This window comes from Variovorax sp. J22P240 (assembly GCF_030316855.1).
Classification (GTDB): domain Bacteria; phylum Pseudomonadota; class Gammaproteobacteria; order Burkholderiales; family Burkholderiaceae_C; genus Variovorax.
Genome location: NZ_JASZYR010000005.1, coordinates 53,748 through 164,058, shown reverse-complemented (window position 1 = coordinate 164,058; position 110,311 = coordinate 53,748). Strand labels below are relative to the sequence as shown.

Genomic DNA, 110,311 nt, shown 5'->3' with positions numbered 1-110,311 from the left:
ATCGATAGCGCCGCGCTGCTCACCTACCGCGCGGCCTGGATGCGCGACGACAGCGAACGACGCGGCGAGCCTGCCGTCGGCGACCTCACGGCAGCCGCCGCCATGGCCAAGATGTGCGCCACAGAGAACGCAAGCCGCGTGATCGACATGGCGCTGCAGATGCACGGCGGCCTCGGCGTGAAGGTGGGCACGAAGGTCGAGAGCCTCTACCGCGACATCCGTTCGTTGCGCATCTACGAAGGCGCAACGGAGGTCCAGCAACTGATCATTGGCAAGGCCGTCCTGAGGAACAAATGACCCCAAGTGCGCAGATCGATCGCTTCGTGCATGACCGGCTGCCGCCGGCGGATCAGCTACCGATCTTCCGGTACGACCTGCCTGAGCTCCAGCTACCGGACCAGTTGAACCTGGTGGAGGAATTGCTCGACAAGGCCCTGTCGAAGGGCTTCGCCGACAAGCCGATGCTGCGCTCGCCGAGTCGAACGCTCACCTACACCGAGGCCGCGGTGGAAGTCGACCTCATCGCCCAGGTGCTGACCGAAGACCTGGGTCTCGTTCCCGGCAACCGCGTGCTGCTGCGCGGCGGCAACTCGGTCGCGATGGCGCTGGCGTGGCTCGCGGTGGTCAAAGCCGGCCTGATCGCGGTCGCCACGATGCCGCTGCTGCGCGCCAAGGAGTTGGGCGACATCATCGAGAAGTCGCAGCCGGTCGTTGCACTGTGCGAGGGCAAGCTGCTCGACGAGTTGCAGACGGCGCAACAGGCGCATCCAGTGCTCACGACGATCCTGGCGTTCAACCGGCCAGATGCGTCCGACACACTGGAGGCACGCGCGGCCACCAAGAGCGGCGCCTTCAAGGCCTGCCTGACGGCGGCCGACGACATCGCACTGCTGGCCTTTACCTCCGGCACCACTGGCAAGCCCAAGGCGCCGGTGACGACGCACCGCGACGTGCTCGCGATGTGCCAGACCTGGCCGCGCCATGTCCTGCAGGCACGCAGCGACGACATCGTGATCGGTTCGCCACCGCTGGCGTTCACCTTCGGGCTCGGCGGCCTGCTGATCTTTCCGATGTGGGCCGGTGCCTCGGTGTACTTTCACAACGCCCCGTACACGCCGGAGACCATGGTGGACGTGATTCGCGATATCGGCGCCACCATCTGCTACACCGCGCCCACGTTCTACCGGCAGATGGCCGCGTTCGCCAAGGCGGCTGGCGTGCCGGGCCTGCGCATCAGCGTGAGCGCCGGCGAAGCCTTGCCTGATGCGACACGGCAGCTCTGGAAGCAGGCCACCGGGATCGAAATGCTGGATGGCATTGGCGGGACCGAGGTGTTCCATATCTACATTTCGGCGGCCGGCGAAGACGTCCGGCGCGGCGCGGTCGGCAAGGCCGTGCCAGGCTTTACCGCGAAGATCGTGGACGACGAGGGCAACGAGGTGCCCCGTGGCACGGTCGGCAGGCTGGCCATCATCGGGCCCGTCGGTTGCCGCTACCTCGACGATCCCAGGCAGGCCGACTACGTTCGGAACGGGTGGAACTACCCCGGCGATGCGTTCGTCGAGGACGAGGACGGCTATTTCTTCTACCAGTCGCGAGCCGACGACATGATCGTCACGGCGGGCTACAACGTCGGCGGCCCGGAGGTCGAGGATGCGCTCCTGAAGCACCCGGCTGTCGCCGAATGCGGCGTGATCGGCAAGCCAGATGAAGACCGCGGAATGATCGTCAAGGCGTTCTGCGTGCTCAAGCCCGGCCATACAGGCGACGCCGCGATGGTCAAGGCCCTGCAGGACCACGTCAAGGCGACCATCGCCCCGTTCAAATACCCCCGGGAAGTTGCATTCGTGGCGACCCTGCCGCGCACCGAGACCGGGAAACTCCAACGATTCAAACTGAGGCAATTGACATGATGAAATTCTTGCAGCCCCCTGGCTGGATGCCCCCGAAGGGCTATGCAAACGGCGTTGCAGCTCGCGGCACGATGGTGTTCGTCGGAGGACAGATCGGTTGGAATGGGCAGCAGCAGTTCGAATCCGATGATTTCATCGAACAGACGGGCCAGGCCCTGCGAAACATCGTCGAAGTGCTGCATGAAGCCGGCGCCGGGCCCGAGCACATGGTCCGCATGACGTGGTACGTCGTGGATCGCGACGAATACAACCGCCGCCTCCGCGAACTCGGCCCGGTCTACCGTGTGGCCATGGGAAAGAACTTCCCAGCCATGACCTGTGTGCAGGTGGCGGCGCTGGTGGAATCGCGCGCCAAGGTCGAGATCGAGGTCACGGCGGTCATCCCCTAACCCCCAAGGCTTCGCGCACTTCGTGTCGCTGCGCCCCCCTTGCAGGGGGCAACTCCTGCGGACCGGCAGAGCCGGATCCGTGGCATTTCTGGTCTAAAAGCCCGATCGCCGGAATCTGGTCCGGAAAAAGAAAAAGCCCACCGAAGTGGGCTTTTCTTATCGACGACTTTTTATCGCCGTGAATTTGGTTGCGCGAGCAAGATTTGAACTTGCGACCTTTGGGTTATGAGCCCAACGAGCTACCAGGCTGCTCCATCGCGCGGCAAGATGGAATTATAGCTTATTCTGCGGCGTTTTGCTCGTCGGCAGAAATTTCAGTCACTTCAGGACGATCGACCAGTTCGACCAGAGCCATCGGCGCGTTGTCGCCCACGCGGAAACCCATTTTCAGGATGCGCGTGTAGCCGCCAGGACGTGCCTGGTAGCGCGGGCCGAGTTCGCCGAAGAGCTTCACGACGCTGTCGCGGTCGCGCAGGCGGTCGAATGCGAGGCGCTTGTTGGCGACCGTGGGCTTCTTGGCCAGCGTGATCATCGGTTCGATGACGCGGCGCAGTTCCTTGGCCTTGGGGACCGTGGTCTTGATGACTTCGTGCTCGATGAGCGAGTTCATCATGTTCTGCAGCATCGCGAGGCGGTGCGAGCTGGTGCGGTTGAGTTTGCGGAGTCCGTGTCCGTGACGCATGGTGCTTTCCTTTACTTTATAAAAACAGGCAGCCGTGTCAGGTACTGCCCGTTGCACTGCGGCCCTCGTGAGCCGCTAAAAAATCAACGCTTGTCGAGGCCGGCCGGCGGCCAGCTTTCAAGCTTCATGCCCAAGGTCAGGCCGCGCGAAGCAAGCACTTCCTTGATTTCGTTGAGCGACTTGCGACCCAGGTTCGGAGTCTTGAGCAGCTCATTTTCGGTGCGCTGGATCAGGTCACCGATGTAGTAAATGTTCTCAGCCTTCAGGCAGTTCGCCGAACGGACCGTGAGTTCGAGTTCGTCGACCGGGCGCAGCAGGATCGGATCGAACTGTTGGGCGCTGCGCGGTGCCGGTGCGTCGAACGCTGCAAGTTCGCCACCTTCGAGTTGCGCGAACACAGCCAGTTGCTCGACCAGGATTTTAGCCGATGCGCGGACCGCGTCTTCAGCCGTGATCGCGCCGTTGGTTTCGATTTCCACCAGCAGCTTGTCCAGGTCGGTGCGCTGCTCGACGCGAGCGCTTTCGACCGTGTAGCTCACGCGCTTGACGGGTGAGAACGAAGCATCCAGCACGATACGGCCGATCGACTTCGTCGGCTCGTCCGCATAGCGCCGCATCGTGCCGGGGACGTAGCCGCGACCTTTTTCGACCTTGATCTGCATGTCCAGCTTGCCGCCTTGCGACAGGTGGGCAATCACGTGGTCGGGATTGATGATCTCGACGTCGTGCGGCGTCTGGATGTCCGATGCCGTGACGGCACCTTCGCCGTCCTTGCGCAGGCTCAGCGTGACTTCATCGCGGTTGTGGAGCTTGAACACCACGCCCTTGAGATTCAGCAGAATGTTGACGACATCTTCCTGCACACCATCGATCGACGAGTACTCGTGCAGCACGCCGGCGATCGTGACTTCGGTGGCCGAATAGCCGACCATCGACGACAGCAGGACGCGACGCAGTGCATTGCCGAGCGTGTGGCCGTAGCCGCGCTCGAACGGCTCGAGCGTCACCTTGGCCTTGTTGGCCGCGAGTTGCTCGACCTGGATGGTCTTGGGTTTCAGCAGGGTGGTTTGCATGCAGACTTCCTCTCAATACCCCCGGCTCGTTACACCGGTAAGGCTGGTGAAGCACCTGACCCGCAGCAAGGTGCGGAGCAGGAACGTGAACAAAAATATCGGCCCGCACCCGGAAGCGCGAGCTGAAAAATCAACGCGAATAGAGTTCGACGATCAGCGATTCGTTGATGTCGGCTGCGAATTCGTCGCGATCAGGAACCTTCTTGAAGGTGCCTTCGGCCTTGTCGGCATTCACTTCGACCCAAGCCGGGATGCCGACTTGCTGGGCCAGTTGAAGCGCCTCGGCGATGCGGGTCTGCTTCTTCGACTTGTCGCGCACGGCGATCACGTCGCCGGTCTTCACCAGGTACGACGGGATGTTGACCGACTGACCGTTCACCGTGATGGCCTTGTGAGACACCAGCTGGCGTGCTTCAGCGCGAGTCGAACCGAATCCCATGCGATACACGACGTTGTCCAGGCGCGATTCGAGGATGAACAGCAGGTTCGCGCCGGTATTGCCACGGCGGCGATCAGCTTCCTCGAAGTAACGGCGGAACTGCTTCTCAAGCACGCCGTACATGCGCTTGACCTTCTGCTTTTCACGCAGTTGCAGGCCGAAGTCGGACGTGCGCTGACCCGAGGTACGGCCGTGCTGGCCGGGCTTGGAGTCGAACTTGGCCTTGTCCTGGATCGAACGACGGGCGCTCTTCAGGAACAGGTCGGTGCCTTCGCGGCGGGAGAGTTTGGCCTTGGGGCCGAGATAGCGTGCCACTTGATCTTCCTTTGTGTCATCTACCGCACTTGGGTGCGGGAGCCGTCAGCGGCGTGCCGACAGCGGTGGGCTTGTTGAGAAAACAAAATGCGCAGCCGCTGTGAAGCGGGCTGCGCCGAGCGTCTTCGACTTAGATGCGACGACGCTTTTGCGGACGGCAGCCGTTGTGCGGCACCGGGGTCACGTCGGCAATGGAGTTGATCCGGATGCCGAGCGCGGCCAGAGCGCGCACCGACGATTCGCGACCAGGACCAGGGCCCTTGATCTCGACGTCGAGGTTCTTGATGCCTTGCTCGACCGCAGTGCGACCGGCGACTTCAGAGGCGACCTGCGCAGCGAACGGCGTCGACTTGCGCGAGCCCTTGAAGCCCTGACCACCCGAAGACGCCCACGACAAGGCATTGCCCTGGCGGTCGGTGATCGTGATGATCGTGTTGTTGAACGAAGCGTGCACGTGTGCAATGCCGTCCGCAACGTTCTTGCGAACCTTCTTGCGAACGCGTTGTGCCGCGTTGTTGGCAGGAGCTTTAGCCATGCTGGTCTATCCTTATTTCTTCAGGGACTGCGCTGCCTTGCGCGGACCCTTGCGAGTGCGAGCATTGGTGCGCGTACGCTGGCCGCGCATCGGCAGGCCGCGACGGTGACGGAAGCCGCGATAGCAACCGATGTCCATCAAGCGCTTGATGTTCATCGTCGTTTCGCGACGCAGGTCACCTTCGATGGTGAAGAGCGCGATCTGGTCGCGGATCTTCTCCAGATCGGCGTCGGTCAGATCTTTGATCTTCTTCGAATACTCGATGCCGCTCGCTTCGCAGATCTTGCGGGCGCGGGTGCGACCGATGCCGAAAATGGCGGTCAGGCCGATTTCAGCGTGCTTGTGCGGCGGAATGTTGATGCCAGCAATACGTGCCATGTGCGTCCTCTAATACTCGTTCAATCAACCCTGGCGCTGCTTGTGGCGCGGGTCGGTACAGATCACACGCACCACACCCTTGCGGCGGATGATCTTGCAATTACGGCAAATGGTTTTGACCGAAGCCGAAACTCTCATTTCATTCTCCTAAAACTCTTTCAACCCGGCGACTCATTTCGCCCGAAACACAATGCGCGCCCGGCTCAAGTCGTAGGGCGTCAACTCAACGGTGACTTTGTCACCAGGAAGGATCCGGATGTAGTGCATCCGCATCTTTCCAGAAATATGTCCAAGGACGATGTGGCCATTTTCCAGCTTCACCCGGAACGTTGCGTTGGGAAGGTTCTCGAGAACCTCACCCAGCATCTGGATGACATCGTCTTTCGACATCTACACCTACGAAGTCTTGAAATTGGCTTTCTTTAGCAGCGACTCGTACTGCTGAGACATCATGTAGTTCTGTACCTGGGCCATGAAGTCCATCGTGACAACCACGATGATCAACAGGGAGGTGCCGCCGAAATAGAACGGCACGTTGTATTTGAGGATCAGGAACTCGGGCAGCAGGCAAACGAAGGTGATGTACACCGCGCCGGCCAACGTCAGGCGAACCAGGATCTTGTCGATATAGCGCGCTGTCTGGTCACCCGGGCGAATGCCCGGAATGAACGCACCGCTCTTCTTCAGGTTGTCGGCCGTTTCGCGACTGTTGAACACGAGCGCCGTGTAGAAGAAGCAGAAGAACACGATCGCAGCGGCGTACAGCAGCACGTAGATCGGCTGACCTGGGCGTAGCGCGCTCGCGACGTCCCTGATCCAGCGCATGCTCTCGCCGGTGCTGAACCAGCCCACGACGGTGGTCGGCAGCAGGATGATCGACGACGCAAAGATCGGCGGGATCACCCCAGCCATGTTCAGCTTCAGCGGCAGGTGCGAGGACTGGCCACCATAGACCTTGTTGCCTACCTGACGCCGCGCATAATTCACGAGAATCTTGCGCTGTCCGCGTTCGACGAACACCACGAAATAGGTCACCAGCACCACCACGGCAACGATGAACAGAGCCACGAGCACGTTCATGGCACCGGTGCGCACCAGTTCCAGCAAGCCACCGATCGCACCCGGCAAGCCGGCAGCGATACCCGCGAAGATCAGGATCGAGATGCCGTTGCCAAGACCACGCTCGGTGATCTGCTCGCCGAGCCACATCAGGAACATCGAGCCAGCGGTGAGGCTGACCATGGCCGTGATGCGGAAGCCGAAACCGGGCGAAATCACCAAGCCAGCCGACGACTCGAGCGCCACAGCGATGCTGAACGACTGGAACAGGGCCAGCGCCAACGTGCCGTAGCGGGTGTACTGCGTGATCTTGCGACGACCCGCCTCGCCTTCCTTCTTCAATTGCTCGAAGGTCGGAACCACGTACGTCATCAGTTGCATGATGATCGACGCGGAGATGTACGGCATGATGCCCAACGCGAACACGGTGAAGCGCGACAGGGCGCCGCCCGAGAACATGTTGAACAGGCTCAGGATGCCGCCCTGCTGGCCTTGAAACAGCTGCGCGAGTTGGTCCGGATTGATGCCCGGCACCGGAATGTGAGCCCCGATGCGATAGACCACGAGCGCGAGCAGCAAAAAGACGAGCCGGCGACGCAGGTCACCGAACTTGCCTGTTTTTGCGAGCGTTGCCGCGTTGGTTGCCACGAAGTACTTCTTTCAGTCCGTGTGCTTGTTTAGGCGACGCTGCCGCCAGCGGCCTCGATCGCAGCCTTGGCACCGGCGGTCGCGCCGATGCCCGTCAGCTTGACGGCCTTGGTGAGCTCACCCGACTTGATGACCTTCACCACCTTGGCGATCTGGCCTACCAGGCCAGCTTGCTTGAGCGCCAGCACATCGACTTCGGCCAGGCCGAGCTGTTCGAGCGAAGCGAGCGTCACTTCGGCGTTGTACTTGAGCAGGTGCGACTTGAAGCCACGCTTCGGCAGGCGACGCTGCAGCGGCATTTGACCGCCTTCGAAGCCGACCTTGTGGAAACCGCCTGCACGCGACTTCTGACCTTTGTGACCGCGACCCGCGGTCTTGCCGAGGCCGGAGCCGATACCACGGCCGACGCGGCGCTTGGCGTGCTTGGCGCCGGCTGCCGGCTTGATGCCATTGAGTTCCATATACGTCTCTCTCAGCGACTCTGTTTAGAGCACTTTGACCAGATAACTGATCTTGTTGATCATGCCGCGCACCGCGGGCGTGTCCTGCAGTTCGCTCACGCTATTGAGCTTGCGCAGACCCAGACCGCGCACGGTGGCGCGATGCGATTCCTTGGTGCCGATCGGGCTCTTGACCAGCTGCACCTTGAGGGTTTGTTGTTGCGTCGTCATCTCGATACTCCCGGTTTAGGCGAAGAGTTCTTCGACGGTCAGACCACGCTTGGCAGCCACTTCGGATGCCGTCGTCGAGTTCTTCAACCCGTCGAGCGTGGCGCGAACCATGTTGTACGGGTTCGACGAACCATGGCTCTTGGCCACGATGTCGGTGATGCCCATCACTTCGAACACGGCGCGCATCGGGCCGCCGGCGATGATGCCGGTACCCTTCGGGGCCGGGATCATGACCACCGAGGCGGCGCCGTGATGGCCCGTCACGCGGTGATGCAGCGTACCGTTCTTGATCGAAATCTTCGCCAGGTTGCGACGTGCTTCTTCCATCGCCTTCTGCACTGCGGCGGGCACTTCCTTCGACTTGCCCTTGCCCATGCCGACGCGACCGTCGCCGTCACCCACCACGGTGAGTGCTGCGAAACCGAGGATACGACCACCCTTCACCACCTTGGTGACGCGGTTGATCGCGATCATCTTCTCGCGCAAACCGTCTTCGGGGCCTTCGTTCTGCGTTCTTGCCTGAATCTTTGCCATTTTGAATCTCGTGTCCGGTTAGAACTGCAGGCCAGCTTCGCGAGCGGCATCGGCCAGCGCCTTGACGCGACCGTGGTATGCGAAACCTGCGCGATCGAAAGCGACCTTCTCGACGCCGGCAGCCTTCGCCTTTTCAGCGATGCGCTTGCCGATGGCGGTTGCCGCAGCGGTGTTGCCGCCCTTGCCGGAACCACCCAGCGCGGAGCGCACTTCGGCTTCGGCCGTCGAAGCGGTGGCAATCACCTTGGAGCCGTCGTCGGAAATGACGGTGGCGTAGATGTGCAGATTGGTGCGATTCACCGTCAGACGCGCCACGCCTTGCGTCGCAATGCGGATACGGGTCTGGCGCGAGCGGCGAAGACGCTGTGCTTTTTTGGTCAACATCATTTTGCTGCCCCTTATTTCTTCTTGGTCTCTTTGATCACGATCTTCTCGTCCGAGTACTTGATGCCCTTGCCCTTGTAAGGCTCAGGCGGACGAACAGCGCGGATCTCGGCGGCGATCTGGCCGACGCGTTGGCGATCGGCACCCTTGATCAGGATTTCGGTCGGCGTCGGGGTTGACACCGTGATGCCCTGCGGCATGTCGATGTTGACCGGATGCGAATAACCGACTTGCAGGTTGAGCTTGGCGCCTTGAGCGGCGGCCTTGTAGCCCACGCCGACGAGGTTGAGCTTTTTCTCGAAGCCCTTGGTCACGCCGACAACCATGTTGTTCACCAGCTGACGGATCGTGCCGCTCATGGCATTCGCTTCACGCGACTCGTTGGCGGGTTCGAAGTTCAGCTTGCCGTCATTGCTGACGACCTTGACCAGCGCATTGCGCTGCAGGCTGAGCGTGCCGCCCGTGCCCTTGACGCTGATCTGGTCTTCCTTGATCGACACATCCACGCCTGCGGGGATGGCGACCGGCATTTTTCCTACTCGGGACATTTCAGTTACTCCTCGATGTCTCGGTTAGGCGACGTAGCACAGCACTTCACCACCGACACCGGTAGCGCGCGCCTTGCGGTCGGTCATCACGCCCTTGGGGGTCGTGACGATGGCAACGCCGAGTCCGTTCTGGACTTGCGGAATGGCAGTGCTGCCCTTGTAGACGCGCAGGCCAGGACGGCTCACGCGCTCGATGCGCTCGATGACCGGACGGCCAGCGTAGTACTTCAGCGAGATTTCGAGTTCGCTCTTGCCAGCTTCGGTCTTGACCTTGAAGCCGTCGATGTAGCCCTCGTCCTTCAACACCTGTGCGATCGCGATCTTCACCTTGGAAGACGGGACCGACACGGTGGGCTTCGCCACCATCTGCGCGTTACGGATACGCGTCAGCAGGTCGGCAATGGGATCACTCATGCTCATGTTGTTTGCTCCTGCCTGGCTTACCAGCTGGCCTTGGTGACACCGGGGATGTCGCCGTTGAAAGCCAGTTCGCGGATCTTGGCGCGGGCCAGACCGAATTGACGGAAGGTGCCACGCGGACGACCGGTGATTTCGCAACGGTTGCGTTGGCGCGTCGGGTTGGCGTTACGCGGGAGCTTCTGCAGGCCCAGGCGGGCAGCTGCGCGCTCTTCGTCGCTCTTCTTGGCGTCGTTGGCGATCGCCTTGAGTTCCGCGTGCTTCGCCGCGTACTTGGCAACCAGGTTGTCGCGCTTGAGTTCGCGCTGGATCAAAGATGCTTTAGCCACAGGTCGCCTCAGTTCTTGAACGGAAAACGGAAGCCAGCGAGAAGCGCCTTGGCTTCTTCGTCGGTCTTGGCCGTCGTCGTGATGCTGATATTGAGACCGCGCAGGGCATCGACCTTGTCGTATTCGATCTCGGGGAAAATGATCTGCTCTTTGACGCCGATGTTGTAGTTGCCGCGGCCGTCGAAGGCGCGGCCGGAGATCCCGCGGAAGTCGCGAACGCGCGGCAGCGCCACGGTCACGAAGCGATCCAGGAATTCATACATCTGCACACCGCGCAGCGTGACCATGCAGCCGATCGGCTGGTTCTCGCGAATCTTGAAGCCGGCGATAGCCTTCTTCGACTTGGTCACGACAGGCTTCTGGCCGGCGATCTTGGTCAGATCGGCGACGGCGTTGTCGAGAACCTTCTTGTCGGCAACCGCTTCACCCACGCCCATGTTGAGCGTGATCTTGGTCAGGCGCGGAACCTGCATCGGCGAGGTGTAGCCGAACTTTTCGGTCAGATCTTTCGCGACCTTTTCGCGATAGTGTTGTTGGAGACGTGCCATGTGAGTACCCCTTAGGCGAGCTTGATTTCGTCGCCGCTGGACTTGAAGACGCGCACGCGCTTGCCGTCCGAGACCTTGATGCCCACGCGATCGGCCTTGCCGGTCGCGGCATTGAAGATCGCCACGTTGGATTGATGAATGGGCATGGTCTTTTCGACGATGCCACCAGTCGTGCCCTTGAGCGGGTTCGGCTTGGTGTGCTTCTTGACCATGTTGATGCCGTCGACGATCAGGTAGGAATCGTCCTTGCGCAGCGACACAGTGCCGCGCTTACCCTTGTCGCGCCCGGCCAACACGATGACCTGGTCGCCTTTGCGAATCTTGTTCATGGCGTTGTTGTCCTTACAGAACTTCGGGGGCCAGCGACACGATCTTCATGAACTTCTCGGTGCGCAGTTCGCGCGTGACCGGTCCGAAGATGCGGGTGCCGATGGGCTCCAGCTTGGCGTTGAGCAACACAGCTGCGTTGCCGTCGAACTTGACGAGCGAACCGTCGGCGCGACGGATGCCCTTGGCGGTGCGGACCACCACTGCGCTGTAGATCTCGCCCTTCTTGACGCGACCACGCGGAGCAGCTTCCTTGATGGAGACTTTGATGACGTCACCGACGCTGGCATAGCGCCGCTTGGAGCCACCGAGCACCTTGATACACAGGACGGATTTCGCGCCCGTGTTGTCGGCCACATCGAGCCGGGATTCAGTTTGGATCATTTTGTGATATTCCCAACTTGTACCGTTTTGCCGCCCGGACACTCCGGAACAGATCTGCGGTCAGTCTTGGGCCCGTCGTCCACGCACCGAAACCACTTCAGTGCGCTTCCGCTGGGCAGAAGCATTCGCCTTTTCAAGCGAAGCCTGCGATTGTCACATAGTCCGCCGGCTTCGTCAACAACCTGCCTTGCGCAATTTTGTGAAATCGTAGACTTCGGGCCGTGCAAGAGCGTCCACCCACACTTTCAACACTGGTTTCCCGTCGACAAATGCTGGTTGCAGCGGCGATTCCCATCGCAAGCGGGATCGCGGGATGCAAGAGCGGGGCCGTTGTGGCACCGGGGCCACAACGGCTGCGGCTTGTTGCCGAAGCACGTTGGCCGCATCGCGCGGATTTTCAAGGGACAACCGTCGGAGGATTGTCCGGCATCGACTACGACCCGCAAAGACGTGAGTACCTGCTCCTGAGTGATGACCGATCAGATCTGGCACCGGCACGCTTCTATAGTGCGCAGTGGACAGCCGCCCCCGGAGCCGAGGCGCCTCGTCTCGTCGACATCGTTGTATTCCGGCGACGCGACGGTACGCCATGGCCATCGCGCCGGCGCGCGCCGAAGGACATGCCGGTCCCCGATCCTGAAGCGCTGCGGTTGCGCCCGGACACCGACACGCTGCTCTGGGCCAGCGAGGGTGATGTGCCGCGCGGCTTCGGCCCGACCCTCTGCGAATCAAGACGCGACGGCACGCTGATCCGCGAAATGCCGCTTCCCCACGTGTTTCAACCCGACGCCGCAGGCCGCCGCGGCACGAGGGACAACCTCGGCCTGGAGGGACTGGCGCTGACGCCGGATGCGCGCCACGCCTGGCTGGCCATGGAAAACGCGCTGGTCCAGGACGGCCCAATCCCCACCCTGGCGGCGCCAGGCGGACCTTGCCGATTCACCCGGATCGATCTGGAAACCGGCAAGGCCAGCCGCCAGATCGCCTACGTCCCAGATGCGATCCCGCTGCGCCCTTTGGTGCCGGGCATGCCCGCCGACAACGGCGTCAGCGAGGTGCTGATGATCGACGCCCACCGCATGCTGGTCCTGGAGCGTGCCTACGCCACCGGGGTCGGGAATTCGCTGAGGCTCTACGAGATCGATACCCGCGCCGCCACCGATACCCTGGCCCTGGAAGCCCTGAGCCGGGACAATCACACTCCCGCGCCCAAGAAGCTGGTCGCCGACTTCGCCGCGCTTGGCCTGTCCCGCCTGGACAACAGCGAGGGCCTTTGCTGGGGCCCCGATCTGCCGAACGGCAGCCGCCTGCTGGTCGCGGTGAGCGACGACAATTTCAATCCGCTGCAGATCACTCAGTTCGCAGCATTCGAATTCACCGGATAAGTCATGAACATCGCAGTCACTTTCCTGCCCCGCCGGGAGCCGACACCCTTGCCACCCATCGCGTTCATCGGGGGCGGCAACATGGCCAGTGCCATCATCGGCGGGCTCATCAAGCAGGACGTTCCCGCGGAATCCATCGAGGTCGTCGAGCCTTTCGCCGAAGCCCGCGCCAAGCTGGCCCACGATTTCGGCATCACGGCGCAGGCCGAAGCCGGCAGCGCCCTGGAGCGCTGCGAGGTCGTGGTCTGGGCCGTCAAGCCGCAGAGCTTCGCCGAAGCGGCAAAGCCAGTGCGTGGGTTGGCCCCCAACGCCCTCCATCTCTCGGTCGCCGCCGGAATCCCATCCGACAGCATCGTCCGCTGGCTCGGCACGGAGCGTGTGGTTCGCGCCATGCCCAATACGCCGGCGCTCGTCGGGCAGGGCATGACCGGCCTCTTTGCGCGAGAGACCGTGGACAGCGGTGGTCGAAAGCTGGTCGAACAGGTGCTCGCCCCCACCGGAGACCTGATCTGGGTCGACGCCGAAGCGGCACTCGACGCCGTCACGGCGATTTCAGGCTCCGGTCCGGCCTACGTGTTCTATTTCATCGAGGCGATGACAGAAGCCGGCGTCGACCTCGGCCTGACGCCGGAACAGGCGCATCAACTCGCCGTGGGTACATTCACCGGCGCCTCCGCCCTGGCCAGCAGTGCGACTGAACCGCCGGCGGTCCTGCGCGAACGCGTGACATCGAAGGGCGGCACCACCTACGCCGCCATCACGGCCATGGAGAGTGCCGACATCAAGGCGAAATTCAAGGCCGCCATCCGCGCCGCGCACCAGCGCGCCGCCGAGCTGGGTCAGGAATTCGGGCGCGGTTGAAGGAAAATTGCCGCGCTCAACGCAACGCGTAGCCGGCCACGACGCCGGCAAACACGGTGAAGCCGAGCCAATGGTTGAGCCGGAAGGCCTTGAAGCAGCCGTCGCGTGTCCGGTCGTGAATCAGTCGCCAGTGCCATAGCGCCTGCGCTGCCGCAATCCCGATGGCGACGAAGAAGAGCGCGGCCAGCGACTTGCCCGCACCCGCCCCAGTCCAGGTGGCCAGGAAGATTGCGTAGCTCGCCATGACGATCGCGACGTCGAGCCGCCCGAAGGTGATGGCCGAAGTCTTCATGCCGATCTTGAGGTCATCGTCGCGGTCCACCATCGCGTACTCGGTGTCGTAGGCCAGCACCCAGAACAGATTGCCCGCGAGCAGCCACCAGGCCAGCGGGGGCACGTTGCCTTGCACCGCCGCAAAGGCCATCGGAATGCCGAAGCTGAAGGCAATGCCCAGCACCGCCTGCGGAATCGACACGAAGCGCTTCGCAAACGGGTAAACCAACGTCACGGCCAACGCCGCAAAGGACCACAGCACCGTGACGCGATTGGTCGTGAGCACCAGTCCGAACGCAGCGAGCGCAAGCACGGCGCCGACGACCAGCGCCTCAGTCACCGAGATCGCACCGCTGGTCACGGGCCGTTGTGCCGTGCGCTTGACGTGTCGGTCGAAATCGCGGTCGGCCACATCATTGACGCAGCAGCCCGCGCTGCGCATGAGGATGGTGCCGAGCACGAATACGATGAGCAGGTGCCAGCCCGGCCATCCGTCGGCCGCGAACCAGAGCGCGCCCAGCGTCGGCCAGAGCAGCAGCAGCCAGCCCGCCGGGCGATTCCAGCGGATCAGGTCGAGGTACAACGCAAAACGCCCGCGATGAGGCGCGGGCGCAGGCTGTGCCGCGCTCGTGGCGGGGTCGGTGGCGGGATCAGTCTTCAAGCAGCGAACGCAGCATCCAGGCCGTCTGGTCGTGCACGGTGCAGCGCGCGGTCAGCATGTCGGCGGTCGGGTCGTCACCCGCCTCTTCGGCCACGGGAATGAATTCGCGCGCGATGCGCGAGACGGTTTCGTGTCCCTTGACGAGGATGCGCACCATCTCCATCGCCTTGGGCGGGTTCTGCGGCACATCGGGCACGGTCGCGATCTTGCTGAACTCGGCATACGAACCCGGTGCGTAGTGGCCCAGAGCGCGAATGCGTTCGGCGAGGACGTCCGTGGAGCCCCACAGCTCGGTGTACTGGGTCATGAACATCGCATGCAGCGAGTTGAAGTGCGGACCCGTCACGTTCCAGTGGAAGTTGTGCGTGGTCAGGTACAGCGTGTAGGTGTCCGCCAGCACACGGCTCAAGCCTTCGGCGATGGCTGCGCGGTCCTGGCGATCGATGCCGATGTTGATGATCGGGGCATTTCGGCTGCCGGACTCCTCCGCGACCACCAAGCCGCCCTTCTTGGGCACCTTGCCAGCGGATGCGGACGGCGCAGCGGTGGCGGCGGACTTGGGTTTCTTCACGACTTTGGCCATGGTGATGAACTCTTTCTTCAGTTGATTGACGGCAAAAAACGCAGGAAAGCCGGAGGGCGGGCTCCGCAACAGCCGCACTCTATCGCAGCTGCCGCGGCAGGGACGCGTAGGGCTCGTAGGCCGATTGCGCAATTTGCTACGAGAGACGCTTGACGCCCGGGAGTTCGCACGCGTAGACCGCGTTGCGCAGCGCTGCGATGGCTTCGTAGCGCGTGAAGCTGCGTCGCCATGCCAGGACCACGCGCCGCGTCGGCGGCTCGCCGCCCTGCGTGTCGCGCACAGGCAGGTAGCGGACGATCTGCTCGGGATCCTTGCGGCTCTTGCTCTTGGGCTTGAGCGCATCGGCTGGCACCGAGAGGCGTGGCACCAGCGTCACGCCCATGCCTGATGCGACCATGTGCTTGATGGTTTCCAGCGACGAGCCTTCGAAGCTCTTGCGGATGCCTTCGGCGTTGCTCGAAAAACGGGCGAACTCCGGACACACCTCCAGCACGTGATCGCGAAAGCAGTGACCGGTGCCCAACAGGAGCATCGTCTCTTTCTTGAGCTCGTCAGAGGTCACGGACTCGCGGTCGGCCAGCGGGTGATGGGCCGGCAAGGCCGCCACGAAAGGTTCATCGTAGAGCGAGGCCAAGGCCAGTCCCGTGTCGGGAAAGGGCTCGGCCATGATCGCGCAATCGATCTCGCCGGCGCGCAGCATCTCGAGCAGCTTGGCGGTGAAATTTTCCTGCAGCACCAGCGGCATCTGCGGCGTCCGCGCGATGTTCTGGCGCACCAGGTCAGGCAGGAGGTAGGGACCGATGGTGTAGATCACGCCCAGGTTGAGCGGCCCGGACAAGGGGTCCTTCCCGCGCTTGGCGATTTCCTTGATGCTGGCAGCCTGGTCCAGCACGCTTTGCGCCTGCTGCACGATCTGCTCGCCCAGCGGCGTGACCGTCACTTCACCGGCACTGCGTTCGAAGAGCTTGACCTCGAGTTCGTCCTCGAGTTTCTTGATCGCGACAGACAAGGTCGGCTGCGAGACGTAACAAGCTTCCGCAGCCTTGCCGAAATGCCGCTCGCGAGCAACGGCGACGATGTATTTGAGTTCCGTGAGCGTCATAGTTTTCGTCAATTATTGCTCGCCCCCAGGCTTGCTCACTTCGTGTAGCCGCCTACCCCCTGCCGGGGGCAACTCCGGCGGGCCGGCAGAGCCGGTCCGCGGTGTTTCGCGAGGAGGCCTGGCTTCGCCGGCCGAGGTCAGGCCTTGAGGTATTCGGCCTTGCTGCCAAGCCAGCGATCGACATGCTTTTCGGCCAGCGCCGGGTGCCGGTCGAGCATGCGGGGGGCCAGTTCTCTCGCCCAGTCGAGCAGCATGACGTCGGTGCTCAGGTCCGCGAAGCGCAGCAACGGCGCGCCGGACTGGCGCGCGCCGAGGAATTCGCCGGGGCCGCGAATCTCCAGGTCGCGGCGCGCGATCTCGAAGCCGTCGCTGGTTTCCGCCATGGCCTTGAGGCGGGCGCGGGCGGCCTCACCGACCCGTCCGCCTTCATTGGGCGCGTACAGCAGAACGCAGGCCGATGCCGCGGCGCCGCGTCCGACACGGCCGCGCAACTGGTGCAACTGCGAGAGCCCGAATCGCTCCGCATGCTCGATGACCATCAACGAAGCGTTGGGCACGTCGACGCCGACCTCGATCACGGTCGTGCTCACCAGCACCTGAAGCTGGTTGGCGGTGAAGCTTTCCATCACCGCCTGCTTCTCGGCCGTCGGCATGCGCGAATGCAGCAGCCCGACGCTGACCTTCTCGCCCAGCGCATCGGCCAATTCGTCGCGCGTCGCGGTGGCGTTGCGCAAATCGACCGCCTCGCTTTCCTCGATCAGCGGACACACCCAATAGACCTGCCGCCCCTGCTCGACCTGGAAGCGGATACGGTCGATGACTTCGTCGCGCCGATGCTCCGCCACGAGCTTGGTGACGATGGGCGTGCGTCCCGGCGGCAGCTCGTCGAGCGTCGACACATCGAGGTCGGCGTAATAGCTCATCGCCAGCGTGCGCGGGATCGGCGTGGCGCTCATCATCAGAAGATGCGGCTCCAGTTCCCCGCCGGCCTTGCCGCGCAAGGCAAGCCGCTGCGCCACGCCGAAGCGGTGTTGCTCGTCGATGATCGCCAGCGCCAGGTTCTTGAACCGCACCTTCTCCGAGATGACGGCATGCGTCCCGATCACGAGCGCGGCCTCGCCGCTCTCGGCCGCCGCCGACATCGCATCGCGCTCCTTCTTCTTCTGGCTGCCGGTGAGCCAGGCGACCCGCAAGCCGCGCTCGGCCAGCAAGGGATCGAGCCAGCCGACGAGCTTGCCGAAGTGCTGCGCCGCGAGGATTTCGGTCGGCGCCATCAACGCGCATTGAAAGCCCGCATCGATGCAGCGGGCGGCCGCCAGCGCCGCGACCACGGTCTTGCCCGATCCCACGTCGCCCTGTAGCAGGCGATGCATCGGGATGTCGCGCGCCAGATCGCGGGTGATCTCGACGCCCACCCGTTGTTGCGCGCCGGTCAGAGCGAACGGCAGCGCGGTCAGCAGTTCCGCGTGCAAGGGGCCGCCTGACGCGGCCTTGTCGAGCACTGGTGCGCGTTGCGCGGCGCGCGCACGGCGCGCCTGCAATTGCGACAGCTGCTGAGCCAGAAGTTCGTCCGCCTTGAGGCGTTGCCAGGCGGGATGACTGTGGTCTTCCAGCGTGGCTATCGCAACGTCGGGCGCGGGGTAGTGAAGAAACGAGAGCGCACGCCGCAAGTCCCATGCGCCGTGCGGCGCAGCGCCCGCGGGCAAGGTCTCGTCGAGCGCGGCCCGCGCGAGGCCGGAACGCACTTCGCGCCGCAACACCGGCTGGGCCAGGCCCGCGATCGTCGAATAGACCGGCGTCAACGCTTCCGGCAACGCTGTGCCCGCGGCCTTGACGGCGGGGTGCATCATCTGCCGGCCCAGGAATCCGCCCTGCACCTCGCCACGCAGGCGCACGCGCGCACCGACTGCCAACTGCTTCTGCTGCGACGGATAGAAATTGAAAAAGCGCAACTGGCAGGTGTCGCTGCCGTCGTCCACGGTCACGATCAGCTGGCGTCGGGGGCGAAAGACCACCTCGCTGTCGGTCACGACGGCTTCGATCTGCGCCATCTCGCCGTCGCGCACATCCGCCAGCCGCACGACGCGCGTTTCGTCCTCGTAGCGCATCGGCAGGTAGAGCGCGAAGTCGATATCCCGAAGCAGGCCGAGCTTGCGCAGCGCACGCTGCACCACGCTCAGGCCCGTGCCGGGCGCCCGTGCGGGTTCGGCCTCGGGTACGGGCTTTTGCAGTGGCGGGGACTTGGCGGCGGCGGGCATGGGACAATTCTGCCCGCCTCTTCGACCCTCATCACTCACGCCTCCTTGGCACGGGCCCGTCCGGCCCTCAAGCACCATGCGCGCCTTCACGCTTTCCGATTTCGATTTCGACCTGCCACCCGAACTGGTGGCCCAACATCCCGCCACCGAACGCAGCGCTTCCCGATTGCTCGATGGCTCCGCCGAACCGACCGTCGATCGGATATTCAGGGAGCTGCCCTCTCTGCTGCGCGCCGGCGACCTGCTCGTCTTCAACGACACGCGCGTCGTCAAGGCGCGCCTATTCGGCGAAAAGCCCACCGGCGGAAAGCTCGAATTGCTGGTCGAGCGTGTGCTGCAAGGCGACGAAGTCGTCGCGCACATGAAGGTCAGCAAGAAGCCGCCGGTCGGCACCACGCTCGCGATGGTCGGCGGCTTCAGCGCGACGCTGCTCGGCCGATGGCCCGAGGAAGACGGCGCCCTCTTCCGCTTCCGCTTCGAAAGCCCGTCCGGTGAAGACCCCTACGCGCTGATGGCGCGCTGCGGCCACGTTCCGTTGCCGCCGTACATCACGCACACCGATTCGACGGACGACGAGAGCCGCTATCAGACCGTGTTCGCCCGCGTGCCGGGCGCGGTCGCCGCACCGACGGCGGCACTGCATTTCGACAACGCGCTTCTGGGCGAACTCGACGCGCGCGGCGTGCAGCGCGCCAATGTCACGCTGCATGTCGGAGCCGGCACCTTCCAGCCTGTCAAGACGGAGAACATCGCCGAGCACACGATGCATGCCGAACGCTACGAGGTTCCGCAGTCAACGCAACGCGCCATCGCCCAAACGAAAGCGCGTGGCGGCCGCATCGTCGCCGTCGGCACCACCACCGTCCGCACGCTCGAATCCTGGGCCAAGAGTGGCGAGGCAACGGGCGATACGCGCATCTTCATCACGCCAGGCTTCGCCTTCGAGCACGTCGACCTGCTCGTCACCAACTTCCATCTGCCCAAGAGCACGCTCATGATGTTGGTCAGCGCCTTCGCGGGCTACGAAAGAGTGATGGATCTGTACGCCCACGCGATCCGCGAGCGCTACCGCTTCTTCAGCTACGGCGACGCGATGCTTTTGGCCCGAAAGAACTTAACACCATGCTGAATTTCGAACTCCTCGCCACCGACCCGGAAAGCCACGCACGGCGCGGCACGCTCACGCTGAACCACGGCGTGGTGCAGACGCCGATCTTCATGCCGGTGGGCACCTACGGCACCGTCAAGGGTGTGATGCCGCGCAGCCTCGAAGAGATGGGCGCGCAGATCATCCTGGGCAACACATTCCACCTGTGGATGCGTCCGGGCCTCGACGTCATGGCGAGCTTCGGCGGCCTGCACCAGTTCGAGAAGTGGGACAAGCCCATCCTGACCGACTCGGGCGGCTTCCAGGTCTGGTCGCTGGGCGCGATGCGAAAGATCAGCGAGGAAGGCGTGAAGTTCGCCTCGCCGGTCAATGGCGACAAGCTCTTCCTCACGCCGGAGGTCTCGATGCAGATCCAGACCATCCTCAACAGCGACATCGTCATGCAGTTCGACGAATGCACGCCCTACGACACGCAGGGCCACGTGACGACCGAAGCCGAAGCGCGCAAGTCGATGGAACTCAGCCTGCGCTGGGCGCGTCGCTGCCAGAGCGAGTTCGCTCGGCTCGAGAACCCGAACGCTCTCTTCGGCATCGTGCAGGGCGGCATGTTCGAGAACCTGCGCGAGGAATCCCTAGCTCAGTTGGTCGAGATGGACTTCCCAGGCTACGCGATCGGCGGCGTGAGCGTGGGCGAGCCCAAGGACGAGATGCTGCGCATCATGGCGCACACACCGCACAAGCTGCCGGCGCACAAGCCGCGCTACCTGATGGGTGTCGGGACGCCCGAAGACCTGGTCGAAGGCGTGGCGCAGGGCGTCGACATGTTCGACTGCGTGATGCCGACCCGCAATGCGCGCAACGGCACGCTCTTCTCGCGCTACGGCGACCTCAAGATGCGCAACGCGCGCCACAAGAGCGACCCGCAGCCGATCGACCCGAGCTGCACCTGCCACGCCTGCGCGGGCGCTTCGGGCGTGGCATGGAACGACGGCGGCCGCGACGGCTTCAGCCGCGCCTACCTGCACCATCTCGACCGATGCGGCGAAATGCTGGGGCCGATGCTCACGACCATTCACAACCTCCACTACTACCTGAACCTGATGCGCGAGATCCGCGAGGCGCTCGAAGCCGGGCGCTTCACGGAGTTCCGCACCAGCTTCAAGGCCGATCGCGCGCGCGGCGTCTGACGCGCTTACGCTGACCGGAGTGTCCAGCACCCCGTCAGCGTTTCGCCCGGCGCGAGCACCGCGCCGCCCACTTCTTCGGGGCCGTGGCGACTCGACAGGTTGATCGCATCCGTGCACTGGCTCACCGGCTCCGCGCAGAAATGATCGGCGCCGCGCGGGCAGTACAGCACGAAGAAATCGAGCGGAGACTCGGCCGCCATCACCAGCGTGCGGGATGACGCCGGCCACTCGATGCGGGCCTGGCGTTGCCAGCCGGTGAAGTTGTTGTCCAGATCCAGTTCGGCCAGAAGCACGCCTTTGTGCAATTGCGCCACTTCCGCCGTCGGTTCGAGCGCGACCGGCATCACCTGCGCATCGCCGCGCCACATGGCCGCCGTGGACGTCTGCAGGCGGGTGCCCTCGTGATGCGGGAAATAGGGGTGATGGCCGATGCCTGCCGGCATCGGCGCCGTGTCGCGATTGGTCAACGCGACGGTGCAGCGGAGCCCCGTCGGGTCGAGTTCGAACCGTTGCGAAGCCTCGAAGCGCCAGGGCCACTGTGCATCGGCCTCGAATGTCAGCACCAGCGTGGCCTGCGCGGGCGAGGCTTGCGCCACCTGCCACGGCCGCAGCCATCCGGTTCCGTGAAGCGGGTGCTTGCCGGAAGGTCCCGCCGGGTGACCGGGCGCGATCGCGATGTCCCGGCCGCCGAATTGCGCCCGACCATCGCGGATGCGGTTGCACCAGGGCACGAGGGGAAAGCTTGCCATCGCGAACAGATCACGCCGGCGCAAGGCATCGTCGGTCGCAGGGCGCAGCCAGTCGAAGCGCCCATCGGCCTGTTCGTCGTAGAACGCTGCCACGGCGCCCCCGACCTCCGGCGCGAGCAACAGGCGCAGAGGGCCAGCGGAAAGCTGCACGAGGGCTTCGGACGCTGAGAAAGGTTGGGTCTCGTTCATTCGATGCGCCACGGATCATTGCGGTCGCGGCATTCTCGTTCACACGGGTGGCACGCGACACGGTTGAGGATCAAAATCGCGCCGGCCGCGCAATCGCCCGGTCACCCTCTTCCCGTACGGATCCATTCATGACCGAATCGACCTCCCCTGCCCCATCGGCCCGCTACCCATCGCTCGCCGGCCGCACCGTCTTCATTTCCGGTGGCGCCACCGGCATCGGCGAGGCGCTGGTTCGCGCCTTCCATGCACAGGGCGCCCACGTCGGCTTCTGCGATCTCGACGTCAAGGCCGGCCAGGCGCTGGCGACTCAACTGGGCAACGACAACGAGGTGCTATTCACCGGATGCGACGTCACCGACGTGGATGCGCTGCGTGCGACGATTGCCGCCGTGCGTGCGCGCTTCGGGCCCATCCAGGTGCTCGTCAACAATGCAGCCAACGACCGCCGCCATGACATGGCCGATGTCACCAGCGAGGACTTCGACCGGTTGATGGCGATCAACTTCAAGCACCAGTTCTTTGCCGCGCAGGCGGTGGCGGACGACATGCGCGCACTCGGCAGCGGTTCGATCATCAATTTCGGTTCGGTCAGTTGGATGATCAAGGGTGCCGGATATCCGGTCTACCAGGCTTGCAAGGCGGCCATCCAAGGACTCACGCGCTCGCTGGCGCGCGACCTCGGCAAGCAGAACATTCGCGTCAATACGATCGTGCCGGGCTGGGTGATGACCGAGCGCCAGTTGCGGCTCTGGGTCAAGCCCGAGTCGGGCGCCGAGATCGATGCCGCCCAGTGCCTCCCCGGCCGCGTGATGGCCGAGGACATCGCCAGCATGGCGCTCTTCCTCGCCGCGGACGACTCGAAGATGTGCACCGCACAGAACTACGTGGTCGACGCCGGCTGGACCTGACCCGGCAAGCCTGCCGGACCCGGCGAGCTTGCCGCTGCGGCTACCGCACCGCAGGCGTGGCAGAACTTGGCGAACGCGCTCTTGCGCGCCTCGCACACGTGACAATGGTCGAACAGGCCGATGCCGCAGTGCGGGCAGAAATCGATCTCGGCGTTCTTCAGGTCCACCGGCCGCTCGCATCCCGGGCACACGCTCTTCGCGAGCCGCGCCAGTGCCGTGTCGTAGCTCAACTCGTTGCGGCGCACCGTGTCCGGCTGCGCCTCGGCGAGCTTCTGACGCGCCAGATAGCGATTGAGCGCAATGATCGCATAGCGCCCGACCAGCACGGTCACCACAATGCCTACCGCGTAGCGCACGTAGCCGCCGTAGCTCGGCAGGTAGGGCACGAGTTCGACGAAGAATGCGAACAGCGCAAAGTAGATGAAGCCCCAGACGAAAGGCCACCACGTGCTCTTGCGCTTCTTGACGAACAGCCAGCCCGCGATCGCCAGTAGCGGCAGCGTGAGGGCGAGCCGGTAGCCGAACACGCGCAACTCCACCCGTCGGTACTCCGCGTCCAGCTTGGTGCGCGCATCGTTCTCCAGAGCCGCGAGTTGCTGCTGCGCGCGCTGGCGTGACTGCCGGGCGTCCAGCGCAACCTGGCGCTGCACACCGACCGCGCGCTGCGCTTCGTCCTCCTTCACCTTCAACGCATCCAGCGCCTTGGTGCGGGCGACGAGTTCGATGTCCTGATCCGGTTGCGCCGTGGCGCGTCGGGTTGCGATCCAGTTCGCGAAGGTCTCGCGGGCCGCGCGGCTTGCCTGCTGGGCGGTGAGGAGCTTGAGATCCGCTTGCTCGCGTTCACGCGTCGCCTGCTGCTCCGTGAGGTTGCCTTCGCGGATCGTGTTGCGCAGCGGCTCCGCGGCGGCCCGGTCGATGAAGTCGTCCAGTTCGAGCTTGTGTTCGACCCGCGGCAGGTCGCCGACGATCGTGCTGCCCAGTCCGATCAGGAAGCTCGCAAAAACCACCGCCACCAGCCAGAGGCCGCGGCGAAACCACTTTTCGGACAGGCGCAGGGATTTGCTCATCGCATTCCTTTTTCGTGTTGGAGGTTCTGGTCGTGAATCGCACGATTCTGGTCTAGAGCTTGAGCACCACCGGCGCGGCGCCGAGCCCCGCGCGAGGCAGCCAGGCGAAGACCGAGTCCACGGTCACCGTCTCGATGCGGTCGGTGAAGCGCTTCTCGCTGGGGTGGTCGTCGAAAGCCACGTTGGCCGAACCGACGCGGCCGCCGAGCCGGGTGAGCGGGCCGAGCCTGAGCGTCGTCGGCTCATAGCCCTTGAAGTGCAGCCAGGCTTGGGCCTGGTCGCGGGTCCGGATGGTCGTCGGTTCCATCGCGCCGGCCAGCGTCTCGACGGCCCACTGGTTCGATTGCTGGTACTTGTGGCCCCACGCATAGCTCACGATGCTGTAGGGCGCCGTGTGCAGTCGGATGACGCGCGCGGGCGACTCGTTGAGCGCCGCCAGCAACTGCGCCTGGACGGCCGGGGTCGGCACGACCCAGGCCGCTTCGTAGCGCCACAGATCGTCCAGGAAGAATTCGCCCAGACCCTGCCGGTACACAGTGGCGACCGCCGTGCCGCACTGGTTGAGCTTGTGCACGACACGCCAGTTGCCTGCTTCGGTCTTGTAGGCCAGCCCGAGGTGCGAGTAGCGCAGGCCGTACTTGCCCAGATCCTGCCCTGCACGGGCGAGCAGCACGACGCGCTCGCCGCTCGCGTCGAGTTCCCTGGCCGTACGTTCCGCGAGTTGCATGCCCTTGATGACCGCCGCGGCGTTCGGCTTCGACTGCTCGCACGACCGGCCCGCATGCGCCTCCAGCGGGAACAGGAACACGCTCGCCAGTGCGACGGCAGCAGCCGTCAGGACCATGTGCAACGCGGTCCTCAGCAGGCGCCGCGAGCGCGACAGGCGGGCCTGGTACTCGCGTTCGTAAGGCCCGAAGTTGGTGGACGAGCGCTTCATGACAGCCTCTCGTTGTAGAGCAGCGCGCGGCCAAGGGCATTGGGTACGAAGGCCAGCACTTCACCCGCCGCCGACAGGATGACGCCGCTGGCGATCACGCTGACGGTGACGGTCGAGCCGACGACGATCGAAGCGCCATGGGCGACCCTGCCCAGGACCTTCACGCTGGCCCGGGCACCGTCGGACGCCCTTTCGAGCAGGAAGACCGTGCCGTCGACCGATGCCTCGATGGCGACCACGGTCAGCACGGCACCGCCCACCGACAGGGCCGCCGGCACGGCCACCACCGCGCTCGCCGCTGCACCGGTGGCCGAGGCCGCCCCGACGACGGAGGCCACCGGCAACACCGACAGGGCGGCGGAGGCTTCGCTCTGGGCGTGAGCCTCCGCGGGAACGAGCACGTTGGCCAGGGCCGCGCAGACGGCGACGAGAACAGTGGTGAGGTACTGCTTCATGATGGGCACTCCTTGAGAGAGGTCGTGAACGGGTTGCTTGGTCATTGGGCGGTGCCTGCTTCGGCACGGGCTTCACGGCGTCCTTGCAGGCGCGCTTCGGCGAGATCGGCTTCGTGGCGGTCGCGCAGCGTCTTGGCCAGCGTGAAGGCCGAACTGATCAGGAACAGCCAGCTCACGCCGAGGAAGGCCTTGTAGGTCTCGCTGATGTCCATCCGCAGCAGGCCCCAGCCCGTCAGCCCCATCGCGGTGAAGAAGCCGCCCCAGACGACCAGCTTCCACATCGGCGTGTCGCCGGCGCTCAGGACCGCGCCGCTCTGGTTGTCGCGCACGAACTTCGCGAGCACGAATGCCGCCGAGAGGCAGAACACGTAGCCCATCACCATGAAAGCGCGGTCCAGCGCCTGTCCCGGCAGCCAGGTCAAGCCGGTGGCGCACAGGAACACGGCCAACCCGAACGAGACCCAGACCTGCACTTGCCAGGCGCGCGTGTCGCGCTGGATGGAGACGTTGGAAGAGAAGGGATGCATGGAAGCCTCGCGGCGAAGTGAAAGTGCGCGAATCATGTTTCGCACTTCCGCCGCAAAGCGTGAACTAATGCACCGGTGGCGACTTCCTGCGCCACCGGTATCTTTATTCGATACCGGACGCCTTCTGGCGACGCGCGAGCAGGTCGGCGCGCGTGTAGGGCCGGTCGGTACCCGCCAGGCGCATCGCGATCACCTCGAGCGCGCCCTGCGTCGGCGCCGGGTTGCCCGGCCGAAGAAAGAAGATGGGTGTGGCAAGGCTGAGCAGCACCAGCGTCCAGTTCACACGGGGATGCGGCAAGCGATGCTGCTGCCAGAGAAAAATGCCGCTGACCGCCACGCCGAGGGCGAAGCCGGCCGCGACCTCCGACTTGGAATGTGCGTAGATCGCCAGCCGCGATGCGCCGATGAGCGCGGCGAACACCAGGCCGAACGAGGCAGCGGCAACCCGCACGCGATGTTCATAGCGCGAGACCGTCAACCAGCACGCGACCGGCCAAACGCTCGCCGAAATCGCCGTGTGGCCGCTGAAGCCGGTGAAGTTGAGGGTGGCACTCCCGATGCCCCAGCCCAGGAAGGCAATCTTCGACGCAGCGATCAGGCTGCCGCCGACACCGAAGAGCACCACCCACAGCAACGCGGACGGCCGCGTGGCGCTGCGGATGCCGAGCCAGACCGCGATCCACAGCGCGGCGGGCAACAGAAACCCGCTGTCACCGAACCAGGTGAGCGAGTGCCAGAACACCTCCGAAAGGGGCAGGACCATCAGACAGCCGTCACGCGCTCAGCAAGCCGCTCACGCGCCGCTGCAAGGCCTCGGGCTGCACGTCCGCCTGGGCCATCGCATCGCCGACGTTGAGCCCGACCCGGCTGAAGAACCCGCGCCGGAAAGGACGCACCAACGCGACGTTCTGTCCGTCGCGCACCTCGACCCGGCTGAAATACGAGCCCCAGAGATTGGTCAGCGCCATGGGGATGACCGGCGCGTCGATTCCTTCGGCACGCGCGGACTCCAGGATCTTCATCACGCCGCCCTTGAACGGTTGCAGGCTGCCGTCGCGCGTGATCGCGCCCTCCGGGAAGATCGCGAGCAGGTCGCCCTCGCGCAGCACCTGCACAGCCTGCGCGAATGCTTCTTCGTAGGCCGCCGGATCCTCTTTCTGCGGTGCGATGGGGATCGCCTTGGCCAGCCTGAACAGCCATCCGAGCACCGGCACGCGGAAGATGCGGTGGTCCATGATGAAGCGGATCGGACGCGGGCTCGCGGCCATCAGCAGCACCGCATCGATGAAGCTCACGTGGTTGCAGACCAGTACCGCGGCACCTTCGGTTGGAATGTGCTCGTCACCCTTCACGTCGAAGCGGTAGACGAAGCGGGAGAGCATCCAGGCCACGAAGCGCAGCAGGTACTCCGGCACCAGCATGAAGATATAGAAGGCCACGACCGCGTTGGCGATACCCGTGAACAGGAATATCTGCGGGATCGTGAAGCCGGCCTTGAGCAAGGCGCCCGCGATGATCGAGCTGCCGATCATGAACAGCGCATTGAGGATGTTGTTGGCCGCAATGATCCGCGCCCGGTGCGTGGGCTGGCTGCGCAGTTGGATCAGTGCGTACATCGGCACGCTGTAGAGGCCCGCGAAAAGCGACAGCAAGCCCAGGTCGGCCATCACGCGCCAATGGGCCGGCTCGCGCACAAAGCTGCCCAGACCCATGTCGCCCAGCGCTGGAAGCGCACGCGATGCAAAGTACAGGTCGATGGCGAACACGCTCATGCCGATGGCGCCGAGCGGCACCAGGCCGATTTCGACCTGACGGCGGCTGAGCGTCTCGCACAGCAGCGAGCCAATGCCGATACCGACCGAGAAGACCACGAGCAGGAGCGAGGCGACTTGTTCGTTGCCGTGCAGCACTTCCTTTGCGAAGCTCGGGAACTGGCTCAGGAATACCGCGCCGAAGAACCACATCCAGGAGATGCCCAGCAGCGATCGGAACACGACGAGGTTGCCGTGGGCCAGCCTGAGGTTGCGCCAGGTCTCGCTGATCGGGTTCCAGTTGATCGTGAGGCCCGGATCGGTGGCCGGTGCAGACGGAATCGCCTGTGCCACGCATCGCCCGACCAGGGCCAGCAGCACGCAGGCGAAAGCCACCGTCGCATGACCGACCTCCGGCAGCGCCACCAGCAGGCCGCCGGCGACCTGCCCGAGCAGGATGGCGACGAAGGTCCCCATCTCGACCATGCCGTTGCCGCCCGTGAGTTCGCGGGAATCCAGCACCTGCGGGAGGTATGCGAACTTGACCGGGCCGAACAAGGTCGAGTGCAGCCCCATCAGGAAGACGCAGCCCAGCAGCACCGCGGCATCCCCCCGGAAGAATCCCCACGCGGCCACCAGCATGATGGCGATCTCGAGGTTCTTGACGAAGCGGATCATCTTCGTCTTGTCGTACTTGTCCGTGAGCTGCCCCGCCGTGGCGGAAAACAGCAGGAAGGGCAGGATGAACAACGCGCCGATCGCCAGCCCCGCCATGGCGGGTGGCATCCAGCTGATCTGCAGCTGGTACGTGACCATCACCGTAAAGGCGAACTTGAAGAGGTTGTCGTTGGCCGCGCCTGCGAACTGCGTCCAGAAGAAGGGTGCAAAGCGCCGCTGGCCCAGGAGGGCAAACTGGTTGGCGTGCCCGTGCGAATCGGGCGCGCTGGGGGGAGACGCGTCGGCGGATGTTGTCATTCGTAAAGCCTTGCTGGCAGGATCCCTCACGCCGTCACGGTGGCGGCGCCCGGATTGTGCCGCAGGGCTTGCCGTTCGATGGCCTGCAAGGCATGCAGAACCGGCAGCGCCGCCAGCGCCGCGGTCAGGTGCTTGAGGCTGTGCCCCGACACGAACTGATGCGTCGCTTCGAAGATCGCATGGTCCGCCAGCTCGAACATCTTGGCGAGCAGGTAGAAGAAGATCACCCAGCCGAGCTTGAGGCCGATCGCGCCGTTCAACGGCTTGGTCAGCGCCAGCGCCGCAACCAGCGCCATGCCGCCGAACTGAACCAGCGCCCAGGGCAGCGCGTTCCCGGTGGTGTGGCAGATGGCCGCCGCCAGCAGCCCGCCTGCCAGCGTGAACCAGGCGGCGGGCCAGCCGGCGCGCGCACTCACCCGCTCGCACACTGCGAAGCCCACCAGCCCCGCGAAGGCCACGGCCATGCCGGCGCGGTCGGCCGCCAGGCGCATGCTGTCGGGCTCCAGGTGATAGAAGGCCGATCCCACGGCCGTGAGGATCAGGCCCGCGAAGAACATCCACGCGCAATCCAGCGAATTGACGGGCGGCTGGAATGCGGCCTGGGGCAGCGGCGCCGCATCCTGGGCTTGTTCGTGCGCGCGATCGAGCCAATGCAGCCAGCGCAGGCCCCAGATGCCGATCGCGGCAAAAGGCAGATTACTCAGCACGTCCATGGCGTTCGGCAGGCCGCGCCAGGCGTGGCCATCGGCAAAGGGCGCCGCACCGAGCCCGGACGAGGGAACCGCCGGCCCCACGACCGCTGCCAGCACGAGCAGGGCGAACAACGACAGCAGGCAGCGTTCGCGGTGGGAGAGGGACGACAGGGACATGGCGGGCTCCGGTGGTTGGCTTGGGGTGGAATCTAGGTTGTCAACCCACCGTTCGGCATCGAAAATCGATACGGCGTACTTTTCCACCACTCCCGGTATCAGCCGGCAATACCCGCCCCCCTCATGAGCACCACCGTCGACCTGGTCCAGGCCCTCAAGAACGAACTCAAGAACGCCCATATGACCTACGCGGATCTCGCCAAGTCGCTGGACATGGCCGAATCCAGCGTCAAGCGAATGCTTGCCAAGGGCGACATGCCGCTCACCCGGGTCGATGCCATCTGCCGGGCCCTCAAGATCGATTTCGCCGAACTCGCACGGCGCGTGGCCGACGCGCAGCCGCTGCTCAAGGAACTGACGCTGGAGCAGGAAAAGGCGGTGGTCAAGGACAAGAAGCTCCTGCTGCTGGCCATCTGCGTGCTGAGCCAATGGACGCTGGAGCAGATCGTCGGCGCCTACCGGATCACCGAAGCCGAATGCATCGGCTACCTGGCGCAGCTCGACCGCATCGGCATCATCGAACTGCGCCCGCTGAACCGCTACCGGCTGAAGCTGGCGAAGACCTTCCGCTGGCGGCCCCACGGCCCGGTCATGGATTTCTTTCGCGAGAACGTCGTGCTCGACTACTACCGCGGCGGCTTCGACGGCCCCGCCGAGGGGCTTCTGCTGGTGCACGGATCGATCAGCAAGTCGCTCGCGCCCGCCTTCCTGGACCGCCTGCAGCGCGTCGCGCAGGACTTCGCACAGCAGCACCAGACCGACCAGAAGCTTTCGCCCAAGGAGCGCGAGGGCTACACCCTGCTGCTGGGCATGCGCAACTGGGAGTTCGAGCTCTTCACGCGCCTGCGCCGAGCCTGAAACACACAGAAACCGGTTTCCTCTATAAAATCCTGGGCTGCAGAAAAGTGGACGCACTGCCGTCCCACCGATGGCGCAAACTCCCATGAACGCTCAGGTGAACCGCATTCGCGGTTCGGTCACTGCTTCCTATTGAAACATCGCCGACTGGAGAGACGCCACGCCATGTGGCGCACCGAAGGAGCAAGTCCGCTGCAGGTCGCACCGGATGAATCTCTCAGGTAACAGAGACAGGGGGAGCGGCAGTTTGAACCTCGGGTCACGGCCGCTCCGCACAGTGAGCACCAACACCCGCCGTTCATGTCATCCCACAAGGATCTGGACATGCGCGTGGTTGTGCTCGGCGCCGGCTTGCTCGGCGTCACATCGGCCTATTACCTTCAGCAGCTCGGTCACGAAGTGACCGTGGTCGACCGGCATGCGACGCCCGCGGCCAAGGCCCGTGGCCGTGTGGCGCCGCAGGGCGGCGCACCGACGCCGCAGTGTTCCGGGGCCGATTCCACGGGCACGGGAAGCACACTGGGCAGATGGGCCAAGCTGCGCGCAGGCATGCGCCGGCACGTCTCCAGGCTGGTCGACAGGGCCATCGGCGCGCGCCCCCAGCGCGATCCCCGCGAACACCTCGTGCGTCTTGCCGCCTACAGCCGCAAGAGCGCTCGCGTGCTTCGGGAGGAGGGCGGCTTGCCCCAGGGCTCGCGTGTAGGCGGTCTGCTGAATGTCTTCACCTGCGCGGAAGCCTTCGGCGCCCGCCTGGCGCGCGCGCCGCACTGGTCCGAACTGGGCTGCGAGGAACAACTGTTCTCGGCCGACGACGCGATCCGCATGGAACCCGCGCTGCTGGCCATGCGTGCGAAGCTCGCCGGAGCCACCTATTCGGTCGAAGACCCGGCCCGTGATCCTGCGCAGTTCGCCGCAAGTCTCGTCTTCATGTGCCGCGCTGCGGGTGTGCGCTTCCTGACGAAGCACACCGTGGTTTCGCTGAAGGACCGCGACGGCCGCATCGACCGCGTCGAGTTGCTCGACCCCGCGGGCCAGCCCATGACGCTGCGCGCGCAAGCCTACGTGCTGGCGCTGGGCGCATCCAGCGTGCCGCATGCGGAATACCTCGGCGTCGACATGCCGCTGCGCTTCGTGCGCGAGTACATCGTCACGATACCGGTCAAGGATGCGTCCCGTGCCCCGCGCGTCGCGTTGCGCGACGTGCAAGGCAAGCTGCGCATCACCCGCATCGAAACCCCCGAAGGCGACCAATTGCGCGTCACCGCCACCGTACGCGCCGGCCTCGAGGAAGATCGCGAACCGGATTCGGATCGCTTCGATGCCATCCTGCGACGCGTGGAAAAGCTGCTCCCCGGTGCGGCGGACACGGCACGAGCCTCTCTCGCCACCGAGATGCACGCCGTGAGCACGAATCGCCTGCCGATGATCGGGAAGACGCGCCTGCCCAACCTCTTCCTCAATACTGCCCCCGGCACCCCCAGTTGGATCACGGCACTCGGCGCAGGCAAGTCGATCGCCCGCATCGTCAGCGGCCTGCGGCCCGAACTCCAGTTCGCCTTCCGAAGCCTGTAGCGCAAAGGGCGCCGGGCCCCTACAATCGCCCCACTGCAGGAGAGCGGGCCGCGCAAGCGGCTCCACCGAAGGCGCAAACTCCCATAAACGCTCAGGTCGGCTCGCAAGACGAGCCTGTACTGCACCAACTGTCATAGCCGTCTGGAGAGCCATCACGCCACTTGCATGTGAGCGTGATGCACCGAAGGAGCAAACCCCTTGCGGGCGCAACGGGTGAATCTCTCAGGTACCGAGGACAGGGGGAGCGGCAACTTGGACGCACGGTCCGGTTGCTTTTTCTTTTTTCAGCTTCCGTTTCCGTTTCGTTCAAGCGCTGCAACCTTCAAGGGTCTTGATATGCGCGTGATCGTTCTTGGCGCCGGCCTGCTCGGCGTGACCTCGGCTTACTACCTCCAGCAACTCGGCCACGAAGTGACCGTCATCGACCGGCAGGCCACGCCGGCCGCCGAAACCAGCTTTGCCAACGGCGGCCAGATCTCGGTGAGCCATGCCGAACCCTGGGCCAATCCGGGCGCACCGCTGAAGGTGCTGCAATGGCTCGGCAAGGAAGATGCCCCCCTGCTCTTTCGCATTCGCGCCGACATGCGCCAATGGTTGTGGGGCTTGCAATTCCTGCGCGAATGCACGCCGGCGCGCACCCGCCACAACATCGAGCAGATCGTGCGGCTCGGCACGTACAGCCGCGACACGCTGCAGCAACTGCGCCGCGACACCGGCATCGGCTACGACCAGCGCACGCAGGGCATCCTGCACTTCTATACGACGCAGAAGGAGTTCGACGCCGCGCTCGAGCCCGCCGAGCAGATGCGCGCACTGGGCTGCGACCGCCAGGTGATTTCGGCCGACGAAGCCGTGAAGATCGAGCCCGCACTGGCGCACATCCGTCCCCAACTGGCCGGCGCCACCTATACGGCCGAGGACGAGTCCGGTGACGCCAACCGCTTCGCGCGCGAACTCGTGAACCTGGCAACGGCGGCCGGCGTCAAGTTCCTGATGAGCCACACGGTGACCGCGTTGCGCGATGCCGGTGGCAGCATCGACCACGTCGAGGCCACCGACAACGAAGGCCGCTTCCAGCGCATTCGCGGCGATGCCTTCGTGCTCGCGATGGGCTCGCTGAGCCCGCTCTATGCTGCGCCACTGGGCATCCGCCTGCCCATCTATCCGGCCAAGGGCTACTCGGTCACCCTGCCTGTCAAGGACGCCTCCAAGGCGCACCAGGTCTCGCTGACGGATGACGAGTTCAAGCTCGTGTTCTCGCGCTACACATCGGCTTCCGGCGACCGTCTCCGCATTGCCGGCACGGCCGAACTGAACGGCTATGACCGCGACCTGAACCGCGTGCGCTGCGAGGCGATCGTGCGTCGCGTCGAGGAGCTGTTCCCCGGCGCCGGCGACACCGAACAGGCCCAGTTCTGGACCGGCCTTCGCCCGGCGACGCCGAGCAACGTGCCGCTGATCGGAGCGACGAAGCTGCCCAACCTGTTCCTCAACACCGGGCACGGCACGCTCGGCTGGACGCACGCATGCGGATCGGGCAAGTCGATTGCCCGCATCGTGAGCGGGCTCGCGCCGGAGGTGGACTTCGCCTTCACCGGCTTGCGCGCGAACGCTTCGCCGACCCTTCAGCCGGCCTGAGACTGCCGCGGCTAGTCGTTGCTGGTGAAGACCGTCAGGACGCCGGTGTAGCCGTACAGGTGGTTCCGTGCGATCTCGCCGGCGGCGAAGAAGCCGACCAGCGGCACGTCACCCAGCGCGTGGCGCACGATCTGCAATTCGGCGCCCGGCGAACCGAAATGCGGCCCGCCTCGACCGGAGCAGCTCACATACACGGCTCCAGCGATGCGCCGGGCCGGATGCGGCGCCGCTTCGGCCTCACCAGCGGCCACCGCGCGAGCGGTGGCCAGCGTCTGCTCTTCCGGCTCCAGCTCCTCACGGATTTCGGCGCACACGCGCATGAGGTCCGAGCGTGCGGCCTGCGCGTTGCGCCGGCAGAAACTCATGCGCATGCCAGCTTCGGCAACGTCCGCAATCGCCACGCCGCGACGCGTCGGGTCGAGTCCGATGATGTGCCGCACCCGCACGTCGGCGCCGAGATCGCGGGTGCGCCGGAGCCCATCGCTGCCGGCTTCGGACAAACCGACGAGCGTGGCGCGCACGGCTTCGACCGCCTGCTCCGGCGCATCGAGCGATACCTGCAGGTCGTCCAGCAGCACGTCGAGCGCGGGCTCGCCATCGAGCTTGAGGAGTAGGTTGCCATCGGCCTCGGTGATCTCGCGTTCGCGCGATACCGGCTGGCAACCTTGGGTGACGCGCGACACCAGGCGCACGCCTTCGCCGAACACCACGCCCGACAAGCCACCCGAGAAAACGCCGCCGACGGCGCCATGGCCCCGGATGTTGCCGTTGCCGCCGATGGCGAACTGCAGCGAACCGGCGCGCCCTGAAGAGAGCCCGCCGAACAGGTAGCCGGTGTCGGTCCGGTCGGCCATCTCGGCGATCAGTTCGCCGAGCTCGGGCGTCCGCGGATCGGCATGCACGAGCGCCGTGTGGGCGGCAAAACCGCTCATCTCCGAACTGGCGAGCGGCGCCACGCCCGAGAACACGCGGTACTGGTCGCTCGGCAGTTCGCACAGCATCACGCTGAGCGCCGGCTCGTCGAAATACTCGGCATTGTTGGCTGCCACGCCCACCCCCACCGTGCCGGACCAGTCGGTGATCTCGGGCAGCTCGGCGCCGAGGTGGTCGAGGATTTCCTGCGCGTCGGCGCCGTAGTGGTCGGTGATGTAGAGCAGGCCCAGGGAGGGCGAACGGGCGTAGTCGGGCAGCGCCATCTGCGCCCGAAGTTGGGCGAGCACGAGCCCGGCCGCCATGCGCCATTGCGGATGGGTGGCGTGGCCGGAGGGAAACAGCTTCATGCGCGCGGCTTTCTGTCTGGGTTCGTTTCGGATGTTCAGCGTCCGCGCGCGCGCTTGCGTGCAGGAGCCGATGATTTGCCGGCGGCAGCAACGCTGCGACCGGTGGCAGGTGCCTTCTGTGCCGTCTTTTTGGCGGCAGCGGTGGCAGACTTGCGTGCCGACTTGGCCGGCGCCGGGCTCATTGCCTTGCCGACCGCATCGGCCAGCGGCTGCGCCATGGCAGGTACCTTCAGCTGCGAGGCGTCCTGCATCGCCGAACTGGCGATCTGCTGGAACTGCTGCGTGAGTGCGCCCCACCATTGCATCGGGTCGATGACGCCAGCGGCATCCGCCGCCGTATCCGCGGACGCCTTCGTAGGCTTCGCCTTTGCAGTGGGCTCCTCCTCGACTTCTTCCTCTTCTTGCTCTTCTTCTTCCTCTTCCTCTTCGACTTCCGGCTCGGGGGCCGGCGGCGCGGCACGGAACGAAGGCGCGGGCGCCGGTGCCGGAGCGCTCGGCGGCCGCGTGAAGACACTGGCCAGGTCTTCCATCCGTACGTTCATGCCGCGCAGCGTCGAGAGCGTCATCTTCTGCACTTCGAGCGCCTGGATGGTCGCCTTGAGCGCGTGGCCGTTCTGCTCGAGCCAGTACTGCACGGTCTTGAGTTCCTGGATGCGCTTGTCGACTTCCTCGACGCTGAGCGTCGGCGCCACCCAACTCGAGAGGCTGGGCATGCCGGGCACCGCGCTCGCGCCGGCCGACGCGCTGCCGCTCGCCAGGTTCCGGAGAAAGTCGAAGCCCGGGACGAACTGGCTGAAGGCGAAAGGCTTGCTCGCGTCGCTCATGGGCGGTCTCCGGTAGTGTGGTTCTTGTCCGGGCAGCTTACTCCAAGCGGCTGGGTTTGGGCTCGGTTTGGGCTCGTCAGTGCTTGTGTTCGCCGCCGGCCGTCGCGGCCGCTCCGGCGAGGACCGGAACGTCGAGCTCCTTCGTGCTCTTCTGCCCTTTCGCGTCCTCGAACTGAAGCGTGAGCGGCACGGTGCTGCCGTTGGCGAGCGCCTTCTTCAGGTCCATCAGCATCAAGTGGTAACCGCCCGGCTTGAGTTCGACGGTTTGCCGCGCCGGCAGCTCGATGGCACCGGCAGCACGCATGCGCATGGTGTCGCCTTCCATCTTCATCTCGTGCACTTCGGCCACGCCGGCGGCCGGCGTCGTTGCGCCGACCAGCCGCGTGCCCGATGGCGCGTTGAGCTTCATGAAAGCGCCGGTGCCGCTCTGGCCCGGCACCGAAGCGCGGATCCAGGCGTCGCGCACGTCGACCGCCGCCACGCCGGGCGCCAGCACGTCGAGACGCGCCGCGGGGCTTTCGAGGCCTTCGGTCGAACTGCCACTCGCGGGGATCTGTGCCCAGTCGGCGCTGCCGGTGTCGCAGGTCTGCAGCACCTTGAACCACAGCGCGCCCGGCGTCGTCGGCAGCTTGCCGCGCACCACGAACTCGGCGCGCTCATTGCCGGGGAGCGCCGTCTGGGCGGACTCGGCCGTCCAGCGCACTTCGCCGGCGCTGTCCCCCGCCGCCTTCTGCACATCGAGCTTCCAGCCTTTGCGCGCCTGCGCGTCGCTGAAGGCAAAGCCCTTGGGCAGGCGCACGGTGATGCCGGTGGTGCTCTTGGCGTCCTTGCAGGCATGGCCGACGCGGAATGCGGCTTCGTACTCGCTGCCGACGCTGGCCCCGCCGGGCGGCAGGGTCACGTGGGCGAAGGCGCTGCCGGCGCCGGCCAGGAGGATGCAGGCCGCGACGTGCCGGAGAGGGGATGGGGCGTTCATGGCGATTCCTTTGTGAGAGGTGGAGTCAGAGGTCGAAACGGAGTTCAGCGGTGTAGGTGCGCTGCGGATACGGATGGAAGTTCCAGTACTGGTAGTTGTTGGCGTTGTCGATGCCGAAGGCCGCCGACCACTGCCTCGCGATCTGGTAGCGCACGCGCAGGTCGACGGTGAAATAAGGGCTCACCCCCGTGTAGGCGTAGCCGTTGACGTCGCTGTTGTCGAGGGTCGAATACTGCTTGCCGCTGTAGCGCGCGGCCGCTGTGAAAGCCCAGCGATCGTCAGGCTTGTACGTGGCGAACACGGTGGAGCGCCAGCGCGGCACGCGCGGCTGCCACTTGCCGACGCTGGCCGGATTGCCCGGGTTCTCCACGGTCTTGGAGTCCGCGAAAGTCAGGCTGCCGCCCAGGTCGAGTCCGCGCATGAACACGTTCTGCCCGGTGTACGCCAGCTCGAAGCCGGTCGTCCGGACCTTGGCGATGTTCTGCACGCGCGACACGGTCGTCGAGCCGGGAATGAGCTGGTTGAAGATCGCGTCGTCCGTGGTCTCGTGAAACACCGTGGCGCGGGCCAGGCCGGTGCCCAGGTCCTTCTCGGCCGAGAGTTCGCTGGTCCAGGACTTCTCCGGCCTCAGGAAGGGATCGTTGATGAACGACAGCGCCCCACCCGTCGTGGCGCCGTACAACTCGCCCACGGTCGGAAAGCGCACGGCGCGCCCCACCGAGCCCTTCAGCACCGTGTCGTCGGACCACTGGTAGGCCAGTGCCGCCTTGGGCGACACGTCGGACTGACTGCGCGGGGCGTAGGCGATGGCGCTGGCCGCGATCTGGGTGAAGCCGTTGTCGGCCTTCCAGTCCTCGTAGCGAAGGCCGAGCACTGCCTTCCACCGGGGGGCGAAGGACCACGCGTCCTGCGCCCAGGCGCTGAAGGTCTCGCTGTCGCCTCCGACGTTGCTCACGAGCGTGGTCGGCGGTCCGTCCATCCAGTTGCCGAGAACGTTCGTCTTCAGGATCCCCAGCTTGTAGGCATCGCGGCCGATGCCGAAGTCGACGACGTGCGCGCCGCCGAGGCCCTGCGGCCGCCAGGTACCCTTGGCCGCCAGCGTGTTCCAGCCAGTCGTGCCGCCCTGGTCCTGCAGCGTCCCGGCGCCGCCGATGCCCGCCAGGGGCAAGGCGATGGTCGGCTGACGCTGCTGGTCGGTCGCGTAGTCGTACAGGCTCGCCGCCACTTCCCAGTCCCATTCGCCCTTGGTATTGCTCTTGACCGACAGGCCGTGCATGGCGTGCGTCTGGTTGTCGTTGGTCAGTGGAAAGGCGGTGGGCGCCAGCGTGAAGCTGCGGCCCAGGATGTTGATGGCCCCGGTGTAGACGGGTTGCCCGGCGGCGTTGCTCAGGTAGGTTTCGGGGCGGCCTTCCGCCGCGTTCTGCCACCAGCCCAGCGTGTAGGTCGCACGCACCGTGGGCGAAAAATCGTAGGCCAGTTTGAGCTTGGCATGGTCCTGCACCGTGTGGTACTGGGTGCCGGTGCCGAGGATGTACCAGGGCATGTTGGTGGTGTTCAGGCCCGGCACGAAGCCTGACACCGGCGTGCCGTTGCGGCTGGCAGTGCCCGATGCCAAGGTGGCGGTCGTGAACGTGAGCGGCTGCCCTTGGCTGTCGGTGCGCGAGACGTCGATCCACCAGGACCAGTCGCCGCTCCTGCTCCCGAGCGAAGCACTGGTCTGCCAGCTGTTGAACGTCTGGTGCGTGTGATACAGGTCGAAAGGTTGCGACGAATAGCCCGCCTTGACGTGCGCCTCGAGCTTCGTCGGCATCCGGGTGACGTAGTCCACCACCGCCCCGGCCGAATTGCCGGGGTACGCCGCCGAGAAGGGGCCGTACATCACGTCCACGCGCTCGATTTCCTCCGGCGTCACCAGGCCCCAGCGCGGCGCATAGTTGGTGCCGTTGGCGATACCGTTGCCCAGGTAGTTCGACAGCAGAATGCCGTCGGCATACACCGCCGAGCGCGCGCTGTTGCCGGTGCCGGAGGCCCGGGTGGACAGGATGGCGTGGTTGTAGTCGCCGATGTAGCGCTTGCGCACCAGCAGGCTGGGCAGGTACTTCAGCGCATCCTCGCTGTCGGTGGCGTTGATGCGCGTCTCGATCTCCTCGCGCGTCACGCTCTCGATGGTCGTCGGGATCTGGGTGGGCAGCGAGGTCGGCTGCCCGCCGGTGACGGTCACGACGCCGAGCGACTTGACGCGCTCGGGGCCGTCGTCCGCCACCGTCGAGGCCTCTGGCGATGGGGCTTGGGCGGCCGCAGGGCCGGCCAGCCACGGAAAAGCTGCGCCCATGGCGAGCGACAGCAGGGTCTTCTTGTTCACTGGAAAAGCGCTCCTCGGCCCTTTCGGGGCACCGGTGCATGGCTGGGGGCGATCAACGCGCGTGCGCACGGCGGGCGCACAGCGAGATCAGCGGATGCAGCTCAGAGGAAGCGCGGAGGCCCGCGCGCCGGAAGCGGCGCAGCGGTGGCCGCGGCGATGCGCGCGGCGGGGATGGATTGGACGGCAAGCGCCAGGGGCTGGACCGCGGGCAAGGCCACGACAGGCGTCGGTGGCGGCGCGCCGGTCAGCACGCACAGCGGGCAGTCGAGATGGGAAGCGCCCATCTCCTGGGCGCCGTCGTCGGTCTGCACGACCGCCTTGACCGCTCCGCTGGCGGAACAGACCAGTTCCACGGCCTGCGGATGGACCACCGGCGAAGCCACCGCCACGCCCAGCGACAGCACGAACCACATCAGCACGAAGCTGGTGAGTCGGTGGGCGTGACGCAGGGCGGACATGGCCGCGATTATCAACCCGCGCGATCAACCGACTCGCCATCCGGCCCCCGCTTGTGGAAAATGTGCAATTCGACACAAAAGTCACATGTCCATCTTTCACCTCGCTTTCCACGTCCGCGATCTCGACGTAGCCCGGCGCTTCTACGGCGGCGTGCTCGGCTGCGCCGAAGGGCGCAGCACCGACACATGGGTCGATTTCGATTTCTTCGGCCACCAGATTTCCCTGCACCTCGGCGAGCCCTTCGCCACCTCGCGCACCGGCCGCGTAGGGGACGTCATGGTGCCGATGCCGCACTTCGGCATCGTTCTCGAACTGCCAGCCTGGCGCACGATGGCCGAGCGCCTGGAAGCCGCCGACATCGACTTCGTGCTCAAGCCCCAGGTCCGCTTCGAAGGACAGCCCGGGGAGCAATGGACCATGTTCTTCTGCGACCCTTTCGGCAATCCGATCGAGGCCAAGGGGTTCCGGTCCCTGGACACCGTCTACAACGCATGAACTTCCCTTCGGTCCCTGGCGTGAAGTCAATGTCCTGGCGCATGGCCGGGCTGGCCGTGCTGTTTCCGGCCTTCTTCCACTCCGCCGTGCATGCCGTGCAGGACTGCGAGATCAACGGCATCGCCGTGAACCCGGCCAACGGCAACACGACCGCCGGCAAGACAGGCCTGATGCGCTGCAGGGATCGCGAGACCCGCGCGCTGCTGCGCGAGCAGCAGATCCAGAGCGGCACCTTCCAGGGCCCGGTGCGCGTCTATGAGAACGGCAAGCTCGTGAAGGAATACAGCGTCAACGCGCGCGGCAACATGGAAGGCCGCGCCCGCGAGTTCTCGCCGGGCGGCCAGGTGCTGCGAGACGCGACCTACGACGACGGGCACGAGATGGGCCTGGTGCGGAGCTTCTATCCGTCCGGCCAGTTGCGCCGGGTCACCTATTTCGCCGATGCGGTGGGCGAGCGCGCCTCGGTCGAATTCACCGAGCGCGGCCAGTTGTCGGCATTGCGCTGCGGCGACAAGCCGGTGCTCGCGCCGGCGGCCGATGACGTCAAGCTGTGCGGCTTCGGTATCGGGCCATCGCAAGTCGAGTTGTTCGACAGCAAGGGAACGCTGCGCTCGCGGCTCTCCTATGTGGCCGGCAAGCGCGTGCGCAGCGAGGAGCTGTACGACAACGGCAAGCCCGCTGCGCTCGACGAGATCGTGGGCAACCAGCGCACCGAGCGGCGCTATTCGTCCGAAGGCATTAAGCGACGCGAAGTGGTCTCGCTGCTCGGCGAGCGCGGCGCGACCAAGCAGCGGGAGCAGGAGTTCTCCGAGAAAGGCACGCTCGTGCGCGACCAGCGCTGGAACCCGGCCGGCGAACCCGTCAGCGACGAAAGCTTCTACCTGAACGGCCAGCCGCTCAGCAAGGCGGTCCATGGCGTGGGCGGCGATCCGCGCCAGATCGAGATCACCGAGTTCCACGACAACGGCCAGCGGGCCGCCGTCGGACGCTACGTGGCGACCGACCGCTTCCGCCAGACCGCCATCGGCACGCACCAGCGCTTCAGCGACACCGGAATGCTGATCGTCGAATCGATCTACGACGACAAGGGCCGCATCACCCGCGAGCGCGCCTGGGATGCCAGTGGCAAGCTGGAGCGCGACGACGAGGTGTTCGAGGACGGTTCGCGCAAGGCCTACGCGAAGTAGGTAGAGGCGAACCGGTACGACCAGGCCGACGTCGGGCCGCCCCAAGGCGGCCTGCTGCCCCCTCGGGTGGCAGCGAGTACACGCGGTGACGGAGCGTGGGGGCTTGCTTCTTCAGTCGAGTTTGATGCCGGCGGCCTTGATGATGGGGCCCCAGCGCTTGGACTCCGCACGCGACAGCGCGGCAAATTGCTGCGGCGTGCCGGGCATCGCTTCCATGCCGAAGTCGCTGAAGCGCTTCATCACCGCGGGCGTGCTGAACGCGCGGTTGAGTTCGGTGTTCAGCCGGGTGACCACGGCAGGCGGCATGCCCGCCGGGCCGAGGATGCCCTGGAACGCGAAGACCTCCGAGTTGGGCACGCCCACTTCGGCCAGCGTCGGCACGTCCGGCAGGAGCTTCGAGCGTGCACCAGTCCCGATGGCGAGCACGCGCACCTTCTTGCCCTGGATGATCGACAGGCCCGAGGCCAGGTCGAGGAACATGCACGGCACCTGCCCGCCCATCACGTCGGCCATCGCCGGCGCCGCGCCGCGGTACGGGATGTGCGTGATGAAGGTGCCGGTGCGGTTCTTGAACATTTCCATCGCAAGATGGTGCGGCGAACCGTTGCCGGGCGATGCGTAGTTGACCTTGCCGGGGTTGGCCTTCACGTAGGCGAGGAAGGCCTTGAAGTCCTGCGCCGGAAAGTCCGGATGCACCACCAGTGCAAGCGGGAACTTGCCGATGGCGCCGATGTAGGTGAAGTCCTTTTCGGGATTGAATGGCAGCTTGCTGAACAGGTGCTCGTTGAAAGCCAGCACCGCGTTGTCGGCCGACAGGATGGTGTAGCCGTCCGGCTTCGCCTTGGCGACCAGTTCCGCTCCGATGTTGGTCGACGCGCCAGGGCGGTTGTCGATGATGATCTGCTGACCCAGCGGCTGTCGCATCGCTTCGGCCAGCGTGCGCGCGATCACGTCCGTTCCGCCCCCTGCCGGGTACGGCACCACCCACTTGATGAGCTGCTCCGGGAATCCCTGGGCGCGCGCCCAGGGCGCGGCACTGGCGGCCGCGGTCGCAGCGAGGGTGGTGAGCAGGGTTCTGCGATCCATCTGAAAGTCTCCTGGTTTTTTGCGAGTCGAAATGAAAGTTCAGGCCGGCGATGCATCGGCCGGCGCCGCGGACAAGGACGGCAGGGGCAAGCCATCGAGCGCATGCGCCAGCGCGGCGCGGCAACGGGTCTCGTCGCCGACCTGCTCGAACAGCAGCAGGGCAAGCCGCGCGAGGAAAAGCGATTCTCGCTCCGCGCCGGCCTCGCTGATGGCGCGAGCGCATTCGGCGTAGACGCGGTCACGCGCGTCGTGGGTCAAGGCGGTCATGCCAACTCCTTTCGGGCGAGCGCGGCGGCACGTGCCAGCGCACGCAACAGCCCGCCCTGCGGCACGCGGCGCCAACGCGCGGCCACATGGCCGTCGGGACGCAGCAGATAAACGGCGCCCTGCTCGGCACCCAGGGCTTCGAAGACGGACTCGCCGGCGCTGCCCGGCGGCAGTTCGCACACGACGACCGGCACCGGCCCGGCCTGCGCCGTGACGATGTCAGCGGCCAGCGTGGCGTCGGTGCTCGCCATGTTCAGCACGAGCACGGTGAAGCTCGACCGTAGCCAGTCGGTGAGATGCAGGTCGAGCGCCAGGGGCTGGTCGGGCATCACCTCCCCCGGCCGAGGGCCCGTCGCAAGCTCGTCGCCTTCGCTGGACAGCGGCGAGGCGTCGTAGCACACGGCCTGCGTCTGTCGCGGATTGATCAGGTTCGCGATCCCGCGGTGCGCGCCCGACAGCGACAGCGCCGCTTCGCGCAGCAGGTCGAACCCCCGCGAGGGCGGCGACATGAATTCGGTGCTGCGCATCGCGTTCTCGGCGTTGATGTGAAAGGCCGCGATGCGCTCCTGCGAATAGCTGTCGAGCAGCGTGTCGGCGGACACGCCGCGCACCACCAGCGCCAGCTTCCATGCCAGGTTGTCCGCATCGTCGAAGCCCGAGTTCAGGCCGCGCACACCGAAGATCGGCATCGCGTGGGCTGCGTTGCCGGCAAACAGCACACGGCTGTGGCGATAGCTCTCCAGCGTCATCGCGCCGGCCCGGTAGACCGAAGTCCACACCGTCTTCCACGGCAGATGGCCTTCGCCGATCGCCTCCAGGTGCCGCTGCACGAACTCCTGCACCGCGGCGGGCTGGAGCGCTTCCTCGGTGCTCTGCCCCGCACGCAACTGGTAGTCGATGCGCCAGATGTCGTCGGGCTGGCGGTGCATCAGCACGGTCGATCCCGGGTTCCACGGCGGATCGAACCAGGCGCGCCGCTCGGTCGGATGCTTGCTGTGCAACTCGATGTCGATGATCACGTAGCGGCCTTCGTAGCCGGTGCCTTCGAGATTGAGACCGAGCGACTTGCGCACGAAGCTCTGTCCGCCATCGCAGCCGACGAGCCATTGCGTGCGCAACGCGTAGGCACCCAGCGGATTGCGGGACTCCAGCGTAAGGCCGTCGGCGTCTTCGGCGAAGCCGGTGAGTTCGGTGCCCCAGCGAATGTCGATCAAGCCCGGCGTCGCTTCGTTGCGGCGGAAGATTTCGTCCAGCAGGTATTGCTCGATGTAGTACTGCTCGAGGTTGATCATCGGCGGCAACTTCTGCTGCGCGTCGTGCGGCATCTCGAAGCGAAACACCTCGTCGGTCTTGTAGAAGCTGCGCCCGCCCGTCCAGGGCAGGCCCTTCGCCAGGAAGGCCGGCAGCGCGCCGAGGCGCTCGACGATCTCCAGGCTCCGGCGCGAAATGCATGCAGCGCGGCTGCCGACACAGACCGTGTCGTCGGCTTCGAGGATCACGCAGCGAACACCGTGGTTCGCGAGTCCGAGCGCCAGCGACATGCCGACAGGGCCGCCTCCCGCGATCACGACCGGATGGCGGCCGGGCTCGACGCCCTCTTCCAGCGGCGGGAGCCAGGGCTTGAACTGCGTGTAGTGGAATTCACCGACCGAGGGCGGCAGTTCGCCGGCAACCGGCGGCAGCGGGCCTGTCGCGGCGTCGCCGGAGCGTGCGGCGGGTGGGGTCACAGCGGTAGTCATGGGCAGGATTGTCCCGATGCGGGCTGGTGGCCGATGTCGTAACTTCATACGAAGTACTAACCCTAGGAACCGGAATTTGCGATGAAGCGATGGCCAATACGTGGCGCAGAACACGCCGTGGCTACGCCCGTCGTCAGCGGCGTGCTCGCCGGCATCGGCACATCGCACCTGGCGGCCAGCTATCTCGCCGCCATGCACTGCGTGCTGCCGGTGACCTTCTGCACCGTGTTCGCAGTGAGCGCGACGGGCCGCATCGAAACCGTGTCAGCCGCCAGCGCCTACGGAAATACCGCGGAGCGCACGGCCGAACGCTACGTCGCGCAGCGCTTCGACCTGCTCGATCCCAACATGGCCTGGCTCGCCGCGCGCAAGCTGCCGAAGCGCGCGCAACTGTGGCTCGGCCACCAGCATGCGGAGGAGGTGGCCGACCCCGCCTACCGCGCAGCCTGCTACGGCGACGTCGGCATCCGTGAGCGCGCTTCCGTGCTGGTTCTGCTGCCGACCGGGCAGCGCGCGGCGGTGAGCTTCTATCGCAGCTTGGCGCAGCCCGACTTCGACTCGACGGATTTCAGGTTGCTGGAAACGCATGCTGCGCTGCTGGCGGACGCCACCGCGGCACACGGCCGCATCGCGTTTGCGGCGCGCGAGGCGGTGGAGCCCTCCCTGGCTTCGCGCCTGCTAGGTCTGAGCCTGCGCGAACGCGAGGTGATCGGCCATCTGCTAGCCGGCAAGACCGCCAAGGAAGCAGCGCGGGAGATCGGCGTAGAACTGACCACAGTGCGGACGCATCAGTATCGGGCGTTTCGGAGGTTGGGGATCAGGACCGTGAAGGAGTTGCTATCGGCACGCTGACCGATCAATGGCAATTCGTAGCGCTACGTGACCGCCCCCGGTGCCACCACTTCCTGATCGATCGCCCCGAAGATCGTCTGCCCGTCCTTCCCCTTCATCTCGATCCGGATGGTGTCGCCGTACTTCATGAATTCGGTGCTGGGCTGGCCGTCCTGGATGGTCTCGATGCAGCGCTTCTCGGCGATGCAGCTGTAGCCCTTGGGCCATTCCATGCGTCCGCCCTTCTGTTCGAAGCCCTTGTTGCTCACCGTGCCGCTGCCGACGATGCTGCCGGCGCGCACGTTGCGCGTCTTGGCCATGTGCGCGACGAGTTGGCCGAAATGGAAGGTCATCTCGTCGCCCGCATCGCACATGCCGACCTTCCGGCCGTTCCAGGTGCTTTGCAGCGTGAGGTGCACGCGGCCGCCCTGCCAGGCATCGCCCAGTTCATCGAGCGTGACGGCGACCGGGCTGAACGCGGTGGCGGGCTTGCTCTGGAAGAAGCCGAAGCCCTTGGCGAGTTCGGCTGGGATCAGGTTGCGCAGGCTCACGTCGTTGGCGAGCATCACGAGGCGGATACCGTCCAGCCCCTGTGCGGGGGTGGCGCCCATCTTCACGTCGCCGGTGATGACGGCGATCTCGGCCTCGAAATCGATGCCGAAGGCTTCGCTGGCGACCACGACCGGGTCGCAGGGGCCGATGAAGTCGTCGCTACCGCCCTGGTACATCAGCGGGTCGATATAGAAGCTGTCGGGCACTTCGGCGTTGCGTGCCTTGCGCACCAGTTCGACGTGGTTGATGTAGGCCGAACCATCGGCCCACTGGTAGGCGCGCGGCAGCGGTGCCATGCATTGCACGGGGTCGAACGGAAAGGCGTGCCGGGCACGTCCCCCGTTGAGCGAGTCGTACAGATCCTGCAGCTGCGGGCTCATGAAGCCCCAGTCGTCGAGCACCTGCTGCATGCGGCTGGCGATGCCGGTGGCGTAGTGCGCGCTGGCGAGATCGCGCGAGACGACGACGAGCTGGCCGTCGCGCGAACCGTCTTTGAGGGTGGCGAGTTTCATGGTGGCTGCGGATGCCGGCGCGGCATCGCTACTAAACTGGTTGGACGGGCGGCAGTGTACCGAGATGAACCTCGCGGGCGGCGCCTGATCCACACCTCATGCCCACGCTTGCTTCCCCTGCTGCATCCGACGTTCCGCGCCCGCCGTGGCGGGCGCTGGCGTTGCTGACCTTGGCCGTGATCGCCGCGCACCTGGCCTTGCTGGGTGTCACGCCAGTCTCTGTGGGGACCCGGCAGACGCCCCTCGACACCAAGTTCACCACGCGGACCATCGTCATCGCACCGCCGCCCGCAGCAGCCCCGCCGGCGCCGATGGCGGAGGCCAAGCCGCAGCCCCTGCCGACGCCTCCAAGGCCGGCGCCCCGTCCTCCCCGCCCGGCGGCAACGGCGCCGGAACCCACGCACGAACACGCACCCCAGAATTTGCTGGCGCAGAACGCCATCGACGCAGGCGAAGCCGAAGCACCTGCGTCGCCCGACGCTTCCGATGCAGGGACATCGGCCACGGGTACGGGTACCGGCGACAGCGCCGCAGCAGGAGCCGCTGCAGCCAACGAAGCGTCCGCGGCCAATATGCCGGGCGCGGTGCCCCTGCACATTCCGGGTTCCGTGCGGCTGGCTTTTGCAGCGACCGCCCAGGTGGGAACGACTCCCATGTCCGGCGTCTTCGGCGAACTGGTCTGGATGCAGGACGCCGAGCACTACGACGCCCGCCTGTCCCTCACTTTTCTATTCAAGACCCTCCGCCGCTGGACCAGCACCGGCGCGATCGGCAAGACGGGCATCGAGCCCCTGCGCTTTTCGGACACGCGCAAGACCGAAGTCGCCTCGCACTTCGCCCGCGACCAGGGCCTGGTGATCTTCAGCAACAACACGCCGAGCGTGATGCTCCTGGCGGGCGCGCAGGACCGGCTGAGCGTGCTGCTGCAACTCGGCGCCCTGCTCGCCGGGGATCCGCTCCGCTATCCGCCCGGGTCGGTGATCGCCGTCCAGACTGTCGGCCCGCGCGATGCCGAGATCTGGACCTTCAACGTCGGCGAAGAGGAGCAACTGAGCGTGCCCGCCGGCAATTTCACGGTGCGAAAGCTCACCCGCAACCCCCGCCTGCCCTTCGACGACAAGGTGGAAGTGTGGCTGTCGCCCGAGCTGGCCTACCTCCCGGTGCGCCTCAGGCTGACCCAGGCCGGAGGCGACTTTGTCGAAATGCAACTGCGTGAACAAGTACCGTTGCGGCCCTCGAACTAGCCATTAGCATCGGAGAAACAAAAAGATACAGGCGAGTGCCTACAACGCAACGATCGATATTGAAACTGGCGCGTTGATTGCTATCTAACCACCATGAATGCCATCGACATCCTCACAGGACCCGAAATGCAAATGCTCTACGACTCCGACTCGTTCGTCGTCGTGCACGTGCAGCCGACCGAAGGCGAAGCGCCGGTGGCGCCGCACCTGCCCGTGCTGGCGCGTCATGGCTTCGAGATCGTCGACAAGCGCTCGGGCAAAGAGGTTTACCTCGACGGCTCGTGGGCCGAGCTCTTCCAGCAGCAGATTGCGGCCTGGCAACTCAATACGCCTACACAGGAAGAAGTGGAAGACACCCTCGAGGGCTACGCCGAACTGGCGCACACCCCCGTGCTGGTTCACTGAGCGCGCCGACGCTCCCTGCGGACCAGCCACCCGTACATCGGGCCGACGATCAGCAGCACCGCCACCAGGCGGCACACCTGGAACGCCGTCACGACCGGCACGCCGAGTTGAAGCACCTTCGCGGTGATAGACATCTCGGCGATCCCGCCCGGTGAAGTCCCCAGGATCATCGTGGCCGGATGCAGTCCGGTCACCCGCGACAAGCCCCACGCGAACGCGCCGCACAGCGCGATCAACCCCAGCGTCCCGATCGCCACCGTTGCCAACCAGCGTGGCGCCGTGTGCAGAAACTCCCGGCTGAATCGAGCCCCGAGGCTCACGGCGATCACCAGCTGCGCCGCGTTCGACAGCCAGGTCGGTATTCCCGACAGCTGCTGCCCGGCGACGGTCAGACCCATCGCCACCAGCAAGGGCCCCATGAACCAGGGGTTGGTGCGACCGGCCGCCCCCATGGCGAGACCGCCCAGCCCGGTCGCCATGGCAAGCAAGGCCAACCCGCCCGCATGCACCACGCGGGTGCTCGACGCATTGATCTCGAGCCCGTGCATCCCGCTCCACTGCATCCCGAACGGGACCAGGATCGTCACCAGCACCACCCGCAGGCTGTGCGCGGCAGCCACCAGATCCGTCCGGGCCCCTGCGCGTTCCGCCAGCAAGGTCATTTCCGATGCGCCGCCGATCGCGCCTGAGAAGTAAGTCGTGGCTCTCATGGAGTGCACCGGTATGTGCGGCATTCGCTTCACATGCAGGCGATGCAACCAGAGCCCGAACACCCAGCCCATCGCCAACGCCCACACGATGGCCAGCGCAATCGCCCACCAGACGCCCGCGACCAACGAGACCACCTGCGGCGTGAAATAGAGCCCCAGCGCGACGCCGATGACCCACTGCCCCGCATTGCGCAAGGGGGTATGGCTCGCAGTCGGCACCCCGAGGATCGAGGCGATGGACACCGCCAGCAGCGGACCGATCATCCATGGCAGCGGCGTATGCAGCGCCACGCACGCGCCGGCCGCCACCAATGCGAGCAGGAGCGTGGCAAGAACACGAATCGGGAATCGGAGGGACACGGACAGGAAGAATCGGAAGGGAACGGCGGCGGAGCGCTCAGGCCGGGGCATTAGTATGGCCGCATGCTTTTTCGACGCTCTTTCACGCTGTCCTGCATGGCGCCGCTGCTCGGCATCGCAATGCTTTCCGGCTGCGCGGGTTTCGCGCCCGCCGCAGATGCCCCGACCGACCGCCGCGTCGCCGTACTGCTTCCGGTCGACGCACTGCTGCTGGGCGAACAGCACGACGCCTCCGAACACCAGGTGATCGAACGCGAAGCGGTCGAGGCGCTGGCCGAACGCGGACGCCTGGCGGCGCTGGCGATCGAGATGGCGGAGGAAGGAAACAGCACCGCGCATCTGCCGAAAGATGCAAGCGAAGCGCAGGTCCAGGCCGCGCTCAGCTGGAACGACAAGGGCTGGTCCTGGGCCGCCTATGGCCCTGCGGTGATGGCCGCGGTGCGCGCGGGCGTGCCCGTGGTCGGCGCCAACCTGCAGCGCGCCCACATGAAGGACGCGATGGCCGACGTGTCGCTCGACGCGCAGTTGAACGACGACGCCCGCGCTGCCCAGCGCGAGGCCGTGCGCAGTGGCCACTGCAACCTCCTGCCCGAATCGCAAATCGTCCCGATGACCCGTATCCAGATCGCGCGCGACCGAGCGATGGCTCAGGCCGTTGTCAAGGCGAAGCAGCCCGGCAAGACGGTGCTGCTGATAAGTGGCGCCGGCCACAGCAACAAGCGGCTGGGCGTGCCGCAGCACCTGCCGACCGATGTGTCGGTGAAGGTGGTTTGGATGCGGGCCGGGCTGGGCGACGCCACCGACGGCGCCTTCGACGCCGTCTGGGCGACCCCGGCGCTCCCTGAAAAGGACTACTGCGCCGGCGTCAAGCGAACTTCTTGATCGAATCGGCCAGCGTATTGACCAGCGTGTCGATGTGCGACTTCTCGACGATGTACGGCGGCGCGATCACCAGCACGTCGCCGGCCGGCCGCACCAGCGCGCCCTTGTGGTAGCAATCCAGGAAGACGTCGTAGGCGCGCTTGCCCGGTGAGCCCGCGATCGGCGCGAGTTCGACCGCCGCCGCCAGCCCCAGGCTGCGAATGCCGATGACGTTCGGAAGCCCCTTGAAGGTGCTGTGGAAGGCATCGCCCAGCACCTTGCCCATCTCGCCGGCGCGCGAGAAGAGCTGCTCCTTCTGGAACAGCTCCAGCGTCGCGATGGCGGCCGCGCACGCGACCGGATGGCCCGAGTAGGTGTACCCGTGGAAGAACTCGACGACGTGCTCCGGCGCCGAGGTGTTCATCATTTCGTCGTAGAGCTTGTCGCGGCAGATCACGCCGCCCAGCGGAATCACGCCGTTGGTGACGCACTTGGCGAAGTTCAGCATGTCCGGCACCACGCCGTAGTAGTCCGACGCGAAGTTGGTGCCCATGCGCCCGAAGCCGGTGATGACCTCGTCGAAGATCAGCAGGATGCCGTGCTTGTCGCAGATCTCGCGCAGCTTCTGCAGGTAGCCCTTGGGCGGCACGTACCAGCCGGCCGAGCCCGCGATGGGCTCGACGATGATCGCCGCGACGTTGCTCGGGTCGTGCAGCGGCAGGATGCGCTGCTCCAGGTCGGCCAGCGGGTCCTCGGCCCACACCGGCTCCTGGTTGTGGATGTAGGCGTGGTTCGCCGGGTCGTGGATGAAACGCATGTGGTCCACGCGCGGCAGGAAGGCCGAGCCGAACACCTTGCGGTTGCCCGGAATGCCGCCCACCGACATGCCGCCGAACCCAACGCCGTGGTAGCCCTTCTCGCGGCCGATGAAGAGATTGCGATGGCCTTCGCCGCGCGCGCGGTGGTAGGCCAGCGCGACCTTCAGCGAGGTATCCGCCGCCTCGCTGCCCGAATTGCAGAACAGCACCTTGTTGAGGTCGCCCGGCGCCATCGCGGCGATCATTTCGGCGGCCTGGAAGGCGCGGTCGTTGCTGACCTGGAAGGCCGTTGCGTAATCGAGCGTGTCGAGCTGCTTCTTGATCGCCTCGTTGATCGGCTTGCGGTTATGGCCCGCACCCACGCACCACAGCGAAGAGATTCCATCGATCACCTTGCGACCGTCGTGCGTGGTGAACTCCATCCCGTCGGCGGCCACGAAGACCCGCGGGTCCTTCTTGAAGTGGCGATTGGGGGTGAAGGGCAACCACTGGTTGTCCATGCTGAAGTCGTTGAAGGCCATGAATCGCTCCTGCGGGTTCGTTCTTGCTGGGAAAGGGCATTTTGGCACCGGCGACGCCCGACGATGGGCCTGCGACAATGGCCGCCCTTATGAATCCCGCGTACATCCTCACCCTTTCCTGCCCCGACCGCACCGGCATCGTCCATGCCGTTTCCGGCTTCCTGCTCGAGCGCGGCGGCAATATCGAAGAAGCGGCGCAGTACAACGACCACGGCACGGGCCTGTTCTTCATGCGCGTGCGCTTTGCATGCGACCAGAGCGAAGCCGCGCTGCGCGAGCAGATCGCCGACCTCGCCTCGAAATTCGGCATGCGCTGGAAGCTGCATGCGGCCGCCGAACCGATGAAGACCGTCATCCTGGTCAGCAAGGAAGGCCACTGCCTCAACGACCTGCTGTTCCGATGGAAGAGCGGCCTGCTGGCCATCGACGTGCGCGCCATCATCTCGAACCACCGCGACTTCTATCAACTCGCGGCCAGCTACAACGTGCCCTTCCACCACATCCCGGTGACGGCCGCGACCAAGGCGCAGGGTGAAGCGAAGCAGTTGGAAATCATCGAGGCCGAAGGCGCCGAACTGGTGGTGCTGGCGCGCTACATGCAGATCCTGAGCAACGATCTCTGCACCCAGCTGGCGGGCCGGGCCATCAACATCCACCACTCCTTCCTGCCCAGCTTCAAGGGCGCCAAGCCCTATTACCAGGCGCATGACCGCGGAGTGAAGTTGATCGGCGCCACCGCCCACTACGTGACGGCCGACCTCGACGAGGGCCCGATCATCGAGCAGGACGTGGAGCGCGCCGACCACACCGACACGGTCGAAGACCTGACCGCACGCGGCCGCGACACCGAGAGCCAGGTGCTGGCGCGCGCCGTCAAGTGGCACAGCGAGCATCGCGTGCTGCTGAACGGCCACCGGACGGTGGTTTTCCGCTGAGCCTGCCCGCTCAGTCGGCCTTGATGTTGTTCGCCTGGATCACCTTGCGGTAGAGCGCGTACTGCTCGCCGATCGCGCGACCGAAATCCTCCGGCGAGGTCCCGCGCACGGTGATGCCCAGGCCGACGAGCTTGGCGTTGGTGTCCGGATCATCCAACGCACTGCGCATGGCAGCATGCAGCCGATCGATGATCTCCTTGGGCGTGCCCTTGGGCGCGACCATCGCGAACCACGAGTTGAAATAGAAGTCCGGCAAGCCGGACTCGGCCACGGTCGGCACGTTGGGGTACTGGGGCAGGCGCTTCGACGTCGACACCGCCAGCAGGCGCAGCTTGCCGCCCTGGATCAGCGAGGTGACGGTTCCCAGCCCCTGGAATGCCGCATCGACTTCGCCGCCCGCCACCGCGACTGCCGCCGGCGTCGCGCCCTTGTACGGAACGTGCGTCACGTTGATGCCGGCACGCGAGGCGAACATCGCCATCGCGATGTGCTGCGGGCTGCCGCTACCGCCCGAGCCGTAGTTGAGCTTGCCAGGCGATGCCTTCGCGGCCTTGATGAAGTCCTCCACCGTGCGCAGCGGCGAATCCGGCGGAACCACCAGGCCCCACTCGATCGTGCCGACCAGCGAGATCGGCGCGAAATCGGTCAGCGCATCCCAGCCCGCCTTGGGGTAGATGTGCGGGATCATTGTCAGCACGCTGTCGTTGAAGCCGCCGATGGTGTACCCATCCGGCGCGGCGTGCGCGACGCGGTCGGCGCCGATCAGGCCCGAGGAGCCGGGGATGTTCTCCAGGACGAAGGGCTGCCCCAGTTCGACACCCATCTTCTGGGTCAGCACGCGCGCGCCATTGTCCACCGCGCTGCCCGCCGCGAGCGGGATCACCATGCGGATCGGCTTGGTCGGATAGGACGGCTGCGCCGAAGCAGCCACCGCCGCGGTGCAGATCCACACGGCGGCCAGGAGGCGTTGCAGGAATGTCATGGGTGTCTCCGTTCTTTCTTCTTTGAATACCTGACGCGGTTCAGCGTAACCCGGGGATGCCGAGGCTCGCGGCCAGTTGGTCGAGGTCGTCGACCAGCGCGGCCGCGACCGGCACGCCGCTCTTCTCGTACGCCGCTCGCCGGCCGTGGCTCTGCTCGCCGGGCAGCCAGATGCGCTCGACACCCGGCAGGCGCTCGCTGTTGCGTATGTCACGCACCAGGGTGTCGACGGCGCCCTTGAACGGTCCTGCGCCGCCAAAGGCCGCGAGATCGATCACCAGGATCGCTTGGCCGGTGTTGGTGGGTGTGACGTGGTCGGCGTTGAAGTCGACGAGGTCGCGCCCCATCGCAGCGCCTTGCAGCGTGCCCGCCAGCAGCCCGACGATGAGCGCCAGGCCATACCCCTTGTGGCCGCCGATGGGCATCAGGAAGCCCTCGTGCGCGCGGCGAGGGTCGGTCAGCGGGCGCCCTTCGCGGTCGATCATCCAGCCCTCGGGCATGGGCTCGCCGCGCTTCGCCTTGGCCTTGACCTTGCCGTAGGCGGCGACAGTGGTCGCCATGTCCAGCACCACGGCGGGCTCTTCGCCGGCGGGAATGCCGGCGGCTATCGGATTGGTCGACAGCAGCATCTCCATGCCGCCCCACGGCGGCAGGTGGTTGGCGTTGCCGACGGCGAAGTACAGCCCGATCATGTCGTGCGCCACCGGCATGCGCGCGTAGAGCGAGGCCGGCCCTGCATGATTGCTGTGGCGCGTGCCCACCCAGGCGACGCCCGCGTTGCGCGCCTTCTCGATCGCGATGCGGACCGCCCGCGACACCACCAGATGCCCCATGCCGTTGTCGCCGTCCACCACCGCCATGGCGGCACGCTCCTCGACCACGCGAATATCCGGTCGGACATTGATGCCGCCCGCCTCGATGCGCTGCACGTACTGCGGGAGGCGAATGATGCCGTGGCCGTCCGAGCCCTGCAGGTCGGCCTCGGCCATGAGCCCGGCGACGCAGTCGGCGTCGGCGGCTGGCAGGCCGACACGCACCAGCGCGGCGGCGGTGAAACGCTCAAGGCGCTCACTGGGAATCCATATGCTTTTGCTATCGGTCGTCATTCGTCGCGGCAGGGTTGCTGCGCGTGCGCCGCGCCCCGGTCTTGTCTCCGTGCTGCTGATTTCGGACGCAGTCTAGGTAAGAGGCGCACCAGCGTCCAATGCCGAATCGGTTCGCAGCCATATCATTCTGCGATTGCTCGAACCACCGGCGAGATCCCATGAACCTTCGCACCCTGCGCTATTTCGTCGCCATCGCGGATGCCGGCGGCTTCACGGCGGCGGCCGCTGCGCTGTCGATCGCCCAGTCCGCGCTGACGCGCCAGCTGCGGGACCTGGAGTCGGAACTGGGCGTGCAGTTGCTGCAGCGCGGCCCGCGCGGCGTGCGGCTGACGCAGGAAGGCGCCACGCTCTATGAGTCGGCCCAGCGCATGCTGGCCGAATCGGCGCGCGTGCGGCAACTGCTGACAAACGGCGATGCGACCGCCGAGTCCACTGTCGTGCTCGGTGTATCGCCCACGCTCACGCGCGTCCTGCTGCCCGGCGTGTTCGAGCGCTGCCACCACGGCCTGGCCGGCATCCGGCTGGTCGTGCGCGAAGCTTTCACGCCGCAACTGCTCGAAAGCCTCGAGCGAGGGCTGACCGACATGGCCGTGCTCACCAACCCCGAGCCCAACCGCGCCCTCGCCCACCAACCGCTGCTGGCCGAGCCATTCGCGCTCATCACGCCCTCGGACCGCAACATGCCGCCGGTGGTGCCGCTGGCCGCGCTGGCCAAGGTCCCGCTGCTGATGACGCGGCTGCATCGCGGCATCGTCGAACGCACCCTTGCGCCGCTCGGGACGCGCCTGAACATCCAGGCCGAGATCGACTCGGTCGATGCCATCCGCGAATTGGTGCTGCAGGGGCGGTGGGCGACCGTCATGCCGGTGTCGGTCTTCAAGGAACAGCGCATGGACACCGTGCGCCTGTCGGAAGTCTCCGGCGTGCAATTGCACCGCATGCTGATGTTGGCCACACGCATCGAGCGGGCGCAGAACTCCGCCATCGCTGTTGTGGCCGACGTGGTGCGGGCCGAAGCGGGCAAGCTCGCTGCGGCCGGTGTTTTCAGCTTCGGATCGGCGCCTGCATCGACCAGGACGTACACAATGGCGGCATGAACACCGAGACAGTCGAACCCCCGGTCGCTTCGTCCTCCCGCAGGGAGCTTCAGGCCAAGGTCGTGAGTGCCTTGCGCGCGAAGCTGCCGTCGCACGCAGTCCTGTCCAACGACGAAGACACCACGCCCTACGAATGCGACGGCCTCACCGCCTACCGGCAAAGGCCCCTGGTGGTCGCACTGCCCGAAGACGAGGCCCAGGTACAGGCCGTGCTCAAGGCCTGCCATGCGCTCGGCGTGCCGGTCGTGGCGCGCGGCGCGGGCACCGGCCTCTCCGGCGGCGCGATGCCGAATGCGGTGGGCGTGACACTGTCGCTTGCCAAGTTCAACCGCATCCTCAAGGTCGACCCGGTCAGCCGCACGGCGGTCGTTCAATGCGGCGTGCGCAATCTCGCGATCAGCGAGGCGGCCGCGCCCTTCGGCCTCTACTACGCGCCCGATCCTTCGAGCCAGATCGCCTGCACCATCGGCGGCAATGTGGCGGAGAACTCCGGCGGCGTGCACTGCCTCAAGTACGGCTTGACCCTGCACAACGTGCTGCGCGTGCGCGGCTTCACTGCCGAGGGCGAGCCCATCGAGTTCGGCAGCGAGGCGCTCGACTGCGCCGGACTCGACCTGCTGGCGCTGGTGATCGGCAGCGAAGGCATGCTGGCCGTGACGACCGAAGTCACGGTCAAGCTCGTGCCCAAGCCGCAACTGGCGCGCTGCATCATGGCCAGCTTCGACGACGTGCGCAAAGCCGGTGACGCCGTGGCCGCGGTGATCGCCGCCGGCATCATCCCCGCCGGCCTGGAGATGATGGACAAGCCGATGACCGCCGCGGTCGAGGATTTCGTGCGCGCGGGCTACGACCTCGAGGCCGCAGCGATCCTGCTGTGCGAATCCGACGGCACGCCCGAGGAAGTCGAGGAGGAGATCGGCCGCATGACCGACGTGCTGCGCGGCTGCGGCGCGACCGCCATCGCGGTGAGCGAGAACGAGGACGAGCGCCTCAAATTCTGGAGTGGCCGGAAGAACGCCTTCCCTGCCTCCGGCCGGATCAGCCCCGACTACATGTGCCTGGACTCGACCATTCCGCGCAAGCGCCTGGCCGACATCCTGCTCGCCATCCAGCAGATGGAGAAGAAATACAACCTGCGCTGCTGCAACGTCTTTCATGCGGGCGACGGCAACCTCCATCCGCTGGTGCTCTTCGATGCCAACGACCCGGACGAACTGCACCGCTGCGAACTCTTCGGCGCGGACATCCTGGAGACCAGCGTAGCGATGGGCGGCACGGTGTCGGGCGAGCACGGCGTGGGCGTCGAGAAGCTCAACAGCATGTGCGTGCAATTCACCGCGGCCGAGAACGAGCAAATGTTCGGCGTCAAGCGCGCCTTCGATGCAACGGGCCTGTTGAACCCCGGCAAGGTCATCCCGACGCTGCAACGCTGCGCGGAGTACGGCAAGCAGGTGTTCCGTGGCGGACAGGTGCAGCCTTTCGCCGACCTCCCCCGCTTCTGAAAGGTCTCACTCGATGAATGGCTTGCGCGGCATGGCCTGGCTGCTGGTGTTCCAGTCGATTGGCGAACTCCTTTCGAGAGGCCTTTCACTTCCTCTCCCCGGACCGGTGCTCGGCATGATGCTGATGCTGGCGGGCCTTCGCTTCGAGGTGGTGCGCAAACCAGTGGCCGAATGCGCTGGCTTTCTGCTCACGCATCTCTCGCTGCTCTTCGTGCCGGTCGGCGTGGGCGTGATGACGCACCTCGCGCTGCTCGGCCAGTACGGCGGGCGCATGCTGGTCATCATTGCGCTGTCGACGTGGATCGGGCTGGCCGTGACCGCGCTGGTGCTCTACTGGCCCGACCGCAAGCTGGAGGCCTGACGGCATGCCACGCTTCGTCGAACTTTGGATCTATCTTTCCGCCACGCCGCTGTTCGGGTTGACCGCGACCTTGGTCGTTTACTTGCTCGCCAACGCGGCGTACACGAGGGCTGGCGGGGCGCCCTGGGCCAATCCGGTGCTGTGGTCGGTGGTCGTGCTGGCGAGCGGGCTGCTGCTCACGCGAGTGGACTATCAGACTTACTTCGCGGGCGCGCAGTTCATTCACTTCCTGCTCGGGCCGGCCGTGGTCGCATTGGCATGGCCGCTGTGGCAGCGACGCGCGGAGCTGCGCGCGCGCTTCGGCCGGCTGGTGCTCGCATCGCTGCTCGGCGGCACGGCCGCAGGCGGATCCGCAGTGGCGCTCGGCTGGGCGATGGGCTTGCCGCACGACGTCGTGCTGTCGCTCGCGCCCAAGTCGGTGACGGCGCCGGTGGCCATGGGCATTGCGGAGAAGATCGGCGGAATTCCCGCGCTCTCGGCCGTGTTCGCGGTGCTCACCGGCATGATCGGCGCGCTGTCGGGCAAGTACCTTTTCGACGCGCTCCGCATCAGCACCAGCGCCCAAGGGTATGCAGCGCGCGGCTTCGGTCTGGGCACAGCCGCTCACGGCATCGGCGCGGCCCGGGCGCTCCACGTCGATGCGGATGCCGGCGCCTATGCAGGTCTGGCGCTGGGGATGCAAGTGGTGCTTGCGGCGCTGCTGATGCCGCTGGTGTTCAAGCTCTTCTGAGACACAAAGAAGCCGGCCCATGCATTGCGCATGGCCGGCTTTTCCACTAAGCCTGAAGCCTCAGCTTCGGGACGGATTGTTCGGCTTGCGGTCGTACCGATTCGGCACGCCATCGCCATCGTTGTCCCAGCGGCCCGCCTGGTATTCCCAGTGGCCGCCCTTCTCACGCCATTGCGGCGCTCGGTAGGCATAGCCTTCCCTTGCACGCATCCAGTTGCCACGGTTCCAGACATAGCGACCGTGATTCCACTCGTAGTGGCCGGGAGCCCACACATAGCCCGGACGCGGCGGCGGAACGTGCTCATGGCGCGCAGGCGGCGGCGCCACGCGGACCGAGACCACGGCCTGCGCCTGTGCCGCGGTCGGCACCATCACGGCGCTGAGCGACAGCAGGGAAGCGGCGCCCATCGCGAGAGTGACTGCGAGTTTTTTCATGGGTACTCCTTTGAGTTGTTGGAAGCTTCATCCTCCCTGCCCCATGTGAACTGCTTGTAAGCCGCGAGCGAAGTGTTGTGTAGAGCTGTGTCGGCCCTTCTTGCGGCGCTTTACCAGGTGTCGACGTACGCGGTGGCCGGCCGCCGAGCGGCTGCGGACGAAGCGAGCCCTCGCACCAGCCATGCCCGCGTGTCGGCCGGATCGATCACGGCATCGATCTCCAGCGTCTGCGCCATGTGGATCGCCTCGCCGTTCGCGTACTGCTGCGCGACCAGCTTTTTGAACAGCGCATCGCGTTCAGCACCTTCTGCAGCGGCTTCGAGTTCCTTGCGGAAGCCGAGACGCACCGCGCCTTCGAGCCCCATGGCACCGAACTCACCGGTGGGCCACGCAACGGTGAACACCGGTGCATCGAAGCCGCCCGCCGTCATTGCCTGCGCGCCGAGCCCGTAGCCCTTGCGCAGCACCACGGCGAAGAAGGGCACGCGCAAGTGCGAAGCCACCATGAACATGCGGCACACATGGCGCACCTGCGCCTGCGCCTCGATCTCGGGGCCGACCATGAAGCCCGGCGTGTCGCACAGCGACACCAGCGGCAGTCCGTGCGCGTTGCAAAGCTGCATGAAGCGCGCGGCCTTGTCGGCGGCCTCCACGTCGATCGCACCGCCGAGGTGGTGCGGGTTGTTCGCCAGCAGGCCGACAGGCTTGCCCTCGATGCGCGCCAGCGCCGTCACGATGCCGGCGCCGAAGCCTGCGCGCAGTTCGAGCATCGATCCCGTGTCGACGACACCCTGCATCGCAGCGCGCGCGTCATAGACGCGCAGCCGGTTCTCGGGCACGGCATGGCGCAATGCACGCTGGTCGGCGCATTCCCAGTCGCTCGTCGGCCCCTGGAAATACGAGATGTACTGCTTGGCGGCAGCGACAGCGTGCGCTTCGTCCTTCACGAGAATGTCGATCACGCCATTGCGCGACTGCACGCTGCTGGGCCCGATCTGCTCCGGCGCGAAGGTGCCGAGGCCACCGCCTTCGATCATCGCGGGGCCGCTCATGCCGATGTTGCTGGCCTCGGTGGCGATGATCACGTCCGCGCAACCCAGCAGCGCCGCGTTGCCCGCGAAGCAGCGCCCGTGCACGATGCCCACCACCGGCACCTTGCCCGAGAGCGCCGCGAACTGGCTGAAGGTGTGGTTGTTCAGGCCGGCGACGATCGGCATGTCGGTGTCGCCGGGCCGGCCGCCGCCGCCTTCGGCAAAGAGCACCACCGGCAACTGCAGTTGGTGCGCGATCCCCAGCATGCGGTCGGTCTTGTGATGGTTGCGCATGCCCTGCGTGCCCGCGAGCACGGTGTAGTCGTAGGACATGACCACGCAGCGCGCCTTCTCGGGCCCGAACTGCTTCGCGTTGATGCTGCCGATGCCGGTCACCATGCCATCCGCCGGCGTGTTGGCGATCAGGTCCTCCAGCGCGCGGCGGCGCGTCTGCGCCGCAATCGCGAGCGCGCCGTATTCGGTGAAGTTGCCGGGATCGTCGGCCAGCTCGCACAGGTCGGCGATGTTGGCGCGCGCGGTGCGGCCGCCTTGGGCCTGACGCTTTGCGACTGCAGCGGCCCGGTTGGCATCGAGCGTCGGCGCGTGGCGATCGATCACCTTCTGGAGATCGGGGCGGATCTCATCGAGATCGCGCTCGGCATGTGCTTCGGCTTCGACCGCGTGCGCGTCCACCGCCTCCAGCTTGACCAGCGACTGTCCTTCGACCAGGTAGTCGCCGGGCTGCGCCAGCAAGGCGACCACGCGGCCCGCGGACGGCGCGTGCAGCAGGTGCTCCATCTTCATCGCTTCGAGCACGCCGAGTTGCGCCCCGGCCGGCACGATGTCGCCGACATCCACTTCGAGCTGAACCAGCTTGGCAGGCATCGGCGCCTTGACGATGAGGCCGTCGTCATCCTCCTGCGGAGCTGCCGCTGCCTCGCTTCGGGATGCGGCCGGTCGGGCGACTCTCGAAGCCGCATCGTCGATGTGCGCGGCAGCCGCCAGCAGATCGGCCAGGTGGGCCTCAACGAAGCGCGTATGCACCGCCTGCGTCTCGAACTCAGGCCGCGTCGCGATCGCGCGCAGCAATGCCAGGTTGGTCGCGATGCCGTCGATGTGACATTCCTCGAGCGCGCGCAGCGAACGCCGCACCACGTCCGCAAAGCGCGGCGACGAAGAATGAACGATCAGCTTGGCCAGCAGCGTGTCGTAGTGCGGCGAGGGCGCGAGGCCCGCGTAGCCGTGCGAGTCGACACGCACACCCGGACCGGCCGGCAAGTCGAAACGTGCCAGCGTGCCACCGGAGGGCCGCGCATTGCCTTGCGCATCGAGTGTCTCGGCATTGATCCGCCATTGCACCGCGAAGCCGCGCTGTGGTGCGGTGCGTTGGGTATCGATGCCCAGGTCCGCCAGCGTCTGGCCGTTCGCGACGCCGATCTGCAACTGGACCAGGTCGAGCCCCGTGACCGCCTCGGTCACCGTGTGCTCGACCTGCAGGCGCGGATTGGCCTCGATGAACACGAAGGGCAGCGTCGCCGAATGCTCGTCGACCAGGAATTCGAAGGTGCCCAGGCTCTGGTAGCCGACGGCCTTCGCCATGCGCAACGCAGCCTGCGTGACCTGATCGCGCAGCGGCTCGGGCAGTGAAGGGCTCGGTGCGATCTCGACCAGTTTCTGAAAACGACGCTGCAGCGTGCACTCGCGCTCGCCCAGGCTCGCCACCGCGCGACCGTCACCCAGCACCTGCACTTCGATGTGTCGCGCATTGCGCATCAGGCGCTCGACATAGACGCCTTCGACACCGAAGGCCGCCTTGGCTTCCGACATGCAGCGCGCGTGCGCTTCGGTCAGGTCGGAGGCGTTCAACACGGCCCGCATGCCGCGTCCGCCGCCGCCGCCGATGGCCTTGACCATCACGCCGGCGCCTTCAGCCTGCTGCGCGGCGAAGAACGCCTGCGCCTCAGCCAAGGTCACGGCGCCGGCGCTGCCCGGCATCACCGGCACGTCGCATTGCTCGGCCAGCGCACGCGCGCGGGCCTTGTCGCCGAACAGAGCGAGTTGCTCGGGAGTGGGACCGATGAAGCGCAAGCCTGCCTGCGCGCAGGACTGCGCGAAGTCGGCACGCTCGCTCAGGAATCCATAGCCGGGGTGCACCGCGTCGCACCCGTGTTCGCGCGCGATGGCGATCAGCGCGGCGGTGTCGAGGTAGGCGGAAGGGCCGGTAGCGCCCAAAGCCATAGCCGTGTCGGCCAGCTGCACGTGCAGCGCGGCGGCATCGTCCCTCGCATGGACGGCAACGCTCGCAATGCCGAGATCGCGCAACGCGCGCACCAGCCGCACGGCGATCTCGCCGCGGTTGGCAATCAGGACTTTCTTCATCATCCGGTCAGTCTTTCAGTAGTCTGCGCAGCACCTTGCCCGCGCCGGTCGTCGGCAGTGCATCGATGAAGCGCACCGAGCGCGGCGCCTTGTAGCTCGCCATGTTCTCGCGCGACCAGGCGATCAAGGCATCGGCATCGAGTTCGGCCCCCGGCTTCTTCACGATGAAGGCCTTGACCACTTCGCCCTTGTCCGCATCGGGCTGCGCGATGACCGCGGCCTGCGCCACGGAGGGATGCTTGATGAGGATGGTCTCCACCTCTTCGGGGAACACGCTGTAGCCCGAGACCTTGATCATTTCCTTGAAGCGGCCGATGAAGGTGAGATAGCCGTCGGCGTCGAGCTTGCCCATGTCGCCGGTATGCACCCAGCCGTTGCGCAGCGTTGCCGCAGTGGCCTCGGGCTTGTTCCAGTAGCCCTTGAAGGAGCCCGCGCTCGTGAGCACGATCTCGCCGACTTCGCCCACCGGCTTGTCCTCGCCCGTGTCGGTGTCGATGATGCGGATGGTCACGCCCGGCACCGCGATGCCCTGCGTGCCCCAGCGCGGCGCGTGGTGCGGCGTGTAGGTGTCGCAGGTGTGGGTTTCGCTCAGGCCGTAGGCCGCCTCGAAGGAACTGCAGTTGTTCGCAAAGCCGCGCCATTGCTGCGCGAGCGGCTCGGTGAAGGTGATGCCGAAGCTCGTGACGGGATTCATGCGCAGGCTCGACAGATCGAAGCCTGTGGCGCCTTCCACCTGCATGCAGGCGACGTTCATCGGCGCGATGCTGTACCACCAGTTCACCCGGTAGCGGTCGATCGCCTGCAGCGCGGCGCGCGGCTCGAAGCGGTGCAGCAGCACCGAGGTCGCTCCCGTGAGCACCGGCACATTGACGCCCATCAGCATGCCAGCGATGTGATAGAGCGGCGCGATCGACAACAGCACGTCACTGCCGTTCACACCATTGCAATCGGCGGCGGCGCGCGTCTTGAAGAGCGCATTGCCGTAGCTCAGCATGGCGCCCTTCGGCAGACCCGTGGTGCCGGAGGTGTAGGTCATCAGCGCCACATCGTCGAGGGAGACCTCCACGGGCGCAGGACACTGGCCGCTCTTCATCACGGCAAGGAAGTCTTCGCAGCCCGGCGGCACGCTCCGCGGTTCGTGCCTTGCTGCAGCGAGGTCGGCGGGCACATCGATCGGTGTCGTCGCCGGCAGCAGGTCGGCGTAGTGAACGACGAACACGTGTTCGAGCGCACTCGCGGCGCGGACCTTGTCGACCACCGGCATCAGCGACGAGGCCGCGACGATCACGCGTGCCTTCAGGTCGTTGACCTGATAGGCCAGTTCATGCTCCTTGTTGAGCGGTCCGCTCGGACACACGATGGCACCGATCTTCTGGATGCCGAAGTGGGCCGCCAGGTATTGCGGGCAGTTGTTGAGGAAGAGCACCACCGGATCGCCCTTGCGCACGCCGATGGCCTGCAGCCTCGCCGCGAAGGCATCGCTCGCCGCATCCAGTTCGGCGTAGCTGAAGGATCGTCCGTACCAGATGCAGGCCGGATGGTCGCCACGCTCGCGCGCATGCGTGCGCAGGTACTCGTGCAGTGGTTGCTGCGGGCGGTCGGGAAGCTGGGTTGTCTCCATGGTGTCACTCTCACAGGGTTATCGATAGGGCTTGGCCGCTTGTCATCGCTTCATGGTGCACCAACAATCCTACCCATGGGTATAACTTCGGCGACACCGCACAAACCCTCTGGGCGCGGCGATGCGCACTCCACGAGAACCGATCTGCCGCAAGGCACGGGCCGCCAGCGCGCAGCCACGGCGGGCACCGACGTACAGCGCGAACGCATCCTCCAGGCGGCAGCCCAGCTCTTCGCGGTGCAGGGCTATGCCAACACGACGATGGCGCAGATCGTGCGCGCGCTCGATGCGACCAAGCCTTTCGTCTACTACTACTTCCGCGACAAGCAAGAGATCTTCGAGACCTTGTCGTGGCGGCCGGCGGTCGACTGCTTCACCGCGATGGACTTCGCCGCCGGCGACACGCGCCCTGCGGTGGAGAAGGTCAAGGAAGGCATCGAGCGGCTGATCCGTGCGACGGTCGCGCATCACCCCTGCGCCTTTTTCGCCTACAAGGAGCCGCAGGTCTACCGGCCGGAGTACATCGCCGCGCAGAAGAAGCTCGCGCATCACTTCTACGACCAGCTCTTTCCTCTGCTCGAAGAGGCCCGGCGCGATGGCGATCTGGACTTCAGCGAAACCAAGATCACCGCGTTCGCGGCGCTGAGCCTGCCCGGCTTTCTCTACAGCTGGTACCGGCCCGATGGCCGCCTCTCGCCTGACGAAGTGGTGGCCGAGCTTTCGCGCCTGGCGTGGCGCGTGCTGGGCCTGCGCGAACGCAACGGCTGAGCACGGCCCTTCCGCCTTCACCCTTCCTTCACTCCTACGGAGACAGTCCATGAAGTTCCCCTGCCTGCTCGCGCCCTTCGCGGCCGTCGCCCTCCTGACGGCCGGTGCCGCCCACGCCCAGCAGACCTACAAGATCGCCTACATCGACCCGCTCTCCGGCCCCTTCGCGAACGTGGGCGAACTGATGCTCACGCACACGCAGTACGCCATCGAGGACATCAACGCCAAGGGCGGCGTGCTCGGCGGAACCAAGCTCCAGTTGCTGCAGTTCGACAGCAAGCTCTCCGCACAGGAGAGCCAGAGCGCACTGCAGGCGGCCATCGACCAGGGCGCGCGCGCCATCGTCACAGGCGGCTCGGGCTCGTCGGTGGTGAGTGCGCTGGTGCAGGCAGTGAACCGTTGGAACCAGCGCAACCCCGGCAAGGAACTGCTGGTGCTGAACCACTCGTCCATCGACCCCGAGCTCACAGGCAAGTCGTGCAGCTTCTGGCACTTCCAGACCGATGCCAACACGGCGATGAAGATGAAGGCGATCGCCAACTACATCAAGAAGACGCCGGACGTGAAGAAGGTGTACCTGCTGAACCAGGACTACGCCCACGGCAAGCAGTGGGCCAGCTACGGCCGGCAACTGGTCGGCCTCGCGCGGCCCGACATCCAGTTCGTCGGCGAGACCCTGCATCCCATCGGCAAGGTGAAGGACTTCGCCCCCTATCTCGCGAACGTCAGGCAATCGGGCGCCGACTCGGTGATCACCGGCAACTGGGGCCAGGACATGAGCTTGCTGCTGAAAGCCGCCGGCGATGCGGGCTACAACCTGCGCTACTTCAACCACAGCGCGGGCTCGGTGCCCGGCACGGTGCTCGCCGTGTCGCAGGCCAAGCTCGGCCAGTTGACCTGGGTCGCCGAATGGCACCCCGGCCAAGCCGATTCGCCGAAGGTCGACGCCCTCGCGAAGAGCTACAAGGCCAAGACGGGCAAGGACTTCCTTGCGCCGCGCATCGAGATGACGCCGCGCCTGCTGGCCGCCGCCATCAACAAGGCCGGCAGCACCGACACGCCCAAGGTGGCCCTCGCCCTCGAGGACCTGAGCTTCGACTCCGTCGTCGGCCCGGTACGCATGCGCGCCGATGATCATCAACTGCTGCTGCCGCAGGTGGTCAACACGATCGCGCCGGTCGACGGCAAGACGGTGAAGGTCGGTTGGGAGGGCACGAACTACGGCTTCCGCACCGACGCGATCTACAGCGGCAACGAACTCGCCCAAGGCACGGACTGCAAGATGCCTCGTCCCTGATAAGGGAATACCCCGGCCTGCCGCCCCCCTCTGCCGTCGAGATACTGCGGGACCCGCACCCGCGGTCCGCAATCGGCACGAGCAAGGGGCATGACCATGGCAGGCAAGAACGCGCTGTACCCGATTCCGCATCCGGCGAAGAAGCCCTTCGTCGGCAACATCCTGTCGATCGGGTCCGAATCGCCCGTGCTGGACATGTGGCGGATCGCGCAGGAGCTCGGCGCCATCTATTGGCTCGACATGCCGGGCATGCCGGTGATCGTGGTGTCGTCCGCCGCGCTGGCCGACGAGTTGTGCGACGAGAAGCGCTTCGACAAGAGCACCAAGGGCACGCTGCGCCGCCTGCGCGCGCTGTCGCATGGGCTCTTCACCTCGGACACGCACGAGTCGACCTGGTCGAAGCCGCACAACATCCTGCTGGCCAATTTCAGCCAGCGCGCGATGCAGGCCTACCACCCGATGATGCTGGACATCGCCGAGCAGCTGGTGACGAAGTGGGAACGCCTCAACTTCGACGAGGAGATCGACGTGGTTCGCGACATGACCGCGCTCACGCTCGACACCATCGGCCTGTGCGGCTTCGGCTACCGCTTCAACTCCTTCTACCGCGAGGGCTTCCATCCCTTCGTGGATGCGATGGTGCGCACGCTGGAGACGGTACAGAACCGGCGCGGCATTCCGCTGGAAGAACTGATGCTCAAGAAGGAGCTGGCCCAGCAGCGAAAGGACGTGCGCTACATGCACAAGATGGTGGAGGACATCGTGCGCGAGCGGCGCGAGAGCGGCGCCGACATCGCGACCAAGCCCGACCTGCTGAGCTACATGATCGCCGGCGTCGACAAGAAGACCGGCGAGCGGCTGGACGACCGGCAGATCCGCGACGAGTGCATCGAATTCCTGATCGCGGGGCATGAGACGACCAGCGGCCTGCTCTCGTTCGCCATCTACTTCCTGCTGAACAACCCGGACGCCATGGCCAAGGCGCAGGCCGAGGTCGACAACGTGTTCGGGCCGGACCCGTCGGTGAAGCCGACCTATGCGCAGGTCAACCGCCTGACCTATGTGCTGCAGGTGCTGAAGGAATCGCTGCGCATGTTCCCGACCGCGCCGGCGATCGCGATGGCCGCAAAGGAAGACACGACGATCGGCGGGCAGTACACGATCAAGCGGCGCAACATGGTGATCCTGCATGCGCTCGCATTGCACCGCGACAAGGCGGTGTGGGGCGAGGATGCCGACCGGTTCAACCCCGACCACTTCAGCCGCGACGCCGAGCGCGAGCGGCCGGTCAACGCCTTCAAGCCCTTCGGCAACGGCCAGCGGGCCTGCATCGGACGCCAGTTCGCGCTGCAGGAGGCGGTGCTCACGCTGGGGATGATCCTGCAGCGCTTCACACTGGTCGATCACACGGGCTACCAGCTCAAGATCAAGGAAGCGCTCACGATCAAGCCGGAGGGATTCAGGATCAAGGCGGTGCTGCGCGACCCGGCGACGCGGGCGCGCAGCGACACCACGGCGCAGCCTGCGCAAGCCACCACGGAGAAGCCGACGGCGGCCCGGCCGCATGCGGCGCGCCATGGCACTTCGCTGCTCGTGCTCCAGGGCTCCAATCTCGGCACCGCCGAGGACTTGGCACGCCAATTGGCCGAGGCCGGCGAGATGCGTGGCTTCTCGACCCAGCTCGCCTCGCTCGACGACTACGCCGAGCGCCTGCCTGCCAACGGCGCGGTCGCGATCGTCTGCGCGTCGTACAACGGCGCGGCGCCGGACAACGCAGCCGAGTTCCATCGCTGGCTCGACAAGGCGGACGATTCGCTCAACGGCGTGCGCTTCACGGTCTTCGGCTGCGGCAATACCGATTGGGCGTCGACGTATCAGTCGGTGCCGCGCCGCATCGACGAGCGTCTGGCCGCACTCGGGGCGGCACGCGTGCATCCGCGCGGCGAGGGCGATGCGCGCGAGGACATGGACGGTGCCTTCCAGGACTGGAGCGACGCGCTGTGGCCGACACTGGTTTCCACCTTCGACCTCAAGGTGGGTGCGGACACGCCTGCGCAAAGCGAGCCGCTCTACACGCTGGAAGAGCTCCCGCCGCCACAGAAGAATGCCATCGTCGACGCGCTCGGCGCCGTGCCGATGCGAGTGATAGAGAACCGCGAGTTGCAGAGCGCCGCCAGCGACGCCGGCGAAGCGCGATCGACGCGCCACGTCGAGTTGCAGTTGCCCGAAGGCGTGAACTACCGCGCCGGAGACCATCTGAGCGTGGTGCCGCGCAACGGGCCGGCACAGGTGGAACGTGCGATGGCGCGATTCGGCTTCGATCGCAATGCGCATGTGCGGCTGCATGCGGCGTCGGGACGCAAGGCGGCGTTGCCGGTGGATGAGGTGATCGCGGTCGATCGGCTGCTGGGTGACTACGTGGAGCTGCAGGACGTTGCGACCCGCAAGCAGATCGCCCAGCTTGCAGCGCACACGGAGTGCCCCTTCACCAAGCCGAAGCTCGTGGCGCTCTCGGGCGCGGACGAGAGTTCGGCACAGCTCTACAAGAGCGAAGTGCTGCAGAAGCGCAAGTCGGTGCTCGATCTGCTGGAGGAGTGCCCGGCCTGCCAGGTGCCGTTCGCGCAGTTCCTCGAAATGCTGTCGCCGCTCACGCCGCGCTACTACTCGATCTCTTCGTCACCGATCGTCGACGGGGGACGTTGCAGCGTGACGGTGGGCGTCGTCGCGGGTCCAGCGCGTTCGGGCCTCGGCCGGTTCGAGGGGGTCTGCTCCAACTTCCTCTCGCGCGCTCAGGCCGGCGAGACGGTGCACGGCGTGGTGCGGGAGACCACGGCAGAGGGCTTCCGCCTGCCGGACGACCCGGCGCGGCCCGTCATCATGGTGGGACCGGGCACGGGCCTCGCGCCCTTCCGCGGCTTTCTCCAGGAACGCGCCGCGATGATCGCCAACGGCACGCCGCCGGGCGAGGCCATGCTCTTCTTCGGATGCCGGCATCCGGACCAGGATTTCATCTACGCCGACGAACTCAAAGGCTGGGCGGGGAGCGGCGTGACGCGACTCCACACGGCGTTCTCACGCGCGGGCGAGCGAAAGGTCTATGTGCAGGACCTGATTCGTGAGCAGGCGGCGCATGTCTGGCGTCTTCTCGATGACGGCGCCATCGTGTACGTGTGCGGGGATGGGTCGCGCATGGAGCCTGATGTGCGGCGTGCGCTGTCGGACATTGCGCGGGAGCATGGGCAGGATGGCAGCGCCTGGCTCGACAAGATGATTTCGGAGAAGCGGTATGTGCTTGATGTCTGGGCGGGGGCCTAGCGGAGTGCCCTTTGGAGGGGGCGCCCGGTAGGCGGTGCGGGCCGGGCTCTGGGGGTGTGCAACGGATATGCGCGCCTCCAACGTGCTCCGCCTGCGCGCCATCACAACCGGTGAAGAGGACAGTTCAACCCCAACGTCTCAGCGTCGTCGGCCGGCACAGGGCACACCGCCCGACGACGCCACCCTCACGCTCGAAAAGCCGTTTTCAGTGCGACCGAGCAGGATCCGGATAAACCAACGGCCCAAAAGTACCTCGATCAAAGGGCTTCCACTGCCCCTCAGCCTGAGCCAGCCGATCCGCCAGCGCATACAGCACTGCCGGATGCGCCCCAAGCCCCAGGTGACTCGCCACCACTTCGATGTTTTCCGACTGCGGCCCGGCCTCTTCCACACTGCAGCGCCACGCCACGACGCCATCGCTGCGGCTGAAGATCGACGTTGTCGGCACGGAAGGCGTCGGCCGCACATGCTTCATGCGACGTGGGTCTTCGGCGCTCTGGCCGCTCACGCCTTCATAGACGCGCCATGCGTTCGTGGAGCGCGCGTTGCCGGTGAACGGACTGCCCAGCGTGACCACGCTGCGCACCAGCTCCGGCCGGGTCGATGCCAGAAGGCGCGCGTAGACGCCGCCGAGGCTCCATCCCACGATGCTCACCTTGCGACCGCTCTTCGCATGCAACGCCTCGAGCTTTTGCAACATGCCATCCTCCACGCCCTTGCGGGGCCCGAGGTTGCGTCCCAAGCCCCAGCCGTGCGCGTCGTAGCCGCGGCTTTGCAGATAGCGGCGCAGCAGCTTGGTCGAAAGATCGCTCGCCACCAGTCCCGGCAACACCAGCACCGAATGGCCATCGCCGCGCGGCGCCAGCTGCAACAGCGGCCACAAGGCCACGGCGGCGCCGGCCTCCCAGATGGCACGCGTCTCGGCCAGCAGCAGGAGCCGCGATGGCGGGGCGATCGGTTCGTGTGCGGCAGTCATCATCGAATTCTCCTTGTCGTTCTTTGGCAATTTGCGGTCGCGATGTCGAAAAACCCGTCGGACGGCAAGCCATTTATCCGAGGTATTTGCCCCGCAGGTAATCGAGGTAAGCCCTCGATTCGCGCGATACATACGGTGCAATCAACGTCAGCGTGTAGAAAGCCGCAAGCCCCGGATCGGCCTGCTGCAGCGCGTCGCGCCCCGGCACCAGACGTTCGAAGGAGAGCCAGCAGGTGGTCGTGAAGACCATCTGCAGCGCCAGCATCTGCGCCTCCTCTGCAGTGGCCTCGATCACGCCGGCGGCGACCAGCGTCTCGCACAGCGCCTGCGCCGCCAGAAGGTTCTGCGCGGTCAGCGCCTGCGCACGCTCGCCGAGCGCGGGATATTCACTGGAAAGATAGGCCATGTCGCGGTACACGAAGCGGTAGGCGTCGATGGCCTCGAAGCGCAGGTGCAGCGCCAACCAGAGGTCGTCGATCGCCCGGACAGTGTCCGACGAGGCATTGAGCGATTCAAGCCGATCCTCGAAACGCCTGAAAAGGCGGTCGACGATGAGCTGCTTGGCCTTGAAGTGGTAGTGCAGATTGCCCGGGCTGATCTCCAGCTCCGCCGCGATGCGGTGCGTCGACACCGCCGCGAGTCCCTGCGCATTGAAGAGCGCCAGGCTGGCCTGCAGGATGCGTTCTCGCGTGTTGGAGCTGGCCACGGGCTGGTGAGGGCTCGGTCCGATGGGCCTCAGCGCTTGCGTCGGGCGGATTCGGCCCGCTCGAGGTGTTCGAGCACCTGCCGCATCTGCTCGCGCAGTTCCTGGATTTCCTGTGCACTCGGCATGCCCAGGCGTTCCAGTGCGGTCGCGACGCGCTGGTCGAACACGTCCTCGAACTTGCGGATGCCGAAAGTGTCGAGACTGGGCGCCTTGCCCATGCCGAGCAGGCTCTCGATCACATTGGTCTGGCGCTTGACGACGTCGTCGCGCACATTGCCCAAAGCCTTCAGGCCCGCACGCAGCAGGCCCTTGGCACCGGCCTGCTCGGAAGGAACGGCCGGGTTTGCGGGGAGGGATTCGGGCGCCGGTGCCTTCTTGGCCGCAGCCCGCTTGCGCGGCGCAGCCTTCTTGGCCGGCGTCGCCTTGGTGGCCGGGGCCGCCGACTTCTTCTTCACGCTGACAGTTTCATCGCGGCGAGTCGCCATGCGTTGCTCCAGGAAAACGATTCAAGAGAAGAAGTGCGGCGGGCCGCATGGCGATCAGTCCGCCTTGGGCGTCGTCACGCGAACAGCGCGGCGGGTGGACGTCTTGGCCTTGGCCTTGACGGTCTTGACCACTTCGGCGGTGGTCGTCGTGCCGGCCACGCGGCTTTCGATCTGCTTGGCACCGGCGGCGATCTTGTCGGCGATCTTCACCGACACGTCGGCGATCGGCTGATGCACGCGGTTGAGCGTCTCGATCACCGAGGCGCCCATCGGCGCTTCGACGCGTGCGACGACATTGGCGATGGATTCGATGCCGCTGGTCGCACCGGTGGCGACGCGGTCCATCAGGTTGACGACGCGGCTGGTGTCGATGTCGAGGCGGTTGGCCAGGAAGCCGGTGACCTTTTCTTGAGCGCCGAGCAGACGGGTCTTGATGTCTTCGCTCACCAGGGGCAGTTCGCGCTTGCCGAGGAAGTCGCTGTAGCGCGAAGCGGCGCCGCCCAGCAGGCGGTGGGCACCAGTGCGGTAGGCGCTGACCAGGGTCTTGCCGGCGTCGTTGTACTGGCCGACGACGTGGATGACAGCGGTGGAGATGTTTTGCGTGGACATGATGTTTTCCTGGAAGTTGATGGACACATACCGCCGGGATTCGGTCCCTGCGGCATTCGCGTCATGCATTCCGACGCGATGGGGTCATCTTCTTCGCAAAGCCCTAGGCCTTGAAAACTAGAACGGTTCGATAGTTAGTCCAACTGCCCCAATTTCCTGCCAGGGCGATGCTACGACGAGCAGGTGCGCCGTGGCAGCGCCCGCGCCACCGGGCTTACCCGCTATCCGGCCCTCCGGACATTGGGGATCATTTCCGATCGCGCCACGCCCGACGCTGCCGACAACGCCAAGAGGGACACCCGAATGAAACATCTCAGCGGCCTTGACGCGACCTTCCTGCACACCGAAACACCCGAGACGCCGATGCACGTCGGCGGCCTTCACGTGCTGGAGCTGCCCGCCGGCTACAAGGGCGACTTCTACGAGGACGTGAAGGCGCACGTGCAGAGCCGCATGCATCTCTCCGAGGTATTCACACGCAAGCTCGCGCTGATGCCCTTCGAGCTGTCGAACCCGGTGTGGGTGGACGACGACGATGTCGATCTCGACTACCACGTGCGGCGCGTCACCTTGCCGCGCCCCGGCACCATGCGGCAGCTCGAGCAGTACGTGGCCCGCCTGCATTCGACGCTGCTGGACCGCAGCCGGCCGCTGTGGGAGTTCTTCGTGATCGACGGGCTGCAGGGCGGCGGCGTCGCGCTGTATTCCAAGCTGCACCATGCCGGCATCGACGGGCAGGCCGGCGCAGCCTTCGCCGAGGCGATCATGGACCTGACACCAGAGCCCCGCGCGATCAAGGCGCCGCGGCAGACCGCGCGGCGCAATCGCTACCAGCTCGGCGTGGCCGAACTCGCGGGCGCGGCGCTCACCAACACGCTGCAGCAATACGTCAAGCTGGTGAAGACCTTCCCCGACATGGCGCGCGCGGTGAAGAGCCTGGTCGTCCCGCAACCGACGAACCAGGCCGGCAGCCTCTGGAAGCTGCCGAAGAACCTCAACCTGCTCGGCCCGCGGACGCCGCTCAACGTGGCCATCACCAACCAGCGCGCGTACGCCGTGCGCTCCATTCCGCTGGCCGAAGTGAAGCAGATCGGCAAGCGGCTGGGCGCGAGCCTCAACGACGTGGTGCTGGGTCTCTGCGCGGGTGCGTTGCGCCAGTACCTGTCCGACCACGGCAAGCTGCCCAGGAAGCCCCTGACGGCTGCCATCCCGGTCACGCTGCGCGAGCCGGGCGACACGACCTCGAACAACCAGGTCTCGATGACCGTCATGACCCTGGCGACCGACGTGGCCGATCCGATCGAGCGCATCAAGGCCATCGCCGAATCGTCGGCGGCGACCAAGTCGTTGATGGGCAACATCAAGGCCGCGATACCGACCGACTTTCCCTCCTTCGGTGCGCCGTGGCTGATGTCGGGGCTGGCATCGATGTACGGCCGATCGCGCTTCGCGGACCGCCTCCCGCCGGTTGCGAACGTGGTGATCTCGAACGTGCCGGGCGCGCCGGTCCCGCTCTACTTCGCGGGAGCGAAGCTGCTGACCTACTACCCGGTGTCGATCCCGAGCCACGGCATGGCCCTCAACATGACGGTGCAGAGCTACAACGGCATGCTGGATTTCGGCCTGATCGCCTGCCGGCGCGCGGTGCCTGATGTGGACGACATTGCCGACTACCTGATCGAGGAACACCGCGCGCTGCTGGCGAGGGTGAAGGCGCTCGACGCGCCGGCCGCCGCCGCCGAGGCGACACCCGCCTCGCCCGCCGCCAAGGCTGCACCTGCGAGTCAGCGCAAAACACCCGCCCGCAAATCCGCGCCGCGAAAGACCGTGGCCCGCAAGACGGTCGCCGGCAAGACCGCCACCGCCTAAGCTACGCGCCATGACCCAGTTCCAGAAATACCGCGGAACCGGCTCTGCCGGGCCGCTGGTGTTGCCCCCGGCAGGGGGCTGGCGAAGCGACACGAAGTGCGCGAAGCCTGGGGGCGAGTCATGACTCTGCAACTGATTGGCGCGCCGACCGACATCGGCGCCAGCACCCGGGGCGCCGGCATGGGCCCCGACGCCCTGCGCGTGGCCAACCTGGCAGGCATGCTGGCGCGACTTGGCTTCAACGTCGTCGACCGCGGCAATCTGGCCGGCCCGGCAACCCCCTGGATCGCGCCCGCGGAAGGCTTGCATCATTTGGACGAGGTCGTCGCATGGAACCGCCTGGTCTATGACGCGGTCGACCACGCGCTGGGCGCAAACCACCTGCCCATCCTCCTGGGCGGCGACCACTGCATCGCCGTCGGCTCCATCAGCGCCATCGCATGGCACGCACGCCAGCGCGGGCAGAAGCTGCGCGTGCTGTGGCTCGACGCGCACTCCGACGTCAACACCGAAACGACCAGTCCCAGCGGCAATCTGCACGGTATGCCGGTCTCCTGCCTGCTCGGCCACGGGCCGGCAGCGTTGACGGGATGGAGCGGCGAGCGCGCGGCCTTCGAACACGACGCCATCCGCTTCATCGGCATCCGCAGCGTCGATGCCGACGAGAAATCGGCCATCCGCGCGCTCGGGCTCAATGTGTTCGACATGCGCCACATCGACGAGCACGGCATGCGCACGACGATGACCGAGGCGCTGCAGGACGTCGACGAGGACACGCACCTGCATGTGAGCTTCGACCTCGATTGCCTCGACCCCGACTACGCACCCGGCGTCGGCACCGGCGTGCGTGGCGGGCCGACCTGGCGCGAGATGCAGCTCTGCATGGAAATGATCGCCGACACCGGAAGGCTCGGTTCGCTGGACGTGGTCGAACTGAATCCTGCGCTGGACGTGCGCAACCGCACGGCGGAGGTGGCGGTCGAGTTGATCGAAAGCCTGTTCGGCAAGTCGACCCTGGCGCGCTGACTCAGCCGCTGATCACGTTCAGGATGTTGCCGTCCGGGTCCTTGAACCAGGCGACCTTCATGCCATCCGCAACGTGGATGTCCCCTTCCAGGCGCATGCCCGGCATGTCGTAGTGCTCGAAGCGCACGCCCTTGCCCTTGAGTTCGCCCACGACGTTTTCGATGTCATCGCCCACGGCCCATGTCACGGCGGTCGCCTGGTTGGTGCCGGCATAGGCGGAGCGATAGACGTTCATCGTCGAATTGCCGCTCTGGAAGACGATGACCTCGTCGCCTTCGACATGGACCGGCTTCAGGCCCAGCGTGTCCTCGTAGAACTTCCTGGCCGTCTCGAGATTCTTGACCGCGACGTTCGCGACCGCATCCCTGGTTCCCAGCATGGTGCTTCCTTTCAAAATTCAGGGGGTACAACCTCGCACGGAACCGAGGCGACAGCAGAAGACGAAACGCCGCGTCGGCCATCTGCCCGTCAAATCCCATCGAAGCGTGAACTTTCTCCAGCCGGGAGATCGAGCCCAGGAATTAAAGTCTTAAGTATTCGTTTTTCTGGATTTCGGGGTACTTGAATGAGCATGCGCAAGATTGGATTGCTGGTGGAACAACCCACCGATGGGTCGTTTTACTGGGTGATCCACGAAGACGTACGGCAGGACGGCCGCTACCAATCGCTGCACCGCGCCGAGCGCTCGTTCGCGACCTACTCCGCCGCCCTCGCCCAGGGCTATGGCGTGATGCAGCGCCTGTGCGGGCTGACGGGCCTGCCGGCCTACGCCGCGCGCTCGGTTTCGCTGTAATCCGTCTCGGACACATCCGCGCCAGGGTCCGAGATGGGGCGCAACTTATCGCTGCGGCAGTAGAAAGTCCAGCCCTCGAAGGCCACGTCGTAGTACGTGCCCGGCAGGTAGGTCCCGTCGGGCGCCTCGTAGGGCGCCGACACCACCTCGACGATCCTGCCGACGGCCTGCCGGGTGAGCGGGCTGGCCACGCAACTCGGGACCACGTAGCACAGTGTTCCGATCTTGATCATCCCCGCAGAATCGCACAACCAGGCTCCACATCCAAGGGCAGGCCTCCTACAAGCAAAGCCGCGCTTCGGGTATTCCGCCGTCGGCCTGCCGTCCGTAGATTGACGTTCTCACAGAAAACGACGATGGCAAGCACAGCGAAAGAAGCGGCGGACGAACGGGCAGGACGCGCCAAAGGGCTTCGCGTACTGGTCGTGGAAGACGATCCCGGCGCTCTCGCGGCCACCGTCGAAATGCTCCAGCTGCTCGGCCATTGGGCCGCCGGCGTCGGGAGCGCGGAAACCGCCAAGGACCGCTTCCTGGACGGCGCCTTCGACGTGCTGGTCACCGACATCGGGCTGCCCGCTCTCTCGGGCATGGATCTGGTGGAGAGCCTGCGCGTCCGCAGCAAGCTGGAGGTAATCTTCGCGACCGGGCGGCCGCCGCCGCCCGAGCCGATGGAAGGCACGTTCTGGCTTCAGAAGCCGTTCACAGTCGAGCAACTCGAGTCGGCGCTGGCCCAGGCCAAGAATCGGGCCGGGGCCTGACCCCGCAGGCTCAGCCGCGCGTCGCCGAGAGAGGCACGTCCCGAAGCAACGGGGTTTCGATGGGCGGCTGCGCCGGCAGCACCGGCCGCGCCTCCGTCGGCGTCTCCTCCGCCGCCTCGGGCAGGAAGCGATCGATCAGCGCAAAGAAGCGGTCGTAGAAGCGCTCGTCGGTCAGCGTTTCGCTCGCGACCTTGACCAGGGCTTCATCGCTGGACGAGAACGGCAGCGACAGCGATCCGATCGCACCCACACCCACCGTCGCGGAGTTGTTGACTTTCTTGATGCCATAGCGGTCCTGCAGCGCGCTGGCGAAGGCGATGGTGCTGCGCGGCCCGTTCGGCCCATTGCGCTCCCGCGCGCAGACCACGCGGAATTCCACTTCCACGTGCACCTCGGCGGCCGGCTGGAAGCTCTTGCGGCCGGTGACGAGTTCGTGATTGCCGGCGGTGATCATGTAGCCCTGGCTCAGCAGCGCACGACGGGCGGCCTCGCAGGTCTGAGCCTCGGTCGCGACGTAGGTGCGCGTGTGGGTGGTGGTGGAATCGAACACTTCCGGCTCGTACGAAACGCGACGCGGAGCCGTGCTGCAACCTGCGACGAAAAACGAGAACAGCAGCGCCGCAGCGGCTGCATGAGAAATCGAAAAGCGCATGAGGTGCATGGGAAGACGAGACTCGGAATGCTAGCCGCAAGAGGGCCGGCCGGCGCCCCTTTTGACATGCCGGGCGCTCGCGCGTTCCCTTCACCGCCAACTAGACCACTCAGTCGCCCCAGCGGACCACGCGATGCGCCTTGCCACGCGTGGCTGCGATGCGGCGGGCGTTGGGCTCGTCGGTCTGCTCGACCCATGCCAGCGCGTCCGCGCGGCTACGGCCGAACTGCTCGTGGCGCCGCACGAGCCGGTCCAGGCGGAGCGAGTCCTCCACGTCGACGTACCAGACCTCGTCGAGCAGCGGCGCCGCCCCAGCCCACGGTCCATCGTCGAGCAACAGGTAGTTGCCTTCCGTGATGACCAGTTGCGTCCGGGGCAGCACGGCGATCGCGCCGGCGATCGGCTCTTCGATCTCGCGCCGGAACTCGGGCGCGTAGACGATCTCGTCCGGGCCTTGCTCGCGCAGGCGCCGCAGCAGGGCGACATAGCCCGCGCCGTCGAAGGTGTCGGGCGCACCCTTGCGGCCGGCGCGGCCCAGGCGCTGCAGTTCGACGTTGGCCAGATGAAACCCGTCCATCGGCACCACCTGCGCGCGGCCGGGCAATGCCTGCAGCAAAGCCAGCGCGAGCGTCGATTTGCCTGAACCGGGCGCGCCCACCAGCCCGAGCAGCTTACGCCGCCCGTCGGCCAGCAGGGCTTCGATGCGCGCCAGTTCCGCGGCGGGCACCTCGATCATGGGCGCGTCATGGGTACAGGCCGCGCTCCTGGCGTGCCATCAGGATGCGCTCGCAGGCCACCGCGTAGGTGGCGGTGCGCAGGCTGATCTTGTGCTCGTCGGCCTTGTCCCAGATGTGGTTGAGCGCGTTCATCATGATGCGGTCGAGCCGCACGTTGATCTCGTCTTCGTCCCAGAAGAAGGACGAGAAGTCCTGCACCCATTCGAAGTAGCTCACCGTCACGCCGCCGGCGTTGCAGATCACGTCCGGCACCACCAGCACGCCGCGCTCGGCCAGGATATCGTCGGCGGTCGGCACGGTCGGGCCGTTGGCGCCTTCGAGCACCAGCTTGGCCTTGGTCTTCTGGGCGCGTTCGGCGGTCACCTGCCCTTCCAGGGCGGCGGGGATGAGGATGTCGCAGGCCACGTCCCAGAAGGACTCGTTGTCAATCACGTCGCCGCCCTTGAAGCCGACGACGCCGTCGGTGCGGGAGAGCGGCACCAGCGTCGCGAGGTCGAGCCCCTTGTCGTTGAAGATCGTGCCGGTGTGGTCCTGCACCGCGACGATCTTGGCGCCCGCCTCGGCGAACAGTTCGGCCGCCACCGAGCCCACGTTGCCGAAGCCCTGCACCGCGACCCGCGCGCCGCGCAGGTCGAGCCCGAGGCGACGCGCCGCCTCGCGGCCGGTCACGAACACGCCCCGGCCGGTGGCCTTCACCCGGCCGAGCGAGCCGCCCAGGTGCAGCGGCTTGCCCGTGACAACGCCGGTGGCGGTGCCGCCGACGTTCATCGAGTAGGTGTCCATCATCCACGCCATGATCTGGGCGTTAGTGTTCACGTCGGGCGCCGGGATGTCGCTGTGCGGGCCGATGATGATGCCGATCTCGCTGGTGTAGCGGCGCGTGACTTTCTCGAGCTCCTTCTGCGACAGCTTCTTGGGGTCGACGCGGATGCCGCCCTTGGCCCCGCCGTACGGCAGATTCACCGCCGCGGTCTTGACCGTCATCCAGGCCGACAGCGCCATCACTTCCTCGAGCGTGACGTCCGGGTGAAAGCGCACACCGCCCTTGCCCGGGCCGCGCGAGAGGTTGTGCTGCACGCGGTAGCCCTCGAAGTGGGCGATGGAGCCGTCGTCCATCTCGATCGGCACGTCGACGATCAGCGCGCGCTTGGGGCGCTTGAGCGTTTCGACCCACCGGGCCAGTCCGCCCAGGTAAGGCACGACGCGATCGACTTGCGACAGGTAGGTGCCCCACGGGCTGTTGGCGGTCGGCTGGACGTAGGACAGTACGGAACTCATGGCGATCCCTTGTTGTTGAACGGATAGGCGCGACGATAGTCCTCCGCCGACCGCCGCGCCATGCCTATGCGCGTTGCTTTGGCAGTTATGCGCTAGCGGCAAGCAGCGCTGCGTTGCCGCCGGCGGCGGTGGTGTTGATGGTGAGCGTCTGCTCCGCGCAGAAGCGAAGCAGGTAGTGCGGGCCGCCCGCTTTCGGGCCCGTTCCGCTCAGCCCTTCGCCGCCGAACGGCTGCACGCCGACCACTGCGCCGATGATGTTGCGGTTGACATAGATGTTGCCGACGTGGGCCCGCGCGGCCATCGCCTGGGCGCGGCTGTCGATGCGCGTCTGGATGCCGAGCGTGAGTCCGAAGCCGAGCGCATTGATCCGGTCGATCACCGCCTGGGGTTCGCCCGACCAGCGCACGATGTGGAGCACAGGGCCGAAGATCTCGGAGGTCACGCTGTCGATGGACGGCACTTCGTAGGCATGTGGCGGCACCAGGTTCGGCACCTCCTGCGCCGGCCGCACGGGGGCCACGAGCACCTTGGCTTCCGCATTCAGTCGCTGCAGGTGGCGCTGGATGCCGTCGAAGGCCTCGCGGTCGATCACCGGGCCGACGTCGGTCGCGAGCTGCACCGGGTCGCCGGCGACCAGTTCCTCGGCGGCGCCGCGGATCATCTCGATCACGTCGTCGGCGATGCTCTCGTGGATCAACAGCAGGCGCAGCGCCGAGCAGCGCTGGCCGGCCGAGCGGAAGGCGCTTTGCACCACTGCATCGACCACCTGCTCGGGCAGCGCGCTGGAGTCGACCACCATGGCGTTGATGCCGCCGGTCTCGGCGATCAGCGGCACGATCGGGCCGTCCTTCGCGGCGAGCGCGCGGTGAATGATCTTCGCGACCTGCGTAGACCCGGTGAACACCACCCCCGCCACGCCGGGCGCCGCGACCAGCGCGGCGCCGACGGTTTCGCCCGGGCCGTGCAGCAGTTGCAGCGCATCGGCGGGCACACCCGCGGCATGGAGCAGCTTGATGGCTTCCGACGCCACGGCCGGCGTCTGTTCGGCCGGCTTGGCCAGCACCGTGTTGCCGGTCGCGAGTGCGGCAGCCACCTGGCCCAGGAAGATCGCCAGCGGGAAATTCCACGGGCTGATGCAGACCCAGGGGCCGCGCCCGGTCAGGCGCAGCTCGTTGCTTTCGCCGGTCGGTCCGGGCAGCGCGATCGGCTGCATGATGCGCTCGGCCTCGTCGGCGTAGTAGCGCAGGAAGTCGACCGCCTCGCGAACTTCGGCGACGGCGTCGCCCCAGGTCTTGGCGGCTTCCTTGACCAGCAGCGCGCAGAAGCGCGGAAGGGCGGCGTCGAGCGCGTCGGCGGCGTGGCGCAGCGCGGCGGCGCGTTGCGCGACCGGCGCGCGCGTCCACGAGCGGTAGCTGGCAGCGGAAGCCGCGACGGCATCCGCCGCGTGATTCGCATCGAATTCCGGTACGCCCGGCACGGTGGTGGCGGCCAGGGCGTCGAGCAGCGGCGCGCGCATCGACTCGACCGTCAGGTCGACGCCGTTGCTGTTGCGGCGCGCAGGCGGCGGTCCGTAAAGCTCGTGCGGCAAAGGCAAGGACGCCTCGCGCTCCAGCCACAGCGGGGACACCAGCAATTCATCCATGCCCACCGATTCGTCGCCCAACTGGTTCACGAAGGACGAGTTGGCGCCGTTTTCGAGCAAGCGCCGCACGAGATAGGCGAGCAGGTCCTTGTGCTGGCCGACCGGCGCGTAGATGCGCACCGGGGCATGGGTGCTCTTCATCACTTCGCGATAGACGCCCTCGCCCATCCCATGCAGCCGCTGCAATTCGAACGGTACCTCCCCCGCCATCTGCACGATGGCCGCGATGGTGGCCGCGTTGTGGGTCGCGAACTGCGGGTAGATCGCATCAGGCGCCGCCAGCAGCGCGCGGGCGCAGGCCAGATAGCTCAGATCCGTATGGTGCTTGTGCGTGAACACGGGATAGTGCGGCAGACCCAATTCCTGCGTGCGCTTGATCTCCGCATCCCAGTAGGCGCCCTTCACCAGACGGCACATCAGGCGCAGCTTGTACTTGCGCGCGATTGCCGTGACGTGCTCGATCAGTTCCAGCGCACGCGTCTGGTAGGCCTGCATCGCGAGGCCGAAGCCGCGCCATTGCGGGCGCTCGGCCGCAACCTGCGCCGCGAGGGCTTCGAACACGTCGAGCGACAGTTCGAGCCGGTCGACCTCCTCGGCGTCGATCGTGAGATTGAGGTTCGCGTCGGCCGCCAGCACGCACAGTTGCCACACGCGCGGAACAAGCTCCTGCATCACGCGCTCACGCTGGGCGTCCTCATAGCGGGGATGCAGCGCGCTGAGCTTGATGGAGATGCCGTCGTTGTGCTCGGGCGTGCCGCTGCGGTCGGCGCCCGACGCGATGGACTGGATGGCGTTGACGTAGCTGTCGAGGTAGCGCAGCGCATCCGCGTCGGTTCGCGCACCTTCGCCCAGCATGTCGTAGCTGAAGCGCAGCGCGGCATGCTTGCGGTGCGCCGACCGGGCCTCGCCCATGGCCTCGTCGATGGTCTGGCCCAGCACGAACTGGCGGCCCAGCAACTGCACCGCGCGCAGCGTCGCGGCCACGACCGTGCGGGCGCCCAGCCTCGCCATCAGGCCCGGCTCGGCCTCCGCCTGGCCCACCCCGTCGGAAAGGTGCGGCAGGAACTTCTTCGACAGCGCGATGGCTGAAGAGGAAAGGCGGGACAGCGTTGAATCGGCGCTGCCGTCGAAGTCGGCGCGGCCCAGCTGGTCGGCGGTCAGTGCGATGGCCGTTTCGGCGTCCGGCACCCGCAGCAGCGCCTCGGCCAGTCGCATCAGCGCCAGGCCTTCCGCGCTCGAGATCGGGTACTCGCGCAGAAGGCTTTCCATAGCCCAGAACGGCGGCGGCTTGTCGCGCACGGCGCGCACCCATGGGGATGCGGCGGGCACGACCAGCGCCCAGTCGAGCGCGCCTTTCAACGAGTTGAGGCGGTGCGAAACGATGTCGGCTTCGGGTCGGTAGGGGGAGGGCAGACGCATGGCAAGCAGTCGAGTAGTGAATCGATCGATGCTCCGACTTTCGCCATCGAGTTATTCACCATAAATCGACGCTCAACCGGATAATTCACTATCCATGAACCAAATCCCCTCCGATCTGGACCGCATCGACATGAAAATCCTGAAGGTTCTTCAGGAGGACGGCCGGATTTCCAATCTCAAGCTGGCCGAGACGGTGGCACTCTCACCCACCGCCGTGCTGGCGCGCGTGCAGCGCCTCGCGCGCGACGGCTTCATCCTCGGCTACGAAGCCCGACTGGACCCGCACAAACTCGGGCGCGGCTTCACGGTGTTCGTTGAGGTGCTGCTCGATCGCACCACGCCCAACGTGTTCGACGAATTCAAGGCCGCCGTGCAGGTGCGCGACGAGATCATGGAATGCCACATGGTCGCGGGCGGTTTCGACTACCTGCTCAAGACCCGCATGGCCGACATGGCGGCCTACCGCGACTTCGCGGGCACGGTGCTTTGGCAGCTGCCGGGCGTGCGCGAGACGCGGACCTATGCGGTGATGGAAGAGGTGAAGAGCAGCGCCCGGATTCCGCTGCCTGGCTAGGGCTGCGCCGAACGCTGGCCGAGCAGATAGTCGACGAACACGCGGACCCTCAACGGCACGAAACGCCGGTGCGGATACAGCAGGCTGTGCGGCCGCGAACGGCCGCTGAAGTCCCGCAGCAACTCGACCAGCCGGCCCGTGCGCAAGTCCTCCTCGACCACGAAGCGATAGGCCTGGAACACGCCGGCACCGCAGCGGGCCAGGGTGGCACCGGCGGTGACGTCGTCCGAACATGCATAGCCGCCGGCGGTCTGCAATTCGAGGTCCTGCCCGTCGCGCCGGAACAGCCAGGGAATGGTGCGCCCGCTGCTGGGCAGTTCGAACTGGATGCATTCATGGGCCCGAAGGTCATCGAGGGTCGTGGGCATTCCGTGGCGCAGCAGGTAGTCGGGCGAAGCGACGACAACCAGCGGCGTGTCCTCCAGATGGCGTGCGACCAGCGTCGAGTCGCCCGTCGCACGCGCCCGTATCGCCAGGTCGTAACCCTCTTCCGCGAAGTCGATGTTGCGATTGCTGACGTTGACCTCGACCTTCACCTCCGGAAAACGCTCGCGGAATGCAGGCAGCAGCGGCAGAAGGCGATAGTGGCCATAGGTCGTCGGCGCGCTGATGCGCAACAGGCCGGACGGCGCGACCTGGTGGCCGGTGACTTCGCGCTCGGCTTCGACCAGTTGGTTCAGGGCCTGCCGGCACTGTTCGAAATACATGCGCCCGGCTTCGGTCAGACGCATCTGGCGCGTGGTCCGTGTGAAGAGCCGCACGCCAAGCCGCTGCTCCAGCCGCGAGATCGAACGGCTGACGGCCGCAGGCGTCACCGAAGCAGTCGCCGCCGCGGCCGTGAAGCTGCCTTGCTCGGCGGCGAGGCAGAAAAGTTCGATGCTGCCCAGCATCACATCGTCGAACTGTCGGTTCATGGGGCGTGGGTCCGCCGATTCGGTCTATTCATTACATCATGTACTCATAGATGTTCTTCTTTGCTACTTTAAGCGATGAAAAAACATCAATAAAGTCGATGCAACAGATCCAGCGGCCCGCCCAGCTCTGTCAACCCTCCACTTCAAAGGACTGTTTCCATGACCTCCAACACTTCCAAGGTCGCCGTCATCACAGGCGCCTCCAGCGGCATCGGTGCAGCGCTCGTCAAGGCTTACCGCAAGGCCGGTTTCCGGGTCGTCGCCAACTCGCGCTCGATGGGCGCCAGCGCGGATCCGGACATCCTGGCGATCGCGGGCGACGCCGCGGAGTCCGCAACGGCCGACCGGATCTTCAGCGAGGGCGTGGATCGCTTCGGCCGCATCGACACTCTGGTCAACAACGCCGGGATCTTCACGGCCAAGCCTTTCACCCAGTTCACCGGCGAGGACTGGGCGGCGAACATCGGCACTAACCTGGCCAGCTTCTTCCACATCAGCCAACTGGCTCTGAAGCGGATGGAAGCGCAGGGCTCGGGCCACATCGTCCAGATCACGACGAGCCTCGCCGAGCAGCCGATCAACGGCGTGCCGTCGGTACTCGCGTCCCTGACCAAAGGCGGACTGAACGCCGCCACCAAGTCGCTGGCCATCGAATACGCGTCGCGTGGCATTCGCGTGAATGCGGTCTCTCCCGGCATCATCAAGACGCCGATGCATCCGGCGGAGAACCACGCCATGCTTGGCGGCCTGCATCCGCTGGGCCGAATGGGCGACATCGAGGACATCGTCGATGCCGTGCTGTTTCTCGAGAAGGCTTCATTCGTGACGGGTGAAATCCTGCACGTCGACGGTGGCCAAGCCGCTGGTCACTGGTGAATTCGCAAACCGCAGTGACCCAACATGCCCTACATCAAGATTGAAATCACGCGCGAAGGCGTCACTCAGGACCAGAAGAAGCAGTTGATCGCTGGCGCCACGGAACTGATGGTGCGCGTGCTGGACAAAGACCCGGCCACCACCTTCGTGGTGATCGATGAAGTGGATCTCGACAACTGGGGCGTGGGTGGCCGCACCGTTGCCGAACTGCGCCGCGAACAAGCCGCAGCCCGACGAACCTGAGGGGCTGGCTCGGAGCGAGACGCCAGCGGGGTACCTCGCGCCGCAGCCCCGGCTAGCGCTGGCCGAAGATCGCGGAGCCGATCCGAACCATGGTGCTGCCGGCGGCGACTGCGGCTTCGAGGTCGCCCGACATTCCCAAAGACAGCGTGTCGACCTCGATCCCGGCCGCCCGAATCTGCTCGAACACCGCCCCGGCGAGCAGGAACAGCGCGCGCTGCGCCGCGAAAACCGGAGCCGGTTCAGGGATCGCCATCACCCCGCGCAGCCGCAAACGTGGCAACGCCGCCACAGCGCGCGCCAGGGCCAGCGCTTCCCCGACCGCCACACCCGACTTATTGGCCCCGCCGTCCACATTCACCTGCAGGCACACCTGCAAGGGCGGAAGATCCGCAGGCCGCTGCTCGGCGAGGCGCTCGGCGATCTTGAGTCGATCAATGCTGTGCACCCAGTCGAAATGTTCCGCCACCACACGCGTCTTGTTGCTCTGCAGCGGGCCGATGCAGTGCCATTCGAGCTGGCCGCGCAGATCGGCCAAGGCTTCGATCTTGGCGACGCCTTCCTGCACGTAGTTCTCGCCAAAGGCCTTCTGACCAGCCGCGTGGGCCTCGCGCACGGCCTCGGCTGGAAAGGTCTTCGAAACCGCAAGCAAGTGCACGCTCGCAGGATCGCGTCCGACTGCTGTGCACGCGGTCACGATTCGAGCCTGAACTTGCTGGAGCTTGTCGCCAATCATCGTCATAATCTTCAAAGTCGTATCAAAACGTCACCAAGGAATTGCGTGGACATTACCCAACTGCTCGCTTTCAGCGTCAAGAACAAGGCGTCCGACTTGCATCTGTCGTCCGGCCTTCCACCCATGATCCGGGTGCACGGCGACGTGCGGCGCATCAATGTCGACGCGCTCGACCACAAGGCCGTTCACGCCATGGTGTACGACATCATGAGCGACACGCACCGCAAACATTACGAAGAGTTCCTCGAGGTCGACTTCTCGTTCGAGATCGACGGCTTGGCGCGCTTCCGGGTGAACGCCTTCAACCAGGCGCGTGGCGCTGCGGCGGTGTTTCGGACCATTCCGTCCAAGATCCTGACGCTGGAGCAACTCAACGCGCCCAAGATTTTCGGCGACCTCGCGCTCAAGCCCCGTGGCCTGGTACTCGTGACCGGCCCAACCGGCTCCGGCAAGTCGACCACGCTGGCCGCGATGATCAACTTCCTCAACGAAACCGAGTACGGCCACATCCTGACGGTCGAGGACCCGATCGAGTTCGTGCACGAATCCAAGAAGTGCCTGATCAACCAGCGCGAAGTCGGGCCCATGACGCTTTCCTTCGCCAACGCGCTGCGCTCCGCGCTGCGTGAAGACCCGGACGCGATCCTGGTCGGCGAAATGCGCGACCTCGAAACGATCCGCCTCGCGATGACCGCGGCCGAAACGGGCCACCTCGTGTTCGGCACGCTGCACACCTCGTCGGCCGCCAAGACCATCGACCGGATCATCGACGTCTTCCCCGGCGAAGAGAAGGAAATGATCCGCGCGATGCTGTCGGAGTCGCTCCAGGCCGTGATCTCGCAGACGCTGTGCAAGACCAAGGACGGCCAGGGCCGCGTCGCCGCGCACGAGATCATGCTGGGCACGCCCGCCATCCGGAACCTGATCCGCGAGGGCAAGGTGGCGCAGATGTATTCGTCGATCCAGACCGGCAGTGGCCAGGGTATGCAGACGCTGGACCAGAACCTCACGGACCTCGTGCGCCGCAGTGTCATTTCCTCCGCAGAAGCGCGGGGCAAGGCAAAGATCCCCGAGAATTTCCCTGGCTGACCAGCCCTGAAACCGCCGCACCCGGAGCACCCAAATGGAACGCGATCAAGCCAGTCAGTTCATCAACGACCTGCTGAAGCTCATGGTGAGCCGCAATGGCAGCGACTTGTTCATCACGGCCGAGTTTCCGCCGGCGATCAAGGTCGACGGCAAGGTCACCAAGGTGTCGCAGCAGGCGCTCGGAGCCCAGCACACGCTGGCGCTCACCCGCTCCATCATGAACGACCGCCAGACGGCCGAGTTCGAGCGTACCAAGGAATGCAACTTCGCGATCTCGCCGACCGGCATCGGCCGTTTCCGCGTCAACGCCTTCGTGCAGCAGGGCAAGGTCGGCATGGTGCTGCGGACCATTCCCGCCAAGCTGCCGACCATCGACGGCCTGGGCATGCCGCAGGTCCTCAAGGATGTGGCGATGACCAAGCGCGGCCTCACCATCCTGGTCGGCGCGACCGGCTCGGGCAAGTCGACCACGCTCGCCGCGCTGATCGACTGGCGCAACGAGAACTCCTTCGGCCACATCGTGACGGTGGAAGACCCGGTCGAATTCGTGCACCCGCACAAGAACTGCGTGGTGACGCAACGTGAAGTCGGCATCGACACCGACAGCTGGGAAGCCGCGCTGAAGAACACGCTGCGTCAGGCACCCGACGTGATCCTGATGGGCGAAATCCGCGACCGCGAGACCATGGAGCACGCCGTGGCCTTTGCCGAAACGGGCCACCTGTGCATGGCCACGCTGCACGCCAACAGCGCCAACCAGGCGCTGGACCGGATCATCAACTTCTTCCCCGAAGAGCGCCGCGCACAGCTGCTGATGGACCTGTCGCTGAACCTGCGCTCGCTGGTGTCCCAGCGCCTGATTCCGACCGAAGACGGGCATGGACGCATCGCCGCCGTCGAGATCCTGCTGAACACGCCGCTGATCTCCGACATGATCTTCAAGGGCGAGGTCGGCGAGATCAAGGAGATCATGAAGAAGAGCCGCAACCTCGGCATGCAGACTTTCGACCAGGCGCTGTTCGACCTGTTCGAAGGCAATGCGATCAGCTTCGAGGACGCGATCCGCAATGCCGACTCGGCGAACGACCTTCGCTTGCAGATCAAGCTCAATAGCCAGCGCGCCCGAACGACCGACCTCTCGGCCGGAACCGAGCACTTCGCGATCGTCTAGGGCGCGGCCCATGGGGCGATAAGCTATCGCCCCATGAGCAGCCTCAACCCTAAATCCTACGACTCCATCCCCTCGCAAAAGGTCGCCTTCCTCGGCCTGGGCGTGATGGGCTATCCCATGGCCGGCCACCTCGCGCTGGCTGGCCACGACGTGACGGTCTACAACCGGACCGACGCCAAATCCATCGCCTGGCAGCAGGAATTCAAGCCGCAGGCCAAGGGCACCCTGACCCACTCTGCCACGCCGCGGGGCGCGGCCTCCAATGCGGACATCGTCTTCTGCTGCGTCGGCAACGACGACGATCTTCGTTCGGTCGTGCTCGGCGACAACGGCGCCTTCGCGGGCATGGCCAAGGGATCGGTGTTCGTCGATCACACCACGGCTTCGGCCGACGTGGCGCGTGAACTCTCTAAGGCCGCGATCGAACGCGGCCTGCAGTTCATCGACGCCCCCGTCTCGGGCGGCCAGGCCGGTGCGCAGAACGGCGTGCTGACGGTGATGTGCGGCGGCGACTCGGCCACCTTCGATCGCGTCAAGCCCGTGACGGCCGCCTTCGCGCGCGCCGTCACCCGGGTGGGCGAGAGCGGCGCGGGCCAGCTCGCGAAGATGGTCAACCAGATCGCGATCGCCGGACTGGTGCAAGGCCTCTCCGAAGCCATCGCCTTCGGCCAGCGCGCCGGACTCGACATGAACGAAGTGCTCGGCGTCATCGGCAAGGGCGCAGCGCAGAGCTGGCAGATGGACAACCGCGGCAAGACCATGATCGAAGGCAAATTCGATTTCGGCTTTGCGGTCGACTGGATGCGCAAGGACCTCGGCCTCGTGCTCGACGAAGCCAAGCGCAACGGCGCCCGGCTTCCGGTGACAGCGCTGGTCGACCAGTTCTACGCCGATGTGCAGCAGTCCGGCGGCAATCGCTGGGACACGTCGAGCCTGATCACCCGGCTCAAGTAAAGAAAAGAGGCGCCGCCTCAGCGGACGGGCGACGTCGTCGCACCGCCGGAAGGCGTCGACGGCAGCGGCTCCATCGGCGGCAGCGGCACGCGCGAACTCGAAGCCCCGCCTGTTCCACCTGTTCCACCCTGCGTGGCGCCGCCTTGCGAGGGCTGCTGCTGTGGCTGGCTCTGGATGTTCGCCAGATCCTGCTCGCTGACGATCTCCACCACGCGCACGACCTTCGTCACGCCCGACACGCCACGCGCGATATCGGTGGCGCGATCGGTCTCGCGGCGGGTGGCGATGCCCATCATGTACACCGTGCCCCGCTCGGTCACGACCTTGAACGAATTCGCGAAGACGTCCTTCGCATCGAGCAGCGAGGCCTTCACCTTGCCGCTGATGAAGGTGTCGTTCGAACGATCCTGGAAGCTCGCCGGCGGGCCGACCGTCAGCTCGTTGACGACCGAGCGCACGTTGTCGACGCGGCGGACCACCTCCTCGACCTTGACGCGATCCGCCTCCGTGCCTACCGAGCCCGTCAGCAGGACCTGACGGTTGAAGCTCGTGATGGTGACGTACATGTTGTCGTTGGCGATCTCGCGGATGCGCGCGCCGCCACGCAGTTCGATGCCCTGGTCATCCACCTGCGCGCCGGAGCTGCGGCGGTCCGTCGCCACCATGCCCACGCCAACAGCCGCGGCCCCTCCGACGACCAGCGGAACGCAGGCGGAAAGGCCGGCGACCAATACGGCGCCTGCAGCCAATGCCATCGCGATGCGTTGAGTGGATCTCGTCGTCATAGATAGGACCTTCCAGTGCTTGTGGGTGTGAGATGGATGATGCGCAGGCCGGCCGAGGCATCCCATTCGGAAACCTGTTTGACGTCCTGCTGCTGGATGAGTGGGGTCGGTGCGCAAAAGTTCTGTCCCGGGCTCACGCCGGTCAGTGCCTTGCCAGCTCCCTGTCTCCGATCGCGGCGAGTTTAGCCCAGCGAATTCGAAGGCCCGTTACCGCGTGTCATCGCCCAGCTCCTACACGCAGCCATCAAGGTGCTTCCCTACAATTCGCGCTCGTCGGCGGCTCGCCCACCGGGTGGTGGCGCAGTTGTTGCAGGTCTCGATTCGTGTCGGTTCGCAGGTGGCGAACGAGGAAGGATTCACCTTGAAGCAAGCCCCTGGGTCGCAGACGCAATTTCTCCGAAAGATGACGGGCGCCATCGCGGCGCTGGTCCTCGGCGGATGCAACTCCTTCGCACCGGTCAACCCGCCCATCGACCATGTCGACCTAGACAGCGGCTACCGCGTCGGCAACATGCTGAAGCGCACCCACGGCGTCAAAAACGATGCGGACACGCTGTTTCTCCTGACCTTCTCGGGCGGCGGCACGCGCGCGGCGGCGTTCTCCTATGGCGTGCTCGAAGAACTGCGGCGCACGAACGTCATGGTGAAGGGCCAGCCGGTCAATCTCCTGTCGGAGGTCGATGCCATCGCCGGCGTCTCCGGCGGCAGTTTCACCGCGCTGGCCTACGCGCTCTATGGCGACCGGCTGTTCACGGAATACGAGCCGCGCTTCCTCAAGCGCAATGTGCAGGGTGCCCTCACCTGGGGCGCGCTGAATCCCCTCAACTGGTTTGCGCTGGGCAGCGGCCTCTACGGGCGCTCGGAGTTCGCGGCCGACTACTACGACCAGATCCTCTTCGGCGGCGCGACCTTCGATGACCTCCTCGACAAGCCCACGCCCGTGACCGCCGTCACCGGCACGGACCTCTCGACCGGCGCGCGCTTTCCGTTTTCTCAAGACCACTTCGACCTGCTGTGCTCCGACCTGGGCAAGGTGAGGCTGGCGCGCGCAGCCGCAACCTCGTCCGCCGTGCCCGCCGTGTTGTCGCCGGTCACGTATCACAACTACGGTGGCACCTGCGGTGCGGTCATGCCCGCGTGGGTGAAGGACGTCACCAAGGCCGAGGGCCCCGAGCGCCCGGCTGGCCGCGCCCTGCTGCGCTACCGGGACATCCAGAGCTTCCAGGACAGCAAGAACCGCCCGTATCTCCACGTGGTCGACGGCGGCGTCTCCGACAACCTCGGCTTGCGCGGGCTTCTCGAAGCGCTGGAAGAGGTGGAAGCGAGCCCGGCCTTCCAGCAGCAGGTAGGGCTGCAGCACATTCGCCGGATCGTGGTGGTGGTGGTCAACTCGCGCTCGGCGCCGGACACAGATTGGGATCGCCGAGCCATTGCGCCGGGGATCGTCTCGCAGCTGCTGCAATCCTCGAGCGTGCCGATCGACCACTTCTCCTATGAGTCGGTCGAGCTGCTAAAGGACATTGCCCAGCGCTGGGCCGACAAGCGCGAGCTGGCGGTGGCCGAGCTGCGGCTGGGCGGGATGTCAAAGGCCCAGGCCGAGGCGTCGGTGATGAAGCTGAGCTTCGACGCCATCGACGTGAGCTTTGATGAAATCCAGGATCCCGAGGAAAAGCGCTACTTCATGAACCTGCCCACCAGCTTCGTGCTGCCGGACGAGGCCGTGGACCGTCTGCGCGCACTCGGTGGACGGCTGCTGCGCGAATCGCCGACCTATCGAGACCTGCTGAAGAGGATCGACGCCACCAACCCGCCGTCGAAACAGGGCGCCGCCGCCGCGCAGTGAATCCGGCTCAGGCCGACAGGAGCGAGGAATCGCTGTCCTGGTCGCCGAGCAATTGCGCGTCGACGCCGTCGCACAGGCAGTGCAGCGTCAGCAGGTGCACCTCGTGGATGCGCGCCGCGCGCTCGTGCGGCACGGTGACCTGGACGTCGGTTTCGCGCAGCGCGCGCCCTACCGCCCCACCCGAGCCGCCGCCCGAGCTGCCGGCGTTGCCGAGCAGTGCGACGACCGTCATGTCCCGCGCATGGGCCGCTTCGACCGCCGCCAGCACCGCGGCGGACTGGCCGCTCGCGCTCAGGACGAGCAGCACGTCGCCGGCCTGGCCGAGGGCGCGGACCTGCCGCGCGAAGCGGTCGGCGTCGAGTGCATCGGGCGTGTCGGCCGCGGGATCGGTCGGGTCGCCAGGCAAGGCGATCGCGGCCAGCTCGGGGCGATCGCGCTCGAAACGGCCGACGAACTGCGAAGCGAACTGCGCCGCCAGAAAGCCGGAGACGCCCGCGCCGCACGCGAGGATCTTGCCTCCGCTGGTGACGCACGCGAGCAGCGCCTGCATCGCTTGCGAAATGGGTTTACCGAGAAGGGGGCCTGCCTGGTACTTCAGGTCGGCGCTGTCGATGAAATGCTGCTGGATGCGTTGCTCAAGCATGGGGCGGGATGATAACTGCGCGATGGAGCGCGCTCAGTGAAACAAAACGTGTACCGCAATGGAGCCGGGATCGGCCCGATGGGTTCCGCGAACGGCTCAACCCGCATCGAACGCAGCCTGGAGCCACTCGATGTGCTCCTCGATCAACACGACGTCGAATCGGCATGGCGGCAGCACGCGAAGCCGGCTGATGTAGTGTCGCGCCGCGAAGATGATGCGGCGCTGCTTCACGCCGGTGATGCTGCCGCCGGCGCCGCCATGCGTGCCGCTCGCGCGCTGTCGCACCTCGACGAACACCAGCGTGCCATCGCGCGGATCGCGCATGATCAGGTCGATCTCGCCGCCGCCGCGGCCGGGGGTTCGATAATTGCGCGCGACCAGGCTCAGGCCCGCCGCCTGCAAGTGGTCGAGCGCGGCGTCTTCCGCCGCGTCGCCTCGCTGCTTTGTCGTCACCTGCGGCGACCTCCCTGTCGTCTTGTTCTGGAGAAACCCATTGACCTCACTCGCACCCGCTTCGTTCGGCGCTGCCCTGCAGGCCGCGCGCGATGCCGCGGGCGCGCAGCATTATCCGCAGGCGACGCTCTACGTGGTCGCGACGCCGATCGGCAACCTGGCGGACATCACGCTGCGCGCGCTGCACGTCCTGCAGATCGTCGATGCCGTGGCGTGCGAGGACACCCGCCACACGCAAAGCCTGCTGCGCGCCTATGGCATCGAGCGCACATCCGCCCAGCTCATGGCACTTCACCAGCACAACGAGGCCGAGGCTGCACAGGCCGTGATCGCCAGGCTGGCGAACGGTGAGCGCGTTGCCTACGTCAGCGACGCCGGCACGCCCGGCGTGAGCGACCCTGGCGCACGCCTGGTTGCCGCAGTGCGCGAGGCGGGTTACCGCGTGCTGCCCTTGCCCGGCGCCAGCAGCGTGACGACCCTGGTCGGTGCGGCGGGTCTGGTGGCGACGGGCGACGCCGGCAGCGCATTCGTCTTCGCGGGCTTCCTGCCCAGCAAGACAGGCGAGCGCGATGCCGCCGTGCTCGAACTGGCCGACGAGCCTCGCAGCGTGGTGCTGCTCGAAGCGCCTCATCGCATCGAGGCGCTGGCGCGCGCGCTGACGACCCTCGGCGAGCGACAGATCACCGTGGGCCGCGAGCTCACGAAGCAATTCGAGGAAATCGCGACCGTCACCGCGTCCGCCCTGCCCGACTGGTTTGCGGCAAGCCGCGACCGCACGCGCGGCGAGTTCGCACTGGTGCTGCATCCCAAGCCTGCGACGGCCGACGACGGTGTCGAAGGCGAGCGCGTGCTGCGCCTGCTGCTGGCCGAACTGCCGGTCAAGAGCGCGGTGCGCGTGGCAGCCGAGATCAGCGGCGCACCGCGCAATGCGCTTTACGACGCGGCCCTGCGCATCCGCGAAGAGCCCAACGACTAGGCGCTCGCCGCCCTTCGCGATCAGCCGTCGAGTTCGGGATACGCCCGGAAGATGCCGTCCTCGTTGAAGGGGATGCGGCGAGGGCTCTGCAGATACTCTTGCACCCGCTGGCGGCGGCTCACGTTCGTCGCGAGCTTAGCGACGACGGGCGTCCGCGCGAGTGCCCGCGCCGTCGCCTTCGGAAACGCGTAGCGCAACCCCGCCACGAGTTGGAACAGCGACAGGTCGGCGTAGGTCAGCACGTCGCTGACCAGATGCAGGTCACCGGCGGGATTGCGCTGCAGGATCAGCTCGAACCAGTCGAGGAACTTGGGAATGCGCTCTTCGCGAAACGCCTTCGCCCTCTCCAGCGCCGCCTCGCGCTGGTCTTCGTAGTAGAGGCCCGTCGACAGCGGGTGGTGCGTGTCGTGCGCCTCGGCCACCGCATCGGCGATGGTGAGCTGCAACTGGTGCGCCCAGATCCCGTCGGCGTCGCCGACACCCGCCAGCCCCAGGCGCGGACCCAGGTACAGGAGGATCGCCGCGGTCTGCCCGACGACGATGTCGCCATCGACCAGGAAGGGCGGCGCGAACGAGGGACGCGGATTGCCTGGATCGGCCATGCGGCGCCCCAGCCCTGCCTCACCGCCGCCTTTCGAAGGCGGTTCGCGCGCCACGTCGACATAGGCCGCGCCGGCAGCCTCCAGCGCCAGACGCACGAATTCGCCGCGGCCCTGGATCGTGGGCCAGTAGTGCAGTTGGTACGTCACAAGCCCTCCGCGCAACGAGCCGCCGTGAAAGCCGGGCCTACTGCCCGACCACCGACCAGCCCGCCTGCTGGTTCGTCTTGTCGTTCTCGTATTCCCAGCGCGTGCCGCAGGCGTCGCAGCGGTAGCTGGTCAGCGTGACCGTGTGGCTGCCGCCATCTGCATCGCTGCGCACGGCCTTGCGGCTGGACTGCTGCACGAGTTCGGCGTGCCCCGGCGCGCGGCGCCAGTTCCGCTGGATGCCAGCGCAGGAGGCGCAGAGCGTCATCTTCTTCAGCTCGGCGGCTCTTTGGTTGCTCTCGTTCGTCATGCGGCCTCTGCTTCCCTTGGATTGATCATTCGATCGGGCATGTTAACGACGCGACAGCGATGCCAATGCCAGCGCCAGCCTGGCACCCACCTCGGCGTTGTGCTTGACGAGCACGATGTTGGTCGCGAGGCTGCGCCCGCCCGTCAGCGCCTTGATGCGCGCCAGCAGGAAGGGCGTCACCGCCTTGCCGGTGATGCCTTGCGCCTTGGCCTCGTCGAGCGCCTGCCGCGTCAGCGCGTCGATCTCCTCGCGCGGCATCGCGGCTGACTCGGGGACCGGCGTGCTCAGCACGACGCCGCCTGCAAGCCCCAGATCCCACTTGGTGCGGATGAAGCGGGCCTGCGCCTCCGCATCGTCGAACCTGTAGTCCGCCCGAAAACCGCTGTCGCGCGTGTAGAAGGCCGCGAAATTGTCCTGCTCGCAACTGAGTACCGGCACGCCGCGCGTTTCCAGGTATTCGAGCGTGAGCCCGATGTCGAGGATGGACTTGGCGCCCGCGCACACCACGGCCACCGAGGTCTTCGCCAGCTCCTGCAGGTCCGCCGAGATGTCGAAGCTCTCTGACGCACCGCGGTGCACGCCGCCGATGCCGCCGGTCACGAAAACCTCGATGCCTGCGAGCGCCGCGCAGATCATCGTGCCGGCCACCGTGGTCGCGCCGAGCCCGCCGCTGGCAAGCACGGCCGGCAAGTCGCGGCGGCTGACTTTCTGCGCCTCCTTCGAGCGGCCGAGCAGTTCCAGTTCGTCATCGGACAGGCCGATGCGGATGCGTCCGCCGATCACCGCGATCGTCGCGGGGTCGGCGCCCAGACCGCGGATCAGCCCTTCCACTTCGCGCGCCGTGCGGACGTTTTCCGGGTACGGCATGCCGTGTGCAATGATGGTCGATTCGAGCGCCACGACCGGGCGTCCGGCGGCCTGCGACGCAGCCACGGGAGCACTGAAGGTCAGCCAGGAGCGGGCAAGTTCGGGAGCCATCGGGGTGTCTCTATCTCCAAAGGCCAATGCGCCGATCCGCATTCGGGAGGGGTCGGAGCCTCCCCTCGGGGGGGCCACTTTTGCGGAGTATCCGAGCATACTGCCGGCTCCGCCATCCTCCCCCAACCCATTCCCACAAGGAGCTTGACCATGCCCTTCATCACCACCAAAGACGGCACCGAGATCTACTACAAGGACTGGGGCCAGGGCCAACCCATCGTCTTCTCGCACGGCTGGCCCCTGTCGGCGGACGACTGGGACAACCAGATGCTCTTCTTCCTGGCGCAGGGCTATCGCGTGATCGCGCACGACCGGCGCGGCCACGGCCGATCGACGCAGACGTGGACTGGCAACGAGATGGACACCTACGCAGACGACCTCGCCGCGCTCACCGCCGCGCTGGACCTGAAGGACGCGATCCACGTCGGCCACTCCACCGGCGGCGGCGAAGTGGCGCGCTACCTAGGACGCCACGGCACGAAGCGTGTCGCCAAGGCCGTGCTGATCGGCGCCGTGCCGCCGATCATGGTGAAGTCAGAGGCCAACCCGGGCGGCCTGCCTATCGACGTGTTCGACGGCATCCGCGCCGGCGTCGCCGGCAACCGAGCCGAGTTCTACCGCGACATCACCCTGCCCTTCTATGGCTACAACCGCCCCGACGCGAAGATCTCCGAGGGCATCCGCCAGAACTGGTGGCGGCAGGGAATGATGGGCGGCATCAAGGCGCACTACGACTGCGTCAAGGCCTTCTCCGAAACCGACTTCACCGAAGACCTGAAGAAGATCGACGTGCCGACCTTCGTCATGCACGGCGACGACGACCAGATCGTGCCCATTGCCGATTCGGCGCTGCTGTCGTCGAAGCTGGTGAAGGGTGCGGAGCTGAAGGTGTACCCGGGGCTGCCGCACGGGATGTGTGCGACGCATCCGGATGTGATCAACGCCGACCTGCTCGCGTTCATCAAGGGCTGATTGAGCGTTTGTTCCTGCGGCCGATGCCGGCCGCCTCGAAGGAGAGAACCATGAGCACTGCCTTGCTGCTGGTCGACCCGTACAACGACTTTCTGTCCGAGGGCGGCAAGCTGCAAGGCCGCGCCAAGGCCGTGATCGACCAGACGGACACGATCGCGAACATGCGCCAGGTCGTCGCGGCTTGCAGGAAGGCGGGCATCCGCGTGTTCTATGTGCCGCATAACCGCTCGAAGCCTTCGGACTTCAGCGGGTGGGCGCATCCGACGCCCTATCAGCTGGGCGGGCATCGCATCCAGCTATTTGCCGAAGGCACCTGGGGGGCGGAGTGGCATCCGGATTTTCAGCCGGAGGCTGAGGACGTGATGATCAAGGAGCATCGCGGGTCGAGCGGGTTTGCGAATACTGATTTGGATATTCAGTTGCGACAGCATGGGGTGAGCAAGGTGGTGCTGATCGGGTTGCTGGCGAATACCTGCATCGAGACGACGGGGAAGTTCGCGGTGGAGCTGGGGTATCACGTGACGCTCGTGCGTGATGCGACCGCGGCGTTTTCCATGGAGGCGATGAAGGTCGCGCATGAGATCAACGGGCCGACGTATGCGCATGCGATCGTGACGACCGCCGAGTTGCTCGCGACATGGAGCGGCGGCGAAAGTGGGTGACACGGCCGAGGGTCAGGCACGCACTGCCGCGGCTCGACTCTCATCCTCTTGATCGAGGAAGGCACGGGCGGCGGGCCCCGTGAGAAGCACAAGGTCGACGCCCTGTTTCGCCAATTGCGCCCGCACGTCGGCCGTTCGAACCGTGCGCCTGATTGCGGCGGCCAGCTTGTCGACGATCGCGCCGGGAGTCCCCGGTGGTGCGTAGACACCGTCGATCTTGCCGCCGCATTTTTTCAGCCACTCGATGCGGCCTTGGAGGTCCGGCGCCGGCGTGGACGAATTCACCACCACGCCGCAAGGCAACAGGCTGACCAGCGCCACGGGCACGAAGGCGACGCGCGGGTTGCTCGGGAGCTGGTTGAAGAGGTGCGGCGCGATCGACATCGTCGTGTTGCTGCTCATAAGCAGCGTGTAGCCGTCCGGCGCCGCGCGCGCCACTGCCGCGAGTCCCAGCGTGCCACCCACGTCCGGTCTGCTGTCGAAGTCGACCGACTGACCGAACTCGACACCGAGCTTGCCAGCGACCATCCGCGCGATGTTTTCGATGGCGCCGCTGCGTAAGGAGTCGACAACCATGCGGATCGGGCGGGTGGGGTAGGTCGAGGCAGGTGGCTCGAACGCCTGGGCGGTCTGCCGCAAGGAGGATGTGGCGGCGAGGGTGAGGTGTCTGAGTAAGTGGTGCATGGTGTCTCCCTGAAAACCCGTTGCTGGAACTGCCGCGAAGAGCCCCACGTTTCGCGCGTACAGATGCGCGAGTTGACGAGACCCGCATCACATCCAAGGCCCTGCGCTTCGCAGCCATAATATCCTGAAACGGGATATTCCAAAACGGGATGTACTTTCGCCCGCGTGCCCCGTGGACTGCAACCCAATCCCTATTCGAAACTTCGGCAACTGCTCGCGCAAGCGCGCAGTGAAGCAGCGTTGACGCAGTCGCAGGTAGCGAATCGCTTGAAGCGACCCCAGTCCTTTGTGTCGAAATACGAGAATGGAGAGCGGCAACTCGACGTGGTCGAATTCATGGATGTGTGCAAAGCGCTCGGCGTTTCACCAGCGGCGCTGATCAATCAGCTTTTATGAGCACTGTTTGTCTGCGCACTGACGACACGCCGTCCTTGTTCGATGGCCACATGGACCGTTGGCTGAGAGATCTGCTCCAAGCAAAGCGAGCCGACCGCGGCCAAGCGTGCTGCCAAGTTGGACGCACGCACTCGCAAGACTAATAGTGCGTGGACTTTGGGAGAAACGAAAAAGGCCGGAAGCATTTGCATGCTTCCGGCCTCAAATTTGGTCCCGCCGCCAGGAATCGAACCTGGATCTCAGCCTTCGGAGGGCCGAATTCTATCCGTTGAAATACAGCGAGATGGGTGTCCCCTGACCATGTCAGAAGCCCTCCATTATCGCCTATCAGGCGCCGCTCGCCAAAGGTCTGACAAATCCCAGCCCTGACAGGTAGACCCGAAAGGTCCGCCGCCCGGTCGACACCAGGTCGAAGGCCTCGGGGTCCAGCAGCCAGTCCTGGATCAATCCGCTGATCAGCGCATGCAGCCCCAGCGCCGCCGCAGCGGCCGGGATCGGCAGCCGGATGCGGGCGCGGCGGGCGCCGGCGAGCATGGCTTTCTCGAAATCGATCACGCAGGCGTTGCGTGCGTCCAGGTGCCGTTGATGCACCGATTGCATGTCGTGCGTGTATTCGACCTTGTGCGTGGCGATGTCGAAAACGCGGCGCACCTGGGGGTCGGAGGTCATCAGTTTCAGGGCCTCGGCCATCATGCGTTCGACGTCCTCGATGGGGTCGGCTTCGGGGCCACCGGCCACCTGCTGCGCGGCTGCCTCCAGCGGCAGCTTGACGCGGTCCATCATGGCGTTGAACAGGTCCGCCTTGTCCTTGAAGTGCCAGTAGATCGCGCCGCGCGTGGCTCCAGCCTGCTGCGCGATCTGCTGCAGCGAGGTCTGCGATACCCCCTGGGCCTGGAAGAGCACTTCGGCGGCATCGAGCAACCGATGCCGCGTCTCGAGCGCCTCTTCCTTTGTACGACGAACCACTTAGTCTCCCTTCTTAGAATGCGCAATTGCGCACGGCTGTCACTATACATGCATGAATGTATGTAAACTACAGCCCTTTCCCGATGGTCATGTTCGCCGTGTTGCTTTAGGCGCTGGCGCGAACCATGCATCGTCATCTTCCTCGCTTCAAAGGAATCGCATGCCCGTCCTGCATGTCTCGCGCCACTCATTGTTCTCCCCGCGCCTCGCAGCCGCTGCCGCCGCCACCGCCGTGCTTCTGGCACTGACGGCCTGCGGCAAGGGCGCCGCCCCGGGAGCCGGTGGCGCCGCGCCGCCACCGCCCGAAGTCGGCGTGGTGGTCGCCACGCCGACCAACGTCGGCCTGATCACCGAACTGCCGGGCCGGCTCGAAGCCTCGCGCGTTTCGCAGGTGCGTGCCCGTGCGGCCGGCATCCTGCTCGAAAGGCTGTTCAAGGAAGGCAGCGACGTGAAGGCGGGCCAGCCGCTGTTCCGCATCGATCCGGCCCCCTACGCCGCAGCCCAGCGCAGCGCTGAGGCCAGCCTGGCGCGCGCCGAAGCCAATGCGGCGCAGGCGAAGGCGCTGGCCGAGCGCTACAAACCGCTGGTCGCAGCCAACGCGGTCAGCAAGCAGGAATACGACAACGCGGTGGCGGCGCAGAAGACGGCCGAGGCCGACGTGGGCGTGAGCCGCGCCGCGCTGACGACCGCCAAGATCAACATGAGCTACGCCGCCGTGACCGCGCCGATTTCCGGCCGCATCGGCCGCGCGCTGGTGACCGAAGGCGCGCTGGTGGGCCAGAACGACGCCACGGAGCTGGCCGTGATCCAGCAGATCGATCCGATGTACGTGAACTTCACGCAGTCGGCGACGGATGTGCTGCGTCTGCGCCGCGCCATGGAGGCCGGCCAGTTCAAGCGCGCGAGCGGCCCCAATGCCGCGAGCGTTCGCGTGGTGCTCGAAGACGGCACCGAATACGCGCTGCCCGGCCGGCTGCTGTTCTCCGACCTGACGGTCGACGCGACCACGGGCCAGGTCACGCTGCGCGCGGAGGTTCCCAATCCCAAGGGCGAGCTGCTGCCCGGCCTGTACGTGCGCGTGCGGCTGGAGCAGGCGCAGGCGGCCAACGCCATCACCGTTCCGCAGCAGGCTGTCACGCGCACGCAGCAAGGTGACACGCTGACCGTGGTCGAGCCCGACGGCAAGCTCAGCAAGCGCACGGTGAAGATCAGCGCCGCGCAAGACAACCAGTGGGTGGTGCTCGAAGGCCTGAAGGCCGGCGAACAGGTGATGGTCGACGGCTTCCAGAAGCTCCAGATGATGCCGCCCGGCACGCCCGTGAAGGCAGTGCCGTGGAAGGCCCCTGCACCGGCCACTCCTGCTGCCGCGGCAGCCGCCGCTCCGGCTCCCGCCGCGAAGCAGTAAGGAGCGCGCCCGCATGGCCAAGTTCTTTATCGACCGTCCGATCTTTGCGTGGGTGATCGCGCTGTTCATCATCGTGATGGGCAGCGTGGCGATCACGCAGCTTCCGATCTCGCAATACCCGCCGGTGGCTCCGCCGGCCATCGTCATCAACACGGCTTACCCCGGCGCCTCGGCCCAGACACTGGAAGACAGCGTGCTGTCGGTGATCGAGCGCGAGATGAACGGCTCGCCGGGTCTGATCTATATGGAGTCGGTCGCGCAGGCGGACGGCACCGGCACGATCACGATCACCTTCGAGACGGGCACCAATCCCGACCTCGCGCAGGTGGACGTGCAAAACCGCCTGTCGCGCGCCACCCCTCGCCTGCCGGCGGCGGTGACACAGCAGGGCGTGCGCGTGGACAAGTCGCGCAACAACTTCCTGCTGTTCACGATCCTCTCGTCGGACAACCCGGCCTACGACCCGATCGCGCTGGGCGACTACGCGGCGCGCAACGTGGTGCCTGAACTGCAGCGCGTGCCCGGCATCGGCCAGGCGCAGCTGTTCGGCACCGAGCGCTCCATGCGCATCTGGATCGATCCGGCCAAGCTGCAGGGCTTCAACCTGTCGCCGGCCGACGTGAACGCGTCGATCAGGGCGCAGAACGCGCAGGTGTCCTCCGGCATCATCGGCGACTTGCCGAATTCGCCCGGCCAGGCCATTGCCGCCACCGTGGTGGTCAACGGCCAGCTCACGACGGTCGAGCAGTTCGGCAGCATCGTGCTGCGCGCCAACACCGATGGTTCGGCGGTGCGGCTGCGCGACGTCGCGCGCATCGAGCTGGGTGGCCAGTCGTATTCGACGTCGGCGCGCCTGAATGGCGAGCCGGCCGTCGGTATCGGCGTCCAGCTCGCGCCGAACGGCAATGCGCTGGCTTCGGCCAAGGCCATCCGCGCCAAGATGGACGAACTCTCGCGCTTCTTCCCCGAAGGCGTGAAGTGGACCATCCCCTACGACAGCTCGCGCTTCGTGAGCATCTCGATCACCGAAGTGGTCAAGACGCTGTTCGAGGCCGTGGCGCTGGTGTTCCTGGTGATGTTCCTGTTCCTGCAGAACTGGCGCTACACGATCATCCCTACCATCGTCGTGCCGATCGCGCTGCTGGGCACTTTCGCCACGCTGCTTGCGCTGGGTTTCTCGATCAACGTGCTGACGATGTTCGGCATGGTGCTGGTGATCGGTATCGTGGTGGACGATGCGATCGTGGTGGTCGAGAACGTCGAGCGCATCATGAGCGAGGAAGGCCTCTCCCCGCTCGAAGCTACACGCAAGGCGATGCGGCAGATCTCGGGCGCCATCATCGGTGTGACGGTGGTGCTGATCTCGGTGTTCGTGCCGCTGGCCTTCTTCGCGGGTTCCACCGGCAACATCTACCGCCAGTTCTCGGCGGTGATGGTGGCGTCGATCGGCTTCTCGGCCTTCATGGCGCTGTCGCTGACGCCTGCGCTGTGCGCGACCTTGCTCAAGCCGGTGGAAGCCGGCCATCACCACGAGAAGAAGGGCTTCTTCGGCTGGTTCAATCGTGGGTTCTCGCGCACGGCCAAGGGCTACGAGAGCGTGGTGGCGCGCATCCTCAAGCGCGCGGCACGCTACCTCGTGATCTACGCGGCGATCATCGGCGCGGTCGTGGTCGTGTACCGCCAGTTGCCGACCTCCTTCCTGCCGCAGGAAGACCAGGGCAACATCATCATCAACGTGCAGCTGCCGCCGGGCGCGACGCAGGAACGCATGCTGTCGGTGATCAAGGACGTCGAGGCCTACATCCTCAAGCAGCCTGAAGTGCAGAGCATGGTCGGGGTGCTGGGCTTCAGCTTCTCGGGCCAGGGCCAGAACGCCGGTCTCGCCTTCGTGACGCTCAAGGACTGGGACAAGCGCCATGAGCAAAGCCAGTCGGCCGATGCCCTCGCGGGGCGCGCCTTCGGTGCGCTCTCCAGTGTGCGCGACGCCTTCATCTATCCGCTGAGCCCACCGCCCATTCCTGAACTGGGCAACGCGAGCGGCTTCACCTTCCGCCTGCAGGACCGCGCCGGCGCGGGCCACGAGGCGCTGGTGAATGCGCGCAACCAGTTGCTGGGCATGGCGAGCAAGAGCCCCATCCTCACACAGGTGCGGCCGGACGGGCTCGAAGACGCGCCGCAGCTGCAGATCGAGATCGACCGCGACAAGGCGAATGCGCTGGGCGTGACCTTCGATGCGATCAACACCACGCTGTCGACCGCCCTCGGTTCGACCTACGTGAACGACTTCCCCAACCGGGGTCGTCTGCAGCGGGTGGTGGTGCAAGCCGATGCGCCGGCGCGGATGCAGCCCGAGGATCTGCTCAAGCTCAACGCCAGCAACAGCAAGGGCTTGCCCGTGCCGCTGTCGGCCTTTGCGACGACGCGCTGGATCACGGGCGCTCAACAGACCGTGCGCTACAACGGCTATCCGGCGATCCGCATTTCGGGCTCGGCGGCACATGGTTTCAGCTCGGGCGCTGCGATGGCCGAGATGGAAAAGCTGGCCGCGCAACTGCCCCCGGGCTTCGGCTACGAATGGACCGGCCAGTCGCGCGAAGAAAAGCTCGCGGGCTCCCAGGCCATCATCCTCTACGGCTTCGCGATCCTGGCGGTGTTCCTGTGCCTGGCCGCGTTGTACGAGAGCTGGACAATCCCGCTGGCGGTGATCATGGTGGTGCCGCTGGGCGTGTTGGGCGTGCTGCTGGCGACGCTGTTCCGCTCGTTGGCGAACGACGTGTACTTCCAGGTGGGCCTGATCACGATCATCGGCCTCTCGGCGAAGAACGCGATTCTGATCATCGAGTTCGCCAAGGACCTGCAGGCGCAGGGCAAGGGCGTGATCGAGTCGGCACTGGCCGCGGCGCACCTGCGGTTCCGGCCGATCGTGATGACTTCGCTGGCCTTCGGCCTCGGCGTGCTGCCGCTGGTGCTGGCGACGGGCGCGGGCTCGGCGAGCCAGCGCGCGATCGGCACCGGCGTGCTGGGCGGCATGTTGACCGGCACGGCGCTCGCGGTGATTTTTGTGCCGGTGTTTTTCGTGGTCGTGCGCAGCCTGTTCAAGGGCAGCGAGCGCCAGCACGAGGCCGACAAGCGCCATGCGCAGGCGGCTGGGATCGAGGAAGCATGATGACCAAGTACACCCCCAGGCTTCGCGCACTTCGTGTCGCTACGCCCACCCCCTTGCAGGGGGCAACACCAGCGGCCCGGCAAAGCCGGTTCCGCGGTGTTTCACGAACTCGGCTCGCTGCGCTTGGCGCGGCACTTTTGATGAGCGGTTGTTCGCTGATTCCGAAGTACGAGCGGCCGGAGGCGCCGGTGCCGGCGGTTTTTCCGAATGCGCAGCCTTCGAGTGCGGGGGAGCCGCTGACTTCCACGATTGCGTGGCAGGACTTCTTCACGGATCCGCGGCTCCAGAAGCTGATCGAACTGGCGCTGGCCAACAATCGTGACCTGCGGATCTCGGTGCTCAACATCGAGCAGGCGCGCGCGCAGTTCCAGATCCAGCGCTCGGCCTTGTTCCCGGCAGTGGACGCGACTGCGAGCGGCACTCGGCAGCGGCCATCGCTGCTCGGGCCGGGAGTGTCCGAAAGCTACTCGGTCGGGCTGGGCTTCACGGCATGGGAGATCGACTTCTTCGGCCGCATCGCCAGCCTCAAGGACTCCGCGCTCGCGCAGTACCTCGCCACCGAGGAAGCACGCAAGGCGGCGCAGATCAGCCTGATCGCCGCCGTGGCCAACGGATGGCTCGCGGTGCTGGGCGATGACGAAGTGCTCGAGATCACACGCCAGACGATGGCGACGCGCGACGAGTCGCTCAAACTCACGAAGCTGCGCTTCGACAACGGCGTCTCGTCGGAGATCGACTTCCGGTTCGCGGAATCGCAGGCGGAAACGGCGCGCGCAGCCTATGCACAGCAGCAGCGCGTGCGCATGCAGAACGAGAACGCCCTCGCGCAATTGATCGGTGCCCCGGTGCCGCCCGAGGCGATCGTAGGCAGCAAGGAAGGGCTCAAGGCCCTGGCGCCGATGCAGGACCTGCCGGCCGGGCTGCCGTCCGACCTGCTGGGCGAACGCCCGGACATCCGCGCCGCCGAGCAACAGCTGATCGCGGCCAACGCCGACATCGGCGCGGCACGTGCGAACTTCTTCCCGCGCGTCACGCTGACCTCGTCCATCGGCACGGCGAGCACCGAGTTCTCGGGTCTCTTCAAGAGCGGATCGAAGGCCTGGGCGTTTGCGCCGCAGATCACCTTGCCGATCTTCAATGCGGGCGCCAACCAGGCCACCCTGGACTCGGCACGCGCTGGACGCGAGATCGCGGTGGCGCAGTACGAGAAGACCATCCAGACGGCATTCCGCGAAGTCGCCGACGCCCTCGCGGGCCGCGCAACCTTCGACGATCAGTTGCGCGCCCTCGTGGCGCAGACGAATGCCGAGGAGGTGCGCTTCAGGCTGTCGGACATGCGTTATCGCAACGGCATCGCCAGCGGACTCGACCTGCTCGACGCCCAGCGCTCGCTCTTCACGTCGCAGCTTGCAACGGCGCAGACGCGGCAATCGCTGCTGCAGAACCAGGTGACGCTGTACAAGACGCTGGGTGGCGGCTGGGCCACACATTGACGGGTGAAAGGGGGGCGCCCAGGGCGCCTCTCTATAATCGCCGGTTGATCCGAAAAAAGCCCCCGATACCGAGGACGCAATGAGCGCAGAACCGCACTACCAGGCGACAGAAGAAGCCCACACCGGCCCGATCAAGAACCCGAAGCAACTGCTGCTGGCGGTATTTTTCTCCTTCATTGCGCCCATCCTGATCATTGCAGCCCTCGTTTCGTACGTGGTCTCCGGCACCCATCCCTCGGGTTCCGCAGAGGGTGACAGCATGTCGCTCTACGGGGTTTCGAAGGAAGCCCGGGATCGCGAGATCGCAGAACGCCTCAAGAAGGTGGGTTCCATCGAGATCCGCGATGCCAACCGTCCCCTCGCCACCGGCGAAACCGTGTTCAAGGCCCAGTGTGTGGCTTGTCACGGCAGCCCGGGCATTCCCGGCGCACCCCACCTGAACGACGCTGCGGCCTGGGGCCCTCGCATTGGGCAGGGCTTTGCCACGCTGCTCGAGCATGCGCTGAAGGGCAAGGGCGCGATGCCTCCGCAAGGCGGCGGAGACTTCGAAGACCTCGAAATCGGCCGTGCCGTGGCCTACTTGGCCAATGCAGGGGGCGCCAAGTTCCCGACGCCCGAACGCCCGGCGGCGGGCGAAGCGGCCGCTGCAGCACCTGCCGCCGCCGATGCTGCGGCACCTGCGCCCGCCGCGGCGCCGGCAGCTCCCGCCGCCACCGCGACGAACGGCAAGTAAGAACCTCCGCCTCCCAGACAAGAAAGCCCGCGTCCTGCGGGCTTTTTCATTGCGCCGTTTTCGCTCAGCCCGGCGCAGCGGGCTTGGCCGGCTGGCTCGCGGCCGGGCTCATCACGTGCCCGAAGCGCGCAGGCAAATCCGCAGCGCGAACGTTTTCCGGCACCCAACGCCCCTGCTCGACGGCCTCGGCGGCCAGGCCCGTGTCCTGCGTGTGGATCAGGCCCAACCCGATGGGCGCAACCAGATAGAGCTTGCCCTCCTCGTCGAGCAGGCAGGCCGATGGCTCGACGGCCAGGCCCGAATGGGAGTTGACGGAGAAATCTCCGCCGAGCCGCCAGATCCAGGGTGCGGCTTCAAGCTCGACGTACACGCGCTGCGGACCGTTCTGGAAGAACCACTGCCCCTGCGCGTCATGCTCGTAGTTGCGCTGGATGAAGTCGATCAGCTTTTCGTGCTGCAGCAGCGAGCCCTTGGCAACGGGAAACGGCCCGGTGGCCTGCGTGCGGTCGTCGCGCAAGTACCAGTTGCCCCGTGCGTCGAGCCCGAGCCAGCCGTAGCAGTGCGGCACATTCGGCCACTTGGCAAGCGCCTGTTTGACGATGTCGTCCATTGGGCCATTTTGCTCCGCCCGGGAGCAGGCTGGGGATCAGCGTCCGGCCAGCCAATCGACGACGCGCTCGGGCATGCCTCGGACGTGCCCTGGCGGCGAGCCGAGCGGAAAACCGACGTGGCCGCCGTGCGCGGGCTGCCATAGCGTGACGTGGCTTCCGACCTCGCCCTTGCGCGGCAGGCTGCTCGCGGGGACGAAGGGATCGTTGGCGGCGTTCACCACGAGCGCGGGAACGCGGATCGTATGCAGAAGCGGCTTGGCCGAGCCCCGCGTCCAGTAGTCGTCCGTGTCGCGAAAGCCGTGCAGAGGTGCCGTGAAGACGTTGTCGAAGTCGTACAGATTCCGGGCCGCCAGGAGCTTGTCGCGGTCGAAAAGCCCAGGATGCTGCGCCAGCTTCGCCAGTGCCTTGGGCTTCATGGTCGACAGGAACATGCGTGTGTAGACCAGCCGATTGAAGCCCCGCCCGATGGCCTCGCCTCCCGCGGCGAGATCGAGCGGTGCCGAGATGGAAGCGACGGCGCTGACCAGCTTCGAGGCCTCGCCGCCCGCCTCTTCCGCCCAGCGCATCAGCGCATTGCCGCCGAGCGAGACGCCGGCCGCCAGCATCGACCCGCCGCCGTTCTGTTCCTGCCGAGCGCGCAGCCGAGCGAGGATCCAGCCGACTTCCTCGAAATCGCCCGAGTGATAGGCACGCGGCCCCAGATTGAGCTCGCCGCTGCAGCCACGGAAATGCGGCACCGCGTAGTCCCAGCCCCGCTCCATCGCAAAGGCGGCGAAGGCCTCGGCGTAGTGGCTGCGGGACGAGCCTTCGAGGCCGTGGAACAGCACCAACAGCGGCCTCGCCAGCGGCCGCGGCGCAGCGGCTTCGAGAAAATCGACGTCGATGAAATCGCCGTCCGGCGTGGTCCAGCGCTCGCGGCGGTAGTCGGGCAAAGGCGCCTCGACACGCCGCGCATAGAGCGCGGGCCAGATGGTCTGCAGGTTGCCGCCCGGCAACCAACGGGGCGCGACGTATTGCATCAGTGGATGGTCTGGGGTGCGTCGCCCGTGTCCCCGGGATCCTGGGCGCTGCCCGGACTGGCGTGATGGGCGACCATCCGCCATCCTTGCGGGGTCTTGTGATAGACGTTGGTGGCCAGCACGAAGGCATGGCGCGGCCCTTCGGCGGTGATGACCTCGATGCGCTCCAGCACGTTGTGCACCGCGCTCGCGAGCGATTCGACCTTGCGCACGCGGGCCGGCGTCGCATGGATGGCGCCATTGCCGAACATGTGCTCGAACGCCCCACGGATCGCGTCGGCGCCCACGAGGCGCGGGCCGCCGGGGTGAACGCAGAAGATTTCCTCCTCGTCGGCCCAGCAGTCCATCAGCGAATCGACGTCGCCGCGCTGCAAGGCCTCGTAGAAGGCCGTTTCGATGTCGTCGGCGGTGCCGCCGACGGTGGCGGCACGGAGTTTGGTCTTGGTGGACATGGATGGTGCTGTCGGATGCGTCGATTTTGCCTCGGGCGGAGAAGGACGACGTGTCGCGGCGTAGCGCGGTTTCGCATCATGGAGCGGGCAATGCCGGCGTCACCCAGCCTTCCACGACGGCGCGCAGTTCGCCCTGCGCCGCCCGCCAGACCAATTCGGGCGCGGCGACGTGCACGCCCGGCGGCGCGATGCGCAACGCCACGTCGACCAGTTCGGCCACCTTCGACGCACGCACCGGCTGCTCGCTCGCCGGCACCATGAACCGGCCGATGGACAGCATCCATGCGGCGAGCCGCTCGGCGGGATTGGCAAGGCGCTCCGGTGCCGGCTTCTGCGCCGAGCGCACGAGGATCACACGATCGATGCCGAGTGCCACGACCGCCTGTTCGTCGAGGCTGGCGAGGCCGCGCTTCAGCGCTTCCGGCAGCCGTCCTTGTGCATGCGGCTGCACGACGGCCAGGGTCTGCACGCCGCACTCGCGCAGCCAGGCGGCGAGCGCCGGCAGCTGCGCGGGCTCCGGCGTCCACAGCGCGCGTTCGCGGTCGTAATAGAGACGCGGCGGCTCGAACAAGATCAACGCGGTATCGGCCTTCAGGACCGGCCATTGCGCGATCGGAGTGCTCGGCGTGACCACGGTTTCGACGCCCGGCAGCCCGTCGCGAATGGGCTCGCGCGCCAGCACGCGGGTGTGGTCGAAGCGATGCCTGCCGGCAAGGCGCCGCACCAGTTCATGGCCGAGCGCGCCGGTGGCGCCGGCGATCAGCAAGGTGCCCGCCGAATCGCCGGCCGCAAGGCTTGGCGCTGGCCTGCGATTCGCGGCCTGCAGGACTTGAAGAGGGTCGACCGCCATCCATCTATGCTACCTTCGCGAACTTCGCAACCTGGGAGCGCCATCATGGTGAAACGCTGGCTACTGATCATCCTCGCAGCGCTGACGCTGGCGGGCTGCGGCTACAACGATTTCCAACGTCTCGACGAGGCGAGCAAGTCGGCCTGGAGCGAAGTGCTCAATCAATACCAGCGCCGCGCGGACCTGGTGCCGAACATCGTCGCCACGGTCAAGGGCGAAGCCAATTTCGAGCAGGAAACGCTCACCAGGGTCATCGAGGCGCGCGCCAAGGCCACCTCGATCCAGGTGACGCCCGAGACGCTCAACAACCCCGAGGCCTTCAACAAGTTCCAGCAGGCGCAAGGTGAACTATCGGGCGCGCTGTCGCGCCTGATGGTCGTGGCCGAGCAGTACCCCAACCTCAAGGCCAACCAGGCCTTCCGCGATCTGCGCGTGACGCTGGAAGGCACCGAGAACCGCATCACCGTGGCACGCAACCGCTACATCAAGACCGTCCAGGAATACAACGTGCTCGCGCGCAGCTTCCCGACCAATCTGACGGCCAAGGTGTTCAGCTACGACCCCAAGCCCAACTTCACGGTGCAGAACGAAGCCCAGATCTCGACGCCGCCGACGGTCGATTTCAACGCGCCCAAGAAGTAGGCGCAGCAGCGACCCGCCATGACGGCTGTCCGCTTCCGGCACGCGCTGACGGCCTTTCTGCTGCTGGCGTGCGCGCTCTTCGGTGCGCACGCGCAGGATCTGCTGCCGGTGCCCGCGCTCAACGCGCGCGTCATCGACCAGACGGGCACGCTGAGCGCAGCGCAGCGCGCGGCGCTCGAAGCCAAGCTGCAGGCTTTCGAGCAGCAGAAGGGTTCGCAGATCGTGATGCTGATGGTCGCGACCACGCAGCCCGAGGACATCGCGAGCTACGCCAACCGGGTCGGCAACGAATGGAAGATCGGCCGCAAGCAGGTCGGCGACGGCATCCTCGTGGTGGTCGCCAAGAACGACCGCAAGATGCGCATCGAGGTCGCGAAGTCGCTGGAGGGCGCGGTGCCCGACCTCGCGGCCGCGCACATCATCGATGACGCGATGAAGCCGCGCTTCCGGCAGAACGACTTCGCCGGCGGGCTCGACGCCGCGGCCGACCAGCTCATTGCAAGGGTCAAGGGCGAGGCGCTGCCCGAGGTGGATGCGCGCGGCGGTGACTTCAGCGACGGCCGCGGCGGCAGCGAGGGATTCAACTGGCAGGACCTCGCGGTGTTCTTCTTCATCGCCGTGCTGGTGGGCGGGCCGATCGCGCGCCGCATCCTCGGGAAGATCCCGGGCTCGCTCGCGATGGGCGGGCTTACCGGGGTCGTCGTGATGGTGCTGACGTCCAGCATCGTGATCGCGGTGCTGGCCGGCCTGGGCGCCCTGCTCTTCACCCTGCTGTCGATGGCCTTCGGCGCTGGCGCCGGGCGGCGCGGCGGCGGCTTGGGTGGGGGTGCACTGGGCGGCGCACTGGGCGGCGGACTGGGCGGCTGGGGCGCAGGACGCGGCGGCGGTGGAGGCTGGGGCGGCGGTTCCTCGGGCGGAGGATTCAGTTCCGGTGGCGGCGGTGACTTTGGTGGCGGTGGCGCCTCGGGAGACTGGTGACCATGGCATCGATGCTTTCCCGTCTCGCGCGGCTCTGGCGCCATCGTTGGGTCGACGAAGCCGAGGTGCGCCGCGCCTTGCCGCCCGATCTGCTCGAACGCCTGGAGCGCCGCGTCGGCGCGAGCGAGCGGCGGCACAGCGGCGAGATCCGCATCTGCGTCGAGGCCGGACTGCCGACGTCCTACCTGTGGCGCGACGCACGGCCGCGCGAACGCGCGATCACGCTGTTCGGCAAGCTACGCGTGTGGGACACCGAGGACAACAACGGCGTGCTGATCTACCTGCTGCTCGCCGAGCACGCGATCGAAATCGTGGCGGACCGCGGCATCGACGCGCGCGTGAGCGATGACCAGTGGGCCGCGATGGCGCAACGCATGGGCGCGGCTTTCCGCGACGGGCGCTTCGAGGACGGCCTCACCCAGGCACTCGAAGAAGTCTCGGCGCTGCTGGTCGAGCACTTTCCGCTCGCCGAAGGCCAGGCCGACAGCAACGAACTGCCTGACGAGCCCGT

General features: G+C 66.2%; 117 protein-coding genes, 2 tRNA genes and 3 riboswitches (2 of these 122 only partly in view). Of the genes, 47 read left to right on the top strand and 72 right to left on the bottom strand.

Going from position 1 to position 110,311, the window contains the following annotated elements; all coding sequences use genetic code 11:
• The 3 genes in view from QTI24_RS15660 to QTI24_RS15650 are tightly spaced (each overlapping or abutting the next) and all read left to right on the top strand, a layout consistent with a single transcriptional unit that may run on beyond the window.
• Positions 1-297 carry the 3' end of an acyl-CoA dehydrogenase family protein gene (locus QTI24_RS15660; RefSeq protein ID WP_286601611.1) on the top strand. It extends 897 nt beyond the left edge of the window, so only the last 297 of its 1,194 coding nucleotides appear in the window; its start codon lies beyond the left edge, outside the window; its stop codon occupies positions 295-297.
• Positions 294-1,913 (top strand): AMP-binding protein, encoded by a 1,620-nt coding sequence (locus QTI24_RS15655; RefSeq protein WP_286601610.1) that lies wholly within the window; start codon positions 294-296, stop codon positions 1,911-1,913. Before QTI24_RS15660 ends, QTI24_RS15655 begins: the two co-directional genes overlap by 4 nt.
• A complete protein-coding gene (locus QTI24_RS15650) occupies positions 1,910-2,302 on the top strand; it encodes a RidA family protein (RefSeq protein WP_286601608.1) in 393 nt (130 codons plus the stop codon). Before QTI24_RS15655 ends, QTI24_RS15650 begins: the two co-directional genes overlap by 4 nt.
• 185 nt (positions 2,303-2,487) lie before the next feature.
• Here the strand turns inward: QTI24_RS15650 and QTI24_RS15645 are convergent.
• The 19 genes from QTI24_RS15645 to rplN all read right to left on the bottom strand — a co-directional run bounded on the left by QTI24_RS15645 (position 2,488) and on the right by rplN (position 11,573).
• Positions 2,488-2,564 (bottom strand) — tRNA-Met (locus QTI24_RS15645).
• An 18-nt stretch (positions 2,565-2,582) separates the two neighbouring features.
• The gene (gene rplQ, locus QTI24_RS15640) at positions 2,583-2,984 is read right to left on the bottom strand and encodes a 50S ribosomal protein L17 (protein ID WP_286601607.1); all 402 of its coding nucleotides are present in this window, start codon (positions 2,982-2,984) and stop codon (positions 2,583-2,585) included.
• An 83-nt stretch (positions 2,985-3,067) separates the two neighbouring features.
• Positions 3,068-4,057, bottom strand: coding sequence for a DNA-directed RNA polymerase subunit alpha (locus QTI24_RS15635; RefSeq protein WP_028250818.1), 990 nt, complete (start codon positions 4,055-4,057; stop codon positions 3,068-3,070).
• A gap of 130 nt (positions 4,058-4,187) precedes the next feature.
• Entirely contained in the window at positions 4,188-4,811 is a 624-nt protein-coding gene (gene rpsD, locus QTI24_RS15630) for a 30S ribosomal protein S4 (RefSeq protein ID WP_126838170.1), read from the bottom strand.
• 130 nt (positions 4,812-4,941) lie between these two features.
• Positions 4,942-5,346, bottom strand: a complete 405-nt coding sequence (gene rpsK / locus QTI24_RS15625) for a 30S ribosomal protein S11 (protein ID WP_286601606.1) — start codon at positions 5,344-5,346, stop codon at positions 4,942-4,944.
• A 12-nt stretch (positions 5,347-5,358) separates the two neighbouring features.
• Positions 5,359-5,724, bottom strand: a complete 366-nt coding sequence (gene rpsM, locus QTI24_RS15620) for a 30S ribosomal protein S13 (RefSeq protein ID WP_019653977.1) — start codon at positions 5,722-5,724, stop codon at positions 5,359-5,361.
• 24 nt (positions 5,725-5,748) lie between these two features.
• Positions 5,749-5,862, bottom strand: a complete 114-nt coding sequence (gene rpmJ / locus QTI24_RS15615) for a 50S ribosomal protein L36 (RefSeq protein ID WP_038201958.1) — start codon at positions 5,860-5,862, stop codon at positions 5,749-5,751.
• A 33-nt stretch (positions 5,863-5,895) separates the two neighbouring features.
• Entirely contained in the window at positions 5,896-6,114 is a 219-nt protein-coding gene (gene infA / locus QTI24_RS15610; RefSeq protein ID WP_286601604.1) for a translation initiation factor IF-1, read from the bottom strand.
• A 6-nt stretch (positions 6,115-6,120) separates the two neighbouring features.
• Positions 6,121-7,431, bottom strand: coding sequence for a preprotein translocase subunit SecY (gene secY / locus QTI24_RS15605; RefSeq protein ID WP_286601603.1), 1,311 nt, complete (start codon positions 7,429-7,431; stop codon positions 6,121-6,123).
• 29 nt (positions 7,432-7,460) lie between these two features.
• Positions 7,461-7,892, bottom strand: coding sequence for a 50S ribosomal protein L15 (gene rplO, locus QTI24_RS15600; RefSeq protein WP_286601602.1), 432 nt, complete (start codon positions 7,890-7,892; stop codon positions 7,461-7,463).
• A 24-nt stretch (positions 7,893-7,916) separates the two neighbouring features.
• On the bottom strand, positions 7,917-8,102 hold the full coding sequence (rpmD, locus tag QTI24_RS15595) for a 50S ribosomal protein L30 (protein WP_009124818.1): 186 nt from the start codon (positions 8,100-8,102) through the stop codon (positions 7,917-7,919).
• A 15-nt stretch (positions 8,103-8,117) separates the two neighbouring features.
• A complete protein-coding gene (gene rpsE / locus QTI24_RS15590; RefSeq protein WP_028250822.1) occupies positions 8,118-8,636 on the bottom strand; it encodes a 30S ribosomal protein S5 in 519 nt (172 codons plus the stop codon).
• Positions 8,637-8,654: 18 nt separating this feature from the next.
• Positions 8,655-9,020 (bottom strand): 50S ribosomal protein L18, encoded by a 366-nt coding sequence (gene rplR, locus QTI24_RS15585; RefSeq protein WP_286569831.1) that lies wholly within the window; start codon positions 9,018-9,020, stop codon positions 8,655-8,657.
• A 14-nt stretch (positions 9,021-9,034) separates the two neighbouring features.
• A complete protein-coding gene (gene rplF, locus QTI24_RS15580; RefSeq protein WP_286601601.1) occupies positions 9,035-9,568 on the bottom strand; it encodes a 50S ribosomal protein L6 in 534 nt (177 codons plus the stop codon).
• 24 nt (positions 9,569-9,592) lie between these two features.
• Positions 9,593-9,988 (bottom strand): 30S ribosomal protein S8, encoded by a 396-nt coding sequence (rpsH, locus tag QTI24_RS15575; protein WP_286601600.1) that lies wholly within the window; start codon positions 9,986-9,988, stop codon positions 9,593-9,595.
• 20 nt (positions 9,989-10,008) lie between these two features.
• Positions 10,009-10,314 (bottom strand): 30S ribosomal protein S14, encoded by a 306-nt coding sequence (gene rpsN, locus QTI24_RS15570; RefSeq protein ID WP_038118843.1) that lies wholly within the window; start codon positions 10,312-10,314, stop codon positions 10,009-10,011.
• A gap of 8 nt (positions 10,315-10,322) precedes the next feature.
• Positions 10,323-10,862, bottom strand: a complete 540-nt coding sequence (gene rplE / locus QTI24_RS15565; protein WP_028250827.1) for a 50S ribosomal protein L5 — start codon at positions 10,860-10,862, stop codon at positions 10,323-10,325.
• A gap of 11 nt (positions 10,863-10,873) precedes the next feature.
• On the bottom strand, positions 10,874-11,191 hold the full coding sequence (rplX, locus tag QTI24_RS15560) for a 50S ribosomal protein L24 (protein WP_286601597.1): 318 nt from the start codon (positions 11,189-11,191) through the stop codon (positions 10,874-10,876).
• Positions 11,192-11,204: 13 nt separating this feature from the next.
• Positions 11,205-11,573 (bottom strand): 50S ribosomal protein L14, encoded by a 369-nt coding sequence (rplN, locus tag QTI24_RS15555; RefSeq protein WP_068674584.1) that lies wholly within the window; start codon positions 11,571-11,573, stop codon positions 11,205-11,207.
• Positions 11,574-11,842: 269 nt separating this feature from the next.
• Here rplN and QTI24_RS15550 point away from each other — a divergent pair, with 269 nt between their 5' ends.
• Both QTI24_RS15550 and proC read left to right on the top strand, forming a co-directional pair.
• Positions 11,843-12,958, top strand: a complete 1,116-nt coding sequence (locus QTI24_RS15550; RefSeq protein WP_286601596.1) for an esterase-like activity of phytase family protein — start codon at positions 11,843-11,845, stop codon at positions 12,956-12,958.
• 3 nt (positions 12,959-12,961) lie between these two features.
• Complete coding sequence (gene proC, locus QTI24_RS15545) at positions 12,962-13,819, top strand: pyrroline-5-carboxylate reductase (RefSeq protein WP_286601595.1); 858 nt, start codon at positions 12,962-12,964, stop codon at positions 13,817-13,819.
• 16 nt (positions 13,820-13,835) lie between these two features.
• On the opposite strand, the gene ubiA is transcribed toward proC, so the two are convergent.
• The 4 genes from ubiA to recG form a co-directional block, all read right to left on the bottom strand.
• Positions 13,836-14,675, bottom strand: a complete 840-nt coding sequence (gene ubiA, locus QTI24_RS15540; RefSeq protein ID WP_286601940.1) for a 4-hydroxybenzoate octaprenyltransferase — start codon at positions 14,673-14,675, stop codon at positions 13,836-13,838.
• Positions 14,676-14,742: 67 nt separating this feature from the next.
• A complete protein-coding gene (locus QTI24_RS15535; protein WP_286601594.1) occupies positions 14,743-15,336 on the bottom strand; it encodes a Dps family protein in 594 nt (197 codons plus the stop codon).
• Between the two features lie 136 nt (positions 15,337-15,472).
• On the bottom strand, positions 15,473-16,438 hold the full coding sequence (locus QTI24_RS15530; protein WP_286601939.1) for a LysR substrate-binding domain-containing protein: 966 nt from the start codon (positions 16,436-16,438) through the stop codon (positions 15,473-15,475).
• A 137-nt stretch (positions 16,439-16,575) separates the two neighbouring features.
• Positions 16,576-18,696, bottom strand: coding sequence for an ATP-dependent DNA helicase RecG (recG, locus tag QTI24_RS15525; RefSeq protein ID WP_286601593.1), 2,121 nt, complete (start codon positions 18,694-18,696; stop codon positions 16,576-16,578).
• Between the two features lie 76 nt (positions 18,697-18,772).
• Here recG and queA point away from each other — a divergent pair, with 76 nt between their 5' ends.
• Together queA and tgt are read left to right on the top strand one after the other, a co-directional pair.
• Complete coding sequence (gene queA, locus QTI24_RS15520) at positions 18,773-19,825, top strand: tRNA preQ1(34) S-adenosylmethionine ribosyltransferase-isomerase QueA (RefSeq protein WP_286601592.1); 1,053 nt, start codon at positions 18,773-18,775, stop codon at positions 19,823-19,825.
• A complete protein-coding gene (tgt, locus tag QTI24_RS15515) occupies positions 19,819-20,991 on the top strand; it encodes a tRNA guanosine(34) transglycosylase Tgt (protein ID WP_286601591.1) in 1,173 nt (390 codons plus the stop codon). The genes queA and tgt overlap by 7 nt, the downstream gene beginning before the upstream one ends.
• 5 nt (positions 20,992-20,996) lie before the next feature.
• On the opposite strand, the gene QTI24_RS15510 is transcribed toward tgt, so the two are convergent.
• A complete protein-coding gene (locus QTI24_RS15510) occupies positions 20,997-21,929 on the bottom strand; it encodes an aldose 1-epimerase (RefSeq protein ID WP_286601590.1) in 933 nt (310 codons plus the stop codon).
• Between the two features lie 128 nt (positions 21,930-22,057).
• Here QTI24_RS15510 and QTI24_RS15505 point away from each other — a divergent pair, with 128 nt between their 5' ends.
• Positions 22,058-22,837 (top strand): SDR family NAD(P)-dependent oxidoreductase, encoded by a 780-nt coding sequence (locus tag QTI24_RS15505; protein WP_286601588.1) that lies wholly within the window; start codon positions 22,058-22,060, stop codon positions 22,835-22,837.
• Here the strand turns inward: QTI24_RS15505 and QTI24_RS15500 are convergent.
• The 7 genes from QTI24_RS15500 to QTI24_RS15470 all read right to left on the bottom strand — a co-directional run bounded on the left by QTI24_RS15500 (position 22,810) and on the right by QTI24_RS15470 (position 29,418).
• On the bottom strand, positions 22,810-23,904 hold the full coding sequence (locus QTI24_RS15500; RefSeq protein WP_286601586.1) for a serine endopeptidase: 1,095 nt from the start codon (positions 23,902-23,904) through the stop codon (positions 22,810-22,812). The genes QTI24_RS15505 and QTI24_RS15500 overlap by 28 nt on opposite strands.
• A gap of 52 nt (positions 23,905-23,956) precedes the next feature.
• A complete protein-coding gene (locus QTI24_RS15495) occupies positions 23,957-24,748 on the bottom strand; it encodes a DUF2145 domain-containing protein (RefSeq protein WP_286601936.1) in 792 nt (263 codons plus the stop codon).
• Positions 24,749-24,837: 89 nt separating this feature from the next.
• Positions 24,838-25,296 carry a hypothetical protein gene (locus tag QTI24_RS15490; protein WP_286601585.1) on the bottom strand — a complete coding sequence of 153 codons (459 nt, stop codon included), beginning with the start codon at positions 25,294-25,296 and terminating at the stop codon, positions 24,838-24,840.
• 41 nt (positions 25,297-25,337) lie between these two features.
• Complete coding sequence (locus tag QTI24_RS15485) at positions 25,338-25,823, bottom strand: YiaA/YiaB family inner membrane protein (RefSeq protein WP_286601583.1); 486 nt, start codon at positions 25,821-25,823, stop codon at positions 25,338-25,340.
• Between the two features lie 103 nt (positions 25,824-25,926).
• Positions 25,927-26,586, bottom strand: coding sequence for a phosphatase PAP2 family protein (locus QTI24_RS15480; RefSeq protein ID WP_286601582.1), 660 nt, complete (start codon positions 26,584-26,586; stop codon positions 25,927-25,929).
• A 10-nt stretch (positions 26,587-26,596) separates the two neighbouring features.
• Entirely contained in the window at positions 26,597-28,549 is a 1,953-nt protein-coding gene (locus QTI24_RS15475) for an MFS transporter (RefSeq protein ID WP_286601580.1), read from the bottom strand.
• A gap of 26 nt (positions 28,550-28,575) precedes the next feature.
• Complete coding sequence (locus tag QTI24_RS15470; RefSeq protein ID WP_286601579.1) at positions 28,576-29,418, bottom strand: hypothetical protein; 843 nt, start codon at positions 29,416-29,418, stop codon at positions 28,576-28,578.
• Between the two features lie 123 nt (positions 29,419-29,541).
• Here QTI24_RS15470 and QTI24_RS15465 point away from each other — a divergent pair, with 123 nt between their 5' ends.
• The 3 genes from QTI24_RS15465 (at position 29,542) to QTI24_RS15455 (ending at position 33,486) form a co-directional block, all read left to right on the top strand.
• Positions 29,542-30,276: a helix-turn-helix domain-containing protein gene (locus tag QTI24_RS15465; protein ID WP_286601578.1), complete on the top strand. Its 735-nt coding sequence runs from the start codon at positions 29,542-29,544 to the stop codon at positions 30,274-30,276.
• Positions 30,277-30,413: 137 nt separating this feature from the next.
• A riboswitch (glycine riboswitch) is annotated at positions 30,414-30,520 on the top strand.
• Between the two features lie 56 nt (positions 30,521-30,576).
• On the top strand, positions 30,577-31,848 hold the full coding sequence (locus QTI24_RS15460; protein WP_286601577.1) for an FAD-dependent oxidoreductase: 1,272 nt from the start codon (positions 30,577-30,579) through the stop codon (positions 31,846-31,848).
• Between the two features lie 26 nt (positions 31,849-31,874).
• Positions 31,875-31,971, top strand: a riboswitch (glycine riboswitch).
• 8 nt (positions 31,972-31,979) lie between these two features.
• Positions 31,980-32,097, top strand: a riboswitch (glycine riboswitch).
• Between the two features lie 87 nt (positions 32,098-32,184).
• Positions 32,185-33,486 (top strand): D-amino acid dehydrogenase, encoded by a 1,302-nt coding sequence (locus tag QTI24_RS15455; protein ID WP_286601576.1) that lies wholly within the window; start codon positions 32,185-32,187, stop codon positions 33,484-33,486.
• An 11-nt stretch (positions 33,487-33,497) separates the two neighbouring features.
• On the opposite strand, the gene QTI24_RS15450 is transcribed toward QTI24_RS15455, so the two are convergent.
• From QTI24_RS15450 to QTI24_RS15425, 5 genes are all read right to left on the bottom strand, one after another.
• The gene (locus QTI24_RS15450) at positions 33,498-34,766 is read right to left on the bottom strand and encodes an FIST signal transduction protein (RefSeq protein WP_286601574.1); all 1,269 of its coding nucleotides are present in this window, start codon (positions 34,764-34,766) and stop codon (positions 33,498-33,500) included.
• 35 nt (positions 34,767-34,801) lie between these two features.
• Positions 34,802-35,590: a PhaM family polyhydroxyalkanoate granule multifunctional regulatory protein gene (locus tag QTI24_RS15445; RefSeq protein ID WP_286601572.1), complete on the bottom strand. Its 789-nt coding sequence runs from the start codon at positions 35,588-35,590 to the stop codon at positions 34,802-34,804.
• Positions 35,591-35,666: 76 nt separating this feature from the next.
• On the bottom strand, positions 35,667-36,566 hold the full coding sequence (locus QTI24_RS31485) for a copper chaperone PCu(A)C domain-containing protein (protein WP_353506094.1): 900 nt from the start codon (positions 36,564-36,566) through the stop codon (positions 35,667-35,669).
• A 25-nt stretch (positions 36,567-36,591) separates the two neighbouring features.
• Positions 36,592-38,898 (bottom strand): TonB-dependent receptor, encoded by a 2,307-nt coding sequence (locus QTI24_RS15430; protein WP_286601931.1) that lies wholly within the window; start codon positions 38,896-38,898, stop codon positions 36,592-36,594.
• Positions 38,899-39,029: 131 nt separating this feature from the next.
• A complete protein-coding gene (locus tag QTI24_RS15425; RefSeq protein ID WP_286601571.1) occupies positions 39,030-39,386 on the bottom strand; it encodes a DUF2946 family protein in 357 nt (118 codons plus the stop codon).
• A gap of 85 nt (positions 39,387-39,471) precedes the next feature.
• Between QTI24_RS15425 and QTI24_RS15420 the strand changes: the two genes are divergently transcribed.
• Both QTI24_RS15420 and QTI24_RS15415 read left to right on the top strand, forming a co-directional pair.
• Positions 39,472-39,882, top strand: coding sequence for a VOC family protein (locus QTI24_RS15420; RefSeq protein ID WP_286601569.1), 411 nt, complete (start codon positions 39,472-39,474; stop codon positions 39,880-39,882).
• A complete protein-coding gene (locus tag QTI24_RS15415) occupies positions 39,879-41,069 on the top strand; it encodes a toxin-antitoxin system YwqK family antitoxin (RefSeq protein ID WP_286601567.1) in 1,191 nt (396 codons plus the stop codon). The genes QTI24_RS15420 and QTI24_RS15415 overlap by 4 nt, the downstream gene beginning before the upstream one ends.
• Before the next feature lie 111 nt (positions 41,070-41,180).
• Here QTI24_RS15415 and QTI24_RS15410 read toward each other — a convergent pair whose 3' ends face one another.
• Genes QTI24_RS15410 through QTI24_RS15400 form a run of 3 tightly spaced genes read right to left on the bottom strand, consistent with a single transcriptional unit; the run spans position 41,181 to position 44,161 of the window.
• Positions 41,181-42,155, bottom strand: coding sequence for a Bug family tripartite tricarboxylate transporter substrate binding protein (locus tag QTI24_RS15410; protein ID WP_286601566.1), 975 nt, complete (start codon positions 42,153-42,155; stop codon positions 41,181-41,183).
• Positions 42,156-42,194: 39 nt separating this feature from the next.
• Positions 42,195-42,422 carry a hypothetical protein gene (locus QTI24_RS15405; RefSeq protein ID WP_286601565.1) on the bottom strand — a complete coding sequence of 76 codons (228 nt, stop codon included), beginning with the start codon at positions 42,420-42,422 and terminating at the stop codon, positions 42,195-42,197.
• On the bottom strand, positions 42,419-44,161 hold the full coding sequence (locus QTI24_RS15400; protein WP_286601564.1) for an FAD-dependent monooxygenase: 1,743 nt from the start codon (positions 44,159-44,161) through the stop codon (positions 42,419-42,421). Before QTI24_RS15400 ends, QTI24_RS15405 begins: the two co-directional genes overlap by 4 nt.
• A 117-nt stretch (positions 44,162-44,278) precedes the next feature.
• On the opposite strand from QTI24_RS15400, the gene QTI24_RS15395 reads away from it, so the two are divergent.
• Complete coding sequence (locus tag QTI24_RS15395) at positions 44,279-45,013, top strand: helix-turn-helix transcriptional regulator (RefSeq protein WP_286601563.1); 735 nt, start codon at positions 44,279-44,281, stop codon at positions 45,011-45,013.
• A gap of 23 nt (positions 45,014-45,036) precedes the next feature.
• Here the strand turns inward: QTI24_RS15395 and QTI24_RS15390 are convergent, their stop codons facing one another.
• On the bottom strand, positions 45,037-46,056 hold the full coding sequence (locus QTI24_RS15390; RefSeq protein WP_286601562.1) for a fumarylacetoacetate hydrolase family protein: 1,020 nt from the start codon (positions 46,054-46,056) through the stop codon (positions 45,037-45,039).
• Between the two features lie 98 nt (positions 46,057-46,154).
• Between QTI24_RS15390 and QTI24_RS15385 the strand changes: the two genes are divergently transcribed.
• Together QTI24_RS15385 and QTI24_RS15380 are read left to right on the top strand one after the other, a co-directional pair.
• Complete coding sequence (locus tag QTI24_RS15385; protein ID WP_286601560.1) at positions 46,155-47,300, top strand: DUF3108 domain-containing protein; 1,146 nt, start codon at positions 46,155-46,157, stop codon at positions 47,298-47,300.
• 93 nt (positions 47,301-47,393) lie between these two features.
• Positions 47,394-47,705 carry a BTH_I0359 family protein gene (locus QTI24_RS15380; RefSeq protein WP_081781478.1) on the top strand — a complete coding sequence of 104 codons (312 nt, stop codon included), beginning with the start codon at positions 47,394-47,396 and terminating at the stop codon, positions 47,703-47,705.
• Here QTI24_RS15380 and QTI24_RS15375 read toward each other — a convergent pair.
• Entirely contained in the window at positions 47,699-48,775 is a 1,077-nt protein-coding gene (locus tag QTI24_RS15375) for an AbrB family transcriptional regulator (protein WP_286601558.1), read from the bottom strand. The two genes, QTI24_RS15380 and QTI24_RS15375, sit on opposite strands and share 7 nt — an antisense overlap.
• Positions 48,776-48,871: 96 nt before the next feature.
• Between QTI24_RS15375 and QTI24_RS15370 the strand changes: the two genes are divergently transcribed.
• Positions 48,872-49,657, top strand: coding sequence for a ChaN family lipoprotein (locus QTI24_RS15370; RefSeq protein WP_286601557.1), 786 nt, complete (start codon positions 48,872-48,874; stop codon positions 49,655-49,657).
• On the opposite strand, the gene aptA is transcribed toward QTI24_RS15370, so the two are convergent.
• On the bottom strand, positions 49,641-50,975 hold the full coding sequence (gene aptA, locus QTI24_RS15365) for an omega-aminotransferase AptA (protein ID WP_286601556.1): 1,335 nt from the start codon (positions 50,973-50,975) through the stop codon (positions 49,641-49,643). The genes QTI24_RS15370 and aptA overlap by 17 nt on opposite strands.
• Positions 50,976-51,064: 89 nt before the next feature.
• On the opposite strand from aptA, the gene purU reads away from it, so the two are divergent.
• On the top strand, positions 51,065-51,910 hold the full coding sequence (gene purU, locus QTI24_RS15360; RefSeq protein WP_286601555.1) for a formyltetrahydrofolate deformylase: 846 nt from the start codon (positions 51,065-51,067) through the stop codon (positions 51,908-51,910).
• Positions 51,911-51,920: 10 nt separating this feature from the next.
• Here purU and QTI24_RS15355 read toward each other — a convergent pair whose 3' ends face one another.
• Positions 51,921-52,892 carry a Bug family tripartite tricarboxylate transporter substrate binding protein gene (locus QTI24_RS15355; protein ID WP_286601554.1) on the bottom strand — a complete coding sequence of 324 codons (972 nt, stop codon included), beginning with the start codon at positions 52,890-52,892 and terminating at the stop codon, positions 51,921-51,923.
• A 40-nt stretch (positions 52,893-52,932) separates the two neighbouring features.
• On the bottom strand, positions 52,933-53,997 hold the full coding sequence (locus QTI24_RS15350) for an Ldh family oxidoreductase (protein WP_286601553.1): 1,065 nt from the start codon (positions 53,995-53,997) through the stop codon (positions 52,933-52,935).
• A gap of 158 nt (positions 53,998-54,155) precedes the next feature.
• Here QTI24_RS15350 and QTI24_RS15345 point away from each other — a divergent pair, with 158 nt between their 5' ends.
• The 4 genes from QTI24_RS15345 to QTI24_RS15330 are packed head-to-tail and all read left to right on the top strand — an operon-like array spanning position 54,156 to position 57,687.
• Complete coding sequence (locus QTI24_RS15345) at positions 54,156-55,094, top strand: LysR family transcriptional regulator (protein WP_286601552.1); 939 nt, start codon at positions 54,156-54,158, stop codon at positions 55,092-55,094.
• A complete protein-coding gene (locus tag QTI24_RS15340; protein WP_286601550.1) occupies positions 55,091-56,596 on the top strand; it encodes an FAD-linked oxidase C-terminal domain-containing protein in 1,506 nt (501 codons plus the stop codon). The genes QTI24_RS15345 and QTI24_RS15340 overlap by 4 nt, the downstream gene beginning before the upstream one ends.
• A 13-nt stretch (positions 56,597-56,609) precedes the next feature.
• On the top strand, positions 56,610-56,957 hold the full coding sequence (locus tag QTI24_RS15335) for a CidA/LrgA family protein (protein ID WP_286601548.1): 348 nt from the start codon (positions 56,610-56,612) through the stop codon (positions 56,955-56,957).
• A gap of 4 nt (positions 56,958-56,961) precedes the next feature.
• Complete coding sequence (locus tag QTI24_RS15330) at positions 56,962-57,687, top strand: LrgB family protein (RefSeq protein WP_286601547.1); 726 nt, start codon at positions 56,962-56,964, stop codon at positions 57,685-57,687.
• Positions 57,688-57,747: 60 nt separating this feature from the next.
• On the opposite strand, the gene QTI24_RS15325 is transcribed toward QTI24_RS15330, so the two are convergent.
• From QTI24_RS15325 to QTI24_RS15315, 3 genes are all read right to left on the bottom strand, one after another.
• Positions 57,748-58,122: a YXWGXW repeat-containing protein gene (locus tag QTI24_RS15325; RefSeq protein ID WP_286601546.1), complete on the bottom strand. Its 375-nt coding sequence runs from the start codon at positions 58,120-58,122 to the stop codon at positions 57,748-57,750.
• Positions 58,123-58,232: 110 nt separating this feature from the next.
• Positions 58,233-61,535 (bottom strand): carboxyl transferase domain-containing protein, encoded by a 3,303-nt coding sequence (locus tag QTI24_RS15320; protein ID WP_286601545.1) that lies wholly within the window; start codon positions 61,533-61,535, stop codon positions 58,233-58,235.
• A 4-nt stretch (positions 61,536-61,539) separates the two neighbouring features.
• Positions 61,540-63,153 carry an AMP-binding protein gene (locus QTI24_RS15315; protein ID WP_286601544.1) on the bottom strand — a complete coding sequence of 538 codons (1,614 nt, stop codon included), beginning with the start codon at positions 63,151-63,153 and terminating at the stop codon, positions 61,540-61,542.
• A 75-nt stretch (positions 63,154-63,228) separates the two neighbouring features.
• Between QTI24_RS15315 and QTI24_RS15310 the strand changes: the two genes are divergently transcribed.
• From QTI24_RS15310 to QTI24_RS15300, 3 genes are all read left to right on the top strand, one after another.
• Positions 63,229-63,921 carry a TetR/AcrR family transcriptional regulator gene (locus tag QTI24_RS15310; protein ID WP_286601543.1) on the top strand — a complete coding sequence of 231 codons (693 nt, stop codon included), beginning with the start codon at positions 63,229-63,231 and terminating at the stop codon, positions 63,919-63,921.
• A gap of 49 nt (positions 63,922-63,970) precedes the next feature.
• Positions 63,971-65,218: a branched-chain amino acid ABC transporter substrate-binding protein gene (locus QTI24_RS15305; protein ID WP_286601542.1), complete on the top strand. Its 1,248-nt coding sequence runs from the start codon at positions 63,971-63,973 to the stop codon at positions 65,216-65,218.
• 90 nt (positions 65,219-65,308) lie between these two features.
• Positions 65,309-68,533, top strand: coding sequence for a bifunctional cytochrome P450/NADPH--P450 reductase (locus tag QTI24_RS15300; RefSeq protein WP_286601541.1), 3,225 nt, complete (start codon positions 65,309-65,311; stop codon positions 68,531-68,533).
• Positions 68,534-68,738: 205 nt separating this feature from the next.
• Here QTI24_RS15300 and QTI24_RS15295 read toward each other — a convergent pair whose 3' ends face one another.
• From QTI24_RS15295 to QTI24_RS15280, 4 genes are all read right to left on the bottom strand, one after another.
• Positions 68,739-69,512, bottom strand: coding sequence for an esterase/lipase family protein (locus QTI24_RS15295; protein WP_286601540.1), 774 nt, complete (start codon positions 69,510-69,512; stop codon positions 68,739-68,741).
• Positions 69,513-69,582: 70 nt separating this feature from the next.
• Positions 69,583-70,215 (bottom strand): TetR/AcrR family transcriptional regulator, encoded by a 633-nt coding sequence (locus tag QTI24_RS15290; RefSeq protein ID WP_286601539.1) that lies wholly within the window; start codon positions 70,213-70,215, stop codon positions 69,583-69,585.
• A gap of 29 nt (positions 70,216-70,244) precedes the next feature.
• Complete coding sequence (locus QTI24_RS15285; protein ID WP_286601538.1) at positions 70,245-70,700, bottom strand: phasin family protein; 456 nt, start codon at positions 70,698-70,700, stop codon at positions 70,245-70,247.
• A gap of 54 nt (positions 70,701-70,754) precedes the next feature.
• On the bottom strand, positions 70,755-71,309 hold the full coding sequence (locus QTI24_RS15280) for a hypothetical protein (protein ID WP_286601537.1): 555 nt from the start codon (positions 71,307-71,309) through the stop codon (positions 70,755-70,757).
• A 303-nt stretch (positions 71,310-71,612) separates the two neighbouring features.
• Here QTI24_RS15280 and QTI24_RS15275 point away from each other — a divergent pair, with 303 nt between their 5' ends.
• Positions 71,613-73,178, top strand: a complete 1,566-nt coding sequence (locus QTI24_RS15275) for a WS/DGAT/MGAT family O-acyltransferase (protein ID WP_286601536.1) — start codon at positions 71,613-71,615, stop codon at positions 73,176-73,178.
• Between the two features lie 120 nt (positions 73,179-73,298).
• On the top strand, positions 73,299-74,204 hold the full coding sequence (gene rocF / locus QTI24_RS15270; RefSeq protein WP_286601535.1) for an arginase: 906 nt from the start codon (positions 73,299-73,301) through the stop codon (positions 74,202-74,204).
• A gap of 1 nt (position 74,205) precedes the next feature.
• On the opposite strand, the gene QTI24_RS15265 is transcribed toward rocF, so the two are convergent.
• Entirely contained in the window at positions 74,206-74,583 is a 378-nt protein-coding gene (locus QTI24_RS15265) for a VOC family protein (protein ID WP_286601534.1), read from the bottom strand.
• Positions 74,584-74,769: 186 nt separating this feature from the next.
• Between QTI24_RS15265 and QTI24_RS15260 the strand changes: the two genes are divergently transcribed.
• Positions 74,770-74,997, top strand: a complete 228-nt coding sequence (locus QTI24_RS15260; RefSeq protein WP_286601532.1) for a hypothetical protein — start codon at positions 74,770-74,772, stop codon at positions 74,995-74,997.
• Here the strand turns inward: QTI24_RS15260 and QTI24_RS15255 are convergent.
• Positions 74,970-75,230 (bottom strand): hypothetical protein, encoded by a 261-nt coding sequence (locus QTI24_RS15255; protein WP_286601531.1) that lies wholly within the window; start codon positions 75,228-75,230, stop codon positions 74,970-74,972. The genes QTI24_RS15260 and QTI24_RS15255 overlap by 28 nt on opposite strands.
• Before the next feature lie 123 nt (positions 75,231-75,353).
• Here QTI24_RS15255 and QTI24_RS15250 point away from each other — a divergent pair, with 123 nt between their 5' ends.
• Positions 75,354-75,755, top strand: a complete 402-nt coding sequence (locus QTI24_RS15250) for a response regulator (RefSeq protein ID WP_286601530.1) — start codon at positions 75,354-75,356, stop codon at positions 75,753-75,755.
• Between the two features lie 10 nt (positions 75,756-75,765).
• On the opposite strand, the gene QTI24_RS15245 is transcribed toward QTI24_RS15250, so the two are convergent.
• The 4 genes from QTI24_RS15245 to QTI24_RS15230 form a co-directional block, all read right to left on the bottom strand.
• On the bottom strand, positions 75,766-76,305 hold the full coding sequence (locus QTI24_RS15245) for a DUF2242 domain-containing protein (RefSeq protein ID WP_286601529.1): 540 nt from the start codon (positions 76,303-76,305) through the stop codon (positions 75,766-75,768).
• 211 nt (positions 76,306-76,516) lie between these two features.
• Positions 76,517-77,143: a nucleoside/nucleotide kinase family protein gene (locus QTI24_RS15240; RefSeq protein WP_286601528.1), complete on the bottom strand. Its 627-nt coding sequence runs from the start codon at positions 77,141-77,143 to the stop codon at positions 76,517-76,519.
• Between the two features lie 7 nt (positions 77,144-77,150).
• Complete coding sequence (locus QTI24_RS15235; RefSeq protein ID WP_286601527.1) at positions 77,151-78,422, bottom strand: Glu/Leu/Phe/Val family dehydrogenase; 1,272 nt, start codon at positions 78,420-78,422, stop codon at positions 77,151-77,153.
• Positions 78,423-78,507: 85 nt separating this feature from the next.
• Entirely contained in the window at positions 78,508-81,483 is a 2,976-nt protein-coding gene (locus QTI24_RS15230) for an L-glutamate gamma-semialdehyde dehydrogenase (protein WP_286601524.1), read from the bottom strand.
• Positions 81,484-81,577: 94 nt separating this feature from the next.
• Between QTI24_RS15230 and QTI24_RS15225 the strand changes: the two genes are divergently transcribed.
• A complete protein-coding gene (locus tag QTI24_RS15225) occupies positions 81,578-82,057 on the top strand; it encodes an Lrp/AsnC ligand binding domain-containing protein (protein ID WP_286601523.1) in 480 nt (159 codons plus the stop codon).
• On the opposite strand, the gene QTI24_RS15220 is transcribed toward QTI24_RS15225, so the two are convergent.
• Positions 82,054-82,971 (bottom strand): LysR family transcriptional regulator, encoded by a 918-nt coding sequence (locus QTI24_RS15220; protein ID WP_286601522.1) that lies wholly within the window; start codon positions 82,969-82,971, stop codon positions 82,054-82,056. The two genes, QTI24_RS15225 and QTI24_RS15220, sit on opposite strands and share 4 nt — an antisense overlap.
• A gap of 159 nt (positions 82,972-83,130) precedes the next feature.
• Here QTI24_RS15220 and QTI24_RS15215 point away from each other — a divergent pair, with 159 nt between their 5' ends.
• On the top strand, positions 83,131-83,847 hold the full coding sequence (locus tag QTI24_RS15215; protein WP_286601520.1) for an SDR family NAD(P)-dependent oxidoreductase: 717 nt from the start codon (positions 83,131-83,133) through the stop codon (positions 83,845-83,847).
• A 24-nt stretch (positions 83,848-83,871) separates the two neighbouring features.
• Entirely contained in the window at positions 83,872-84,090 is a 219-nt protein-coding gene (locus tag QTI24_RS15210) for a tautomerase family protein (protein ID WP_286601519.1), read from the top strand.
• 52 nt (positions 84,091-84,142) lie between these two features.
• On the opposite strand, the gene QTI24_RS15205 is transcribed toward QTI24_RS15210, so the two are convergent.
• Complete coding sequence (locus QTI24_RS15205; RefSeq protein ID WP_286601518.1) at positions 84,143-84,829, bottom strand: YggS family pyridoxal phosphate-dependent enzyme; 687 nt, start codon at positions 84,827-84,829, stop codon at positions 84,143-84,145.
• Between the two features lie 39 nt (positions 84,830-84,868).
• Here QTI24_RS15205 and QTI24_RS15200 point away from each other — a divergent pair, with 39 nt between their 5' ends.
• From QTI24_RS15200 to QTI24_RS15190, 3 genes are read left to right on the top strand one after another with little or no spacing between them, the layout of a single operon-like run.
• A complete protein-coding gene (locus QTI24_RS15200; protein ID WP_286601517.1) occupies positions 84,869-85,912 on the top strand; it encodes a type IV pilus twitching motility protein PilT in 1,044 nt (347 codons plus the stop codon).
• Between the two features lie 34 nt (positions 85,913-85,946).
• A complete protein-coding gene (locus QTI24_RS15195; protein WP_286601516.1) occupies positions 85,947-87,083 on the top strand; it encodes a PilT/PilU family type 4a pilus ATPase in 1,137 nt (378 codons plus the stop codon).
• A 33-nt stretch (positions 87,084-87,116) separates the two neighbouring features.
• Positions 87,117-88,037, top strand: coding sequence for an NAD(P)-dependent oxidoreductase (locus QTI24_RS15190; protein ID WP_286601515.1), 921 nt, complete (start codon positions 87,117-87,119; stop codon positions 88,035-88,037).
• 17 nt (positions 88,038-88,054) lie between these two features.
• On the opposite strand, the gene QTI24_RS15185 is transcribed toward QTI24_RS15190, so the two are convergent.
• Positions 88,055-88,822 (bottom strand): BON domain-containing protein, encoded by a 768-nt coding sequence (locus tag QTI24_RS15185; RefSeq protein WP_286601513.1) that lies wholly within the window; start codon positions 88,820-88,822, stop codon positions 88,055-88,057.
• A gap of 361 nt (positions 88,823-89,183) precedes the next feature.
• On the opposite strand from QTI24_RS15185, the gene QTI24_RS15180 reads away from it, so the two are divergent.
• Positions 89,184-90,665, top strand: a complete 1,482-nt coding sequence (locus tag QTI24_RS15180) for a patatin-like phospholipase family protein (RefSeq protein WP_286601512.1) — start codon at positions 89,184-89,186, stop codon at positions 90,663-90,665.
• Positions 90,666-90,672: 7 nt separating this feature from the next.
• On the opposite strand, the gene QTI24_RS15175 is transcribed toward QTI24_RS15180, so the two are convergent.
• Positions 90,673-91,308 carry an SIS domain-containing protein gene (locus tag QTI24_RS15175; protein WP_286601511.1) on the bottom strand — a complete coding sequence of 212 codons (636 nt, stop codon included), beginning with the start codon at positions 91,306-91,308 and terminating at the stop codon, positions 90,673-90,675.
• 96 nt (positions 91,309-91,404) lie between these two features.
• On the bottom strand, positions 91,405-91,761 hold the full coding sequence (locus QTI24_RS15170; protein ID WP_286601509.1) for a YraN family protein: 357 nt from the start codon (positions 91,759-91,761) through the stop codon (positions 91,405-91,407).
• A 40-nt stretch (positions 91,762-91,801) separates the two neighbouring features.
• Between QTI24_RS15170 and rsmI the strand changes: the two genes are divergently transcribed.
• On the top strand, positions 91,802-92,737 hold the full coding sequence (gene rsmI, locus QTI24_RS15165) for a 16S rRNA (cytidine(1402)-2'-O)-methyltransferase (RefSeq protein WP_286601507.1): 936 nt from the start codon (positions 91,802-91,804) through the stop codon (positions 92,735-92,737).
• A 20-nt stretch (positions 92,738-92,757) separates the two neighbouring features.
• Here the strand turns inward: rsmI and QTI24_RS15160 are convergent, their stop codons facing one another.
• From QTI24_RS15160 to QTI24_RS15150, 3 genes are read right to left on the bottom strand one after another with little or no spacing between them, the layout of a single operon-like run.
• The gene (locus QTI24_RS15160) at positions 92,758-93,486 is read right to left on the bottom strand and encodes a glutathione S-transferase (RefSeq protein WP_286601505.1); all 729 of its coding nucleotides are present in this window, start codon (positions 93,484-93,486) and stop codon (positions 92,758-92,760) included.
• Between the two features lie 37 nt (positions 93,487-93,523).
• Positions 93,524-93,793, bottom strand: coding sequence for a hypothetical protein (locus tag QTI24_RS15155; RefSeq protein ID WP_286601504.1), 270 nt, complete (start codon positions 93,791-93,793; stop codon positions 93,524-93,526).
• Positions 93,794-93,835: 42 nt separating this feature from the next.
• Positions 93,836-94,771 (bottom strand): pseudouridine-5'-phosphate glycosidase, encoded by a 936-nt coding sequence (locus tag QTI24_RS15150; RefSeq protein ID WP_286601503.1) that lies wholly within the window; start codon positions 94,769-94,771, stop codon positions 93,836-93,838.
• Between the two features lie 150 nt (positions 94,772-94,921).
• Between QTI24_RS15150 and QTI24_RS15145 the strand changes: the two genes are divergently transcribed.
• Positions 94,922-95,743, top strand: a complete 822-nt coding sequence (locus tag QTI24_RS15145; RefSeq protein WP_286601502.1) for an alpha/beta fold hydrolase — start codon at positions 94,922-94,924, stop codon at positions 95,741-95,743.
• A 62-nt stretch (positions 95,744-95,805) separates the two neighbouring features.
• Entirely contained in the window at positions 95,806-96,405 is a 600-nt protein-coding gene (locus tag QTI24_RS15140; protein WP_353506093.1) for a cysteine hydrolase family protein, read from the top strand.
• A 12-nt stretch (positions 96,406-96,417) separates the two neighbouring features.
• Here QTI24_RS15140 and QTI24_RS15135 read toward each other — a convergent pair whose 3' ends face one another.
• Positions 96,418-97,089 carry a Bug family tripartite tricarboxylate transporter substrate binding protein gene (locus QTI24_RS15135; RefSeq protein WP_286601501.1) on the bottom strand — a complete coding sequence of 224 codons (672 nt, stop codon included), beginning with the start codon at positions 97,087-97,089 and terminating at the stop codon, positions 96,418-96,420.
• Positions 97,090-97,254: 165 nt separating this feature from the next.
• Here QTI24_RS15135 and QTI24_RS15130 point away from each other — a divergent pair, with 165 nt between their 5' ends.
• A complete protein-coding gene (locus QTI24_RS15130; RefSeq protein ID WP_286601500.1) occupies positions 97,255-97,485 on the top strand; it encodes a helix-turn-helix domain-containing protein in 231 nt (76 codons plus the stop codon).
• Between the two features lie 208 nt (positions 97,486-97,693).
• Here QTI24_RS15130 and QTI24_RS15125 read toward each other — a convergent pair.
• Together QTI24_RS15125 and QTI24_RS15120 are read right to left on the bottom strand one after the other, a co-directional pair.
• A tRNA-Arg gene (locus QTI24_RS15125) sits at positions 97,694-97,768 on the bottom strand.
• A gap of 44 nt (positions 97,769-97,812) precedes the next feature.
• Entirely contained in the window at positions 97,813-98,451 is a 639-nt protein-coding gene (locus QTI24_RS15120) for a TetR family transcriptional regulator (protein WP_286601498.1), read from the bottom strand.
• A 160-nt stretch (positions 98,452-98,611) separates the two neighbouring features.
• Between QTI24_RS15120 and QTI24_RS15115 the strand changes: the two genes are divergently transcribed.
• The 4 genes from QTI24_RS15115 to QTI24_RS15100 all read left to right on the top strand — a co-directional run bounded on the left by QTI24_RS15115 (position 98,612) and on the right by QTI24_RS15100 (position 105,248).
• On the top strand, positions 98,612-99,856 hold the full coding sequence (locus tag QTI24_RS15115; RefSeq protein WP_286601496.1) for an efflux RND transporter periplasmic adaptor subunit: 1,245 nt from the start codon (positions 98,612-98,614) through the stop codon (positions 99,854-99,856).
• Positions 99,857-99,869: 13 nt separating this feature from the next.
• Positions 99,870-103,022: an efflux RND transporter permease subunit gene (locus tag QTI24_RS15110; protein ID WP_286601494.1), complete on the top strand. Its 3,153-nt coding sequence runs from the start codon at positions 99,870-99,872 to the stop codon at positions 103,020-103,022.
• Between the two features lie 140 nt (positions 103,023-103,162).
• Positions 103,163-104,515 (top strand): efflux transporter outer membrane subunit, encoded by a 1,353-nt coding sequence (locus tag QTI24_RS15105; protein ID WP_286601492.1) that lies wholly within the window; start codon positions 103,163-103,165, stop codon positions 104,513-104,515.
• A 79-nt stretch (positions 104,516-104,594) separates the two neighbouring features.
• Positions 104,595-105,248, top strand: coding sequence for a c-type cytochrome (locus tag QTI24_RS15100; RefSeq protein ID WP_286601489.1), 654 nt, complete (start codon positions 104,595-104,597; stop codon positions 105,246-105,248).
• A gap of 64 nt (positions 105,249-105,312) precedes the next feature.
• Here QTI24_RS15100 and QTI24_RS15095 read toward each other — a convergent pair whose 3' ends face one another.
• The 4 genes from QTI24_RS15095 to QTI24_RS15080 all read right to left on the bottom strand — a co-directional run bounded on the left by QTI24_RS15095 (position 105,313) and on the right by QTI24_RS15080 (position 108,180).
• Positions 105,313-105,858, bottom strand: coding sequence for a DUF2946 family protein (locus QTI24_RS15095; RefSeq protein ID WP_286601488.1), 546 nt, complete (start codon positions 105,856-105,858; stop codon positions 105,313-105,315).
• A gap of 36 nt (positions 105,859-105,894) precedes the next feature.
• Entirely contained in the window at positions 105,895-106,878 is a 984-nt protein-coding gene (locus tag QTI24_RS15090; RefSeq protein WP_286601487.1) for a YheT family hydrolase, read from the bottom strand.
• Complete coding sequence (locus tag QTI24_RS15085; RefSeq protein WP_286601486.1) at positions 106,878-107,330, bottom strand: YybH family protein; 453 nt, start codon at positions 107,328-107,330, stop codon at positions 106,878-106,880. Before QTI24_RS15085 ends, QTI24_RS15090 begins: the two co-directional genes overlap by 1 nt.
• Before the next feature lie 76 nt (positions 107,331-107,406).
• Positions 107,407-108,180: a hypothetical protein gene (locus tag QTI24_RS15080; protein WP_286601485.1), complete on the bottom strand. Its 774-nt coding sequence runs from the start codon at positions 108,178-108,180 to the stop codon at positions 107,407-107,409.
• A 45-nt stretch (positions 108,181-108,225) separates the two neighbouring features.
• On the opposite strand from QTI24_RS15080, the gene QTI24_RS15075 reads away from it, so the two are divergent.
• The 3 genes in view from QTI24_RS15075 to QTI24_RS15065 are tightly spaced (at most 18 nt apart) and all read left to right on the top strand, a layout consistent with a single transcriptional unit that may run on beyond the window.
• Entirely contained in the window at positions 108,226-108,822 is a 597-nt protein-coding gene (locus QTI24_RS15075) for a LemA family protein (RefSeq protein ID WP_286601483.1), read from the top strand.
• 18 nt (positions 108,823-108,840) lie between these two features.
• Positions 108,841-109,800 carry a TPM domain-containing protein gene (locus QTI24_RS15070; protein WP_286601482.1) on the top strand — a complete coding sequence of 320 codons (960 nt, stop codon included), beginning with the start codon at positions 108,841-108,843 and terminating at the stop codon, positions 109,798-109,800.
• Between the two features lie 2 nt (positions 109,801-109,802).
• Positions 109,803-110,311 carry the 5' portion of a TPM domain-containing protein gene (locus QTI24_RS15065; protein WP_503011263.1) on the top strand. The gene runs 10 nt beyond the window's last position, so only the first 509 of its 519 coding nucleotides appear in the window; the start codon lies at positions 109,803-109,805; its stop codon lies beyond the right edge, outside the window.

Coding starts and splice junctions, on each gene's coding strand:
- purU (WP_286601555.1), top strand. CDS start 51,065: ATGAATCCCGCGTACATCCTCACCCTTTCCTGCCCCGACCGCACCGGC.
- QTI24_RS15275 (WP_286601536.1), top strand. CDS start 71,613: ATGAAACATCTCAGCGGCCTTGACGCGACCTTCCTGCACACCGAAACA.
- QTI24_RS15255 (WP_286601531.1), bottom strand. CDS start 75,230: ATGATCAAGATCGGAACACTGTGCTACGTGGTCCCGAGTTGCGTGGCC.
- QTI24_RS15235 (WP_286601527.1), bottom strand. CDS start 78,422: ATGAGTTCCGTACTGTCCTACGTCCAGCCGACCGCCAACAGCCCGTGG.
- QTI24_RS15480 (WP_286601582.1), bottom strand. CDS start 26,586: ATGGTCCTGCCCCTTTCGGAGGTGTTCTGGCACTCGCTCACCTGGTTC.
- rplN (WP_068674584.1), bottom strand. CDS start 11,573: ATGATCCAAACTGAATCCCGGCTCGATGTGGCCGACAACACGGGCGCG.
- QTI24_RS15330 (WP_286601547.1), top strand. CDS start 56,962: ATGCCACGCTTCGTCGAACTTTGGATCTATCTTTCCGCCACGCCGCTG.
- rplQ (WP_286601607.1), bottom strand. CDS start 2,984: ATGCGTCACGGACACGGACTCCGCAAACTCAACCGCACCAGCTCGCAC.
- QTI24_RS15280 (WP_286601537.1), bottom strand. CDS start 71,309: ATGTCCACGCAAAACATCTCCACCGCTGTCATCCACGTCGTCGGCCAG.
- QTI24_RS15500 (WP_286601586.1), bottom strand. CDS start 23,904: ATGAGCAAATCCCTGCGCCTGTCCGAAAAGTGGTTTCGCCGCGGCCTC.
- rpmD (WP_009124818.1), bottom strand. CDS start 8,102: ATGACGACGCAACAACAAACCCTCAAGGTGCAGCTGGTCAAGAGCCCG.
- QTI24_RS15310 (WP_286601543.1), top strand. CDS start 63,229: ATGGGTATAACTTCGGCGACACCGCACAAACCCTCTGGGCGCGGCGAT.
- QTI24_RS15295 (WP_286601540.1), bottom strand. CDS start 69,512: ATGATGACTGCCGCACACGAACCGATCGCCCCGCCATCGCGGCTCCTG.
- QTI24_RS15205 (WP_286601518.1), bottom strand. CDS start 84,829: ATGACGATGATTGGCGACAAGCTCCAGCAAGTTCAGGCTCGAATCGTG.
- QTI24_RS15145 (WP_286601502.1), top strand. CDS start 94,922: ATGCCCTTCATCACCACCAAAGACGGCACCGAGATCTACTACAAGGAC.
- QTI24_RS15075 (WP_286601483.1), top strand. CDS start 108,226: ATGGTGAAACGCTGGCTACTGATCATCCTCGCAGCGCTGACGCTGGCG.
- recG (WP_286601593.1), bottom strand. CDS start 18,696: ATGCCCGCCGCCGCCAAGTCCCCGCCACTGCAAAAGCCCGTACCCGAG.
- rplF (WP_286601601.1), bottom strand. CDS start 9,568: ATGTCCCGAGTAGGAAAAATGCCGGTCGCCATCCCCGCAGGCGTGGAT.
- QTI24_RS15325 (WP_286601546.1), bottom strand. CDS start 58,122: ATGAAAAAACTCGCAGTCACTCTCGCGATGGGCGCCGCTTCCCTGCTG.
- QTI24_RS15470 (WP_286601579.1), bottom strand. CDS start 29,418: ATGTCCCTGTCGTCCCTCTCCCACCGCGAACGCTGCCTGCTGTCGTTG.
- QTI24_RS15400 (WP_286601564.1), bottom strand. CDS start 44,161: ATGACTACCGCTGTGACCCCACCCGCCGCACGCTCCGGCGACGCCGCG.
- rplE (WP_028250827.1), bottom strand. CDS start 10,862: ATGGCACGTCTCCAACAACACTATCGCGAAAAGGTCGCGAAAGATCTG.
- aptA (WP_286601556.1), bottom strand. CDS start 50,975: ATGGCCTTCAACGACTTCAGCATGGACAACCAGTGGTTGCCCTTCACC.
- QTI24_RS15070 (WP_286601482.1), top strand. CDS start 108,841: ATGACGGCTGTCCGCTTCCGGCACGCGCTGACGGCCTTTCTGCTGCTG.
- QTI24_RS15650 (WP_286601608.1), top strand. CDS start 1,910: ATGATGAAATTCTTGCAGCCCCCTGGCTGGATGCCCCCGAAGGGCTAT.
- QTI24_RS15220 (WP_286601522.1), bottom strand. CDS start 82,971: ATGAACCGACAGTTCGACGATGTGATGCTGGGCAGCATCGAACTTTTC.
- QTI24_RS15340 (WP_286601550.1), top strand. CDS start 55,091: ATGAACACCGAGACAGTCGAACCCCCGGTCGCTTCGTCCTCCCGCAGG.
- QTI24_RS15095 (WP_286601488.1), bottom strand. CDS start 105,858: ATGGACGACATCGTCAAACAGGCGCTTGCCAAGTGGCCGAATGTGCCG.
- QTI24_RS15380 (WP_081781478.1), top strand. CDS start 47,394: ATGAATGCCATCGACATCCTCACAGGACCCGAAATGCAAATGCTCTAC.
- QTI24_RS15445 (WP_286601572.1), bottom strand. CDS start 35,590: ATGAGCGACGCGAGCAAGCCTTTCGCCTTCAGCCAGTTCGTCCCGGGC.
- QTI24_RS15285 (WP_286601538.1), bottom strand. CDS start 70,700: ATGGCGACTCGCCGCGATGAAACTGTCAGCGTGAAGAAGAAGTCGGCG.
- rpsE (WP_028250822.1), bottom strand. CDS start 8,636: ATGGCAAAGATTCAGGCAAGAACGCAGAACGAAGGCCCCGAAGACGGT.
- QTI24_RS15535 (WP_286601594.1), bottom strand. CDS start 15,336: ATGGCCAAAGTCGTGAAGAAACCCAAGTCCGCCGCCACCGCTGCGCCG.
- proC (WP_286601595.1), top strand. CDS start 12,962: ATGAACATCGCAGTCACTTTCCTGCCCCGCCGGGAGCCGACACCCTTG.
- QTI24_RS15195 (WP_286601516.1), top strand. CDS start 85,947: ATGGAACGCGATCAAGCCAGTCAGTTCATCAACGACCTGCTGAAGCTC.
- QTI24_RS15465 (WP_286601578.1), top strand. CDS start 29,542: ATGAGCACCACCGTCGACCTGGTCCAGGCCCTCAAGAACGAACTCAAG.
- QTI24_RS15230 (WP_286601524.1), bottom strand. CDS start 81,483: ATGCGTCTGCCCTCCCCCTACCGACCCGAAGCCGACATCGTTTCGCAC.
- rpmJ (WP_038201958.1), bottom strand. CDS start 5,862: ATGAGAGTTTCGGCTTCGGTCAAAACCATTTGCCGTAATTGCAAGATC.
- QTI24_RS15320 (WP_286601545.1), bottom strand. CDS start 61,535: ATGATGAAGAAAGTCCTGATTGCCAACCGCGGCGAGATCGCCGTGCGG.
- QTI24_RS15225 (WP_286601523.1), top strand. CDS start 81,578: ATGAACCAAATCCCCTCCGATCTGGACCGCATCGACATGAAAATCCTG.
- QTI24_RS15105 (WP_286601492.1), top strand. CDS start 103,163: ATGAGCGGTTGTTCGCTGATTCCGAAGTACGAGCGGCCGGAGGCGCCG.
- QTI24_RS15080 (WP_286601485.1), bottom strand. CDS start 108,180: ATGGCGGTCGACCCTCTTCAAGTCCTGCAGGCCGCGAATCGCAGGCCA.
- QTI24_RS15405 (WP_286601565.1), bottom strand. CDS start 42,422: ATGACCGCCTTGACCCACGACGCGCGTGACCGCGTCTACGCCGAATGC.
- QTI24_RS15370 (WP_286601557.1), top strand. CDS start 48,872: ATGGCGCCGCTGCTCGGCATCGCAATGCTTTCCGGCTGCGCGGGTTTC.
- QTI24_RS15455 (WP_286601576.1), top strand. CDS start 32,185: ATGCGCGTGATCGTTCTTGGCGCCGGCCTGCTCGGCGTGACCTCGGCT.
- rplO (WP_286601602.1), bottom strand. CDS start 7,892: ATGGAACTCAATGGCATCAAGCCGGCAGCCGGCGCCAAGCACGCCAAG.
- rpsK (WP_286601606.1), bottom strand. CDS start 5,346: ATGGCTAAAGCTCCTGCCAACAACGCGGCACAACGCGTTCGCAAGAAG.
- QTI24_RS15530 (WP_286601939.1), bottom strand. CDS start 16,438: ATGACGCTCACGGAACTCAAATACATCGTCGCCGTTGCTCGCGAGCGG.
- QTI24_RS15265 (WP_286601534.1), bottom strand. CDS start 74,583: ATGCTGGGAACCAGGGATGCGGTCGCGAACGTCGCGGTCAAGAATCTC.
- QTI24_RS15175 (WP_286601511.1), bottom strand. CDS start 91,308: ATGCTTGAGCAACGCATCCAGCAGCATTTCATCGACAGCGCCGACCTG.
- QTI24_RS15510 (WP_286601590.1), bottom strand. CDS start 21,929: ATGAACGAGACCCAACCTTTCTCAGCGTCCGAAGCCCTCGTGCAGCTT.
- rocF (WP_286601535.1), top strand. CDS start 73,299: ATGACTCTGCAACTGATTGGCGCGCCGACCGACATCGGCGCCAGCACC.
- QTI24_RS15425 (WP_286601571.1), bottom strand. CDS start 39,386: ATGTCCGCCCTGCGTCACGCCCACCGACTCACCAGCTTCGTGCTGATG.
- QTI24_RS15635 (WP_028250818.1), bottom strand. CDS start 4,057: ATGCAAACCACCCTGCTGAAACCCAAGACCATCCAGGTCGAGCAACTC.
- QTI24_RS15550 (WP_286601596.1), top strand. CDS start 11,843: ATGCTGGTTGCAGCGGCGATTCCCATCGCAAGCGGGATCGCGGGATGC.
- QTI24_RS15085 (WP_286601486.1), bottom strand. CDS start 107,330: ATGTCCACCAAGACCAAACTCCGTGCCGCCACCGTCGGCGGCACCGCC.
- QTI24_RS15260 (WP_286601532.1), top strand. CDS start 74,770: ATGAGCATGCGCAAGATTGGATTGCTGGTGGAACAACCCACCGATGGG.
- QTI24_RS15345 (WP_286601552.1), top strand. CDS start 54,156: ATGAACCTTCGCACCCTGCGCTATTTCGTCGCCATCGCGGATGCCGGC.
- rplX (WP_286601597.1), bottom strand. CDS start 11,191: ATGAACAAGATTCGCAAAGGCGACCAGGTCATCGTGTTGGCCGGGCGC.
- QTI24_RS15300 (WP_286601541.1), top strand. CDS start 65,309: ATGACCATGGCAGGCAAGAACGCGCTGTACCCGATTCCGCATCCGGCG.
- QTI24_RS15420 (WP_286601569.1), top strand. CDS start 39,472: ATGTCCATCTTTCACCTCGCTTTCCACGTCCGCGATCTCGACGTAGCC.
- QTI24_RS15240 (WP_286601528.1), bottom strand. CDS start 77,143: ATGATCGAGGTGCCCGCCGCGGAACTGGCGCGCATCGAAGCCCTGCTG.
- QTI24_RS15150 (WP_286601503.1), bottom strand. CDS start 94,771: ATGGCTCCCGAACTTGCCCGCTCCTGGCTGACCTTCAGTGCTCCCGTG.
- QTI24_RS15250 (WP_286601530.1), top strand. CDS start 75,354: ATGGCAAGCACAGCGAAAGAAGCGGCGGACGAACGGGCAGGACGCGCC.
- QTI24_RS15410 (WP_286601566.1), bottom strand. CDS start 42,155: ATGGATCGCAGAACCCTGCTCACCACCCTCGCTGCGACCGCGGCCGCC.
- infA (WP_286601604.1), bottom strand. CDS start 6,114: ATGTCGAAAGACGATGTCATCCAGATGCTGGGTGAGGTTCTCGAGAAC.
- rpsH (WP_286601600.1), bottom strand. CDS start 9,988: ATGAGCATGAGTGATCCCATTGCCGACCTGCTGACGCGTATCCGTAAC.
- QTI24_RS15495 (WP_286601936.1), bottom strand. CDS start 24,748: ATGGTCCTGACGGCTGCTGCCGTCGCACTGGCGAGCGTGTTCCTGTTC.
- rpsM (WP_019653977.1), bottom strand. CDS start 5,724: ATGGCACGTATTGCTGGCATCAACATTCCGCCGCACAAGCACGCTGAA.
- QTI24_RS15190 (WP_286601515.1), top strand. CDS start 87,117: ATGAGCAGCCTCAACCCTAAATCCTACGACTCCATCCCCTCGCAAAAG.
- QTI24_RS15135 (WP_286601501.1), bottom strand. CDS start 97,089: ATGCACCACTTACTCAGACACCTCACCCTCGCCGCCACATCCTCCTTG.
- QTI24_RS15505 (WP_286601588.1), top strand. CDS start 22,058: ATGACCGAATCGACCTCCCCTGCCCCATCGGCCCGCTACCCATCGCTC.
- QTI24_RS15210 (WP_286601519.1), top strand. CDS start 83,872: ATGCCCTACATCAAGATTGAAATCACGCGCGAAGGCGTCACTCAGGAC.
- QTI24_RS15450 (WP_286601574.1), bottom strand. CDS start 34,766: ATGAAGCTGTTTCCCTCCGGCCACGCCACCCATCCGCAATGGCGCATG.
- QTI24_RS15335 (WP_286601548.1), top strand. CDS start 56,610: ATGAATGGCTTGCGCGGCATGGCCTGGCTGCTGGTGTTCCAGTCGATT.
- QTI24_RS15460 (WP_286601577.1), top strand. CDS start 30,577: ATGTCATCCCACAAGGATCTGGACATGCGCGTGGTTGTGCTCGGCGCC.
- QTI24_RS15185 (WP_286601513.1), bottom strand. CDS start 88,822: ATGACGACGAGATCCACTCAACGCATCGCGATGGCATTGGCTGCAGGC.
- QTI24_RS31485 (WP_353506094.1), bottom strand. CDS start 36,566: ATGAACGCCCCATCCCCTCTCCGGCACGTCGCGGCCTGCATCCTCCTG.
- QTI24_RS15155 (WP_286601504.1), bottom strand. CDS start 93,793: ATGACGAACGAGAGCAACCAAAGAGCCGCCGAGCTGAAGAAGATGACG.
- QTI24_RS15490 (WP_286601585.1), bottom strand. CDS start 25,296: ATGAAGCAGTACCTCACCACTGTTCTCGTCGCCGTCTGCGCGGCCCTG.
- QTI24_RS15110 (WP_286601494.1), top strand. CDS start 99,870: ATGGCCAAGTTCTTTATCGACCGTCCGATCTTTGCGTGGGTGATCGCG.
- QTI24_RS15315 (WP_286601544.1), bottom strand. CDS start 63,153: ATGGAGACAACCCAGCTTCCCGACCGCCCGCAGCAACCACTGCACGAG.
- QTI24_RS15115 (WP_286601496.1), top strand. CDS start 98,612: ATGCCCGTCCTGCATGTCTCGCGCCACTCATTGTTCTCCCCGCGCCTC.
- QTI24_RS15090 (WP_286601487.1), bottom strand. CDS start 106,878: ATGCAATACGTCGCGCCCCGTTGGTTGCCGGGCGGCAACCTGCAGACC.
- QTI24_RS15100 (WP_286601489.1), top strand. CDS start 104,595: ATGAGCGCAGAACCGCACTACCAGGCGACAGAAGAAGCCCACACCGGC.
- QTI24_RS15355 (WP_286601554.1), bottom strand. CDS start 52,892: ATGACATTCCTGCAACGCCTCCTGGCCGCCGTGTGGATCTGCACCGCG.
- tgt (WP_286601591.1), top strand. CDS start 19,819: ATGCTGAATTTCGAACTCCTCGCCACCGACCCGGAAAGCCACGCACGG.
- QTI24_RS15305 (WP_286601542.1), top strand. CDS start 63,971: ATGAAGTTCCCCTGCCTGCTCGCGCCCTTCGCGGCCGTCGCCCTCCTG.
- QTI24_RS15475 (WP_286601580.1), bottom strand. CDS start 28,549: ATGACAACATCCGCCGACGCGTCTCCCCCCAGCGCGCCCGATTCGCAC.
- QTI24_RS15415 (WP_286601567.1), top strand. CDS start 39,879: ATGAACTTCCCTTCGGTCCCTGGCGTGAAGTCAATGTCCTGGCGCATG.
- queA (WP_286601592.1), top strand. CDS start 18,773: ATGCGCGCCTTCACGCTTTCCGATTTCGATTTCGACCTGCCACCCGAA.
- QTI24_RS15430 (WP_286601931.1), bottom strand. CDS start 38,898: ATGGGCGCAGCTTTTCCGTGGCTGGCCGGCCCTGCGGCCGCCCAAGCC.
- QTI24_RS15385 (WP_286601560.1), top strand. CDS start 46,155: ATGCCCACGCTTGCTTCCCCTGCTGCATCCGACGTTCCGCGCCCGCCG.
- QTI24_RS15215 (WP_286601520.1), top strand. CDS start 83,131: ATGACCTCCAACACTTCCAAGGTCGCCGTCATCACAGGCGCCTCCAGC.
- QTI24_RS15390 (WP_286601562.1), bottom strand. CDS start 46,056: ATGAAACTCGCCACCCTCAAAGACGGTTCGCGCGACGGCCAGCTCGTC.
- QTI24_RS15485 (WP_286601583.1), bottom strand. CDS start 25,823: ATGCATCCCTTCTCTTCCAACGTCTCCATCCAGCGCGACACGCGCGCC.
- QTI24_RS15350 (WP_286601553.1), bottom strand. CDS start 53,997: ATGACGACCGATAGCAAAAGCATATGGATTCCCAGTGAGCGCCTTGAG.
- QTI24_RS15655 (WP_286601610.1), top strand. CDS start 294: ATGACCCCAAGTGCGCAGATCGATCGCTTCGTGCATGACCGGCTGCCG.
- rplR (WP_286569831.1), bottom strand. CDS start 9,020: ATGTTGACCAAAAAAGCACAGCGTCTTCGCCGCTCGCGCCAGACCCGT.